General features: G+C 62.8%; 103 protein-coding genes and 4 pseudogenes (1 of these 107 only partly in view). 63 read left to right on the top strand and 44 right to left on the bottom strand.

Translation table 11 applies throughout. The features are described 5' to 3' along the window. A protein-coding gene (locus tag M3I54_RS09925) for a serine/threonine protein kinase (RefSeq protein ID WP_254335211.1) crosses the window boundary here: on the top strand, positions 1-1,692 show its 3' portion. 408 nt of this gene lie to the left of the window's left edge; the window shows 1,692 of its 2,100 coding nt (coding positions 409-2,100); the start codon falls outside the window, past its left edge; the stop codon is at positions 1,690-1,692. Between the two features lie 69 nt (positions 1,693-1,761). Here the strand turns inward: M3I54_RS09925 and M3I54_RS09920 are convergent, their stop codons facing one another. The 9 genes and pseudogenes from M3I54_RS09920 to M3I54_RS09880 form a co-directional block, all read right to left on the bottom strand. Beyond that, positions 1,762-1,947, bottom strand: a complete 186-nt coding sequence (locus tag M3I54_RS09920) for a pentapeptide repeat-containing protein (protein ID WP_254335209.1) — start codon at positions 1,945-1,947, stop codon at positions 1,762-1,764. Then, a complete protein-coding gene (locus M3I54_RS45100; RefSeq protein WP_254335298.1) occupies positions 1,926-2,168 on the bottom strand; it encodes a pentapeptide repeat-containing protein in 243 nt (80 codons plus the stop codon). Before M3I54_RS45100 ends, M3I54_RS09920 begins: the two co-directional genes overlap by 22 nt. A 57-nt stretch (positions 2,169-2,225) precedes the next feature. Beyond that, positions 2,226-2,477 (bottom strand): pentapeptide repeat-containing protein, encoded by a 252-nt coding sequence (locus M3I54_RS09910; protein WP_254335206.1) that lies wholly within the window; start codon positions 2,475-2,477, stop codon positions 2,226-2,228. 186 nt (positions 2,478-2,663) lie between these two features. Then, a complete protein-coding gene (locus tag M3I54_RS09905) occupies positions 2,664-3,590 on the bottom strand; it encodes a pyridoxal-phosphate dependent enzyme (protein ID WP_254335205.1) in 927 nt (308 codons plus the stop codon). A gap of 122 nt (positions 3,591-3,712) precedes the next feature. Next, a pseudogene (locus tag M3I54_RS09900) lies at positions 3,713-3,928 on the bottom strand (helix-turn-helix transcriptional regulator); the annotation flags it as partial. Between the two features lie 239 nt (positions 3,929-4,167). After that, the gene (locus tag M3I54_RS09895; RefSeq protein WP_254335204.1) at positions 4,168-4,512 is read right to left on the bottom strand and encodes an energy transducer TonB; all 345 of its coding nucleotides are present in this window, start codon (positions 4,510-4,512) and stop codon (positions 4,168-4,170) included. A 349-nt stretch (positions 4,513-4,861) separates the two neighbouring features. Continuing rightward, the gene (locus tag M3I54_RS09890; protein WP_254335197.1) at positions 4,862-5,266 is read right to left on the bottom strand and encodes a biopolymer transporter ExbD; all 405 of its coding nucleotides are present in this window, start codon (positions 5,264-5,266) and stop codon (positions 4,862-4,864) included. After that, positions 5,263-5,901 (bottom strand): MotA/TolQ/ExbB proton channel family protein, encoded by a 639-nt coding sequence (locus M3I54_RS09885; protein ID WP_254335195.1) that lies wholly within the window; start codon positions 5,899-5,901, stop codon positions 5,263-5,265. The genes M3I54_RS09890 and M3I54_RS09885 overlap by 4 nt, the downstream gene beginning before the upstream one ends. A gap of 25 nt (positions 5,902-5,926) precedes the next feature. Next, positions 5,927-8,278, bottom strand: a complete 2,352-nt coding sequence (locus M3I54_RS09880) for a TonB-dependent receptor (RefSeq protein WP_254335193.1) — start codon at positions 8,276-8,278, stop codon at positions 5,927-5,929. A 262-nt stretch (positions 8,279-8,540) separates the two neighbouring features. Here M3I54_RS09880 and M3I54_RS09875 point away from each other — a divergent pair, with 262 nt between their 5' ends. Next, positions 8,541-8,768, top strand: coding sequence for a hypothetical protein (locus M3I54_RS09875; RefSeq protein WP_254335307.1), 228 nt, complete (start codon positions 8,541-8,543; stop codon positions 8,766-8,768). Between the two features lie 11 nt (positions 8,769-8,779). Continuing rightward, entirely contained in the window at positions 8,780-9,403 is a 624-nt protein-coding gene (locus M3I54_RS09870; protein WP_254335296.1) for an ABC transporter ATP-binding protein, read from the top strand. Positions 9,404-9,480: 77 nt separating this feature from the next. Here the strand turns inward: M3I54_RS09870 and M3I54_RS09865 are convergent, their stop codons facing one another. Together M3I54_RS09865 and M3I54_RS09860 are read right to left on the bottom strand one after the other, a co-directional pair. Beyond that, on the bottom strand, positions 9,481-9,654 hold the full coding sequence (locus M3I54_RS09865; RefSeq protein WP_169739108.1) for a hypothetical protein: 174 nt from the start codon (positions 9,652-9,654) through the stop codon (positions 9,481-9,483). 428 nt (positions 9,655-10,082) lie between these two features. Then, complete coding sequence (locus M3I54_RS09860; protein WP_254335190.1) at positions 10,083-10,349, bottom strand: hypothetical protein; 267 nt, start codon at positions 10,347-10,349, stop codon at positions 10,083-10,085. 122 nt (positions 10,350-10,471) lie between these two features. Here M3I54_RS09860 and M3I54_RS09855 point away from each other — a divergent pair, with 122 nt between their 5' ends. Further along, positions 10,472-11,002: an isochorismatase family protein gene (locus tag M3I54_RS09855; RefSeq protein WP_254335293.1), complete on the top strand. Its 531-nt coding sequence runs from the start codon at positions 10,472-10,474 to the stop codon at positions 11,000-11,002. 19 nt (positions 11,003-11,021) lie between these two features. Here the strand turns inward: M3I54_RS09855 and M3I54_RS09850 are convergent, their stop codons facing one another. The 3 genes from M3I54_RS09850 to M3I54_RS09840 form a co-directional block, all read right to left on the bottom strand. After that, positions 11,022-11,162 (bottom strand): hypothetical protein, encoded by a 141-nt coding sequence (locus M3I54_RS09850; protein WP_254335188.1) that lies wholly within the window; start codon positions 11,160-11,162, stop codon positions 11,022-11,024. Continuing rightward, a complete protein-coding gene (locus M3I54_RS09845; protein WP_254335186.1) occupies positions 11,159-12,388 on the bottom strand; it encodes an MFS transporter in 1,230 nt (409 codons plus the stop codon). Before M3I54_RS09845 ends, M3I54_RS09850 begins: the two co-directional genes overlap by 4 nt. A 112-nt stretch (positions 12,389-12,500) precedes the next feature. Beyond that, entirely contained in the window at positions 12,501-13,421 is a 921-nt protein-coding gene (locus M3I54_RS09840; RefSeq protein ID WP_254335184.1) for a LysR substrate-binding domain-containing protein, read from the bottom strand. A 95-nt stretch (positions 13,422-13,516) separates the two neighbouring features. On the opposite strand from M3I54_RS09840, the gene M3I54_RS09835 reads away from it, so the two are divergent. After that, positions 13,517-14,548 carry an alpha/beta fold hydrolase gene (locus M3I54_RS09835; RefSeq protein WP_254335182.1) on the top strand — a complete coding sequence of 344 codons (1,032 nt, stop codon included), beginning with the start codon at positions 13,517-13,519 and terminating at the stop codon, positions 14,546-14,548. Here M3I54_RS09835 and M3I54_RS09830 read toward each other — a convergent pair. The 6 genes and pseudogenes from M3I54_RS09830 to M3I54_RS09805 form a co-directional block, all read right to left on the bottom strand. Continuing rightward, positions 14,494-14,730, bottom strand: a pseudogene (locus tag M3I54_RS09830) (EamA family transporter); the annotation flags it as partial. The gene M3I54_RS09835 and the pseudogene M3I54_RS09830 overlap by 55 nt on opposite strands. Next, positions 14,700-15,311 (bottom strand): DMT family transporter, encoded by a 612-nt coding sequence (locus M3I54_RS09825; protein ID WP_254335180.1) that lies wholly within the window; start codon positions 15,309-15,311, stop codon positions 14,700-14,702. The gene M3I54_RS09825 and the pseudogene M3I54_RS09830, both read right to left, overlap by 31 nt. A gap of 207 nt (positions 15,312-15,518) precedes the next feature. After that, positions 15,519-16,892: an LLM class flavin-dependent oxidoreductase gene (locus tag M3I54_RS09820; RefSeq protein ID WP_254335178.1), complete on the bottom strand. Its 1,374-nt coding sequence runs from the start codon at positions 16,890-16,892 to the stop codon at positions 15,519-15,521. A 51-nt stretch (positions 16,893-16,943) separates the two neighbouring features. Next, complete coding sequence (locus M3I54_RS09815) at positions 16,944-17,753, bottom strand: class I SAM-dependent methyltransferase (RefSeq protein ID WP_254335176.1); 810 nt, start codon at positions 17,751-17,753, stop codon at positions 16,944-16,946. A 151-nt stretch (positions 17,754-17,904) separates the two neighbouring features. Next, positions 17,905-18,459: pseudogene (locus tag M3I54_RS09810) on the bottom strand (sugar O-acetyltransferase); the annotation flags it as partial. A 38-nt stretch (positions 18,460-18,497) separates the two neighbouring features. After that, on the bottom strand, positions 18,498-20,396 hold the full coding sequence (locus tag M3I54_RS09805) for a potassium transporter Kup (RefSeq protein ID WP_254335172.1): 1,899 nt from the start codon (positions 20,394-20,396) through the stop codon (positions 18,498-18,500). Positions 20,397-20,745: 349 nt separating this feature from the next. Here M3I54_RS09805 and M3I54_RS09800 point away from each other — a divergent pair, with 349 nt between their 5' ends. After that, a complete protein-coding gene (locus M3I54_RS09800) occupies positions 20,746-22,020 on the top strand; it encodes an NRAMP family divalent metal transporter (RefSeq protein WP_254335170.1) in 1,275 nt (424 codons plus the stop codon). Between the two features lie 154 nt (positions 22,021-22,174). Here the strand turns inward: M3I54_RS09800 and M3I54_RS09795 are convergent, their stop codons facing one another. Next, on the bottom strand, positions 22,175-22,411 hold the full coding sequence (locus M3I54_RS09795) for a hypothetical protein (protein WP_254335168.1): 237 nt from the start codon (positions 22,409-22,411) through the stop codon (positions 22,175-22,177). Positions 22,412-22,530: 119 nt separating this feature from the next. Here M3I54_RS09795 and M3I54_RS09790 point away from each other — a divergent pair, with 119 nt between their 5' ends. Beyond that, positions 22,531-22,752, top strand: coding sequence for a hypothetical protein (locus M3I54_RS09790; RefSeq protein WP_254335166.1), 222 nt, complete (start codon positions 22,531-22,533; stop codon positions 22,750-22,752). 42 nt (positions 22,753-22,794) lie between these two features. On the opposite strand, the gene M3I54_RS09785 is transcribed toward M3I54_RS09790, so the two are convergent. Further along, positions 22,795-23,634 carry a LysR substrate-binding domain-containing protein gene (locus M3I54_RS09785; protein WP_254335165.1) on the bottom strand — a complete coding sequence of 280 codons (840 nt, stop codon included), beginning with the start codon at positions 23,632-23,634 and terminating at the stop codon, positions 22,795-22,797. Positions 23,635-23,812: 178 nt separating this feature from the next. Between M3I54_RS09785 and M3I54_RS09780 the strand changes: the two genes are divergently transcribed. After that, positions 23,813-24,916, top strand: a complete 1,104-nt coding sequence (locus M3I54_RS09780) for a M14 family metallopeptidase (RefSeq protein ID WP_254335164.1) — start codon at positions 23,813-23,815, stop codon at positions 24,914-24,916. A 167-nt stretch (positions 24,917-25,083) separates the two neighbouring features. Next, the gene (locus M3I54_RS09775; RefSeq protein WP_254335163.1) at positions 25,084-26,289 is read left to right on the top strand and encodes a porin; all 1,206 of its coding nucleotides are present in this window, start codon (positions 25,084-25,086) and stop codon (positions 26,287-26,289) included. 204 nt (positions 26,290-26,493) lie between these two features. On the opposite strand, the gene M3I54_RS09770 is transcribed toward M3I54_RS09775, so the two are convergent. Next, positions 26,494-27,963 carry an MFS transporter gene (locus M3I54_RS09770; RefSeq protein ID WP_254335162.1) on the bottom strand — a complete coding sequence of 490 codons (1,470 nt, stop codon included), beginning with the start codon at positions 27,961-27,963 and terminating at the stop codon, positions 26,494-26,496. Between the two features lie 159 nt (positions 27,964-28,122). On the opposite strand from M3I54_RS09770, the gene M3I54_RS09765 reads away from it, so the two are divergent. Beyond that, positions 28,123-29,001, top strand: coding sequence for a LysR family transcriptional regulator (locus M3I54_RS09765; protein ID WP_254335161.1), 879 nt, complete (start codon positions 28,123-28,125; stop codon positions 28,999-29,001). A 30-nt stretch (positions 29,002-29,031) separates the two neighbouring features. On the opposite strand, the gene M3I54_RS09760 is transcribed toward M3I54_RS09765, so the two are convergent. The 3 genes from M3I54_RS09760 to M3I54_RS09750 all read right to left on the bottom strand — a co-directional run bounded on the left by M3I54_RS09760 (position 29,032) and on the right by M3I54_RS09750 (position 33,699). Further along, positions 29,032-31,158 (bottom strand): D-(-)-3-hydroxybutyrate oligomer hydrolase, encoded by a 2,127-nt coding sequence (locus M3I54_RS09760; RefSeq protein WP_254335159.1) that lies wholly within the window; start codon positions 31,156-31,158, stop codon positions 29,032-29,034. Between the two features lie 234 nt (positions 31,159-31,392). Continuing rightward, entirely contained in the window at positions 31,393-32,493 is a 1,101-nt protein-coding gene (locus tag M3I54_RS09755; RefSeq protein WP_254335157.1) for a TAXI family TRAP transporter solute-binding subunit, read from the bottom strand. Positions 32,494-32,553: 60 nt separating this feature from the next. After that, positions 32,554-33,699: a zinc ribbon domain-containing protein gene (locus tag M3I54_RS09750; protein ID WP_254335155.1), complete on the bottom strand. Its 1,146-nt coding sequence runs from the start codon at positions 33,697-33,699 to the stop codon at positions 32,554-32,556. Positions 33,700-34,553: 854 nt separating this feature from the next. Here M3I54_RS09750 and M3I54_RS09745 point away from each other — a divergent pair. The 4 genes from M3I54_RS09745 to M3I54_RS09730 all read left to right on the top strand — a co-directional run bounded on the left by M3I54_RS09745 (position 34,554) and on the right by M3I54_RS09730 (position 38,290). Then, on the top strand, positions 34,554-36,377 hold the full coding sequence (locus tag M3I54_RS09745; protein WP_254335152.1) for a peptidase S10: 1,824 nt from the start codon (positions 34,554-34,556) through the stop codon (positions 36,375-36,377). 84 nt (positions 36,378-36,461) lie between these two features. Continuing rightward, positions 36,462-36,860, top strand: a complete 399-nt coding sequence (locus tag M3I54_RS09740) for a 2-oxoglutarate dehydrogenase (RefSeq protein ID WP_375542120.1) — start codon at positions 36,462-36,464, stop codon at positions 36,858-36,860. A gap of 23 nt (positions 36,861-36,883) precedes the next feature. Further along, positions 36,884-37,516, top strand: a complete 633-nt coding sequence (locus M3I54_RS09735) for a hypothetical protein (RefSeq protein WP_254335150.1) — start codon at positions 36,884-36,886, stop codon at positions 37,514-37,516. A gap of 204 nt (positions 37,517-37,720) precedes the next feature. Continuing rightward, positions 37,721-38,290 (top strand): hypothetical protein, encoded by a 570-nt coding sequence (locus M3I54_RS09730; protein ID WP_254335148.1) that lies wholly within the window; start codon positions 37,721-37,723, stop codon positions 38,288-38,290. 109 nt (positions 38,291-38,399) lie between these two features. On the opposite strand, the gene M3I54_RS09725 is transcribed toward M3I54_RS09730, so the two are convergent. Next, complete coding sequence (locus M3I54_RS09725) at positions 38,400-38,873, bottom strand: YMGG-like glycine zipper-containing protein (protein WP_254335146.1); 474 nt, start codon at positions 38,871-38,873, stop codon at positions 38,400-38,402. 339 nt (positions 38,874-39,212) lie between these two features. Between M3I54_RS09725 and M3I54_RS09720 the strand changes: the two genes are divergently transcribed. Further along, on the top strand, positions 39,213-39,446 hold the full coding sequence (locus tag M3I54_RS09720) for a hypothetical protein (RefSeq protein WP_254335144.1): 234 nt from the start codon (positions 39,213-39,215) through the stop codon (positions 39,444-39,446). A gap of 117 nt (positions 39,447-39,563) precedes the next feature. Then, complete coding sequence (locus M3I54_RS44825) at positions 39,564-39,695, top strand: hypothetical protein (RefSeq protein ID WP_302058904.1); 132 nt, start codon at positions 39,564-39,566, stop codon at positions 39,693-39,695. Positions 39,696-39,733: 38 nt separating this feature from the next. Here M3I54_RS44825 and M3I54_RS09715 read toward each other — a convergent pair whose 3' ends face one another. Next, a complete protein-coding gene (locus tag M3I54_RS09715; RefSeq protein WP_254335142.1) occupies positions 39,734-40,027 on the bottom strand; it encodes a BON domain-containing protein in 294 nt (97 codons plus the stop codon). A gap of 861 nt (positions 40,028-40,888) precedes the next feature. Between M3I54_RS09715 and M3I54_RS09710 the strand changes: the two genes are divergently transcribed. The 8 genes from M3I54_RS09710 (at position 40,889) to M3I54_RS09675 (ending at position 49,618) form a co-directional block, all read left to right on the top strand. Then, positions 40,889-42,043: a porin gene (locus M3I54_RS09710; RefSeq protein ID WP_254335140.1), complete on the top strand. Its 1,155-nt coding sequence runs from the start codon at positions 40,889-40,891 to the stop codon at positions 42,041-42,043. 213 nt (positions 42,044-42,256) lie between these two features. After that, on the top strand, positions 42,257-43,348 hold the full coding sequence (locus M3I54_RS09705) for a LacI family DNA-binding transcriptional regulator (RefSeq protein WP_254335138.1): 1,092 nt from the start codon (positions 42,257-42,259) through the stop codon (positions 43,346-43,348). A 174-nt stretch (positions 43,349-43,522) separates the two neighbouring features. Continuing rightward, positions 43,523-44,770, top strand: a complete 1,248-nt coding sequence (locus tag M3I54_RS09700; RefSeq protein WP_254335136.1) for an ABC transporter substrate-binding protein — start codon at positions 43,523-43,525, stop codon at positions 44,768-44,770. 106 nt (positions 44,771-44,876) lie between these two features. Beyond that, positions 44,877-45,902 (top strand): carbohydrate ABC transporter permease, encoded by a 1,026-nt coding sequence (locus M3I54_RS09695; protein WP_254335134.1) that lies wholly within the window; start codon positions 44,877-44,879, stop codon positions 45,900-45,902. Continuing rightward, positions 45,899-46,729 carry a carbohydrate ABC transporter permease gene (locus M3I54_RS09690; RefSeq protein WP_133183959.1) on the top strand — a complete coding sequence of 277 codons (831 nt, stop codon included), beginning with the start codon at positions 45,899-45,901 and terminating at the stop codon, positions 46,727-46,729. The genes M3I54_RS09695 and M3I54_RS09690 overlap by 4 nt, the downstream gene beginning before the upstream one ends. 79 nt (positions 46,730-46,808) lie before the next feature. Continuing rightward, positions 46,809-48,146, top strand: a complete 1,338-nt coding sequence (locus M3I54_RS09685) for a GH1 family beta-glucosidase (protein ID WP_254335132.1) — start codon at positions 46,809-46,811, stop codon at positions 48,144-48,146. 96 nt (positions 48,147-48,242) lie between these two features. Further along, on the top strand, positions 48,243-49,373 hold the full coding sequence (locus tag M3I54_RS09680; RefSeq protein ID WP_254335130.1) for an ABC transporter ATP-binding protein: 1,131 nt from the start codon (positions 48,243-48,245) through the stop codon (positions 49,371-49,373). Between the two features lie 29 nt (positions 49,374-49,402). Further along, positions 49,403-49,618 (top strand): hypothetical protein, encoded by a 216-nt coding sequence (locus tag M3I54_RS09675; RefSeq protein WP_254335128.1) that lies wholly within the window; start codon positions 49,403-49,405, stop codon positions 49,616-49,618. Positions 49,619-50,193: 575 nt separating this feature from the next. Here M3I54_RS09675 and M3I54_RS44820 read toward each other — a convergent pair. Beyond that, entirely contained in the window at positions 50,194-50,322 is a 129-nt protein-coding gene (locus tag M3I54_RS44820; RefSeq protein ID WP_302058903.1) for a hypothetical protein, read from the bottom strand. Here M3I54_RS44820 and M3I54_RS09670 point away from each other — a divergent pair. Both M3I54_RS09670 and M3I54_RS09665 read left to right on the top strand, forming a co-directional pair. Next, positions 50,321-50,551: a type II toxin-antitoxin system Phd/YefM family antitoxin gene (locus M3I54_RS09670; protein WP_133183963.1), complete on the top strand. Its 231-nt coding sequence runs from the start codon at positions 50,321-50,323 to the stop codon at positions 50,549-50,551. The genes M3I54_RS44820 and M3I54_RS09670 overlap by 2 nt on opposite strands. Then, positions 50,551-50,940, top strand: a complete 390-nt coding sequence (locus tag M3I54_RS09665) for a type II toxin-antitoxin system VapC family toxin (protein WP_201695153.1) — start codon at positions 50,551-50,553, stop codon at positions 50,938-50,940. Before M3I54_RS09670 ends, M3I54_RS09665 begins: the two co-directional genes overlap by 1 nt. Here the strand turns inward: M3I54_RS09665 and M3I54_RS09660 are convergent. Beyond that, positions 50,919-51,968, bottom strand: coding sequence for a LacI family DNA-binding transcriptional regulator (locus M3I54_RS09660; RefSeq protein WP_254335127.1), 1,050 nt, complete (start codon positions 51,966-51,968; stop codon positions 50,919-50,921). The genes M3I54_RS09665 and M3I54_RS09660 overlap by 22 nt on opposite strands. Before the next feature lie 312 nt (positions 51,969-52,280). Between M3I54_RS09660 and M3I54_RS09655 the strand changes: the two genes are divergently transcribed. The 11 genes from M3I54_RS09655 to M3I54_RS09605 all read left to right on the top strand — a co-directional run bounded on the left by M3I54_RS09655 (position 52,281) and on the right by M3I54_RS09605 (position 64,601). Then, positions 52,281-53,576 (top strand): extracellular solute-binding protein, encoded by a 1,296-nt coding sequence (locus M3I54_RS09655; protein WP_254335126.1) that lies wholly within the window; start codon positions 52,281-52,283, stop codon positions 53,574-53,576. Positions 53,577-53,636: 60 nt separating this feature from the next. Further along, positions 53,637-54,554: a carbohydrate ABC transporter permease gene (locus tag M3I54_RS09650; protein WP_254335125.1), complete on the top strand. Its 918-nt coding sequence runs from the start codon at positions 53,637-53,639 to the stop codon at positions 54,552-54,554. Positions 54,555-54,557: 3 nt separating this feature from the next. Continuing rightward, on the top strand, positions 54,558-55,388 hold the full coding sequence (locus M3I54_RS09645) for a carbohydrate ABC transporter permease (protein WP_254335124.1): 831 nt from the start codon (positions 54,558-54,560) through the stop codon (positions 55,386-55,388). A gap of 34 nt (positions 55,389-55,422) precedes the next feature. Further along, on the top strand, positions 55,423-56,553 hold the full coding sequence (locus M3I54_RS09640) for an ABC transporter ATP-binding protein (protein ID WP_254335123.1): 1,131 nt from the start codon (positions 55,423-55,425) through the stop codon (positions 56,551-56,553). 106 nt (positions 56,554-56,659) lie between these two features. Then, a complete protein-coding gene (locus M3I54_RS09635) occupies positions 56,660-59,068 on the top strand; it encodes a glycoside hydrolase family 3 N-terminal domain-containing protein (protein WP_254335121.1) in 2,409 nt (802 codons plus the stop codon). An 88-nt stretch (positions 59,069-59,156) separates the two neighbouring features. Further along, complete coding sequence (locus M3I54_RS09630) at positions 59,157-59,924, top strand: SDR family NAD(P)-dependent oxidoreductase (protein WP_254335120.1); 768 nt, start codon at positions 59,157-59,159, stop codon at positions 59,922-59,924. Then, on the top strand, positions 59,921-60,805 hold the full coding sequence (locus tag M3I54_RS09625) for an SMP-30/gluconolactonase/LRE family protein (RefSeq protein ID WP_254335119.1): 885 nt from the start codon (positions 59,921-59,923) through the stop codon (positions 60,803-60,805). The genes M3I54_RS09630 and M3I54_RS09625 overlap by 4 nt, the downstream gene beginning before the upstream one ends. Before the next feature lie 185 nt (positions 60,806-60,990). Continuing rightward, positions 60,991-61,617, top strand: coding sequence for a hypothetical protein (locus tag M3I54_RS09620; RefSeq protein WP_254335116.1), 627 nt, complete (start codon positions 60,991-60,993; stop codon positions 61,615-61,617). Positions 61,618-61,777: 160 nt separating this feature from the next. Further along, positions 61,778-62,554 (top strand): SDR family NAD(P)-dependent oxidoreductase, encoded by a 777-nt coding sequence (locus M3I54_RS09615; RefSeq protein ID WP_254335111.1) that lies wholly within the window; start codon positions 61,778-61,780, stop codon positions 62,552-62,554. A 27-nt stretch (positions 62,555-62,581) separates the two neighbouring features. Then, entirely contained in the window at positions 62,582-63,154 is a 573-nt protein-coding gene (locus tag M3I54_RS09610; protein ID WP_254335110.1) for an RNA polymerase sigma factor, read from the top strand. A 298-nt stretch (positions 63,155-63,452) separates the two neighbouring features. Then, on the top strand, positions 63,453-64,601 hold the full coding sequence (locus tag M3I54_RS09605; RefSeq protein WP_254335109.1) for a GGDEF domain-containing protein: 1,149 nt from the start codon (positions 63,453-63,455) through the stop codon (positions 64,599-64,601). A 24-nt stretch (positions 64,602-64,625) separates the two neighbouring features. Here M3I54_RS09605 and M3I54_RS09600 read toward each other — a convergent pair whose 3' ends face one another. Next, positions 64,626-65,510, bottom strand: a complete 885-nt coding sequence (locus tag M3I54_RS09600; RefSeq protein WP_254335108.1) for an amidohydrolase family protein — start codon at positions 65,508-65,510, stop codon at positions 64,626-64,628. A gap of 38 nt (positions 65,511-65,548) precedes the next feature. After that, a complete protein-coding gene (locus M3I54_RS09595) occupies positions 65,549-66,046 on the bottom strand; it encodes a MarR family winged helix-turn-helix transcriptional regulator (protein ID WP_254335107.1) in 498 nt (165 codons plus the stop codon). Between the two features lie 111 nt (positions 66,047-66,157). On the opposite strand from M3I54_RS09595, the gene M3I54_RS09590 reads away from it, so the two are divergent. From M3I54_RS09590 to mhpT, 5 genes are all read left to right on the top strand, one after another. Beyond that, positions 66,158-66,985 (top strand): p-hydroxycinnamoyl CoA hydratase/lyase, encoded by an 828-nt coding sequence (locus tag M3I54_RS09590; RefSeq protein WP_254335105.1) that lies wholly within the window; start codon positions 66,158-66,160, stop codon positions 66,983-66,985. Between the two features lie 35 nt (positions 66,986-67,020). Then, positions 67,021-68,472 carry an aldehyde dehydrogenase gene (locus M3I54_RS09585; protein ID WP_254335103.1) on the top strand — a complete coding sequence of 484 codons (1,452 nt, stop codon included), beginning with the start codon at positions 67,021-67,023 and terminating at the stop codon, positions 68,470-68,472. 85 nt (positions 68,473-68,557) lie between these two features. Then, positions 68,558-70,462 (top strand): feruloyl-CoA synthase, encoded by a 1,905-nt coding sequence (locus M3I54_RS09580; RefSeq protein WP_254335101.1) that lies wholly within the window; start codon positions 68,558-68,560, stop codon positions 70,460-70,462. Between the two features lie 12 nt (positions 70,463-70,474). Then, positions 70,475-72,262 (top strand): acyl-CoA dehydrogenase family protein, encoded by a 1,788-nt coding sequence (locus M3I54_RS09575; protein WP_254335099.1) that lies wholly within the window; start codon positions 70,475-70,477, stop codon positions 72,260-72,262. 90 nt (positions 72,263-72,352) lie between these two features. Next, positions 72,353-73,579: a 3-(3-hydroxy-phenyl)propionate transporter MhpT gene (mhpT, locus tag M3I54_RS09570; RefSeq protein ID WP_254335291.1), complete on the top strand. Its 1,227-nt coding sequence runs from the start codon at positions 72,353-72,355 to the stop codon at positions 73,577-73,579. 22 nt (positions 73,580-73,601) lie between these two features. Here the strand turns inward: mhpT and M3I54_RS09565 are convergent, their stop codons facing one another. The 3 genes from M3I54_RS09565 to M3I54_RS09555 form a co-directional block, all read right to left on the bottom strand. Continuing rightward, entirely contained in the window at positions 73,602-74,558 is a 957-nt protein-coding gene (locus M3I54_RS09565) for a PDR/VanB family oxidoreductase (protein WP_254335098.1), read from the bottom strand. A gap of 64 nt (positions 74,559-74,622) precedes the next feature. After that, complete coding sequence (locus tag M3I54_RS09560; RefSeq protein WP_254335097.1) at positions 74,623-75,675, bottom strand: aromatic ring-hydroxylating dioxygenase subunit alpha; 1,053 nt, start codon at positions 75,673-75,675, stop codon at positions 74,623-74,625. A gap of 102 nt (positions 75,676-75,777) precedes the next feature. Continuing rightward, the gene (locus M3I54_RS09555; RefSeq protein WP_254335096.1) at positions 75,778-76,548 is read right to left on the bottom strand and encodes a GntR family transcriptional regulator; all 771 of its coding nucleotides are present in this window, start codon (positions 76,546-76,548) and stop codon (positions 75,778-75,780) included. 283 nt (positions 76,549-76,831) lie between these two features. Here M3I54_RS09555 and M3I54_RS09550 point away from each other — a divergent pair, with 283 nt between their 5' ends. The 6 genes from M3I54_RS09550 to M3I54_RS09525 all read left to right on the top strand — a co-directional run bounded on the left by M3I54_RS09550 (position 76,832) and on the right by M3I54_RS09525 (position 86,488). Continuing rightward, positions 76,832-78,109, top strand: coding sequence for an MFS transporter (locus tag M3I54_RS09550; protein ID WP_254335095.1), 1,278 nt, complete (start codon positions 76,832-76,834; stop codon positions 78,107-78,109). Between the two features lie 120 nt (positions 78,110-78,229). Continuing rightward, positions 78,230-79,342: a porin gene (locus M3I54_RS09545; RefSeq protein ID WP_254335094.1), complete on the top strand. Its 1,113-nt coding sequence runs from the start codon at positions 78,230-78,232 to the stop codon at positions 79,340-79,342. A 400-nt stretch (positions 79,343-79,742) separates the two neighbouring features. Then, positions 79,743-80,978, top strand: a complete 1,236-nt coding sequence (locus M3I54_RS09540; RefSeq protein ID WP_254335092.1) for an MFS transporter — start codon at positions 79,743-79,745, stop codon at positions 80,976-80,978. A 341-nt stretch (positions 80,979-81,319) separates the two neighbouring features. Then, positions 81,320-82,564: an ABC transporter substrate-binding protein gene (locus M3I54_RS09535; RefSeq protein WP_254335289.1), complete on the top strand. Its 1,245-nt coding sequence runs from the start codon at positions 81,320-81,322 to the stop codon at positions 82,562-82,564. Next, on the top strand, positions 82,561-85,521 hold the full coding sequence (locus tag M3I54_RS09530; RefSeq protein ID WP_254335090.1) for an EAL domain-containing protein: 2,961 nt from the start codon (positions 82,561-82,563) through the stop codon (positions 85,519-85,521). The genes M3I54_RS09535 and M3I54_RS09530 overlap by 4 nt, the downstream gene beginning before the upstream one ends. A 187-nt stretch (positions 85,522-85,708) precedes the next feature. Then, positions 85,709-86,488 carry a hypothetical protein gene (locus M3I54_RS09525; protein WP_254335088.1) on the top strand — a complete coding sequence of 260 codons (780 nt, stop codon included), beginning with the start codon at positions 85,709-85,711 and terminating at the stop codon, positions 86,486-86,488. A gap of 49 nt (positions 86,489-86,537) precedes the next feature. Here the strand turns inward: M3I54_RS09525 and M3I54_RS09520 are convergent, their stop codons facing one another. Together M3I54_RS09520 and M3I54_RS09515 are read right to left on the bottom strand one after the other, a co-directional pair. After that, positions 86,538-87,329: a 3-hydroxybutyrate dehydrogenase gene (locus M3I54_RS09520; protein ID WP_254335086.1), complete on the bottom strand. Its 792-nt coding sequence runs from the start codon at positions 87,327-87,329 to the stop codon at positions 86,538-86,540. Between the two features lie 26 nt (positions 87,330-87,355). Then, entirely contained in the window at positions 87,356-88,756 is a 1,401-nt protein-coding gene (locus M3I54_RS09515) for a GntP family permease (RefSeq protein WP_254335084.1), read from the bottom strand. 354 nt (positions 88,757-89,110) lie between these two features. Here M3I54_RS09515 and M3I54_RS09510 point away from each other — a divergent pair, with 354 nt between their 5' ends. Further along, positions 89,111-90,568, top strand: a complete 1,458-nt coding sequence (locus M3I54_RS09510) for a sigma-54-dependent Fis family transcriptional regulator (RefSeq protein WP_254335082.1) — start codon at positions 89,111-89,113, stop codon at positions 90,566-90,568. 20 nt (positions 90,569-90,588) lie between these two features. Here M3I54_RS09510 and M3I54_RS09505 read toward each other — a convergent pair. After that, positions 90,589-90,726 (bottom strand): annotated as a pseudogene (locus M3I54_RS09505) (3-hydroxyacyl-CoA dehydrogenase family protein); the annotation flags it as partial. Between the two features lie 235 nt (positions 90,727-90,961). On the opposite strand from M3I54_RS09505, the gene rbsK reads away from it, so the two are divergent. The 10 genes from rbsK to M3I54_RS09455 all read left to right on the top strand — a co-directional run bounded on the left by rbsK (position 90,962) and on the right by M3I54_RS09455 (position 104,985). Further along, the gene (gene rbsK / locus M3I54_RS09500; protein WP_254335080.1) at positions 90,962-91,861 is read left to right on the top strand and encodes a ribokinase; all 900 of its coding nucleotides are present in this window, start codon (positions 90,962-90,964) and stop codon (positions 91,859-91,861) included. 8 nt (positions 91,862-91,869) lie between these two features. Continuing rightward, a complete protein-coding gene (rbsD, locus tag M3I54_RS09495) occupies positions 91,870-92,268 on the top strand; it encodes a D-ribose pyranase (RefSeq protein WP_254335078.1) in 399 nt (132 codons plus the stop codon). 10 nt (positions 92,269-92,278) lie between these two features. Then, entirely contained in the window at positions 92,279-93,787 is a 1,509-nt protein-coding gene (locus tag M3I54_RS09490) for a sugar ABC transporter ATP-binding protein (RefSeq protein ID WP_254335076.1), read from the top strand. A gap of 43 nt (positions 93,788-93,830) precedes the next feature. Further along, positions 93,831-94,790 (top strand): ABC transporter permease, encoded by a 960-nt coding sequence (locus M3I54_RS09485; protein WP_254335074.1) that lies wholly within the window; start codon positions 93,831-93,833, stop codon positions 94,788-94,790. Between the two features lie 107 nt (positions 94,791-94,897). Beyond that, complete coding sequence (rbsB, locus tag M3I54_RS09480) at positions 94,898-95,872, top strand: ribose ABC transporter substrate-binding protein RbsB (RefSeq protein WP_254335070.1); 975 nt, start codon at positions 94,898-94,900, stop codon at positions 95,870-95,872. Positions 95,873-96,069: 197 nt separating this feature from the next. Continuing rightward, positions 96,070-97,101, top strand: a complete 1,032-nt coding sequence (locus M3I54_RS09475; protein WP_254335068.1) for a substrate-binding domain-containing protein — start codon at positions 96,070-96,072, stop codon at positions 97,099-97,101. 185 nt (positions 97,102-97,286) lie between these two features. Then, positions 97,287-99,248, top strand: a complete 1,962-nt coding sequence (locus tag M3I54_RS09470) for an amylo-alpha-1,6-glucosidase (RefSeq protein WP_254335066.1) — start codon at positions 97,287-97,289, stop codon at positions 99,246-99,248. Between the two features lie 139 nt (positions 99,249-99,387). After that, on the top strand, positions 99,388-102,117 hold the full coding sequence (locus M3I54_RS09465) for a glucosidase (protein WP_254335064.1): 2,730 nt from the start codon (positions 99,388-99,390) through the stop codon (positions 102,115-102,117). Positions 102,118-102,333: 216 nt separating this feature from the next. Then, the gene (locus tag M3I54_RS09460; protein ID WP_254335062.1) at positions 102,334-103,653 is read left to right on the top strand and encodes a tetratricopeptide repeat protein; all 1,320 of its coding nucleotides are present in this window, start codon (positions 102,334-102,336) and stop codon (positions 103,651-103,653) included. 147 nt (positions 103,654-103,800) lie between these two features. Beyond that, positions 103,801-104,985, top strand: coding sequence for a TIGR03118 family protein (locus tag M3I54_RS09455; protein ID WP_254335059.1), 1,185 nt, complete (start codon positions 103,801-103,803; stop codon positions 104,983-104,985). 3 nt (positions 104,986-104,988) lie between these two features. Here the strand turns inward: M3I54_RS09455 and M3I54_RS09450 are convergent, their stop codons facing one another. The 3 genes from M3I54_RS09450 to M3I54_RS09440 form a co-directional block, all read right to left on the bottom strand. Continuing rightward, positions 104,989-105,447, bottom strand: a complete 459-nt coding sequence (locus M3I54_RS09450) for a TetR/AcrR family transcriptional regulator C-terminal domain-containing protein (protein ID WP_254335056.1) — start codon at positions 105,445-105,447, stop codon at positions 104,989-104,991. A 19-nt stretch (positions 105,448-105,466) separates the two neighbouring features. Next, on the bottom strand, positions 105,467-105,670 hold the full coding sequence (locus tag M3I54_RS09445) for a hypothetical protein (RefSeq protein ID WP_254335054.1): 204 nt from the start codon (positions 105,668-105,670) through the stop codon (positions 105,467-105,469). Between the two features lie 205 nt (positions 105,671-105,875). Next, complete coding sequence (locus M3I54_RS09440; protein ID WP_254335052.1) at positions 105,876-106,391, bottom strand: Rrf2 family transcriptional regulator; 516 nt, start codon at positions 106,389-106,391, stop codon at positions 105,876-105,878. A 223-nt stretch (positions 106,392-106,614) separates the two neighbouring features. On the opposite strand from M3I54_RS09440, the gene M3I54_RS09435 reads away from it, so the two are divergent. The 3 genes from M3I54_RS09435 to M3I54_RS09425 all read left to right on the top strand — a co-directional run bounded on the left by M3I54_RS09435 (position 106,615) and on the right by M3I54_RS09425 (position 107,991). Beyond that, on the top strand, positions 106,615-106,971 hold the full coding sequence (locus tag M3I54_RS09435) for a BON domain-containing protein (protein WP_254335050.1): 357 nt from the start codon (positions 106,615-106,617) through the stop codon (positions 106,969-106,971). Positions 106,972-107,274: 303 nt separating this feature from the next. Continuing rightward, on the top strand, positions 107,275-107,589 hold the full coding sequence (locus M3I54_RS09430; RefSeq protein ID WP_254335048.1) for a metalloregulator ArsR/SmtB family transcription factor: 315 nt from the start codon (positions 107,275-107,277) through the stop codon (positions 107,587-107,589). A 15-nt stretch (positions 107,590-107,604) separates the two neighbouring features. Then, a complete protein-coding gene (locus M3I54_RS09425) occupies positions 107,605-107,991 on the top strand; it encodes an SRPBCC domain-containing protein (RefSeq protein WP_309249597.1) in 387 nt (128 codons plus the stop codon). A gap of 307 nt (positions 107,992-108,298) precedes the next feature. On the opposite strand, the gene M3I54_RS09420 is transcribed toward M3I54_RS09425, so the two are convergent. The 3 genes from M3I54_RS09420 to M3I54_RS45095 form a co-directional block, all read right to left on the bottom strand. Continuing rightward, positions 108,299-109,483, bottom strand: coding sequence for a porin (locus tag M3I54_RS09420; RefSeq protein WP_254335046.1), 1,185 nt, complete (start codon positions 109,481-109,483; stop codon positions 108,299-108,301). Positions 109,484-111,080: 1,597 nt separating this feature from the next. Next, positions 111,081-111,956: a sulfite exporter TauE/SafE family protein gene (locus M3I54_RS09415; RefSeq protein ID WP_254335044.1), complete on the bottom strand. Its 876-nt coding sequence runs from the start codon at positions 111,954-111,956 to the stop codon at positions 111,081-111,083. Positions 111,957-112,514: 558 nt separating this feature from the next. After that, the gene (locus tag M3I54_RS45095; RefSeq protein WP_254335043.1) at positions 112,515-113,225 is read right to left on the bottom strand and encodes a helix-turn-helix transcriptional regulator; all 711 of its coding nucleotides are present in this window, start codon (positions 113,223-113,225) and stop codon (positions 112,515-112,517) included. A 60-nt stretch (positions 113,226-113,285) separates the two neighbouring features. Between M3I54_RS45095 and M3I54_RS09405 the strand changes: the two genes are divergently transcribed. Further along, positions 113,286-113,442: transposase (locus M3I54_RS09405; RefSeq protein WP_254335285.1), on the top strand; the 157-nt coding region annotated here is incomplete at its 3' end.

Below are 113,442 nucleotides of genomic sequence, written 5' to 3'. Positions count from 1 at the left end.
GACCGCAAACCTTATATCGCGATCAAGGTGCTGAACGTGCAGTTCCGCGGCCAGCCGACTTCGCTGATCGCGCTGCAGCGCGAGGCCCGCAAGGCGCAGACGCTCGCGCATCGCAATATCGTCACGGTGTACGATTTCGACCGCGACGGGCCGCTCGTCTACCTCACGATGGAATATCTGTCGGGCAAGCCGCTCAGCAAGCTTCTCCGCGCACCGGGTTTCGCGGGTATGCCATTCGAACAGGCGCGGCCCATCATCGCCGGGATGGGACAGGCGCTGGCCTATGCACATGAGCGCGGCTTCGTGCATTGCGACTTCAAGCCCGCCAACGTTTTCCTCACCGACGGCGGCGATGTGAAAGTCATCGACTTCGGCATTGCGCGCGTGTTCCAGAGGCCCGAAGAAGATCCCGACGTCACCGTATTCGATCCCGCGACGCTTGGCGGCATCACGCCCGCCTATGCGAGCCCGGAGATGTTCGAGCATCGGGAGCCGGATCCGCGCGACGATATCTACGCGCTCGCCTGTGTGACCTACGAGCTGTTGACGGGCAAGCATCCGTTCAACCGCAAATCGGCCACGCAGGCACGCAGCGACAAGATGCGCGCCGAGCGGCCGCCTGGGCTCGATCGTGGCCAATGGCGCACCTTGAGCGCGGCGCTTTCGTTTGACCGCGCCTCGCGCACCGCGAGCGTCAATCAGTTTCTCGAGGGCATGGGCGTGCTCACGCATGCGCCGGCGTTCTCGGGCGCCCGGGTCGGCGCGATTGGCGTGGGGGCGATCGTTGTCGCTGCCGGGTTATGGGTGGGGTATCGTGTGCTTTCCGGGCATGGGCAAACGGGCGCGAGGCCCACCATGGCCGCCATGGCGCCCGCTAGCGCGACGAAGGCGGCCTCGGAGGCGCCGGCCTCCCCGGTGCTTGCCGCAATGCCAGCAACGGTTGTCGCGAGCGTGCCTGCCACCAGCGCGGTTGCAGCGGCTCCTGCATCGAGCGCGCCGGTGGCCGACGCGGCGTCGATCGCTGCGTTGAATGCGACGCTCGCGCGTATTCCATGCTCGGCGCTTGCGGCGGCGCTGCCGGAGCACGTGATCCAGGTGGGTGGCTTTGCCAATGTGGGCGAGAACATGGCGCACGTTCACGACGCGCTTGCGCAAACGCCCGGAGGGCAGGCCGCGAAACTCGATGTGACTGCGGTGGAGAACCACAACTGCGAAGTCGTGAGCGCATTCGCGCCGTATTGGCGCGCCAATCATCTGGCGGGCGGCGCCGCGACGATCCATACCCAGCCACTCGACGCGCGCCTGACGCAGGGGATGCCGCTCATCGTCGATATCACGACGCCGCATTACGACTCATACGTCAACGTGGATTATTTCGCGCTCGACGGCAGTGTCGTGCATCTTGTCCCCAGCAACGTCGAGCGCGACAACCAGGCGCCGCCTGGCTTCTCGGCGACGGTTGGAGGATCGGGATACTGGCTCGTGGACAAGCCGTTCGGCACGGAGATGATCGTTTTGCTGATTACGCCGGCGCCGCTGTTCGATGGCCTGCGCCCGGCTTCGGAGTCGCGCTCGGCTTACCTTGCCGCGGTCGGGCAGCAGTTGAAGCAGATGAAAGCGCACTATGGCGCCGCGCATATCGTTGCCGATTTCGTGCAGATCACGACGCATGCGCGCAGCGATTCTCAGTGATTCGCTTTGGTTGATCGCCAGGTGTTGCCATTGGCACGCAAAGGCCAGCTCGTGCTGGCCCTCACCGAATTACAACACGCGCACTCCGCAGTCTCCAACCAGCGTCACGGCTTGATCGACCGAGAGTATCGTGCCTTTGAGATGCTGCAGCACATCGGAGAGTCGAAAACCGCTTAGGTTCACAGAGCGCAGGTCCGCGCCATCAAAGCGGCTGTTTCGTAACTGTGCGTTGCTCAGGCTGCCGCCTTCGAACAAGCGTCGCGAAAGTCGCAGTCAGACAGATCCGCGTCGGAGAAACTCAGTGCCTCGAGGGTTTGTTTCCGGAAGGAGAGACCCTTCAGGTCTGCGCCAACGAGCAGCGAATCGTGAAAGCTAAGCCCTGGCGTGCGGGCGTCGACAAAGCGGGCGCCTGTGAGCTTCACCTCGGTAAACGCCGCCGAGGCGAGTTTCGAGCCTGTCCAATCGGTATTGTTCAGATCGCTACGGTAGAAGCGCGCGTCGCTCAGATTGGCGTAGCGAAATCTTGCGGCCGCTCACTTGCACGCCAACCATCGGCTTCCTGCGAGTTCGCAGTGCTCGAGGAGGGTGTGCTCGAAGTTGCACTGTGTGAATCGGGCGGCACGGAGATCGAGATTCGAAAAATCTTCGCCGCCGAAATTGCAGTGCTCGAACGTCGGTCCGTCGCCGCATTCTCGAAGCAGGCGGGTCAGCGCTTCGCGGTCGAAGGTCAATCCGCTGAATAGCGCTCCTGCTCCGATTGACGGGTCTTTCGTGTTGCTGCGCATCTGTGCAGGCTCCTCATTTAGAGGGGTGCGCAGCGTCCTGTCCACAGCGCGTCCGCTCAACTTGGTGAAAGTAAGGTTGACGCCGCGGCGGTACTAGAACCCAACAACTGGGCGCAGGAGATACCAACCTGCCACTCTATTTTCGGCGGACAAGATTCTATCGTTTCCGCCGTTGCGGGCACAAGGTCATCGGCTATCGGCCTGGTCCGCCCACGCGCGTATCTGATCGATGGTGGCCGTGGCGCCGCCGCATACAACAACCAGAATCTTCTTGTAATTGGCCAACGCCGGATGTCTTTCGTAGGCGACGGACAGCGCTGCGCCGCAAGCCGGCTCGACCAGGATCCGGTGATCCGCAAGAAAACGCTCGCAGGCTGCGAGTGCGCTGGAGTCCGACACGACGAGACTGCGTACAGGGTGCTCGCGCACACAGCGCAATGCCTGCTCGCATACCCGCTTGGCGCCGAGCGAAGTAGCGACGCTGGAGATACACGGCAACGTCACCGTATGACCCGCCTCGACAGCGGCATGGAGCGAAGCGGCGCCATCGGTTTCGACAGCCAACACCGGCACATCGTGCCAACGATTGCGTTGCAGGCCTTCCACCACGCCAGAAAGCAGACCACCCCCGCCCACGGAAAGCACTACGGCATCCGGCTTGAAGCGAGCTTGCGCAACTTCATCGATCATCGAGGCGTGGCCGTGCCACAGCAGCGGATCGTCGAAGGGATGCAGAAAGGCGTCCGTCGCGCCCAGTAAAGTCTGCGCGAACTGGTTTGCCTCTTGCCAGGAACTGCCGTGCACCACGACTTGTGCACCCTCCAGGCAGAGCAACTCTTTGGCACGCTCCGTCGTCGTTTCCGGTACCACGACAACAACTGGAATGCCCAGGCGCCGGCCCGCATAGGCCACGGCAAGACCCGCATTTCCCCCGGAGGAGGAAACGAAACGCTGCGCGCCACGGCTTTGGTGGACGGCGCAAGCATGGCCGATGCCGCGGATCTTGAACGATCCACATGGCTGCAAAGCGTCGAGCTTGAGCCACACGGATTGTTCGCCAGGGACGCTCAAGGCGCGCGACTCCATCAAAGGGGTTTCAAAGTGCAGATTCATTGCGATGGGCTTCCAGGTTTGCGATCGGAACAACCGTTGCCGAACTTCTGCTGATCCTGAAGAGGAAGGGGAAGGCTGGCTTGTAAAAAATTGACACGCGAGGCGATCGAAGGCCCAACAGCTCAGTATGCGGAAGGGGCCACGCCAAACGCGTGACGGAACGCCCTGTTGAAATGGCTTTGATCGTAAAACCCGACGCCCTGGGCGACTTCGGCTATGGTTTGCTTGCCGCGTGCCAACAAGGCGCACGCTTGTTCCAGTCGCAGACGGAGCAGCCAGGCATGAGGCGTCATGCCAACCGTCTGCTTGAATCGACGCAAAAAATGAAAGCGCCCCAGTTGGTAATGCCGGCCGAAATTGAATGCTTTGGAACGCCCAATGCCAAGAACCAGTCCCGGAAGGTCGACGAGCCGTTTGTACTCCACGCCATCGCTCATTTCAAATCACGAAGTCACTATTGCGCCAGATTTAAGGGGTCGCACCAGACTCGAGCCGTCGAGGCTTTTGCTGGCGCGGCACGACGAGTATATGTCAGCGCTGGGGGGCCGGCTTTCCGGGAATCACCAACCTGCCGGCCTTACTCGATATTGAAATGGACGCGGATGTCCTGTTCGCTTGCGACCGGATGTCCTTGTTTCATTGCCGGGAAAAAATGCCAGTTTCGAAGCGTCTCCAGTAACAACTGGTTCAGGCGCGGGTTCTGGGTGGGTTTGACAAGCGCGACGTCGACCGAACCGTCCGGATGAATGGTGAAGCGAGCTAGTGCGATGGCCTGATATGCGTACTCGCGCAGGTCATCGGGAAGCACGGGCAACGGCTGGCTAAGCGGATGCGCGGTGGTATCGCCGGACGCTGCGGAAGTGCTCCCGGCCGGGGCGGGCGTAGCCGATGCATTTTCAGCGCTGGCATGAGCCGTTGTCATGGCCGGCGGCGGAGCGGCAGCCGCAGGCAATGGGGATTCGGTATGCGCAGGCAGCCGCGTGGCAACTGCTGCCTCAGGCCGATTCGTCGGCCGAACCACGCGCGCAGGGTGCGATGTCGCTGCGATGTTCGGAGCAGGGCGTGCGACCGCAGCCTGCGGATGGGGCGGCGTCGGCGTAATGATCTCTACCACGCGAGCATCGAGCGTCAATGGACGGGCGGGTTCCGGATTCTCCGAAAGACCGACTATAAAAACACTAACGAACGCAGACCACACCGCGAGCGCCACAACGCATCCGGCCACGGCTCTCGGGCCGCGCGCGTCAAGCAGCCTGACGAAGCGCGCGATGCTACGGTTGGTCACGGTGGACCGCAATGAGGAAATGGCCGGCTCCGCCCACACGGGCCTGAAGCATGGCCTGGACGACCAGGCCGTTCGGAGCCCAGGCGTCCGCGGCGACAACCACGTTTCCATCGGCAGCGAGCAGGCGCTTTACCGTTCCCGCCACTTCATTTAACTGTACGTCCTGACGGTTCACCGCGATCTGTCCGTTGCGGCTTACGCTGAGCGTGAGTGGCTGCTGCCCGGCAAGCCGTTGCGCCGTGCCGCGCGGCAGATCGAGTTTGACTGCGTCGAGCCGCTGCATCGTGAGTGACGCGAGCATGAAGGTGGCGAGCAGGAAGAACATCACATCGATCATCGGAATGATCTCGATGCGACCGCGCTTCGATGCCCGGGAACGGCGCAGCTTCATGACGTATGTGCCTCGTTTTCCTGCGCGAGTCTCACGTTGCTGAGCCACGTGCTGGCGATCGCTTCGAGCTCGTCCATGAGCCTGTCGATACGCCTTGAAAAATAGTTGAAGGCGAACAGCGAGACCAGGGCGATCACGAGGCCGATGGCTGTCGCTACCAGCGCCTGCGCCACGCCGCCGGTCACCCCGCCAGGATTGACGAGGCCGTTATCTCCGATCAACCGGAACGCATGCATCATGCCGACGATCGTCCCCAGCAGGCCGAGCAGCGGTGCTGCCGTCACGATTGTTTCGAGCACCCACAGGCCTCTGGACATGTCGCGCTGCACATCGAGTGCGAGCGCGCCAGTCCTGGCTTCGATCCACCATGCGGGCTTTGTAGTGTGAGCGATCAACGGTTCGAGCAACCTGCGCAGTGCGTGCTGGGGGGGCAGTCGCAGCAGCGCGGGGGTGCGATCGGGCTCGTCCGCTGCATCGGCTTGCGTCTCCTCGTTGGCGGGAATGACCGCGAAGCGCCAGAACACCCACGCACGATCGAGCGTGATGATGAGCGCAACGATAGCGAGCAGCGTGAGCGGATAAACGACCCATCCGCCAAGTCGCGCGGCCTGTACGATTCCTGTCCAGTCTTGCATGGCGGCTCCCGGTTATGTGGTTCTTTCAGAAATATTTGGTCAGGCCTGCATAGAACGCGCGATAGGGACCGTACTGAGGCGCGAACACGCCGATGCCGGAACCGTCGCGCAGCGCATAGGTTCTGCCGCATGCGTTGATCACCACCACACGTCCATCCATCTTGCCGACCACGGGCAAATTGAAATGCTCAATGACGGCCAGATTGACTTGCGCATAGAAGGGCATCTTGCCGGTGTTGGCAAAGCCGTTGCGCAGGCCGCTCCCTGCGGTGCCGTCCATCGTGAAGGTGGTGCGATGCCAGTTGTAGGCGCCGCCGAAAGACGCTGTGACCCGCTGATCGTGATCGAGGAATACCCAGTTGTTGCTGATGAAGGCCAGTTCGTCCGCGCCGAAGTTGAATTGGGCGGAAGTGACGTTCTTGCCCATTGCGCGGCTGTAGGCGAGGTTCAGATACGCCGACACGTTTTCATGCTTGTAGTTGGCCGTGAATTCGACGCCGTACACACGCCCGTACTGGTAGTTGAACGGCGTATAGATGAGCGCCGCGCCAAACTGGCCGAGGTCGAGCAGGTTATGCGCTTTCTTGTAGTAGGCGTCCAGCCCCAGCGTGAGATCCGAGCCGATTTGCTGGGTCACGCCAAGATCGAAGTAATCGGCGCGCTCGGGCTGTACCGGATCGTTCTGCGTAACCTCGCTCTGGTTAGTTGTGCCATTAAAGCGGCTGATGGTGGAGCTGGATACCAGTTCGAACGAAGGCGGTGTGAAGTAACGGGCGTAGCCGGCATGAAATGTCGTGGTGGCTGTCAGCTTGAACACCGCGCCAATGCGCGGACTCAACTGGTTCGCCTGCACGTATTCGTCCATGCCGTCATAACGCAGACCGTAGTTCAGGGTCAGCCTGCTGTTGATCTTCCACTCGTCCTGGATATACGCGCTGTACAGGTAACCCGTCTTGCTGCTCGAATCGGAGAGCGTAAAGGGCACATCCGAAGTCTGATTGCCATTGGCGTCGGCGGGGAAAACGGACACGTTGTCCCAGAAGCTCGCATGCTCCTGCTGAAAGAGCACGCCGGCGCGCAGCGTGTGGTGGTCGTTCAGCCGGTACGTGGTATCGGCCTGCAGGCCGTTGGCGGTATCGCTGTGGAAGTCCTGCGAGGCGACACCGTTGAAGATCAGGTCGCCGACCGGGTCCGGATTGAACTGGGTGCGCGTATAGCGCGTGAAAAGCGCAACCTGATAGTCGAGCGCTCCGCCGTTGGTCCCCTGCAGCGCGACGACAGCGAAGTTGTTCAGCTCCGACTGGGTTTCGTTCAGGTTAGCGGAATCGAACGTCGGCACACCGGCGAGCATGAAGTTTGGCGTGAGGCCGGGTGTATTCGGGATCTCGAACTGGTTGGCTGCCGTGCCGAACATCACGCTCACGCGCGTGAGCGGGTTGATGATGTACGACATATATCCGAAGGCATTGCCCTGGCGCGTGTGATCGCGGATCGGGCTCGGCGATGCGGTGGGCGCCTCGATGCCCAGATTGTTTTCGCCCAGCGAGCCGCTGAAGAAATAGCTGAAATCGCCCTTGCTGCCGTAGATATCGGCGCTCGTCTGGATGGTCTGGTGGCTGCCGCCATAGACATCGATCGAGCCGCCGTTGCCGAGGTCGCCCGATTTGGTGCGGATATCCACGATGCCGGCAGTGCGGTAGCCGTATTCGGCCGGCAGCGCGCCGGTCAGGAGATTCACCTGGTCGATGATGCGTGTATCGAGCGATTGCCCGAAACCGCTGATCGGCTCGGGAATCAGAATGCCGTTGATCCGGTATTGGAGGTCGGCGTGGTCGCCCCGCACATGCAGCTGGCCATATGAGTCGTCCGCGACGCCGGGGGCCTGCAGCAGCACCTGGTTCAGCGGCGTGTTTTGGCCCTGTGGCATGGCCTGGATGTCGGCCTGGGTGATCCGGTAGATGCTGCTGCCAGTCTCCGGTAGCAGGCCGTTGCGTGCCTCGTTCAGGCGCTGCGCATTGACCTGCACGTCGAGCGTGTCGCCCTTGCTCAGAACCACTGCCACGTTGGCTGGACTCGCAGGCGCGGTGGTCGCGATCTGCGAGGCGGCGGTAAAACCAGGTGCCGTTACGGACACTGCGTAAGTGCCAGTGGCGACGTGAAGGAGTTTGAAGTGTCCAGTCGCATCGGTCGTGGTCTGTCCTGCCTCCGTGCCGTTCGCGTCCTGGAGCACGACGGCAGCGTGGTCCACCGGCTTGCCGGCCATGTCCTTCACTGTGCCGTTGAGCGTGGCGTTGGCGTCTGTGGCCCGCACCGGGCTGGCTGTGATCATGGCGAACGTGACAAACGCCGCGCGGGCGATGAGTGTGCGGTGGATCATGATGCGGTAGGGAAGAGTTATTGTTTCCGGGCGCTCCTCACAAAGTTTCGGCTTGCCTCGGGATCTAAATGAAATGATATAACATTGCATTTAGATCCCGCCATAGTCGCTGAATAAAAAGCTGAAGGCTCGTTATGAAATAAATATGAAAGTAAGTTGTCGGTTATTTTAAATACCAGGTGCATGAGTGCCGACGCACCTTCGCGCCGAGCGCTTTATGCGATCGCTGCCGATTGCAGCGGCGGCGCAGCCTCGAGCCGATATGCTGACTGTCGCCGCGCTGGCGCTGCCGTTCGCATGCGTTGCGCCGCTGCTGCTGGTCGCACACGGCGTTTTGCCGTTGTGGTCGGCAGCGGCGCTCTTGTGGTCGGGCGCGCCGCTGCTTGCCTTGCTGTATCTCCCGCAACGTTATGCGCCCCGACAATCCGTCTTGCTCGGCACGATGTCGGCCGCTGTCTGGGTCGCTGTCGTCTGGCAATTGTTCACTTGATCGACTCCACCATGCTTCGATTCGAAAACCTCAGCAAACGCTATGGCGAGCGCGTTATCTTCCAGGGACTGCATGACGCTTGCGGCGCTGGATGCGTGGCCCTATGCGATGAAAACGGCAGTGGCAAGTCCACGTTGCTCGGCATCCTCGCCGGAGCGATCGACGCAGACGAGGGGGAGGTATGGCTCGACGGTCATTCGCTGCGCGCCGATCCGCTCAAGGCGAAATCCGCGCTGGCCTACGTGCCCGACGACTGCATGGCGTATCCGTTCCAAACGGGTCGGGCGTTTCTCGAACTCGTGGCGTCGACAAAGAAGACAACCCTCGATACGCGCACGCTCGATCTTGCGCACCGCTTCGGCCTCGCGCCGCACCTCGAGAAGCGCTTCGAGCAGATGTCGCTCGGCACCCGCAAGAAAATATTCCTGACGGCGACCACGCTGGGCGAGCCCGCCGTCATCATCGCGGACGAACCGGGCAACGGACTGGACGCCGCCGCGCGCGCTGTTCTCATCGAGCTATTCAAGAATCTGGCCAAAGACAGTGCGGTCTTTTTTTCGAGTCACGACTTGCAGCTTGCGCGAGCTTGTGAGGCAAAAGTCACCAGTTTTGCCGATCTTGGTATGGCCGTATGAGACGCAGCCCAATTGCACACAGCCGTGACTCGATCTGTCGCGCGTAGTGGTCTGCCGGTCGGGCTGCCCGTCTATGGCTAAGTCGAGCGGTCGCGATTGCGCGCGCGCGTGGCGCCCGTGATCACCGCGACGCCGAGCAGTATCACCGCCACGATCTCGATGATGTGCAGCGCAACATGTAGCGCCATCAATGCCCACGCCACGCCGCCGATAAAAATGATCCATCCGATCAGATAGATGAGCAGGGTCATCGTTCTTCTCCTCGTGATTACGGCCTGGGTGCATTGCATACGACACCTTTGGCGAAAGAGCGATCAACGAGCCTTTCACCAGGTACATTGTGTCGAAGCACATTGCGCGCCTGACGTCGCCATGGCGCGCGGCGCATCTGAGGCCGACGAATGGACACTTTTTTTGAGGATGCCGAACGGAATTGAATGTGCGGGGTGCACACGCGGTAGCTGAGCACGCGCAAGACGCCGCGTCACCCGCGCCGTCACTGCGTACGTTGTTGCGCCCCGCGCTGGCGGCGGAGGCTGATGTGCCGATAAGGTTTGCTAACCACGCATATCGGCAGTCCTGACAAACGGCCAGCCGCGCCTCGGAAGTCTGTTGTTTCCATCAGGCTTCTATTCGAGCAACGACAGCAGATCGTCTGGCAGAACGGCGCGCGGGCTAGTTAGTGCCCATGCGCCTCGCGGAATCCGGCGTCCTTTTCGAGTCGGCGACCGTGGGTGCCGACGTGGAATCCCGCCGAGATCACAAACAGGACTCCGGCGAATGGCCAGATATAGATTGCCAGCGAGAAGCAAACCCAAATCGCTTCTTGTGGCGGATACGCCTGGAGCGCCCAGACAAGACAGGCAACTGGCAACAGCATCAGACACAGCGCCGACCGGGTGAGAAAAGTGGCGGCTCTTGCTTTCTTTAGCGTCTCTGCTTGCATGCCTGGCTCCATGGGGAATGGCATTGGGACATAGAGTCGCATGGCGACCATTTGTCGCATACTTAGTAATATCCCTGACAGGTGCCACTTTTGCGCACTGCAATCTGCGAAAAGGATTCGTGATGCTGCATAGCCTTTCCGAATCGATCGTAGTTCTGATCGACTTGCAAACGAGACTGATGCCCGCGATTCACGACGGCGCATCCGTTACCGCGCAAGCCCTCAGGCTCGGGCGGATTGCTCGAGGTCTCGATGTTCCGGTCATCGGGACAGAACAGAATCCGGGCGCACTCGGCGAAAACGCGCAGGAAATAAAAGATCTGTGCTCGATGACTGTTGCGAAGCACCATTTCGACGCTACCGTCGATGGTCTGTTTGAAGCGCTGCCTGAAGGGCGAACCCGAGCCATCGTCGCGGGATGCGAGGCGCATGTCTGCGTACTGCAAACGGCGATCGGTTTGCTGCATCGCGGCCTATCGGTCACTCTCGTTATCGATGCGATGGGTTCGCGCAAAGCCGTCGACAAAGAGGCGGCCATTGCGCGGCTGAACAAGGCGGGCGCCGAAGTGGCGACGGTCGAGATGGTGGCATTCGAATGGCTGCGCTCGAGCCAGCACCCGCGATTCCGCGACATACTGCAGTTGATCAAGTAAGCGGCCACAAGCAGTGCGATCATCGGCAAAACGCAGCGCCAGCGAGCAAGGCAAGCATCGTCGGCGGCGCGAGATACTCGACCAACGTCCAGACAATAAGCGCTACGAACGAAATGGCCAGCATGGCCTGCATGATGCGCACGGCCAACGCCTCGCTCACGAAGGCTGGCCCGCGATCATGGCGTGCTGCACGACCCGCTCGTCGTCGATCGGCAGATGCATCAACCCAGCGATGATGCCGAGCGCAATCGAGCCCTGCCAGAGCAGGCCGTAGCTATGCGTCGCGTCGAACACCACGCCGCCCAGCCAGACGCCAAAGAAACTCCCGATCTGATGCCCGAGAAACACGAAGCCGAATAGCGTCGAGATATAGCGCACGCCGAACATCTGCGAGACGATCCCGCTCGTCAGCGGCACGGTGCCGAGCCACATGAATCCCATCGCGAACGCGAACACATAAAGCGTGAGGGGCGAGAGAGGCAAGGCGAGGAACAGCGCCATTACGCCCGCCCGTGCGAAGTAGATCCCCGAGAGCAGATACTTGCGGCGCAGAAATCCCCCCGCGTAACCGCATAGAAACGTGCCCGCCGTGTTGGCCAGCGCGATCAGCGCGAGCGCCAGACTCGCTTCGCGCGCACTCATGCCTTTGTCGAGCAAATACGCCGGCAGGTGCGCGCCGATGAACGCAAGCTGGAAGCCGCACGACAGAAATCCCAGATTGAGCAGCCAGAACCCGCGATGCGCAAACGCCTTTCCAATCGCACCGCGTAGTGTGTCGTGCGTATCGATCGCGCCGCCGCGCTCCACCGGACGATCGCGCAGCCACGCCGCGAGCGGCGCGCTTGCAAGCATCACGGCGGCGAGCACGAGAATCGCGGTGACCCAGCCGAATCTGCCGATCATCCCTTGTGTGAGCGGCACGACGCAGAACTGGCCAAGGCCGCCGAACATGCCCGCCACGCTCAGCGCCCAGCTACGCTGATCGGCTGCAAAGAGCCGGGAGAGCGCACCATAGACCGCACCGAACGCCGTTCCGGACAATGCAACGCCGAGCACCACGCCCACGCCAAACGTGTAGACGGCAGGTGTCGCGCTCAGTGCCATCATGGTCAGGCCGAGCGCGTAGAGCAGCGCGCCCGCGAAGATCACGCGCGCGGAGCCGAAGCGGTCGGAGATCATGCCCGTGAGTGGCTGTGCAATGCCCCACAGCAGGTTTTGCAGCGCGAGCGCGAGGCCGAACGTCTCGCGCGACCACCCGCGATCGAGCGTGACGGGCAACAGAAAAAGCCCTTGCACGTTGCGCACGCCGAGCGCCGCCCCCATCACCACGCCACCGGCGATCACGAGCAGCCAGCGGCGGCGCCATGCATCGTCCATTCCGGTCATCGTTCACCTCCTCGCACTGGGTGATTCACTGTTGCGCAGCGTTGCGCCTAGTAGAGCGTAGGGAGGCGAGTGGGCTCAAGCGAGTTTCAGGCATGCTTCGCATGCGTAATGCTCATGCGATTTGGCTTTGGCGAGCCTGTTCGACGATCCAGTCGATGACGGCGCGTACGTCGTCGCGCGGCGCTTCGTCGGCTTGATGGAGCCAGTAGGCATAGCCAGTCGGGCCCTCGGCGTGCATGTTGCCGACGGCGGCGAGCCTTCCGTCGGCAAGCAGCGGCTGGACGAGGGCGAGGCGCCCGAGTGCGATACCGCGGCCGGCAATGGCGGCCTGAATGACCTGATCGTACTGGTTGAAACGCAGCACGCCGCGAAGAGCCGCGCTGTCGAGCCCGCGCGGGCCCAGATGATCCGCCCAGCGAAGCATCGGGCGGCGCACGCCGTCGAATTCGAGCAGCGCGTGGCGCGCGAGCGTGGCCGCGTCGAGCTTCTTCACATTCAACGACGGATGCGCGACCGGCAATACGTATTCGTCGTACAGATGCACCGCGCGATTCGCAGCCTCCGGAGCGATACGGGCCGGCGCGTAGCGCAAAGCGAGATCGATGCCTTCGGCGCGCAGATCGAGCACCTTCTCGGAGGTCGCAAGGCGCAGATCGATATCGGGAAGCAGGCGTTGCAACTCACCGATACGCGGCAGCAGCCACAAGCCGGCAATGCCGATGCTGGCGGTGATCGTCACCGGCTGGCGCGTCTGCGGCGCGGCCAGCGCGCCGACGATCTCCTGCATCTGCTGCACCGCGCTGTCCGCAACGCGCAGCAGGCGCTCGCCCTCCGGTGTGAGCGAGATCGAACGATAGCCACGGTTGAAGAGGCGCACGCCTAGCGCCTCTTCAAGCGCGGCGATCTGGCGGCTCACCGCGGATTGCGTCACGCACAGGTCGTCGGCGGCGAGCGTGATGCTCATGCGCCGGCCCACCGCAACGAAACCGCGAATGAGATCCAGAGGAGGGAGTTTCACGAGCGATACCGACATGCGTTTTCCTCATGCGAAAGCTGCGCAAAGATTGATTGAACCGGCGGGCAAGGTCAAGTGAAATCGGCACTCCGGTTTCTTCATGGAGCACGTTCATGCATTCAGCCGATCCAGGCGAGGCGTGTCCTCTCGCCGTCGCCATCACAGCCGCCGATGACTTTACGCTTCGCGCTTATGTGTGGCGTCGTCACGCCGTGCTGAACGCGGACGAGTCGCGTCCGGCGGTCATCGTCAATTCGGCCACGTCGGTGCGCTGCCACTACTATTTCCGCTTTGGCGCATGGCTGCACCAGCAGGGTTTCGACGTGCTGGTCTACGACTACCGTGGCATTGGCGCTTCGCAGCCCGTTACGCTCGCAACGCTCGATGCGAGCTGGCTGGAATGGGGCGAACGCGATTTCGAAGCGGTGCTGCGCTACGCACGAATCATGTTCCCCGGGCAGCCGATCGACGTCGTGGGGCATAGCATTGGCGGCTTCCTGATCGGGCTCGCGCCGTCGAATCATCTCATTCGCCGCGTCTTCACCGTCGGTACGCAGTACGCGTATTGGCGCGATTACGCGCCGCGCAGCATGCCGCTCATGCTCTGGAAATGGCATGTCGTGATGCCGGTTTTAACCGGCCTGATGGGGTATTTCCCCGCATCGTGGTTCGGATGGATGGAGGACACGCCGCGCGGCGTCGTGTACATCTGGAGCCGGGGCCGCGCCCGCTTTGAAGACACGCTCAGCAAAGGGTCGCTCGCGCGCACGCCGGCGCAGCGCGCGGACATCGTCGCTCGCTTTGGCAAAATGCATGCGCCCATTCTTGCAGTCAGCTTCCCCGATGATCCGTTTGGCACGATCCGGGCGATCGAACGCACGCTGCGTTATTTCACACAGAGCCACTCGACACATGTACGCATAGCACCCGCCTCAATTGGCGAGCGGAGCATCGGACACTTCGCGTTTTTTCACTCGCGATTCGAGCGCAGCCTGTGGCCGCTCGCGCGGCATTGGCTGGCCGATGGCAGCGTCATTGCGACGACGCCGGCAACTACGCACCCGAGTCCCAGCCACGCCGAGGTCGAGAGCGATTCACCGAGCCACGCAATGCCTATCGCCACGCCGATTGGCACGCGCAAATAGGCCTGCGCGGTAGTGCCAATCGAGCCGAGCGTCTGGACGAGCCGGAAGTAAATGACGAACGCGATCGCCGTGGAAAAAACGGCGAGCGCGATCAGCGCTGTCATCGATCGCAATGACGGATGAAGCGTCCACGGGCGGTCAACGATCAGGCTCACGGGGACCAGCAGGATTGCGCCCACCATGAGCGATCCCGCAGCGGGAGCGACTGGCGCGAGTCCCTTGAACGATCGACCGTAGATCGCACGCCGGCGTAGCAAATCGTCGCGGCGACGATCGCCAGTTGCGCAACGAGTTGCCTGCCGAGTCCTTCGAATGCGCTCACGCCAACCACGAGGCATATACCGGCCAGGCCCGCGGCGATGCCGAACAGCTTGCGCATGGTGACGCGTTCGTGGCGGGTAATCAGCCACGTTCCGAGGAACGCCATGACAGGTGAAGTCGAATTGAGGATGGTCGCCAGACCGGCTTCCACCGAACGCTCGGCCCACGCGATCAAGGTAAAGGGAATCACGCTATTGAGCAGCGCCTGCACGGCGAAGCGCCGCCACACGGCCGGGTCTCGCGGTATGGGAATGCGCTGCCACAGCATCCAGAGCAGAAGGAGCGTTCCGGCGATCAACGTCCTCGCGGCGATGAGCGTGAGCGGCGGGATGGTCGCCACGCCGACTCTAATGAACGTATACGACGCTCCCCAAAGGGTTGAAAGTGCGAGGAGCGAAAGCAGGTCGAGACCGGTCGATTTGCTCTCAGTCGTGGCTTGCATGCTGGTCGATGGATTGCGCGGATCGAGGTGAGATTACGGGGCCACGCGCCAAGGGTAGCGCGCGTACCGAGAGTATGCGGGCATCTTCGATACGAATATTTCGGCCTGGAATGAAATGTGGATTGTCGACGCTGCGAGGAGAGCGATGGGATCGTTTGATCGCTGAACGACACGCAACGCCCGGGCGTTGCGTGTCGATGAACAGAATCAGGAAGCGACGCTCAATGCGTCTTCCTGCTGCGTGGCGAAGCGGTTCGCGGGACGAGGCAAGCCAAGATGCTCGCGCAACGTGCGCCCCGTATATTCCGTGCGAAAGAGTCCGCGTCGCTGCAATTCGGGCACCACGTACTGCACGAATTCGTTGAGGCCACCAGGCAGCCACGGCGACATGATATTGAAGCCGTCGGCGCCTTCTTCCTCGTACCATTGCTGAAGCTGGTCGGCAATGCTTTGCGGCGTGCCGATCACCTGTTGATGCCCGCGCGCCCCCGCAATGCGCAGATAAAGATCGCGTATCGTGAGGTTGTCGCGCCGCGCGAGATCGAGCAGCAAGCGTTGTCGGCTCTTGCCGCCGTTGGTTTCCGGCAGGTCGGGCACGGGGCCATCCACGGGATACTGCGAGAGGTCGAGGCCGCCCGACATGTTCGAGAGCAGTTGGAGTCCCACGCTCGGATGGATCAGCGCCTGCAACGCGTCGAACTTCTCCTGCGCTTCTTCCTGAGTCCGGCCGATCACGGGGAAAATGCCCGGCATGATCTTGAGATGCTCGGGGCGGCGGCCGTAACGCGCGAGCCGCCCTTTCACGTCGCGATAGAACTGCTTCGCTTCATCGAGCGTTTGATGCGCGACGAAAATCACTTCTGCGGTTTGCGCCGCGAGCTCCCTGCCGGCTTCCGAAGCGCCCGCCTGCACCACAACGGGCCAGCCTTGCGGCGAACGCGCGACGTTGAGCGGACCGCGCACCTTGAAGTGCTTGCCGCGATAGTCCAGCGTGTGTAGCTTCTCCGGGTCGAAGTAGATGCCGCTCGCCTTGTCGCGAATGAAGGCGTCGTCCTCCCAGCTGTCCCAAAGCCCGATGGCCACGTCGTAGAACTCTTTCGCGCGCTCGTAGCGCACGGCGTGATCGAGATGCTTGTCGAGGCTGAAGTTGTGCGCTTCGGTTTCGGTGCTCGATGTCACGAGATTCCAGCCCGAGCGGCCGCCGCTCAGATAGTCGAGCGAGGCGAACTTGCGGGCCACGTTATAGGGCTCGTTGAATGACGTCGACACCGTGGCGATGAGCCCGATGTGCTTCGTGACCACCGATAGCGCGGAGAGTAGCGTGATCGGCTCGAAATGATCGGCGCGGGCGGTGCGCGAGAGCGAAGGCACATGCGTGTCGCGCACGCTCACGCTATCGGCGAAAAAAATGGTGTCGAATTTGGCGCGCTCGGCCGTTTGCGCCAACTCGGCGTAGTGCGCGAAATCGAGGCCGCCAGCCGCGTGTGCGTCGGGGTGACGCCACGCGGCGATATGGTGTCCCGTCTCCATCAGGAAGGCGCCGAGGCTCAATTGTCCCTGACGTCGTGGTGCTGGGCTCATGCGTGCTCCTCGATTGTGGTTGACGTTCGCTACGCAATGGAATGTGAGGATTCAATGCGCCAGCGGCTTGTGCGCCGTGGCGATGATCATGCGCCGCGTGAGTGCATAGCCGCGCGCGCTGCGATGCGGTTCGAGCGCGCTCGCGAGCCGTGCGCGCACGCGCGCAATGTCCTCGGGCGTGAGCGAGGAGAGGAAATTGCCGAAGGAACTGGACCGGCTGAAGGCGAGCACGTCGTCGACGTTGTCGAAGGTGTCGCCGAAGGTGCGAATCTCGTTGTGCGTCACGGCGAAGCCGGCGCCCTGGAGCAGGGCTGCCGAGCGCTCTCGCGTGAGCTTGTTCGGCGCACCGATACCAGCGCGCTGCCATTCGGGCTCGCCAGCAAATAGCGCATGCAGCACGACATGCAGGTCGTGTGGCGCTTCTTCTGGCATGGTCGTGAAGCCGATCCGGCCACCTGGCTTGAGCACGCGCCACGCTTCGCGCAGCGCCTGAGCCTGATCGGGGATCCAGTGAATCACGCTGTTGAGATACACCACGTCGTAATGCGCATCGGGCACCGCTTCCAGCGCTTCGGCGCGGCCAACGCGCGCGGCGAATCGGCCCTGCGCGCGTTCGAGCGCGCGTTGCACGCGCAGCGGCAACGGATCGAGCCCGAGCACTTCACCGTGTGCGCCCACGCGCTGCGCCGCCGATTCGGTGAGGCGGCCCGTGCCGCAACCCACGTCGAGCACACGTTCACCTTCGTGCAAGCCGAGCACGTCGAGCAGTTGCAGACCGTGATGAAACTGGCGAATGCCAAGCCGGTCGTATTCTTCGACGAGCGTGGCGGAATCGAGTTGAAGGCTGGGGGTGTTCGACATATCGTGATCCTGACCAAAGTTTGGCAGGGCCATTCTTGCCGATCGGTATGCTCACCGCAAACAAGCAATTGAGCTATTCATAGTTGCGCGAGTGCATTCTTGACGATTCCGCCGCTACTGCGGATTTTTCAAGCTGGGGGGCAGTTCCTTGCTCCGCAATCGAACGAATGACGCGTGCCGGATTGCCACCGACAAGCGTATTCGGGGGAACGTCTTTGGTGACCACCGATCCCGCCGCCACCACCGAGTTCTCGCCGACTGTTACGCCGCCGATGATGGTCGCGCCGGCGGCGATCCAGACGTTCCTCTCAATCACGATGGGCTTTGCGATGACGCCGTCGCGCCGTCGGGAAGGTTCGATGGGGTGGCCGGACGTGATGAGGCTGACGTTCGGGCCGATCATCACGTCGTCGGCAATGTCGAGGCCGCCCAGGTCATAGAACGTGCAATTCTGGTTGACGAAGACATTGCGCCCGACGCGGATCTCGACACCGCCGGTCGTGTAGAACGGCGGTATCAATAGAAAGCTGTCGTCGACCTTCTTGCCGATGAGTTCACTGAACAAGGCCCGGACTTCATCGGCATCGTCGAAGGTCAACCGGTTGATCGTGGCGGTGATCGCCATCGCTCGTTTGAGGTTTGCGGTCATCGCCGCGGATTCCGGCGTTCGCCTGGGAACCATCGTGGTGCGATCGTCATTCGCCATGCGTCGTTTTGCTCCAGTGATACGCCGGATCGTGTGCCTTAGAGGTTGATCTGTCCACCCATCTCGACAACCCGGTTCGCGGGCAGGCTGTAGTACTCGGCCGCTTGCGCCGCGTTGCGCGCCATGAACGCGAAAAGCTTCTCGCGCCATAACGACATGCCTTTGCTCTGTGCCGTTGCGAGGATCGTGTCGCGGGCCAGGAAGAACGACGTTGCTGCGGGCTCGTACTGCCATGTGGGTATCTGTTTCTGCACGAGCAGAAGCAGTGCCGGCACGTTGGGCATTTCCATGAAGCCATGGCGCGCCGCGACCGCGTAACATCCGTGCCCAAGATCGCTAACCGAGACTTTGTCGCTTTCGGGTACGTGCGGAACGTTCTCGGTTGTGCCGGCCAAAAAGATATTGGTCTCGTGCATCACGCCGTTGTGCTTGAGATTGTGCATGAACGCGCTCGGCGTCATGCCGGGCACACCGCCCGGAAACACCGCCGTTCCGCCCACGCGGGGAGGCGGGTGCGATCCATCGCACAACGAGTGAATGAATGCCGGAAGCGGCAGGTTGTCGCTTTTCACGCGCTCGACGACCATTTCCCGCCCGCGATGCCATGTCGTCATGATGGTGAACAGCACGCCGCCTGCCAGTAGCGGAAACCATCCGCCATCGAGGATCTTGCCCGCATTGCTCGCGACGAATATCGCATCCACGACGGCCAGCGGCCCGATCACTGCCAGCGTTGCGACTGGTTTCCAGTTCCACAGGCAGTGGGTGATGAAGTACATGAGCAGCGTCGTGAGCAGCATCGTCGAGGCGACGGCAATGCCATAAGCGGCCGCAAGGTTATCGGAAGACCGGAAGAACACGACGAGGAATACGACCGCCGCATAGAGCGATATGTTGATGAACGGTACGTAGACCTGGCCGACTTCGTGTGTTGAAGTATGGATGACGGGGATGCGGGGCAGCAACCCAAGCTGGACAGCCTGCTTCGTCATGGAAAACGCGCCGGAAATGACGGCCTGCGAAGCGATGATCGTCGCCGCCGTGGCCAGCAGCACCAACGGAAGCAGTGCCCAACCCGGCGCCTGGGAGAAGAATGGCTGCGTGAGCGCCGAAGGCGTCGAAAGCACGAGCGCGGCCTGGCCAAAGTAGTTGAGAATGAGGCTTGGCAGGACGAGCAGCAGCCACGCGAGCCGGATGGGTGTCTTGCCGAAGTGCCCCATGTCAGCATAGAGCGCTTCGCCCCCCGTCAACGCGAGGAACACGGAGCCGAGGACGACGAACGCCGTACCGGGTGCGTGCGCAACGAAGCTCAAGGCGTAAGACGGTAATGCGCCTCGCAAAATGCCGGGGTTGCGTGCGATATGAGAAACGCCGAGTACGGCGAGAGTCAGGAACCAGACAATCATGACCGGTCCAAAGACTTTTCCGACCGTGGCCGTGCCGTGTTTTTGAAGCTTGAACAGGCCGGTCAGGATAACGAGTGAGATCGGCACGACCCACGTGGCCAGATGAGGATCCACGAGTTCGACGCCTTCCACTGCCGAGATGACCGAAATCGATGGCGTGATCATCGAGTCGCCATAAAACATCGCGGCGCCGAACACGCCGAGCGTCAGAAGCACGGTGCGCAGACGCACGGGCGCCACGCGAGCGGCCAATGCCGTGAGCGCCAGAATGCCACCTTCGCCGTCATTGTCCGCACGCATGACGAAGCTTACGTACTTGAGCGTCACGACAATGATGATCGACCAGAGGATCAGCGACACGATCCCGAATACGTTGGTCTGGCTAATTCCGCCGGCGGCTTTCAGGCATTCGCGCAATGTGTAGAGCGGGCTGGTTCCGATGTCGCCGAAAACGACGCCTATGGCGCCCAGAATCAGGGCGGGGGGAACGTCTGTAGTTTGACTGGATGAACGCGCGGATATAGAGGCCATGGGTAAGGAAAATGAAATTCAACGTCCCTCGGGACGGGCTGCGGAGCGCAAACGTCAGGCCTGGTCTCGCGGCTGATGGGGGTAACGCGGCCTCATGAAGGCTGCGTTCCGGAGGCAGGCGCCTCGTCTGCAACGTTCGCCCGATTTTCTTGGGCGTCGGGTTGCCTGAGACTCCATGTCCCCCAGATTGCAATCAGAAGGCCCCCACCAAAGCCGCAACCCAGAAGGAGCCATGTCGTCGTCATGTTGTATTCCCAAAAGTGTGGTCGAAGGCGCGGAGGCACAGCGGGTCCTGACTCGCACGCTACAATCGCTCGACAGATACTACAGGCGCATCCTTTCAGAACGCATGACCCGTCTCTCGACGCTCAAGGAAACCATTTCGCGAGGACTGCGCCGGCTCGCCCTATGGGGCCCAGGGCTGCTCGTGATGCTTGCCGACTGCGACGCCGGAAACGTCGTGACGGCCGCGCAGGCTGGCGCGCAAACGGGGCTGCGGCTCTTGCCCGTGCTGCTTGCGCTTGTCCCGCTGCTCTACATGGTTCAGGAACTGACCGTGCGCCTTGGCATATTCACCGGGCGCGGTTATGGCGAACTCATCCGCTCGCGCTTCGGACCGGTTTGGGCGGCGCTGGCCGCAGCGGGACTGGTCGTGGCCGTACTGGGGTCGCTGGTGACGGAGTTCACTGGCGTTGCCGGCGTGGGGGAAATGTATGGCGTATCGCGTTCCGTCACGCTGCCGCTCGCCGTCGTCCTGTTGACAGGCATCGTGCTCACGGGCTCGCACAAGCGCGTAGACCGGATCGCCATTGCCATCGGTGCATTCGCCCTGACGTTTTTCGCCGTCGCATGGAGTGCGCGCCACAAACTCCTGGTGATGGTCCCGCAAATGACTCACCTGGCAGCAGGCGGCCGTGAAGCCGGCTATCTGGCGGCGGCGCTCATTGGCGCGACGTTCAATCCATGGATGGTGTTCTATCAGCAGGCGGCGGTCGCAGATAGCCTCACGGCAAATGACTTCACGTCGGCCAGAGTCGAGACGGCGGTCGGCGCCGTCCTTACGCAATTGCTGACGGCAGCGGTGCTCGTCGCTGCGGCGGCGACGTTGTCGGCGCATGGCGAGGCGCGCTCCCTCGACAGCATCGGCGAAATCAGCAGTGCACTCGTTGCTGTTACGGGCCCGTTCGCAGGCCGCCTGCTATTTGGCGCGGGCGTGCTCGGCGCGGCCTTGGTGGCAGCCATCGTGAGTTCTCTCGCGCTGGCATGGGGGCTTGGCGATGTGTTCGGGTATCGGGCATCGCTCGAGGACCGTCCCGACCGCGCGCCCTGGTTCTACGGCGCGTATGTGCTGGCCGTTGCAGGCAGTGCCTGGGCTGTCTGGCTCGCGCCCGACCTCGTTTCCCTGAACGTTGCGGCGCAAGTGGTCAACACGTTGATGTTGCCGCTCGTGTTGGGATTGCTCGTCGCCCTTAGTCTCACCGCGCTGCCGCAACGGTATCGGCCTCGCGGGGTTTATCTGTGGCTCGTTATTTTCGTGGGGGCGGTTGTGTGTGCCGTTGGTGTCTGGGGCGCGGTGCAGGGTCTGCCTCCTTCATCCGCGATCCCTGGCTTACAGATTCTTTAATAATGCGAAGTAGACGGCGGCAAACACCAGGACAATGCCGATGTTCACGGCCAGCCTTAGCCAGAACAGATTTTTGAGGAAAATGACATCCACACCGACGACAACGGCTATCAACAACAAAATATAAATCGCAACGTACACGTTTCTCATCATTTCAATCGCCGGTCAAACGATCCCGGTTGCTAGCTGCCGTGGAATCAGGATACGCCCAGACCACGCCTGCCTGCACATGCGTATGTTTCGATTCATTCGACAGCCTGGTGCGGCGCATCAGCCAACGTCGCCCGATGCTGCCGAACACGCGTTTCCGGGTTTCTGTTGTTTTGTTGCTATCTTGCTGAAATCGATGTTGTGAAAGGCTTTTCTGGCTATAGTTAAAGTGCTTTCTCATGCACTTGATGCGACGCGGTAAGATTTGCGCCTTGCATCAAGCGCGTCCGGTTTGCGCAGGGCGTTTTCGCGGTTTCCGGCGAAAAGGCTGCAAAACTAACCGACCTCTGGGAGGACCCGATGAGACGCACGAAGACGGAGTCACTGCGTTATCAGGTCGAAAAGTGGCTCGCACCCACCACGCCGGTGCACGTCACCGCGTTTGGCCATACGCCTTCGGGCAGGGCGCGCTATGTGTGCGTGGAGACGCGCCAGACAACGGGATTTCACGCGCTGTTCTTCTTTCAGCACGACGACGGTTACTGGAATGTATTTCCTCCCGTAGGTGAAGAGGCGCTGTGATGCGGTAAATATAGTTAGGTATCCAGTATAAGTACAAGCGTTTCACTGCATCGCCGCTTCCTCGATGCAGCAGAGAAAGCGCGAGGCCGCCGAGATGAGCGGGCGCTCCCGCCTTTGCACGACGTAGACGTCCATGTCGGGAAACGACTCGTGGATCTTCAGCTCACGGATCCTGCGGCGCTTCATCTCGAGCTGGAACGTCGGCAACGTGGCCACGCAAATCACATCGGTCTTCGCGATCAAGGCGACGGACGGCGCCAATGCCTGGCAGCGCATGATCCTGCTGGGTGCGGACAGACCCAGCGAATGGAAGTAGGCGCTGAACCCCTTGTCGATTTGGTCGCCGGGCTCGCAAGGCAGGAGCCATTCCGCGGTATGCAGCATCGACATCGAGCGTGCCTGCGCGAGGGGATGGCCATGGCGTGCCACGACCAGCAGCGGCATCGACATGATTTTTCGCCGCTCGACGAAATCGGGCCATTGCGTGTCCGCGACAGCCGTGATGACCGCAAAATCGGTGTCGCCGTCACGCAGTGCGTGGAGTGCGGCAGGCAGCGCCAATTCGCGAACGGTCACCGACGTATCGGGATTCTGCGCGCGAAACTGCCCAAACGCTTGGGGCAGCAAAGCACAGGCAACGGCCGACGAGACGGACACGGCGACCTCGCCGCCCGCGCCATTGAGCATGGTCGACAGTTCTTCATGAATGTGCTGCACGTCGTTGACCAGCATGCGTGCGCGGCGCTGAAATACGACGCCATATTCGGTGAGCGCGACGCCGTTGACCGAACGCACGACGAGCGGCACGCCTAGCGTCCTTTCCAGCTCGCGGATCGTGACCGTGACGGCGGGTTGCGTCAAACGCAGCGCGCGCGGCGCCATGCAAGCTGCCCTGCTCGGCGACACTCAGGAATACCCGCAATTGACGAAGTTTCATTCTGCCCCATGGGATAAAAAAGCGTTATCAAGGCCGTTTTTTTATTGCCTTGTGCGCCGGTGCGTTAGTCATGATCATTGTGACCGAACGCACGCCTCGCGTGCATCTCATCGGGGTCACCGCATGGTAATAAAAAAATATTTCTCGGCTTCCTATGCGCAGGCGCGCGCGAGATTCACGGAGGCAGCGCGCGCTGGCGGGTTCGAACTGAAGCAGATCGTGCACCCCACGGCACTTGGTCCCGATGGCGGCAGCCTGTCGATCGATCTCGCGATCCACGCGCCTGCCGGCGCTCGTGCGGTGCTCATCGTCACGTCGGGCACCCATGGGGTCGAGGGTTTCTGTGGATCGGGTTGCCAGGTCGGATTGCTCGAGGATGCGGCCTTCCTCGCCGAGGCGAAACGGCGCGGCGTCGCCCTACTGATGATTCACGGCGTCAACCCCTACGGATTCGCTCATCTGCGCCGGGTGAACGAAGACAACGTCGATCTGAATCGCAATAGCGCGGACTATGCGACGTTGGCCGATTCGAATCCCAGTTACATGGAACTCGACTCATTGCTGCTGCCCGAGGTTTGGCCGCCCGACGCGGCCAACCAGGCCGCCCTCGGCGCTTACATCCAGACGCATGGCGAAGAGGCGTTGCGCAATACGGTGTCGAAGGGACAGTACGCGGTGCCGGACGGGATGTTCTACGGCGGTGCGCTAGCGAGTTGGAGCACGCAGACCGTTCACTCGATTCTGCGCGCGCACGCGAGCGGCTATCGCCGGTTGGCGTGGATCGATCTCCACACGGGACTGGGCCCGTATGGTCACGGTGAAAAGATTTTCATGAGCACAGATCGCTCCGAACTGGAGCGAGCGCGCCATTGGTGGGGCAACGACGTGAAGCCGATCCATGAACCGGGTTCGATTTCGGCCGACGTACAAGGCCCGATCATCACGTTTTCCTGCGACGAATTCCCGGGCGTCGAAAAGACGACGCTAGGCCTCGAATTCGGGACTTACGAACCCTTGCACGTGTTGCAGGCACTCCGCGCCGATCACTGGCTCCACCGTCACCCGGAAACCGGGGCCGCCGCCGCCGCGCAGATCCGGCAAAACCTGAAGGACGCGTTCTACTGCGACAACGACGCATGGAAGGGGCTGATTATCGGGCAGATGCGTGTCGTGGCCCGGCAGGCCGTCGCTGGGCTTGCCGAAGATGATTCGGACGTAACCGTTTAGAGACGATTCCAGGTTTCATTCAGAAAGCACAGCGGGCACATGAAACGCCGGTCTCTAACGAAGCTTAAATGATAAATGTTACGGAATCCGAAATTAATATTCCGGATTAGTCATCGGCAAGACGGCGAATAACTATTTTAAAAACCATATCTAAAGGCAGGAGACTCATGAAGATGGCGCAGCAATGGAAATGGCCACTCAAGGCAGGGGTGGCCGCCGCGGCACTCTGTGTGGCAAGCGCGGCGTATGCGGACGGGAGCGTGACGCTGTACGGTATCGCCGATGTCGGCATGATGTATCTGAGTCATTCGACTCCGGAATTCAACGGTGGCACGGGGACTGGCCACGTGTTCCAGCTCACCAACGCGGGCTACTCGCCTTCGTTGTGGGGTTTGACAGGGAAAGAAGATCTGGGCGGCGGCGTCAAGGCGGAATTCAAGCTCGAAAGCGGTATCAATCTCGCCAACGGCGGTTTCGATAACCCGGGCGGCAATAATGGGCTGTTCAACCGTATCGCCGAGGTCGGATTGTCGGGCGGCTTTGGTACGGTCATGGCCGGCCTGCAGATCTCGCCGTTCTTCAACATCATTTACGCACTCGATCCGCGCGGTGCTGGCGAATTCGGCAGCATTCTCACTCCGGTCAGCGAAAACAGCCTGATCGCCGCCGTCTTCATGCCCAATGCGGTGTCTTATACGTCACCCGACATAGGCGGGTTCCAGGCGGCGGGCCTGTTCGCACTGGGGGGTGTCGCGGGCTCCTTCCAGACCGGCCGCGCGTGGTCGGTCAGCGCGAGGTACACCAACGGCACGTTCCTCGCCGCGGCGGCGTACATCAGCGCCAATAACGCAGCCGATAGTGCACTCGCGAGCATTGGAGAACTCTATCCGATCAACGTCCGCGCTTATACCGCGGGGATGAGCTACAAATTCGGCGGGCTGATTGCCAAGGCCGCGTTCGCCAACTTCAGGGCGAACAGTGTGCCGGTGTCGGTGAACCCGGCACTGATGTATTCGACCAATACCAGTGTGAACATCTATAGCGGCGGCTTCGACTATTTCCCGCTGCCGTACCTCGATCTGAATGCTGGCGTGTATTACCAGCAGGACCGCGTGAACTCCGGGGGGCACTCGGTGATGGGCGCGATCGGCTCACAGTTCTTCCTCTCGAAGCGCACGGCGCTATATGCGCAGGTCGGTCTCGTCAACAACACGTGCGCGCACAACGGTGTGTGCCTGGGTTCGGGTCTTTCCGTCGAGAGCGGCGGTAGTGGAGTGGGAGGGCTGCAAGGCCTCGGGTTGGCTGCCGAAGGCCTCGGCCTGCCGCCGGGCACGACGGTCGGCGCCAACGTCGGCATTCGCACGACCTTCTGATCCGGGCAACGCCCAACAATCAAAATGGAGCAACATGACCATGGGTATTCAAAAGCTCGCCGTTATTGTCGGCGCTGCCGCGGCGTTGGCCAAGGCCGTACGCAAGGCGTGGCCGGGGTGGCGTCGGTCAACAATGCGCTGACGATCAAGGCCGTCGCGCATTAGCCAGGGTACGCAGGGAATCCGCCTGGCTCTCGCATTGGCTTACGTGCGGGGATCGTTCGCATGTGTGCGTCGATGCAGCGGTCCCAGCGCGGTGGAGAGCAGCGCGCAAGGCAGCAGGATCGCGACGAGTGCGAACATCGCCGTCCTGAATGCATGCGCGTAGTCGGTGACGCCGGGCGCCACGCCGAGCTTCGAGAAGAACAGGCCGCCTAGCGTTGCAGCACCGACGGCGGCGCCGATCTGCAGCGTTGCCGTGACCATGCCCGAGGCGATGCCCGCGCGCTCGGGCTCCACTTCGGCAAGCACGATGCGCACGACGGAGGGCAAAACGAGCCCCTGGCCTATGCCGATCGCCGCGAGTCCCAGATAGAACCCAGGGCCGGGCTCCGCAACGCCCGCGAGCGCAGCCGCAATGGCGAGCCCGCTCGCGAGCAGCACGAAGCCCAGCGTCAGCACGCGATAGCCGCCGAACCGGTGCACGAGGCGCGGCATCAACAGCGGGCTGGAAAGAAAACCGATGCCGAACGGCAGGATCGCGAGTCCCGAAGCGAGCGGCGTCCAATGCAGGCCGCCTTGCAGATAGATGCCGTAGGTCAGGAAGAACGCGCTCATCGTATAGAAGAGGAACGCCAGCACGAGGCCGAGCGCGATGACCGGATTGCGGAAGAGGCGCACGTCGAGCAGGGGATCTTTGCCGTTGACGAGGCTGCGCCACTCCACGCGCAGCAGCAGACCGAGCATGGGCAGCGAGCCGATGAGGCAGGCGAGCATCCACAACGGCCAGCCGGACTCGCGCCCGCGCGTGAGCGGATAAACGAGCATCAGCAGAAACAGCGAAAGCAGCAGGGTGCCCGGTACGTCGATGTGCTTGCCGCGCGGCGGCCGGCTTTCTGGAATGAAGCGCCAGCTGCCGATGAGCGCGAACACGCCGATAGGCAGGTTGACGAGAAAGATCGCGCGCCAGCCCAGACCGAACGGGTGCAGGCTGATGAGCGCGCCGCCGCCCAGCTGGCCGATCACGGCGGCCACGCCGAAAACGAAGGCGTAAAGCCCCATCACGCGCACCTGCTCGTGCGGCGTGAATACGCTGCGGATCGTGGCCAGCACCTGCGGCGCGAGGGTCGCGGCGAACAGGCCTTGCAGGATGCGCCCGGCGACGAGCGCCGTGCCGCTGGTGGCGAGGCCGCAGAACGTGGAGGCGACGACGAACCCCGCCATGCCCACCATGAAGATGCGCTTGCGGCCGTACAGGTCGCCGAGGCGCCCGCCCGTGATCAGCATGACGGCATTCGCGCACGCGTAGGCCGAGACGACCAGCTGGAGTTCGGACGCGTTTGCGCCAAGTCCGTCGCGGATGGCGGGCAGCGCCAGGTTCACGATGAAGTAGTCGAGCGGCGGCAGAATCGCGCCCACCAGCAAAACGACCAGCGCCCAGCCGTGATGGCCGTGGCTGGCATCGGCGGCGGCGCGAGGCGCCACGGCGCAGGCGGCGTACGTATTGTCAGACATGAGTGTGCTCAGCGATAAAGGGCCGGATTTCGTCAGGCTGCACTATCCAGCGGACGCGCAGCGTGAGCGTCTAGTCGACATTGTGATCAACCTCGATCTAACGGAAAAGCGGGAATTGGTGGTACTATCAATCGAGTTACTCGATGGATGTGGAATGTCATGCGTGGCTTCGAATTCGACCAGTTGAAGACGTTCGCGGCCGTGGCGAACGTGGGCAGCCTTTCGGCGGCGGCGCCGCTGCTGCATCTTTCGCAATCCACGATCAGCGAGCAGGTGCGCAAGCTCGAGGCGCGCGCGGGCATGCCGCTTTTCGTGCGCAGCAAGCGTGGCGTGGAGCTTACGCCCGCGGGCACACGTCTGCTCGAACATGCGCGGCGCCTCGTGGCGCTCAACGAAGCCGCCTTCGACGACGTGCGCGGCCAGGCCATCAAGGGCGAGCTGCGCGTGGCGATCACCGAGTACTTCCGCACCAACGAGGTGGCCGGTTTGCTCGTGCGGCTGCGCGACTGCTATCCGCAGCTGAGCTTGCATGTGAGCGCGATGAAGAGCGCCGATATCGAGGTCGCGTATGCGAAGCGGCAGGTCGATCTCGGCGTGGTCATGCACCTGTCGAGCGGCCCGTTCCGGCCTGCGGCCACCGACGCGGACGCGCGCTGGGAGTTGCTGCGCGAACCGCTCTACTGGGTCGCGTCGCCGACGCTCGCCGAGCAGTTGCCGCAAGCGTTGCCGCTCGTGCTGCTGCCGGGCGACTGCATGATGCACCAGGTCGCGGTGCGCTCGCTCGAAGAAAGCGACATACCCTACGTGCTCGTTCACAGCGCGTCGGGCGTGGCCGGGCTGCAGTCCATGCTCGCAGCCGGTCTGGGCGTGGGATGCCTGTGCGCATCGGCAATCGGCGAGGGCCTCGTGCGGCTCGGCCCGAAGCACCGGCTGCCGGTCCTGCCCGACGCGGTGTTCTCGCTCGTGCCGCCGCATCCCGGCGAACGGGACGCCGTGACACAAGCGAGGGAAGTGCTGGCGCGGCAACTGCTGGTGTGATGCGGGTGCCGCGCCGGCGTGCTTCGCGCCTCAATGCGGCACGTTCACGACGCCGTCATTCGCGCGAATCGCATTGCTGCCCGGATTCTCCACAATGGCCGGCAGGTTCGCGAGACCCAGCGGCGGCGCGGCGCCCGGGCTGCCGCCCCGCGGGATCGTGCGGATGACCTGGGAAGGCGGCAGCGGCGTGCCGTTCTTCAGGTGACTCCACATCAGATTGAGCGCCGCGATGTTGTAGTAGTGCACCGGCACGAAGTGCGTATCGAAGCCCGGCACGGCGAGGAACGCATCGAAATGCTGCCCGTTCATCACCTCGTACAGCGACAAGTGGCTGCGCGAACCTTCCCGTTCGCTGTTTGCCGCGAGATATGCGCGCGAAGCATGATTGATCGGCACGAGCGCGTCGCTGCGGCCTTGCACGATGATCGCGGGCTTGCCGTGCAGGTTCGCGTTCACGCTGATCGCCTGGACGCTCTGGCGCATGCGCGGATCGCCCTTCGTCCACAACGCGCGCAGACATGCCGCGCCCGCGAAGCTGGCATCGGGCGTGGCGAGCCGATGGTCGGCGCCGCCTGGCGGCGTGACGTTGTAGACGAGATTGACGCCGTTGGTCGGCGGCACGCCGTTGCCCAGGCCAAAGAGGGTGAGCATTGGCGAGACGGCGGGCGTAACGCCCGCGGCGCCCGTCGAAGCGTTCGTCGTGCCGAAGCTGAATCCGCACAGATTGTCGAGCACGCTCGACCTCGAGTAGGCATCCGCGTAGGTCACCGCAACAGCCGGCACGGCCTGGGAATCCCACATCGGCGCGTGTAGCAGATCGGAGTCCGCTTCATAGCCGGCCTCATGCAAGCGTGCGAGCGCGTCGTTCGCCTGCGCCTGCGTGTCGCCACCGTGGATGTACCCTGCCGCCGCGAGCGACGTGCAGCGTGCCTGGCGAATGGCGGTTGTGGTCGCCACGGGCAGCGCCGTGAGATAGGGCGCGCCGGCGGCGGTGTCCGCGAGCGCGGCGCAGGGTTGCAGCAGGTTCGCGAGCGTCATGTAGTCGGCCAGCGGTTTGCCGGCCGCGGCAATCCGCTGACCGCCTTCCCTGACTTGCGCGTCACCCGGCATGCGCACATTGATCTGCGGTTCGCCGACCACGACCGCCGTGATCCACTTGCCCGTGTCCTCTTCGGCTGCCGCGAGCGACGCGCCGCCGCCGTTGCTCACGGAAGCCGCGATCGTCGTGATGTCGCCGGGCGCGTAGCGCACGCCGCGATTCGATGCGTCGGCGCGCGTCGCGAATTGCTCGTTGAGCACCCAGTACGCGAACTGGACCGCTTCGAGCGTGTCCTTGCCCCAGTCCGCTTCGGGGTTCAACTGCGAGTGCGCGTGCTTGAACGCATAACGGTTCGGAAACTTCTGGTTGTAGGCGGCGAGCGCGCCTGCTGGCACGTTCGCGGTGAAAATGCTCGTGCGTCCAGCCGTTGCGGCGTCGGCCGTGCGGCCATCGATCAACGTAACGAGACCGCTCATCAGTTCTTCTGCGCCGTTGCCCGTGCCCTTGTCGGTATAGGCGACCGCGCAGCCGCGCTTGAGTCCCCACTCGCCGGCCGCCGAGACCGCGCCGTACACGCCGCGCGAGCCCGACGACGTGGCTGTCACGATGCACGGGTTCGCCGGATCGAAGCTGGTTGGCACCTGCACGAGCAGGCTGACGTTCTGGCGGCCGCTGCCGTCGTCGGCAAACGCGAGATATTCGGTGCCGGCAATTTTTCCTTCACCGAGTGTGTCGTTGCCGTAAAGATCGACGTTAGGCCCCCAGAAGCGGCCATAGCCGCCCTTCGCGCTGATATCGACGAGCGCGCGGTAGTTCGCCCAGATCGCGAGCCGGCGCAGTTCCGCTGGCGTTGGGGCCGCGGGGTTCGCGATGGTCGGTTGCGCTCCGGCGAGCCCGGTTTTGCCGAGCCCGGCGGTCAACAGATCGTCGCTGACTCCATCGTAGCTAGTGGTTTGAAGACTGCTCGCCACGACGAACGACGGTAGTCTGTTGATTGCCGGGTGATTGGCGTCGTTCCCGGCAGCGTGGGCGCCGGGCACGAGCGCCGCGCCTGCTATGGCGATCGCGGCACTGAGCCGTGCCGTTTTACGCCGGACTGCGAACGGGGTATCTCTCATGGGTGTTTCCTTGTTTGTTGTTAGGGTAGGACGCACTGCATCGGGAAGACCGTGTCGACGTGCCGGCATCACGGCACCCATGGACATTAGGACATCCTGAAAGCAGATACCAGGAGAGATTGCATGCGGGCGCAAGGGGATCACCTTCCACGTCGTACCGGCGTTGGAAGGGCCCACTTGCTTGCTGTTCACGCGCGTTGGGGATCGCGTTCCGCTGGCGGATTCCTTGCGGGACTATTTGCAAAGCAGGAGCAAGCGCTCCTGATCCGAGCATGGCCGCCCATCGACTTTTTGCGTCGCTGCGGCGCCTTGCGCCGCGTTCGAACCCGCGGTGGCCTGCAACGCGGCGCGATGCGCGAAACACGCCTTCAGACGTCGCTCAACGGGCTGATAGTATTGCCAGCCTTTGCCGAGGCCCGGTAGTTCGAGCTTCACCTGCTTCCACTTCGGATGGCCGTGCTCCTGCAGGTTGTCGAAGTTCTCGCAGAGTGAATCGGCAAAGCGCTTCAGGTTGCCGACCGTATCGCGCAGGTTGTAGTCGTAAGTGACGAGAAAAGCCTTGACCGTCCACGTCGGCACGTCTTCTTTGAGCCAGTTCGGGTAGCTCGATACGTGGATCGTCGCGGGATAGTAGGTTTGCTTTGCCCGCGCAGTTTCCGGCGCGTTCGGGTCGACGCGCAGGAAGCGGATCTGCTGCAGCAACTCGGGGTTCATGTCGGTAAAGAGCTTGGCGGGTTGCCCGGCGACAATGATCGCGACGTCGATCTTCTTGACGATGAGCGCGGCCAGCGCGTCTTCGTTGCTCAGGTGCTGCACGTTCTGCTCGGGAATCGGCTGGCCGAACATGAGACGGTACAGCGTGGTTGCCGACTGCGCGGTGCCGCTGCCGATCAGGCCGACGCTGATCACCTTGTCCTTGATCTCATTGATCATCTTCATCGGCGAGTCGTTACGCACCACGAAGTAAATCTCTTCGTCATAGAGCGGCATGATGAGCCGCAGCGGGCGGATCAATGTGCCAGCCTCTTCGTTGCCGGCATTGGCCATGTCGACGTAGGCCTGGTAAACGTCGGACTGCACGAGCGCGAGCTTCACGCCGGGCTCGAAGCGCATGCGCTGCACGTTTTCGGCCGAGCCTTTCGATGGGATCACTTCGAGGTCGATGCCCGCCGGCTGCGCGACCCATTTCGCCAGGTCCTGGCCGATCTGAATGTACGTGCCGCGCTCCGGGCCGGTCACGATCCGGTAGTGCGCGTCTACCTCGGCGGCGACGGCGAGCGCCGAACAAAGCAGGGCGATCAGCGCCGCCACTCCCGCTAGAATCGTTTTCAGCATGGTCTCTCTCCCGCCTTGGTCACGTTGTACGGCAGACTGCGATATATTTTGGAATCCTGTTCAATGCGTGGCGGCAGGCGGCGCGGTCTGCTTCCAGCCGTTTTGCACGATCGCGCGCTCTCGTGCGTCGACGCTGTTGTCGCCGCTGGCGGGGCTGGCGACGTTCGCCGCGTTCGCCGCGTTCGGGGCGTTCATCGCGCCGGGCAGTGGGGGCGGCGATGCGCTCGCGTTCCAATCCTGCGACGACGGCAGCCGCACGGTGTTCGCGCCGTGCGGCATGGGCGGTGTCGCGTTCACTTGTGGGGCGCCATTGGGTGGGCTGAGCGGCTTCCATGCCGTCGATACGATGGCGCGCTCCAGCAACGATTGCGCGGCTTGACTGCTCGAGTCGATCGCAAGTGCTTCCGAAGCCTGTTGCTGCACGCAGGCCCAGGCGCGCTGCGCGACACAGCGGTCCGCGTTTTGCAACGCGCTATCGCGCCGTTGCTCGCGCGCCGCGATATCGCTTTGTATCGCGCGTGCTTCCTCGTTGCCCCCGTCGCGCGCGAGCACGGCATTGGCCGCGGCCTTCGCGTCGAACAGGTTGTTTTCCGCAAGGCTGGTACGCGCGACACGCAGACCGTCGGCCACGTCCGCGAATTGCGGCGCGGCGTGCGCATTCGGCGGGGGCGATTGCGGCTGCGCACTGGTCTGCTTGCCGGCAGCGGGGGGCGTCTCATCGGTCTGTTGCGCAGACGCATTGGTCGAAACAGAACCGCCCGAAGAGTGCAGGGTCTCTTCGCTGGCTGTGCCCTCCCGCTGGCGGTTCGTGCCGAACAGCAGATACGTGCCGTACGCGAACGCAAGTATGAATGCGATAACGAATAGGCCCCTGGGAAAGATCCATTGACCCATGTGCGAAAACCGCAACCCGTGTGCAAGTGCCACGGCTTGCTGCGCGGCGGGCTGGTAGCCGGTGTCCAGTGACGGCCCGTCGGACGCGGGCACGACCGCCTGCGCGAGCTTCGCGGCCGCGGGTGCTGGAGGCGCCGCCGCCGTGGCGCCGAGGGGTGTCAACGTGGCTTTCGGATGGGTGCCCAGCGAAATTTTGTCGAGCGGACAATCCGTGCCGCAGTAAGGGCAGAATTCGAAGTTCTCGTACAGCAGTCCGCCGCAACGCTTGCACGCTGCAGGGAAATTCTGGTCGCGACCAATCTGAGCGGACATGATGTCGTCCCACCGTTATGGCGATGCCATTTCGGCATGCTCAGAATCGTCGTTGAAGCGATGGGCTATGCCTCGCGGAACTCACGATCTGCATGCGCAGGAAATCGACGGGGCCGGACCGAGCGCAGCCGTCTGGTCAAAATATGGTTGATTTCGCACAGCGCGTCAATCTCCGTTGTTGCCCAGCACACATATGCGTGATGGCTGCGTTCTGGTAAAGATCGAGTTGTGGAACTTTTTACCGTGCAGGCATGTTCCGGGTGCGTGCCGCTTTTATTTATAAGAGTAGCTAAATGACCGGGCGCGCTTCTTCCCGGCCCCGCATCGAGCGAGAAGTATGGCCCCAATTGGGTACGTTGGCCGGCCCGCGCAAGCCACGGATTACAATCATCTAAACAACCTGTGGGGCGTTGTCGAGCTTCCACTTCTCCCTTCGCTTACGGCCGCGTTGCAACGAGATCTCGCATCGCCGACCCGCATGCACGCGGCCGTTTCACGCTCGATGCAATTGCTGCGTATGCAACGAATCACCGCGCATAGGTTCCAAAACTATCCCTTGACAAAGCACTGCGACGCCTCCTATTTTTCCTCTGCCATCCTTAATTACCAAATATTTCCAGCGAAATAAGCTCGGCGAAATTCAACGTTTTCGCCTCATGCTCTATGGGTTATTTAGGTATCCATAGTAGATAAATAGCGCTCAAATTGAATCGACTTTGTCAGGAATGGAAAGTTGAATGTCAGCCGCTTCATGCTGGTAATTGCATTTGAATTTCGACGCTTTTTTCAAGGCGTTATTACCGGTAAACGCGGCCCCCGCGTAGTGTGACGTTATCATTCGAAGGGGTATAACAATGCATCCGGACAGTAAACCCAGCGTGGGCTTGAGCCGCAGTCGGAGCCAACTGCGCCATGCAGCCGCAATCGCTATTGGCGTGCTGGTGCTTGCGGGTTGCGGCGGCGGCGATAGCAGCCCATCCTCGTCTGCGGCGAGCGCGCTGAATCAGGTTTCGGCAAGCGCGAAAGCCGCCGCGCAAACGCCAAACTCGCCAAACGCCAACCAGCCCTATACGGACCCGATCGCATACTCGCCGAACGCCACTGATGGCCTTGCTGGGTCGCAGGTCGCCGAAAAAGCCGCGATCATGCATTACCAGTGGACCTCGGGCAAAACGACTATCAACTACACGACGACAACCGGCCACCTGACCGCCTCGGACGCAAACGGCAATCCGGAGGCGACGATGTCGTATGTCGCCTATACCGCGCCGGGCACGAACGGTTCGCCGCGGCCAGTGACGTTTGTCTATAACGGCGGACCTGGTTCGTCGTCGATCTGGTTGCGTCTCGGCTCGTTTGCGCCAACGCGCGTCGCCACCCCCGATCCGCTGCTCACCAACTGGCCGAACTTTCCGCTCGTCAACAATGCAGAGAGCCTGATCGATACGACGGACATGGTGTTCATCGACCCGCCGGGCACGGGCCTTTCGGAGGCCATTCTGCCGAACACGAACCAGAAGTTTTGGGGCTGCGATCCAGACGTGAACGTGATGCGCGATTTCATCAAACGCTATCTGGCAGTGAACAACCGCAGTAGTTCGCCGATCTATCTCTACGGCGAATCGTATGGCACGCCGCGCACCGACATGCTTGCGCTCGCGCTCGAAGCGGCGGGCGTGCAATTGACCGGCATCGTGCTTCAGTCGTCCATCCTGAACTACTTTGCCGATGCGATCGAGGCGACCGCCATCACGGATTCGACGGCTGGTTTGCTGCTCGATACCGATACACTCGCGGGGTATTACCCCGGCTATGCCGAGGTGGCCGCCTACTTCAATCTGGTTTCGCCGCCATTGATCGATCAAGGCCTCTTTGCGTTGCAGTCGGAGATCTTCGCGACGGGCGAGTACCGGCATTTCCGGAAATATGCGCAATCGTGGGTGCTGAGCCAACTCGGCATTCCCGACGCGCTCGGCAAGCCAGTCTTTCCGCCCGAGAAAACATTGGATTCGTGGCGCTGGCCTTCGAGCCTCACATTGCAGGCGCTCAACGGTTACTTCAACGTAAATCCGTTCAATAATGAACTGATCCCAGGCACGACCATCGGTCGTTACGACGGGCGCGTATCGTTGCCGAATTCGGATCCGCGCTTGCAGAGCGACGGCGACCCATCGGACATCCTTATCTCGCAGCCGTTCACGACAGCACTCGCAACGCAAATGCCAGACTATCTCGGCTACACGGCGCCGAATGCGACGTACATGCCATTGAACGACAACATCATCGAGGTGTGGGACTTCTCGCACGACGGCCAGCCGCTGCCCGATACGCTGCCCGACCTGCTCGGCGCGATCCAGCTCAATCCGCAGCTGAAGGTGCTATCAGAGAACGGCTATCACGATCTCGCTACGCCGTTCTTCAATACGGAGAAGCAGCTTGCGCGTCTGCAAACGGTGGCCGGTTTGAGCCCGAACCTGCAGGTCAACTTCTTCCAGGGCGGACACATGATTTATCTGGACGACGTGGCACGCCCGAAGATGAAGGCCGATCTCGTGAGCTACTATGGTGGTCAACCCATACCACTGGCGCTTTCGCTCTGGACGCTTCCGCAGCCGTGGCCCGACGAGAGTCCCGCGGGTACGCCGACTTCCACGGCAGTCGCTGCAGCGGGCCAATAACCTCACAGGCCGGGGTCTTTCGTCGAGCGTCGATAATCGATAGTCGCTTGAGGCCCGCTCCTCACTCATTGAAGGCGAGCGATCATGTCTACATTCAAAAAGCTGTGGTGGGTTGTGCCGCTCATGCTTTGCGCGGTTGCTGCGGTCACGACAGGCAATGCCCAGGCGGCAACGCAGGCTGTGGCGCCCGTTCAACTTCCGAAGGGCGGCCACGGTGTGGATGGCCCATTTTTCCCGTCGAGCCGGCCAGCGCCGCTCACACCCTCCACCGGTACGCAATTGCAGCAACAGGCGCAACAGCGGGTGGAGGCTCGGCTGGGCGCGAATTCCGCATTGAGCAACGGTGCTTCGATCACGAAAGCTCAGGCGCAAAGCAGCGGGCTGGGGTATATCGCGCAGCATTTCGACCAGATCGACACGGCGCATACGGGCCGGGTGTCGATGAGCGACGTGCGGCAATATCTGCAGAAACAGGGCCAATGAGGCCGCAGGTCTGTCGCGCTGCAGTGATCGGCGTCGTGAGCGTGCTGGCGGCGGGGCCAGGCGCTCCCGCCAGTTTCGCGCTCGACGCCGCTTCCATCGTGCTGCCTCAAGATGCACCGCACTACGAGGTGGGGGATAGCTGGACCTTCGAGCGGTCCGACCCGTTGTCCGGTAAGAGTCGAACCTTTACGCAAACCGTGACGTCCGTCCATGCCGACGGCAGTGCATCGCTGCTGATCGGCCCTGGCGGCGGGCGTCTGGAACTTACCTCCGAAGCCAATGTGATTCCCAACGGCGCTGACGCGCGTGCCTGCGGGATCGCGCTGCATTTTCCGCTGCGAGCCGGCGAGCGCTATGAGGCAGACTGCATGGCCACCGCCCCTTCAGGCATGAGGGTGCAGCGCCGAGCCCAATGTGAAGTGGACGGCGTGGAAACGGTCGAGACGAAGGCGGGCGCTTTCTCCGCGATCAAGATCACGATGAGCGGTGTTTGGCAGCCGCAGTACGGCCCGGGCGGCGGCCCGATGGAGGAGACGCTCTGGTATGCCCCGAGTGTCAAGCGCGTGGTGCGTGAAGAGTTTCAGGGCCGTTTGGCCGGAAGGGGCGCGCCCGCGACGAACGCAATCGAACTGGTGCGCTACGCAGTGAAGCCGTAACGCCTTTCTCATCGAATTTGCCTGCACACGAAATCTCCACCTGTTCGCTCTCTCCACCAAATGATGGAGGCGCAAGCGTGCGCGGTTCCATAGGCTTAGGAAGCGGATCGCTCACCGGCACGAGCCAGGGCCTCCGTCGACGACTGATTTGGCCCGCTGCGCGTTGCGAATCCAGGCGCCTGATACGGTGACAAGGAGATGACCATGAAGCTCAAGCATTCAAGAATTTTGTCGGTAACAGCCTTTGCACTTCTCTCGCTCAGTAGCGCCGCGCAGGCCGGCGGCCTTTGTTCGAACGCAACGTTAAGGGGAGCTTACGGATTTCACGGTCATGGTGAAATTCTTGGCTTGCTGGATAGCAACAACAAGCTGCACTCGTTTGCCTCACCGTCGACACTCGATGACGTCGCCATAGTGACATTCGACGGCTCAGGTAAATTCACACGCACCGACTTCGGCATGATCAATGGCTTGCCGAAAGGCGGCCAGACTGCCTTCAATCCGTATCAGAGCGGCACCTACACCGTGAACTCCGATTGCACGGGGATCATGAAACTGGTTTATGGCAGTGGCGGCCCGGTGCCGGCCGGCGTGGAGACCGACCTGCAAATCGTGGTCTCCGACGACGGGACGCTCATTGAATCCGTTGTCTACAAAGCGTATTCGCCGTCGTCCGGGCCGACCGCCGACGGCACGACGTGCCCGCCGAATTGCGATCAAGGTGTGCAGGAGCAATTCGAAGGGAAGAAGGTACTCATTTACGGCTTCCGTTGAGCGCGCCTCTTGCTTTCGGGAGGGCCGCGTTGCACGTATTCGCTTCGTGCAACGTGGTCTTTCCATCGTCGCGATTCTTCGCTTCGTCTCTCTTCGATATCGTTAGCGCTTAGCGCAGCGAGTAGCCCCGGCCCTGCATGCAAGCATCCCACGCCTGGCGATAGCTAGCGAGCGCCTGTTGTTGCGCCGATTCCATCTGTGCGTTCTGCGCCGCCGCGGCACGCCCCTGGCGCCGGTGCGCTACGCCCCCAGCAACCGTGCCGGCCACGGCGCCGATGGCCGCGCCGTGGCCGGCGTCGCCGCCGATCGCACCAGCGGCGGCACCAATGGCCGCGCCTCCGGCGGCGCCCCGGACGCGTTGGCCATTCGGCGCTTGAGTTTGCGGCGCAGCGTTTGCCACGACCGCTGGGTCAATGCCCGTTTTCTGTTTTGCCCACGCATAGCAAGCACCTTCATCGGAACTTTGCTGCTGGGCGCTTTGGCCTTTCGACGGGTACACGACGGTTTGCTGCGCAAGTACCGGAAGTGCCGTTCCCGCGATCAGTATTGCGGCAGGAATAAAAGCAATGCGATTGATTCTCATGGAAACTTTTCCCATAGTGGCCTGGATAAGTCGGCAGAGAATATCTCGTGCTCATTCGATAGCGTAGGTAGTTGGATCAATAAGCGTTGTTCCCGTTGATGCGTGTCAATGGAGGGCAAAACGAAGCCGAAGATCGCGGGTCGCGGCCGCATTTGATGTATCGGCTTTTGCGTAAAGCAGGGAGATGGCATGCGACAAATATTCTGGTTCTTGCGCAACTCAATTCGGCTATTGATTGACTGTCAGGCAAGCAAGGTGTGTGCACGGCTCCGCGCGATTGCGGCGTGGCCAATGGTACGCTTGGGGTTCTCAAGATCACCCGGCTGGAGATTGCCTATCATGAAGCGCTTGCGCTGCGCAGCGTTCCTCGTCTTGCTTCTTGCCGGTTGTGCCTCATCGCCGCCGCCCGCTGCCGACACGGACACCTACATGCTGCACATCCCCGATGGCGCAAAGCCCGGTGCACCCACCTCGAAGCGGCCGAGGCTCACCGTGGGCGTTAGCGATCCCGACACGCAACTGATTCTTCCGTGGTTCCTCAACGACATCATCAACTTCGTGAATTACCGCTAGTCCTCGCTCTTTCACCGACGGTAGCGCCAGGTCTGGGAAGCGGCCCGCAAGTTCGACTACCGGCGCAACAGTCTGGCCGCCGAATTTCGCAGTTGCCGCTCCACGTCGATTGATTTCGTGGTTCCCGACCTGACCAATTCGTTCTTCATCGAACTGGTCTGCGCGTTCGAAGACCACGCACTCGAATCCGGTTACCGGTTCATCCTCGCGCATGCCCAGGAGGACCCTGAGCGGGCGCGTACGAAATAAACTTCGTGCGCGCGCCGTTTCATTCAAGCTCGCGCATTTCAGCGTCCACGCGCAAGCCAACTGTCCACCGATTGCACGCCTTCGACCGAAGCCGCGGTGCGCTCGGCCAGCGCGACCTGTTCGTGCGCGTCTACCCATCCGAGCAGCGTGACGGTGCTTCCTCGAGCAAAGACAAATACATGAGAAGTGTTGACCCCATTGCGCGCGAAAGCGACCCGGACGTTGTGCGCCAGTTGCGGGTTGCTTGCGCCCGAGTCGGTTTGAGCCTTAACGGCCGGCACCATGGCGCTGGAAATCAGCAATGCGAGCGTGGAAGTGATGATGGCTTTCACGATACCTCCTTGCAGTGTGGCAGAAGTGCCGGTCAACTCCGGCAGCAAGTCTTCCGGTCCTCTTCAACGCAGGGCCGCGGAAGTCAGAGGGCAAACCAGCCCGCGCAGTGCGCGGCGTACTGATCACCGCAATGGTGCGTCGAGGGTTTTGCCAGCCGGGCATGGAACGGCAGTGCCGTCGCCCGGCGAAAGTTGCGCTGGTGCGTGCTGGTGCATTGCGTTCGGACGGGACGTCGCGCGTGCGACGTGGCGGGGAACAGCGGGAGTCGAGGCGCGGGGTTTTGCGTGGCGCTATGGTCTGAAGCCGGAAAGCCCGCGGGATGCATTCACAGTCCCGCGCTGAGCGTGCTTACCGGAGAATCTCAACTCGTTGCCCGGCAGGGTATACGTTGATCATAGTCGCTATTACCCAGGCTTGCTGGTGACAGCGCTATCAGCAGATCTGGAACGCTGCGGACGCAACGGGCGAAAAATTCTCGTTTTGTCGTTGCAACTTCACAACATCAGAGCGTGGCGTTTGAAAGCGCTGTCAAGCGCGATTTGGCCGAAGTAGCACGGGTGTTCGGTACATTTCCCTCGCCGCGCATATTTTCCCTCACGACCGCAAACGGATTTGCGCGCTTTGTGACCATAACGGGATGGTCACAAAGCAGGGGTCTACTCCGGGGCCGGGCGGCGCGCAACTGTTATCGGTAACAGCGTTTTCCCTGGACTGCCGGTTCGATACACGGGGCAGGGGCGTCCCTATAATCGCCTCGAAATGTGATTTGGAACATTTCAGTGAGGCAGCCTGGTAGGGAACGTGTAGAGCGCACGCGACCTGCGCGGTTTGGAGACGCCAAAATATATATAGGATATCTAATGAAAAAGAAGCTTATTGCTTTGTCGGTGATGGCAGCTGCGACGACGATGGCGCACGCGCAGAGCAGCGTCACGCTGTATGGCCGTATCGACAACGGCGTGCAGTATGAAACCGGCCTGCCGGGCGGCAACAAGTTCTCGGCACAGAGCGGCGACTGGGGTTGCTCCTGGTTCGGCCTGCTGGGTTCGGAAGATCTCGGCGGCGGGACGAAGGCGGTGTTCCAGTTGGAAGGTCAGCTCAATACGATGACGGGCGCCTCGGCGGGCAACCTGTTCGGTCGTCACGCCACGGTGGGCTTCAGCAACGACCGCTTCGGTCTGTTCAAGATGGGTAACCTCGGCGCGGGCGAACTTGCGCAGGACAGCTGGGGCGCGGACCCGCAGCTGATGCAGCGTTACGCTATCTCGACGCTGGTGCGCGGCCGTAACTGGACGAGCACGTCCAACGGCGCCGAATATGATTCGCCCACGCTGTTCGGCGGTCTCGTGTTCAAGGGCCAGTATTCGCTGACCAACAACACGAGCTGGAACTCGGCGCCGGTCAACGCGCAGGGCGTGCCGACTGGCCAGGGCCGCACGAACGCGATCGAAGGCATCTATACGTGGGGCAGTGGCGACTTCCGCGTGATCTATGACGAAGTTCGCGGCGCAGACGGTTCGTTCAACAACGTGTATTCGGCTTCGCGCTCGATTCTCGCCGGCGGCACGTACGTGATCGGTCCGGTGAAGATTTATGCCGGCTACCAGCACCTGAGCGCACCGAGCGCCACCAACGCAAGCATGGGCGTGACCGATGCGTCGCAGCCGGCTGGCGTGCGCGCACCGACGACGGTGGACCACGAATGGATCGGCGCTGGCTGGCAGGTAAACGACGCTTCGGCGATCACGGCTGCCGTGTTCCACGCGAACGCGAACAACGGCAACGGCAACGCCACGCTGTTCACGCTCGGCACGACGTACAACCTCTCGAAGCGCACGTTCCTGTACGCGGAAGCCGGCTACGTGCACAACAGCTCGACGTCGAACATCAACCTCGGCAACGGTTCGTACGGCAACAACAACTTCGACGCGACGACGGGCACGTCGTCGAACGACAACCCGAACTACGGTCACAGCCAGACCGGCGTGTTCGCGGGCATCATGCATATGTTCTGATTTGACTTCGTGTGACCTGTAGTTGTTGTGATCTCTTTGTGTTAGGTACTGCTTAATTCTCTTTCATAGAGAGGCCGGTGCGATCTCTCCTCCACCCTGGTCGCACCGGCTGCTTTTTCTGCGGGTTTTTCTCTTAGTCACTTCGAATTCGTATCTGGAAACGCTTTTTACGGAATTTGAAAGCGCTTTCATGAAAATGTTCAGGCGGAACTCATGACCGATGGCACCAACGAAGCACCCGGCGCGCCCAGTGTCCAGAGTGGACCCACTCCGGGTCCCAACGTGACGCTGGAAGAAATTGCGCGTGCAGCCGGTGTGTCTCCGAGCACGGTGTCGCGCATCCTGAACGGCACCGCGCGTGTTCTCCCCGAAAAGCAGCGCGCGGTGGAAGAGGCGATCGCGCGGTTCAATTATCGTCCCAACGTGCTGGCGCGCAGTCTTGCGAGCGGCCGGACAGAAACCATCGGCGTCCTGACGCAGGCCGTATCGAGCCCGTTTTACGCCGAGTGGCTGCGCGGTATCGAAGAGGCGCTTTCCGAGCCGGGCTTCACACCGATTTTCGTGAGCAGCCGCTGGAATGTCGTCGACGAAAAGGCCCGCCTCGAAGAATTCGTCGCGCGCCGTGTGGACGGCATCATTCTGTTGCACGCCCAACTCGACGAACCGACGCTCACCGAATACTCGCGCTACGCGCCCATGCTCGTGCTTGGGCGCTCGGTGCAAAACGGCATGGCGCTAGCAGGCCTGCCGATCGACAACCTGCACGGCGCACGCGACGCGACTCGCCATCTGATCGAGCAGGGCCACCGCGAAATCGCGTTTATTGCCGGCCCGAGCAGTCACGAGGACGCGATCGAGCGTCTCGACGGTTACCGCATCGCACTGGAAGAAGCGGGTATAGGCTTCGACGCCGACCTGGTCGAGCAGGGCGATTACCTTGAAACAGGCGGACTCGCAGCAATGGAGCGGCTGTTGGTGCGCCGGCCGTCGTTGAGCGCGGTGTTCTGCGCGAACGACCAGACCGCGTACGGCGCGCGTCTGGCGATGTTCCGCCGCGGCGTGCGCGTGCCCGAGGATGTGTCGCTGGTCGGCTTCGACGATCTGCCGACTTCTTCGTACATGACACCGCCTTTGACGACGGTGCGCCAGCCGACCTATGAGATCGGCCGTCTCGCCGCGCAAGGCATCGTGCAGATGATCCGCAAGCAGCCCATCGCGCTGAGCCCCATTCCGCTCACGCTGGTGACGCGCGAAACGACGCGTCGAATCGGGCCGTCGTTGAGCCGGGGAGACACGGGTGCATAACGTGTGTGTCCACATCGGGCCGTTTTTTTAATTTTGCGGTGAAAGCGCTTTCAAACAACAGGGCGCGGCAGGCAGGTCGTCAAGCATTGCGAATCAATACAACAGGGGAAGTAGTTCGTAGCAGCAGGGGAGCATTTGAACGTCACTCACAAACGTTTCACCAGGAGACATGTAATGAATTTCCGTTTTTCAGGCGCTGCCGCTGCCGTTTTGCTCAGCCTGGCTACAGTGGCTGCGCATGCCAACACCACGCTGTCTGTCGCGGTTTTTCCAAAGCTCGATCAGGAAATCAAGGACGCGATTCCCGCGTGGAAGAAGCTGCATCCGGACGTCGACATCAAGGTGTCGTCGCTTGCGATCGCCGATCACCACAACGCGATGACCACCGCGCTCGCAACGAGTTCTGACCTGCCCGACGTGATGGCCGTCGAAGTCGGCTTCATTGGCCGCTTCGCCGCAGGCGGCGGTCTCGAAAACCTGGCCAAGCCGCCTTATAACGCCGGTCAGTACAAGAGCCAGTTCATCAACTACACGTTCGCGCAGGCTACCACGCAGGACGGCCAGATTGTCGGCATGCCGGGCGATATCGGCCCGGGCACGCTGTTCTATCGCAAGGACATTCTCGACAAGGCGGGCGTGACCGAAGCCGACCTGACCAAGTCGTGGGACTCGTATCTCGCGGCCGGGCAGAAGATCAAGAAGGCGACGGGTGCGTACCTGATGGCGTCGTCGCGCGATATCGAAGACATCTATATTCGCGCCGACCTGAAGGAAGGCGACGGCGTCTACTTCGACAAGGCCGGCAATCCGGTCGTGACGTCGCCGCGCTTCGTGAAGGCATTCGAGCTGGCGAAGAAGGCACGCGATCTCGGTCTCGACGCGAAGATCACGCCGTGGTCGAACGAATGGGCCGAAAGCTTCAAGCGCGGTACGGTCGCCACGCAAATGATGGGCGCATGGCTCGGCGGCCATCTCTCGTCCTGGATCGCACCGGATACGAAGGGTCTCTGGCGCGCAACGAATCTGCCCGACGGCGCTTATGCCTCTTTCGGCGGCACGTTCTGGTCGATTCCGGTGAAGGCCACGCAAAAGCAACTGTCGTGGGAGTTCATCAAGTTCCTGACGACGCGTCCGGACGAGCAGCTCGCTTCGTTCCGCTCGATCGACGCCTTCCCGGCGCTGCTTTCCGCGCAGCACGACGACTTCTTTGCGCAGCCCGTGGCGTTCCTCGGCAACGAGAAGGCTCGCCTGATCTGGCGTGATGCGGCCTCGCATATCCCGGCGATCCAGCGCAGCAAGTATGACCAGGTTGCCGAAGAGGCGGTCCACTCGGCGCTCGACAAGGTGGTCGACAGCAACGAGGACATCCATCAGGCGCTGCAGGAAGCACAGGCTGAGATCACGCATCGTATCCGCCGTTAAGCGGTTTTGATGAAACGGCGCGGCGTACACCGCCGCGCTCTGAAGCCCGCTGCAACAGCGTGGCCGGTCACCCAGGCCGGCCACGCCCGAATGGACGGAATTATCGATGAACTCTCCTCTGCCGACAACTGAACAGGTCTCCCGGGAAGGACTCGTGCGCGATACGCTTGCGCCGCTCGCCCACGCTCGTGGAAGACCGCGGCTCAATCCGGTCAAGTTCGCGCCCTATCTGTTTCTCGCGCCGTTTTTCCTGCTGTTCGCCGTGTTCCTGGCATTTCCGCTGCTGTTCTCGCTGTATCTCTCGTTCCAGAGCTGGGACGCGACAGCGGGCCTGGCGAGCATGAAGTGGGTGGGCCTGTCGAACTTCACGTTCACGCTGACTGACCCCTGGTACTGGAAATCGCTTTACAACACGGCTTCGATGGCGGTCATGTCCGGCGTGCCGCAACACCTCATTGCACTGCCGCTGGCGTTCTTTCTCCAAACCGCATTTCGCCGCTGGCGCAATTTCGTGGTCGGGCTGTATTTTCTGCCCTTCATCACGTCGAGCGTGGCGATCGCGCTGATTTTTTCGTCGCTGTATTCGACCGACTTCGGAATGATCAATCTCGCCATTACCGAAATCGGCAAGATTCCGGGGCTGCACTGGATCGTGCCTTCGAAACCGATCGAGTGGCTGTATAACCCGGCGAATGTGAAACCGGCGGTTTCCGTGGTCGTCTTCTGGCGCTATGTGGGCTGGAATACGGTGCTTTATCTGTCCGCGCTGCAGACCATTCCGAAGGACATTTACGAAGCGGCGCGCATTGACGGCGCCAATGGCTGGCAGCAGTTCACGCGCATCACGATTCCGCTTCTCAAACCGATGATCTTCTTCGCGGTCACGCTTTCGATCATCGGTGGGCTGCAGCTGTTCGAAGAGCCTTTCATCCTGCTCCCGAACGAAGGCATGGGGACGAGCCAGTCCGGTCTGACCACGGCGGTCTACATGTATCGCACGGCATTCCACGACGGCGACTTCGGCACGGCCAGTTCGATTGCGTGGCTGCTCTTTATCACGATTTCCGCGCTGATGTGGCTCAACACGCGCATTTTCCACCGCAGCGGCATGAAAGATGAGGCACAGCCATGAAACTGTCGAAAAACAAGGCGCGTTATACGGGTTACGCCGTTGTGCTGGCGGGCGCGGTGCTGATGTTCTCGCCGTTCTGGTTCATGTTCGTCTTCGCCACGCACACGAGTTCCGAGATTTTCTCGATGCCGCCGCCGCTGTGGTTCGGCAACGCGTTTCTCGATAACATGGCGTCGCTCATGCGTCACATTCCGTTCTGGCGCAATCTGGGCTGGAGTTTCTACACGGCCACGATCCAGACCGTCCTGACGCTGCTCGTCACCTCGATGGCCGGTTACGCATTCGCGATGTATGAGTTCCGCTTCAAGAAGACGCTCTTTGCCGTTGCGCTCACGGCCATGCTGGTGCCTCCGTTCCTCAGCATGATTCCGACCTTCATGACGATGAACCTGCTCGGCTGGATCAATCAGCCGCGCGCGCTGTATGTGCCCGGAGCGGCTGCCGCGCTCGGCGTGTTCCTCATGCGGCAGTACATCTCGTCGGCCATTCCATCCGACCTGATCGAGGCGGCGCGCATCGACGGCTGCGGCGAGTTCCGCATTTACTGGAGCATCGTGCTGCCGCTGCTCGGGCCGGCGCTGGGCACGCTCGGGCTCATCAGCTTCATTCAGGCCTGGAACAACTTTCTCTCGGCGCTCGTGGTGCTGCGCTCGCCTTCGATGTACACGCTGCCCCTCGCGCTGCGCATTTTGCAAAGCCCCACTAATTCAGACTGGGGCGCGGTGATGGCCGGCTCCGCGGTCGCCGTGGTGCCGTTGCTGGTGCTGTTCGCTTTCACCTCGAGGCGCTTGATCGACGGTTTGACGACCGGCGCGGTCAAGGCCTGAGTTTCTCTTCATTCATTTCATGCCCGCTTACGTAAAATACATGCCAAAGCGGACACGATTAATCAGGATACCTATAGTTATGTCGACGTTTCGATTCAAGGAAGACTTCGTTTGGGGCGTGGCCACCAGCTCGTATCAGATCGAAGGCGCAGCCCATGAGGACGGCCGTGGCGAATCGATCTGGGACACGTTCTGCCGCGTGCCCGGCAAGGTCGTGAAAGGCGAGAGCGGCGACGTGGCCTGTGATCACTACCATCGCGTCGAAGAGGATCTCGATCTGATGGCGAAAATGGGCGTCAATGCCTATCGTTTTTCGATTGCGTGGCCGCGCGTGCAGCCGGATGGTCGCGGCGCGTTCAACGAAAAGGGCCTCGCGTTCTACGAGCGTCTGGTCGACGGCTTGCTCGAGCGCGGCATCCAGCCGTTCGCGACGCTGTATCACTGGGACTTGCCGCAAGCGTTGCAGACGGAGCAACACGGCTGGGAAAGCCGTGACACGGCTTATCATTTCGCCGACTACGCTCGCAAAATCGGCAGCGTGCTGGGCGACCGCGTGGCTTCGATCGCCACGCACAACGAGCCCTGGTGTACCGCATGGCTCGGCAACGCAACGGGCTACTTTGCGCCGGGCAACGCCGACCTGAAGAAAGCGGCGCACGTGGCGCATCATCTGCTGCTTTCGCACGGCCTTGCCGTTCAGGCCATGCGCGCCGATGGCGTGAAGGCGCCCCTTGGCATCGTGCTCAACCAGTCGCCGGCACACGGCGCGACCGACGCGCCTGAAGATCTCGCTGCCGCATCGCTCGAATACGCGAAGTTCGTGCGCTGGTACATGGACCCGATCTTCAAGGGCGAATATCCGGCCGAAGCGTTGCAATGGTATGGGGCGAACGGCCCGCAAGAGGTGATTCGCGAAGGCGACTTCGACATCATCGGCACGCCGCTCGACTTCCTGGGAATCAACTACTACACGCGAATTTTCGCGAGCGCTTCGGGCGACAGGCGTCCGCCGGGCGTGCACGGCTTCACGGACATGGATTGGGAAGTCTATCCGGAAGGCCTGACCGAGTTGCTCACGAAACTCAATGCCGAGTACCAGCTGCCGCCGATCTATATCACCGAGAACGGCTGCGCGTCGAAAGACGTGCTCGAAAACGGCCGCGTGCAGGACACCGACCGCATCCACTTCCTCGATCTGCACCTTGCCGCGCTGTCCGATGCCGCACAACAGGGTGTGGATGTGGCGGGCTATTTCGCATGGAGCATGCTGGACAACTTCGAATGGGCGTCCGGTTACGACAAGCGCTTCGGCATGGTGTATGTCGACTACGAGACCCAGAAGCGCACGCTGAAGGACAGCGCACACTGGTATAGCGAGGTCATCGCGGAGCACGCTGCCGCCGAGACAGCGCGCTAACGCGGCCACACAGACAGCACCGTAGCCCGCGCGAAGAAGGAAGACACCCCAACCTCGCGCGGGACGACAAGCAAGAGCACTAAGGAGGACGTAACAATGGGCGAACTCGTATTGCGCAACGTCGTGAAGACGTATGGCGAAGGTCCGCAGATCATTCAGGGCATCGATCTTCATATTCCGGACGGACAGTTCACGGTATTCGTCGGGCCGTCGGGTTGCGGGAAGTCGACCATGCTGCGCATGATCGCCGGGCTCGAGGAAGTGAGCGGCGGCGACATTTTGATCGACGGCGTACGCGTGAACGATCTGCAGCCTGTGGATCGCGGCGTGTCGATGGTGTTCCAGAGCTACGCGCTCTACCCGCATATGACGGTTGCGGAGAACATGGGCTTTTCGCTGAAGCTCTCGGGCAAGTCGAAGCGCGAAGTACGCGAAGTGGTGGGCCGTACGGCCGAGATCCTGCAGATCACCCACCTGCTCGAGCGCAAGCCCAAGGCACTCTCGGGCGGCCAGCGGCAGCGCGTCGCGATTGGCCGCGCGATCGTGCGCAAGCCGCGCGTGTTTCTGTTCGACGAGCCGCTGTCGAATCTCGATGCGGCGCTGCGCGTGCAGATGCGTATCGAACTTGCGAAGCTGCACCGTGAACTCGGCACGACGATGATTTACGTCACGCACGACCAGGTCGAGGCGATGACGCTCGGCGAGCAAATCGTGGTGTTCAACAAGGGGAACATCGAACAGACGGGCGCGCCGCTCGATCTGTACGACCGGCCCGCGAACCGCTTTGTCGGCGGCTTTATCGGCTCGCCGCAAATGAACATGCTCGGCGCCACGGTCGTGTCGCAAAACGGCGTGCAAACCATCCTCGTGCTTGCGGGTACGAGCCACCGTATTGCGTTGTCGGGCCGTCCCGATCGCGCACTCAATGGCGAATTGACCCTGGGCGTGCGCGCCGAACACCTGAGCATCGGCTTGGCGGACGAAGGCATCGCAGCGCGCGTGGAGCTGGTCGAACATCTGGGCGACGTGTCGATCCTGCACGCGCGCCTCGACGGCATGGCGCACGCCATCGCGCTCAAGCTCGACAAGAAGGACGCGCAGTACGAGCCGGGCACGCGCGTGGGCATCAAGGTGGGCTCGTCCGCGGTCACGCTGTTCGATGCGAAGGGGGCGGCGGTGGCGTTCGAGCGCCCCGAAGTGGGAGAGAACGTTCAAGCCGTCGTTTGATGTGCTGGTTTGCGAAGGGGAAGAGTGCGATGGCGAACAAAGGGTCGAAGGACGATTTCGCGTCCGTTGCAGTGGCGCCGTCCGGGCAGCCCGCGACGCCAGCCGAAACGCACGACGTGACGGACAGGGAACGCGAGCCGCAACGCAACCGCCAGGAGAAGCGGCGCGAGCCGCTGCATGCGTTCATCGTCCACTTCGATGCGGAGCCTTCGTCGAAGCCGCTGCCTCCGGATTATCCGGACTAGCGAGTGTGACGATGTGGGGGGCAGGGATGATTACGAGTGTCGCGAATGGGCGTTACGACTTTTCTTACCGCACATTTAACGTTAGCCGGAACGGTACTTTCTTGCAGTACCCTGTTTCGAACCTCGCAGGCGCTCTTTCCTTGCTGGGCTGGCCTCTGGCGGGGGTTACGCGCACCTCGCGGCATTTCGCCAAGCCCAGGTAAACCACGCATGGCGATGCTAGAACGGTGCATTTAACATCGATTAACGTTAAGGGTAACGTTATTATGTTTCTGCTTAATCGACGGTTTGCAGGAAGGGCAATCATCTCCCCCAACGCTCCGCTTCCCTGCGGCGGCGTCCGTATCGGCAAGCGAGGCGTACACCGCCATTCGCACCTGGCCGCCGGCAAGCAACAAACCCTGTTGTCGTGCCTCGCGGTTCACCCGGTCGCAACTCGGACTGCGTGACGGGCATTCACCCGACAGATCGATTATAGGAAAGGGCAAGGGCCGCCGGGGCTTATTCGGGCGAAAGATGTTACCGGTAAAAACCCGCAGTTCGTTCGTGCGGAATACACCGGAGCTGGGCGTAATTCAGGTAGCAAACCGTTGGGCAACGCCGATAAAGAGCCATTGGGGCGCGAAGCGCAGGTATTTGGTTGCAAGCGCAACGACCCGATGCAATAAAAATCCGATAGAATTTTGATGGGTGGAGAGCGTCATGGAAAAGCGAGTATCCAAAGCCATTTTCAAGTCCCGGGCCTGCGAGCTGTTCCGCCAGGTCGAAACGCTGGGGGAAACCGTCATCGTGACGGACCGGGGACAACCCACCATTGAAATCCGGCCGTATCGCAGCAAGACCGAGAATCCACTCGAGTTGCTGCGCGCGTCGATTACGCATTTCAACCTCAAGCACGCGCTTGCACCGGTCCCCGCCGAGCAGGAAGAGTAATGATCACGCTCGACACGCTTGCGCTCGTGTGCTGGCTCGGCAGGCAGAAAGCGCTGAGTCAGGCCGCGCACGATGCGATCGACCGTGAACTCGATGGCGGCGAGATCCTCATTTCGGCAATCAGCGCGCTCGAAATCGCGGAGTTCGTGAAGGCCGGCAGCCTCGGGCTTTCCATGGACGCCCGTAGCTGGCTCTCCACATTTCTGAAGCTGGATGGTGTGCGCCTGATTCCGGTCGACTCCGAAATTGCGTTCCGGGCGGCGACGCTGCCGCCCGCGCTCACCTCGCATCAGAGGCTGATCGTCGCGACCGCCCGCACGCACGGCGGCGCGCTCGTGACCTCCGATGCGAAGGTGCGCGCCTCGACTTACGTCGAAACGATCTGGTGACGCGAGCGGCGGTGCCGCGCTCGCATCGGTCCGGTCGAGTCGCGCACCACCAGCTCCGCGGGCAGCGTGATGCGCTGCGAAGCGGCGTCGATGCCGGCGATCTGTGCGAGCAGTGTATTGACCGCCGAGCGCGCCATTTGCTGGAACGGCTGGCGAATCGTAGTGAGGGCGGGATGAAACTGCTCGGACATGGGAATGTCGTCGAAACCGATCACGGAAATGTCGTCGGGCACGCGCAGGCCCGCTTCCCTGACCGCGGCGATCACGCCAAACGCGCTCTGGTCGTTGGCCGTGAAAATCGCGGTGGGCGGATCGGAGAGGTTGAGCAGGTCGAATGTGACGTCGAACGCCATCATTTGCGAGAGATCGCCCGCGGCCACCAGCGCGTCTTCGCGCGGCAGGCCGAGCTTGGCGAGCGTGTCGCGATAGCCGCGTTGGCGGTCGCGCACACCCTCGATGGTTTCGTCGCCGGCGAGAAACGCAATGCGCTTGTGGCCGAGTTCCGCGAGATGCTCGACCGCGAGACAGGCGCCCCCGTAATTGTCGACCGATACCGAAGGAAAGCCCGTGAGCGTGCCGCGCTGATCGACCACCACCACCGGCACTTTGGCTGTGGCGAGTGCTTCGAGGCAGAGCGATTCGCGCGGCAGGATGGCGAGAATGCCGTCGGAAAATTGCTGGATCAACCCGAGCAGGTCGTGATGCGCATGGCGGTCTTCGTCGAACACGGTGTACACGAGCATTTCCATGCCCGCGCCGCGTGCCGCGCGGCCCGCGCCGAGCACCAGTTCGCTGGAGAACTGCGTGTCGAGCGTGGGCGTGATGATGCCGATGATGCCGTTGCGGCCGCCCGAGAGTTTCTGCGCGGTGCGGTTCACGACATAGCCGATGTCCGAAGCGATTCTCAGCACTTCGTCGCGCGTTTCGCGCGACACGCCCGGGCGTCCGTTGAGCGCGCGCGACGCGGTCATCTGCGACACCCCGGCCAGCTTGGCGACGTGCTCAAGCGTGGGAGTTTGCCTTGCCATGCGTGGTGTGGGCTTACGAGAGGTCATGTCTGCGAAGACTCGCTCGTGACTCGCTGGTTACTCCGCGGGTTAGTCACTAGTCACGTTAGCGATACCGTTTATGTGCTGGCTATTCTATCAGATGCGCGCTTCTTCAACCGTTGCCGAGCGCACCAACCTTGCGCGCGGCGCAAGCTCCGGCGGGGGCTCACCAGGAAAATCCCGCATAGCCGTAGTTCGTGACTCGGCTTAACATCCACTAACGTTAAGGCTAACGTTAAACCCGCAGATAACTCAGGTAGCTCTCAAAATTCCATAAGAGGGGACACAAACATGGCGTACCCAGGTTTCTCCAAGGCGCGGGCGATTGTCGGCGCCACGGCACTGCTGTTTTCACTGTCTGCCGTAGTTTCGAACGCCGTTGCGGCTGAATCCAAAACGATCACGGAATGGGATCAGCAGACCAATGCGTCGTCGAGCAAGATCATTCGCGACGCCTCGGATCGCTTCGAAAAGGCGGACCCGGGCTACAAGGTCGAGAATTCGCACGTCCTGAACGAGGCCTACAAGACCAAGCTGAAGGTGGCGTTCGGCGCGAACCAGCCGCCGTGCGTGTTCGAGAACTGGGGCGGCGGCGGCCTGCAGGAGTATGTGAAATCCGGTCAGATCGTCGACCTCACGCCGTACCTGAACAAGGACCCGGCGTATCGCAACCGCTTCATGCAGTCGTCGTGGAGCGTCACGACGTACGGCGGCAAGACCTACGGTGTGGCGGCCGAAAACGCGGCGGCCGCGGTGATCTTCTACAACAAGGAATTGTTCAAGAAGTACGGCATCACGCCGCCCAAGACGTGGGATGAACTGATGCACGTCGTGGACGTGCTGAAGTCGCACGGCGTGGCAGCGTTCTCGCTCGCGAACAAGAACAAGTGGACGGGGTCGATGTACTACATGTACCTCGTCGACCGTATCGGTGGTCCGCAAGTCGTGAGCAACGCGATCGCAGGCAAGGGCAAGGGCTTCGAAGATCCGGCATTCGTGGAAGCCGGCAAGCGCATTCAGGAGCTCGTGAAGGCTGGCGCGTTCGCGCCGGGCATCAACGGTCTCGATTACGACTCGGGCGCGTCGCGCCGTCTGCTGTACTCGGGCAAGGCCGCAATGGAACTGATGGGCGCCTGGGAAGCTTCGACGATCGCGAACGAAGATCCGGCGTTCTCGAAGGATCTCGACTTCTTCCCGTTCCCGAGCGTGCCGGGCGGCAAGGGCGATCCGCGCGACCTGATCGGCACGGTGGGCGATGGCTTCCTGAGCATCTCGACCGAGTGCAAGACGCCGGACGCCGCATTCAAGCTGATCCAGGCGCTGACCGACGACCAGGCGATGCAGGCACGCGCGTCGGATGACCACAAGCTCCCGCCGATCAATAACGTCAAGATCGACGATCCGTTCACGCAGCGTCTGCAGCAATTGCTCGCCGCGGCGCCGAGCGTGCAGCTCTGGTACGACCAGGCCCTGCCGCCCGCGTTGGGCGAACTGCACAAGGACACGACGCAGGCGCTGTTCGGTCTGTCGCTGACGCCTGAGGCGGCTGCGCAGCAAATGGAAGCCGCTTCGAAGAAGGGCGGTTGATCTCCAGCACTCAGGAAAAGTCCGGCTGGCGCCGCAAGACGCCGGCCGGCAGACAAGCTCGTGAATATTGCACTTTCCGCCACACCTGAACGCCGGCTGAAGCTCTCATCGCAAACGCTCGTCACGGTCGTGTTTCTTGCGCCGTCGCTGCTGCTGCTGGCCGTGTTCCTCCTTTATCCGCTCGTCTCCAGCTTGCGGCTGTCGCTGCTCGACTGGAATGGCCTCGGCAATACCGCCCACTATACCGGGCTCGCGAACTGGGCGCGGCTCGCTCATGACACGGTGTTCTGGCAATCGCTCAAGAACAACGTGATTCTCGCGTTCGCCTCGATCGTGATCCAGCTTCCTGTCGCGCTTGCGCTCGCCGTGCTGCTGGAAAAGGCCGGTCGTGGCTCGCGCGTGCTCAAGGTTCTCTATTTTCTGCCGCTGCTCATGTCGAGCGTGGCGATCGGCGTGCTGTTCAAGCAGATCTACGATCCGAATTTCGGACCCCTGAACGTCGCGCTGCAGGCATTCGGGCTGGATGGTCTCGCGAAGGACTGGCTAGGCGACCCGCATTTTTCGCTGGGCGCGACCATCGCCGTGATTATCTGGCAGAACGCGCCTTTCTACATGATTCTGTTCCTCGCCGGCCTCTCGTCGATGCCGGCTGAGGTCAACGAGGCGGCGCTGCTCGACGGCGCTTCCGAGTGGACCATCTTCTGGCGCATCAAGCTGCCGCACCTGCAAGGCACAGTGCGCACAGCCGTGCTCCTTTCGGTGCTCGGCTCGCTGCGTTACTTCGATCTCGTCTTCGTCATGACCGGCGGCGGCCCCGAAGCCTCGTCCGAGGTGATGGCCACTTACATGTATCGCACGGTATTCAGTTCGTTCCAGCTCGGCTACGGCAGCACCATCGGCTCGGCGATGTTCCTGATCGTCATCGCAGTGGCGGCGGTGTCGATGTACTTCACGCGTCGCTATGCAACCGAGGTCTGAACCATGAACAAGAGATTCCGCTTCCCCCGCGTGACGATCCCTCTGCTGGCGCTGATCTGGCTGGGTGTCACGACGATCCCGTTTATCTTCATGGTCGTGTCGAGCTTCAAGAGCCAGGAAGAGACATTCACGACTTCTGTGTGGGCGCCGCCGAATCACCTCTACTGGGGCAATTACGCGGCCGTGCTGAAGGGGCCGTTCTTCACGTATTTCCGCAATAGCCTGTTCACGGTGGGCGTGTCGGTCGCGCTGATCGTCATCATCAGCGCGATGGCGGCCTACGTGTTTGCGCGCATGCGCTTCAGGCTGAACAAGCTGCTTTTCGGTCTCGTGGTCGCCGGCATGATCGTGCCGCTGCACGCGACGCTGGTACCGATCTATCTGCTCACGCGTAATCTCGGCCTTTACGATACGCAGTTCGCGCTGCTTGGGCCTTATGTGGCACTCAGTTTGCCGGTGTCGATCTTCATCCTGACCGAGTTCATGCGGCAGATTCCGCGCGAGCTCGAAGAAGCCGCGCAGCTCGACGGCTGCAGTCCGTTCCGCATTTTCTGGCGTATTTTCTTCCCGCTTTCGGGACCGGGGCTCGCCACGGTGGCGATCTTCAACGGCATTGGTCTCTGGAACGAGTTCATCTTCGCGTACATGCTCACGTCGACGTCCGAGCACCGTACGCTGCCGCTCGCGATCTGGGACTTCATGGGGCAATACGCGTCGAACATACCCTCGATGCTGTCTGTTCTCGTGCTCACGTCGTTGCCGTTGATCGTTGCCTACGCATTCGGTCAGGAGCGCGTGATCAAGGGAATGATGGCCGGCTCGCTCAAGGGCTGATTCGCATCGCAAACCGAACTTCGCACAAAACGATATGGCAAGCATTTCCCTCAATAACGTACAGAAGGCCTACGCGAGCGGCAACGCGGTGATCCGCGACGCCAACCTCGAAGTCGGCAAGAACGAATTCTGCGTGTTCCTCGGGCCGTCGGGCTGCGGCAAGTCCACGCTGCTGCGCATGATCGCCGGACTCGAATCGATTACCGACGGCGAACTGCGCATCGACGGTGAACGCATGAACGAGGTCGAACCCGCGAAGCGCAAGGTCGCGATGGTGTTCCAGAACTACGCGCTCTATCCGCATATGAGCGTGTACGAGAACATGGCATTCGGTCTGCGTCAGGCGAAAGTCGACAAGGCCACTATCGACAAGAAGGTGCGCAGCGCGGCTGCCGCACTGCAACTCGACACCTATCTCGAGCGCCGCCCCGCAGCGCTTTCCGGCGGCCAGCGGCAGCGCGTGGCGATCGGGCGCGCGATTGTGCGCGAGCCGGGCGTGTTCCTGTTCGACGAGCCGCTGTCGAATCTCGACGCGGCGCTGCGCGTGCAGACGCGTACCGAAATCGCGCGTCTGCATCGCGAGTTCAGCGAGGCGAGCGCCGTGTATGTGACGCATGATCAGGTCGAAGCCATGGCGCTGGCCGATCGCATCGTGCTCCTGCAGGCGGGCGATCACATGGAGCGGCACGGCAGCGTCGCGCAGGTGGGGGCGCCGCTCGATCTGTATCACCATCCGAAGAGCCGGTTTGTCGCGGGCTTCATCGGCTCGCCGAAGATGAACTTCTTCGCGGGCACGGTGGTGGGTGGCGACGATGGCGGCGTGGTCATCGACCTGCTAAGCGGCGAGCGCGTGCGCGCGCGCGTGGACAGCTCGCGTGCGCGTGCCGGCATGAAGGTGACGCTCGGTGTGCGTCCGGAGCATCTGCGTGTGGCCGTCGATGCGCGCAACGAACAGACGCTGGCGTGTCGCGTGAAGCTCGTCGAGCACATGGGCGAGCACAGCTATATCCACGCGACTCAGACGGGCCCGGCCGCGGCGACACTGATCGCAAAGGTGCCAGGCGACAGCGCGTTGACGCACGATGAAATGGTCAGCCTTGCGCTGCCACCCGAGGCGTGCCACGTATTTGACGATCACGATATGGCGCTGCGACGTCTCATCTAAGTTGAGCGCGGCTTTCGCCGCGCGCCCGCGCAACGCCGATTTCAAAAGCACAACTAAGCAGGCGGCGAGAGAAAAACCGCCTCGTGCAATACCAGGGAGTGAAGCAATGTCGCTTGAACACACCACTGAGGTTCCGCTTTATCGCCGCTCCGACGCACCGGCCGGGCAACGCGTGGCCGACCTGCTCGCGCGCATGACGCTCGACGAAAAAATTGCTCAGCTTCACGCCGCGTGGCTGAAGCTTTCGGCAGACGGCGACCATAAGGCGCGGACCATCGATTTCGCGCAAAGCGCCAACAGCCTCACGGTGGAACAGATTCTGGAACACGGTCTTGGGCAGATCACGCGTCCGCTCGGCACGCATACGGTCGATCCCAAAGAGGGCGTGCGCGCGCTCAACGAGTTGCAGCGCAAGATGGTCGAAGACACGCGCCTGGGCATTCCCGTGATGTCGCACGAGGAATGCCTCGTGGGCTTGATGATCAAGGACGCCACGCTGTTTCCGTCACCGCTGAACTACGCGGCGACGTGGAACCCGAATCTCGTGGGCGAAGTGGGGCGCATCATCGGCGAGCAGGCGCGCTCGATCGGCTGCCACCAGGGCCTGGCTCCCGTGCTCGACGTGTCGCGCGATCCGCGTTGGGGCCGCACCGAGGAAACGCTCGGTGAAGATCCGTATCTGGTGGGCGTGCTCGCGTGTCACTACGTGAACGGTCTGCAAGGCGAGCGGCGCGACGTGCTCGCCACGCTCAAGCACTTCGTTGGCCACTCGGCGAGCGAAGGCGCCCGCAATCATGCGCCTGTGCATGTCGGGCCGCGTGAGTTGAACGACGTGTTTCTGCTGCCGTTCGAAATGGCGGTCAAGCTCGCGCACGCCGGCTCGATCATGCCGGCGTACCACGATATCGACGGCGTGCCCTGCCATGCGGACCGCACGCTGCTGCACGATACGCTGCGCGAGAAGTGGGGTTTCGAGGGGCTCGTCGTTGCGGACTATGCTGCCGTCGACCTGCTCTACAGCCATCATGCGGTGGCCCACGACAGCGCGTCGGCGGCGGCGCTCGCGTTCAATTCGGGACTCGACGTCGAGTTGCCGGGACACGAGTGCGCGGTCCATCTGAAAGAAGCGCTCGATCGCGGCGAAATCACCGAAGCGACGATCGACACCGCGGTTTCGCGCGTGCTGCACACGAAATTCCGCCTTGGCCTGTTCGAGAATCCCTATGTGGACCCCGAACGCGTGGATGTGAAGGGTACGGCGGCGGCCGATACGGCGTATCAGGTCGCGCTCGAATCGGCTGTTCTGCTGCGCAATGAAGGCGGCGTGCTGCCGTTGAACACCAATGGCGCGGAGAAAATCGCGGTGATCGGCCCGACCGCCGATGACCCGCTCGCGCTGCTCGCCGGCTACAGCTTCCCGGTGCATCTCATCAACTCGGGCGAGCAGTCGGTCGCTTCGATCGCCACACCGCTGGGTGCACTGCGCGCGCTGTTGGGCGAGGCGCGCGTGCTGCATGCCAAGGGTTGCGACATCATCAAGGCACGCCGTGCGGGCGCGCCGGTTTTCCCGGGCGACGTGTCGCTCGACCTGAGCGGCAACACCAACCGCGACGACCTGATCAGCAAGGATACCGAAGCCATTCCCGCCGCTGTCGAAGCCGCGCGCAAAGCGGGCGTAGCCGTCGTATTCGTCGGCGATCTGGCGGGGTTGTTCCAGTCCGGTACGGTGGGCGAAGGCTCCGATACGGACAGCCTGGAACTCCCGGGCGTGCAACTGCAATTGCTCAAGGCCGTGGTCGAGAGCGGCACGCCTACGGTCGTCGTGATGACGGGCGGCCGGCCGTACAACCTGGGCGGCCTCGAAGATCGCATTGCCGCGCAGATCATGGCGTTTGCGCCGGGCGAGCGTGGCGCCGAGGCGCTTGCCGATCTGCTGGTAGGCCGCGCCAATTTCAGCGGCCGCCTGCCGCTCTCCGTGCCGAAGAGCGCAGGGGCAGTGCCGTATGTGTACAACCATCGCCTCAAGAGCGCAGGCACGCCGGTCGCCTACCACTTTGGAAGCCGTTATCCGTTTGGTTTCGGCCTGGGCTACACCCAGTTCCGTTACGGCGATCTCGCGGTGGCGCAACGCGAAGTCCCGCTTGAAGACGGCACGGTCGAACTGAGCTTCACGGTTGAAAACACCGGCTCGCGCGACGGCACGGAGATCGTGCAGATTTACGTGCGCGATCAGCACGCGTCCGCGGCGCGGCCCGTACGCGAACTCAAGGCGTTTGCACGCGTGCCGCTTGCGGCAGGCGCGCGGACTCGCGTGCGCGTGAAGCTGCCCGTCGATATGTTCAATTTCACCGACGCACGCGGCGAGCGCATTGTCGAGCCGGGCAAGTTCGATCTGATGGTGGGCAGTTCGAGCCGCGACATCCATCTGAGCGGCACGGTCACGGTGGTGGGCAATGCAACGCGGACGCTCCCGCGCGACTGGCGCATGCTGAGCGCGGTCGACGTCGTATCGTAAGGGCAAGACATGCGGCAGGTCAGGGCGGCGAGCTATCTGCGGCTCGCCGCCCTGTTTGGGTTCTGACAAGTCAACACTGGAATATCTGATGTCGTACGCAATCTATCCGAGCCTGGCGGACAAAACCGTCGTTATCACCGGCGGCGGTAGCGGGATTGGCGCCGCGGTCGTCGAGGCATTCGCGCAGCAGGGCGCGCGCGTGTTCTTCCTCGACGTGGCCGAACACGATTCGCTCGCTCTTCAAGAAACGCTTCGTCATGCGAAGCATCTGCCGTTGTTCAAGCGCTGCGACCTGTGCAGCGTGGAGGCGATCGAAAGCGTGTTCGCGTCGATTGTCGATGTCGCCGGCCCGATCGACGTGCTCGTGAACAACGCGGGCAACGACGACCGCCATGATATTGGCGAGCTGACCGCGAGCTACTGGGACCAGCGTATCGCCGTGAACCTGCGCCACCAGTTCTTCTGCGCGCAGGCCGCCGCGAGGGGCATGCGCCAGACGGGGCGCGGCGTGATTCTGAACTTCGGTTCGGTGTCGTGGCACGTCGCCTTGCCGAACCTGCCGATCTACCTGACCGCGAAGGCCGGCATTGAAGGTCTGACGCGTGGCCTCGCGCGCGATCTGGGCGCCGCGGGCATTCGCGTGAACTGCATCATCCCGGGCGCCGTGAAAACGCCGCGGCAGATGAACCTGTGGCAAACGCCGGAGAGCGAGGCGAAGGTCGTCGCGGGTCAGTGTCTGCCACTGCGCATCGAGCCCGAGCACGTCGCGCGCATGGCCTTGTTCCTCGCATCCGACGACGCCTCGCGCTGCTCCGGGCGCGATTACTTCGTCGACGCGGGATGGTACGGAGAATGACGATGCCGGTTCCCGTGTGCGTATGGCCGATCGGCGCAGAGCTTGCCGAAGGGCCGCTGTGGCAGGCCGCGGAAAACGCGGTCTATTTCGTCGATATCAAGGGCCGCCGGATTCATCGCCTGGTGGTCGCGACCGGTGAGCGCACGACGTGGTACGCGCCCGACCAGGTCGGCTTTATCGCGCCGCTCGGCGATCGGGTTTTCGTGTGCGGCCTGCCTGACGGCCTGTATCGTTTCGACGCCGTGAGCGGGGAATTCGACAAGCTGATGGATGTCGAGCCGCATTTGCCGGGCAATCGCCTCAACGACGGTTTCGCCGACGCGCGAGGACGCCTGTGGTTCGGTTCGATGGACGATGGCGAGCAAGCGCCGAGCGGCACGCTGTATCGCGTGGACGCAGGCGGGGTGTTGAGCGTACAGGACAGCGGCTACGTGATTACCAACGGCCCGGCCATGAGTCCGGACGGCCGCACGCTCTATCACAACGACACGATGCGTCGCGTCGTGTATGCGTTCGACGTAGCGATTGACGGCGCGCTGTCGCGCAAGCGCGTCTTCACTGCAATATCCGGCGACGGGCACCCGGACGGCATGGCGGTGGACGCCGAGGGCTACGTGTGGGTCGCCCTATTCGGTGGCTGGCGCATCGACCGCTATTCGCCTGAGGGTGAACTGGCCGGTCGGATCGCGTTTCCGTGCGCGAACATCACGAAGCTCGCGTTCGGCGGGGACGATCTGAAGACCGCTTACGTTTCCACCGCGTGGAAGGGACTCACGGCAGCCGAGCGCGAGAAACAGCCGCTAGCGGGCGGCTTGTTCTCGTTTCGCTCGCCAGTGCCGGGGCAGGCACCGGCACGCTGCGCAGCGGCCTTCGCGCGTTAAGCAGCCTTGATCGACGGGACGGCAAGCGCGACGCGCGGCTGTTCCGACCGTATCGGCCGCATAGGACCCTATACGACCAAAGTCCGATGGTCGGGGCGTCCTGCAGTGTTAGGCTCGGAGAGCACACGCCATGGTCCCAGACCGGCGCAACAAGCGTGGCACCTGATCGTTTCAAGGGGACTACCATGCTCTATCGGTCGAATACGTGCATTGCGTTCGCGCGCTGCCTCGCGCTCTCGGTCGCGGCCTGCGGCTTCTTTGCCGCCTCGGCGCCCATATGCCGCGCGGCTGACCAGGACGCCTCCGCCGCCTCGGAAGCCGTGCCAGCCGGGGCATCCGTCGACACGGAAAGCGGCACCATCAGTTTGATCGATCAGAAGAATGCACTCATCGTCGTGACCGTGCCGGGTCGCGACGACCTGAGCTTCAGTGTGAAAGATCATCGCGACGTGCTCAATGTCGTCAAAGTTGGCGACAAGCTGACAACCCACTATATGGAGCCGTACGTCACCGAATTGACGCCCGCCGAGGGCGCGGCGGTCACGCGCCTGAACCACACGGCAAAGGTGACCCAGCATTCCTCCGGCGCCGACCAGGAAAACTTCCAGGTGCTCCGGGTCTTCAGCGGCGTGGCGCAAGTCACTGGCGTCGACCGCAAGCTCAACCTCTTGACCGTCGTGGACAAGTCCGGCACTGCCCGTTCCATTCGGGTTAGCCGCCCGGACCTGATCGAGGTGATGCAGAACCTCAAGCACCATAGCCACGTGCGGATCAAGTACGAATCCGAGATGACGGTCATCGTCGCCCGTTAGCGGCTTCGCTGCGGGACGCCCGCTTTCGCGCGCGTTTCCGGTATCGATCGTTCCCCGGACTCGAAGATTTTTTGAGCGTACCGATCCGTTTTCACATCCCCATCCGTCTCTAGCATGCCGGTCGCAGAGCGCGACGGCTTCGACCAGACAGGAGGGCAGGATGGAGACGATTCAAGATCAAACGGTGCTGATTACCGGGGGAAGCCGGGGATTGGGGCTTGCCATGGTGGAGGCGTTGCTTCGAAGGCAAGCGAAAGTGACCGTTCTGGCGCGAGATAGCCAGAGCCTCGCCGCTGTCGAGCAGTTGGGCGCGAAAGGCATACAAGGCGACGCGACGGACGCGGCGTTAATGGACCGCCTCGTCGCGGACCTGCGCCCCAAGGTGCTCGTACTCAATGCCGGGGCGACGCCGTGGATGGGGTCGATCGAAGAACAGACCTTCGAAAGCTACTCCATCGTGTGGAACAACGACGTCAAAGCCACGCTTCACGGTGTCCAGGCCGCATTGAAGGCGCCGATGCCCAAAGGCGGCCGCGTGCTGCTCGCTTCGAGCGGCGCGGCGCTGGTGCTTTCGTTGCCGGCCATCCGCGCTGAGGCGATGCGCCTTTCGGGCGGCTATGTGGGCGCCAAGCGCATGATCTGGCTGATGGCGCACAACGCGAATAGCGTTGCGCGCACACGCGAACTCGGCCTGCTTTTCCAGGTGTTGTTGCCGCTTCAACTCGTGGGCGTCACCGGCCTCGGGCGCGCGGTGGCGGCGGCATACGCCGGGCGGGCGGGCACGACCGTCGAAGATCATCTGGCGCGCTACGGCGCGCCACTTCGGCCGGAACAATATGGCGAGGACGTCGCCACGCTCCTGACCGATCCGCGCTACGCCGATGGCGTAGCCTACGGGTTCCGGCGCGATACCCCGATCGCACCGCTGGACGCTTAGCCGCCACCAACGACCAGGAGCGCTTTCATGCCGGGCATGCCCACGAACCTCGAAGCCTTCGAAAGTCTGCTTGGCACCCTGCGGCCAAGACTGCACCGCTATTGCGCGAGGATGACGGGTTCGGTCATTGACGGCGAGGACGTGGTGCAGGACACGCTGCTCAACGCCTATGAAGCGCGTTCCACCGCCGGCGGGATTGCGAATGTGGAGGCGTGGCTTTTCCGCATCGCGCATAACGCCGCGATGGATTTCCTGCGCCGGCACGCGCGCCATGGCACGGCTCAACTGCTGGAGATCGACGAGACCATCGCGGCTCCGGGCGACGTGGAGCAGGATCGCGAGATCGCGGCAGCGAGTTTGCATACATTCATGCGTCTTGCGCCGCCCCAGCGTTGCGCGGTGAAACTTGCCGAGCAGTGGCGCTTCGAAGCGGCATGGGTGGATGGGCGGCCCGTCATGGTGGTGTTCGACCGCAACGATCCGGCTGGCGGCCCGGCGTATTTCGTGGCGCTCGATTTTGGCGGCGATGCGGTCACCGGCATTCGCGATTTTCTGTTTGCACGTTATGTGCTCGATGGCGCGGCGTTGCGAACGCTCTAACCCGGCCCTAAAAAACGGTGCGTTGCGATCGGACACGCGACGCGACCTGCAAGCGCTCCTCCAAAGAATCGTGCTTCGCTTGATGTGAATCGCACAAAGCGCACGCCAATATCGTCGATTGGTTGCTAGCGCAACCAATGACTTCCCACCCGTCGCCTGCCTAAAGTTTTCCTTACAGCCTGCCGTTATCGCATTGGGGCGGCGGCGCCCGTTGCTCTCGCACGGCCGTACGACCCGGACTTTACAGGGCGCGAGACGCGAAACCGTCTGGCGCGCGGTACGACCGACGGTGACGCATGTGAGCTCCCGCAACGAAATCTACTCTTTGCCGCGCGGCAAGCTGGCCCGTTGGTTGACCGAACCCGGACAGGACACGCCGCACGAAATACGTGTCGCCCTTGTCGGCACCCTGTTCGGAACGTTGCCGATCTTCTTCGGCGGCGTATCCAATACCGTCGCCGTGGCGTGGGTGCTCGCTCGCCGGCACGGGACGTTGCCGTTCAAGTTTTGGCTCATCGCCGAAATCGTCGTCTGCGTGGTGCGCCTCGCCACGCTCACCCTGTCGCGCCGCCGCGCAAGGGAAGGCAAGAGCACGCCTACCGACTTTTATATTCTTCTCGCGCCGTTGTGGGGCGCGACGGTCGGCTATGGCGCGCTCGTCAGCGCCATGAGCCGCGACTGGGTATCCGCTACGCTCGCCTTTCTCTCCGCCGCAGCCATGGTGGGCGGGATCTGCTTCCGCAATTTTGCGGCGCCGCGACTGGTGGCGGTCATGATCTGCCTTTCGCTCGGCCCGTGCTGCATTGGCGCGCTGCTGGGCGGCGAGCCGGTTCTCTTGCTCTCGCTCCTGCAAATTCCCTTCTATCTGTTCGCCATGAGCGCCGCCGCGCGCCACCTGAACGCCATGCTCATCTCGACGATGAAGGCCGAACGGGAAAACAGCCATCGCGCGCGCCATGACGCCCTCACGGGACTCCTGAACCGCGATGGCCTGTTCAGCGCGGCCGGACCCGCGAGCGCCTCGCCCATCAAGGCGGGCATGACAGTGTTCTTCGTCGATCTCGACGGTTTTAAGTCGGTCAACGACGCGCACGGCCACAAGGCCGGCGACATGCTGCTCGTGCAGGTCGCGAGCCGTCTGCGCATGCTTGCCAGCACGGGCGCATGGGTGGCCCGCATGGGCGGCGACGAATTCGTCATCGTCGATCCTCAGGTGGACCGGGCGCCGCGCGAATGGGCCAGCCTCGTGACCGAAGCGATCGAGCGGCCGTTCGAGCTTGCGCCGGGGCTGCTGGTGAGCGTTGGGGCGAGCGTGGGCTTCACGATGGTCGCGGCGGACGACCTGGACGTCGATCAGGTCTTGCGCCGCGCCGATCTCGCGATGTACGCCGTCAAGCGCGAGAAGGCGCCGGGCGAACACGTCCCGGCGGTCGAAAGACCTGCGTGATCCTCGCCAGGCGTGCCGCTTTCTTCAGGTTTTCGCGGCGAGATCCAGCAGCCGTACGGCATTCTCCTTGAGGATCAACGGGCGCACTTCCGGCTTGATGTCGAGCGTATCGAAATCCGCGAGCCAGCGATCCGGACGGATCAAGGGAAAGTCGGAAGCGAACAGCACCCGCTCGCGCAAGAGCGTATTCGCGTACTTCACCAGTTCCGGCGAGAAGTATTTCGGCGACCAGCCCGACAGGTCGATATAAACGTTGGGCTTGTGCAGCGCGATGGAAAGCGCCTGCTCCTGCCACGGCCAGGAGGGATGCGCGATCACGATCTTCATGTCGGGGAAATCGGCGGCCACATCGTCGAGATAGATCGGCTCCGAATACTTCAGACGCAACCCGCCGCCGCCGCGCATGCCGGAACCCATCCCCGAGTGGCCGCTATGAAACACCGCGGGCAGGCCATATTCGGCAATCACTTCGTATAGCGGGTAAGCCAGCCGGTCGTTGGCGAAAAAGCCCTGCATGGTGGGGTGAAACTTGAAGCCGCGCACGCCATGCTCCTCGATCAGCCGCCGCGCCTCGCGCGCGCCGAACTTGCCCTTGTGCGGGTCGATGCTGGCGAACGCGATCATGATGTCGGCGTTTTGCTGCGCGAACGCGGCGATCTCTTCGTTGTCGATGCGGCGCCGCCCGATATTTGCCTCGCAATCCACCGTGAACATCACGAAGCCGATGTTGCGCTCGCGGTAGTGCTCGATCGTTTCCGGAATCGTCGGGCGGCGGCCAAGCTTTAGCACGGTGCCGAAATACTTGTCGGCGGCCTCGTCGAATTCCTTCGCGAAGAGGTCGGGCTGCTGGCAGCACGACACTTCGGCGTGGACGTGCGTGTCGATGGCAACGAGCTGGTCGATGTTCAAGGGTGTCTCCTCCTTCTTGTTATGCGCTGCGTGCCCGCTCAAGCGGCGCGCAGATTGCGCACGCAGGCATGCAGCAGCGCGTGGAGTTTTCCGGCTGTTTCGGCATCCATATCGTCGAGCATCGCGCCTTCCACGTGATCGGCCGCGGTGTCGCATTCGCCCAGCAGCGCGTTGCCGGCTTCAGTGAGCGAAAGCAGCACCACTCGGCGGTTCATCGGGTCGGCTTCGCGCATGACCCAGCCGTTCGCCTCCATCGTCTTCACGACTTCGTTGGCTGCCTGCGGCGTGATGAACGAGCGCTCCGCGAGTTGCGCATTGGACGAGCGGCCGCGCGCGCGCAGCACGGAAAGCGCGGTGTATTGCGGCAGCGTGAGCCCGTGGCGCGCGAGCGCTTCGGTCAGGCGGCGGGAAACGACGCGGTCGAGCTGGCCGATCAGGTAGCTCAGGCGCATGGGCGGCACGGTGTGCGGGCCGCCCTCGGCGGACTGCTGCGCGACTCGGGCGCGCGGCGCGGCGGGGGAGGTTTTCTGGGTCATCGCGTTTTACGGGTTTGTACCGACGAGATCATATTCTACTTTACATATCAGGTAGCCTGATAGTAAATTGATTTCAAGCCGCGAGTGCGGCAGTGTCTACGGAGATAGAGAATGAGCTACGAAGGTCGCTGGAAAACGGTCAAGGTTGCGGTTGCGGGTGGCATCGCCTGGGTGACGTTGAACCGGCCCGACAAGCGCAACGCCATGAGCCCGACGCTCAACAAGGAGATGATCGACGTGCTCGAAACGCTCGAGCTCGACGCCGAGGCGCAAGTGCTCGTGCTGACCGGCGAAGGTTCGGCGTGGACGGCCGGCATGGACCTGAAGGAATACTTCCGCGAAGTCGATGCGGGACCCGACGTGCTGCAGGAGCGCATTCGCCGCGACGCAAGCCGCTGGCAATGGCAACTGCTGCGCATGTATTCGAAGCCGACCATCGCGATGGTGAACGGCTGGTGTTTCGGCGGCGGCTTCTCGCCGCTCGTGGCGTGCGATCTCGCGATTGCCGCGGACGAAGCCACGTTCGGTCTTTCGGAAATCAACTGGGGCATTCCGCCGGGCAACCTCGTGAGCAAGGCGATGGCGGATACCGTGGGCCACCGCGAGGCGCTTTACTACATCATGACGGGCGATACGTTCACGGGCCAGCAGGCCGCGAAAATGGGGCTCGTCAACAAGAGCGTACCGCTCGCGCAATTGCGCGAGGAAACGCTCGCGCTCGCCGCGAAACTGCTCGACAAGAACCCGGTCGTGCTGCGCAACGCGAAGCATGGTTTCAAGCGTTCGCGCGAACTGACGTGGGAGCAGAACGAGGACTATCTCTACGCGAAGCTCGACCAGGCCAACCATCGCGATAAGGAAGGCGGCCGCGAGCAGGGCCTCAAGCAGTTCCTCGACGACAAGAGCATCAAGCCGGGCCTGCAGGCATACAAGCGCTAATCGATAGCGTCGCACCAGACAGAGGAGACAACGACATGCATGAAACCCGCCTCTTGATCGGCGGCGCGGCGCGCGCCGCGTCGAACGGCAAGACCTTCGAGCGCATCAATCCGGCCACGCGCGCGGTGGCCACGCGCGCGGCAGCCGCCACGCTGGAAGATGCGGACGCGGCCGTTGCCGCGGCCGCGCACGCCTTTCCGGCGTGGGCCGCGCTCACGCCCACGGAGCGCCGCAAGCGCCTGCTCGCCGCCGCCGACCATATGGATGCGCGCACAACGGATTTCATCGCCATCGGCGCGGCGGAAACGGGCGCGATGGCGAACTGGTACGGCTTCAATGTGATGCTCGCCGCCAACATGCTGCGCGAAGCGGCTGCCATGACCACGCAGATCGACGGCGCGGTGATCCCTTCCGACGTGCCCGGCAGCCTCGCGATGGCCGTGCGCCAGCCGTGCGGCGTCGTGCTCGGCATGGCGCCATGGAACGCACCGGTGATTCTTGCCACGCGTGCGCTCGCCATGCCGCTCGCGTGCGGCAATACGGTGGTATTGAAGGCTTCCGAAGGGTGTCCCGGCGTGCATGCGCTGATCGGCGAAGTGCTCAACGAGGCGGGTCTGGGCGAGGGCGTCGTCAACGTGCTCACCCATGCGCCGGAAGATGCACCGGCCATTGTCGAGCGCCTGATCGCCAACCCCGCCGTCAAGCGCGTGAATTTCACGGGCTCGACGCGCGTGGGCCGCGTCGTCGCGGAGCATTGCGCACGGCGTCTGATGCCGGCGTTGCTCGAACTGGGCGGCAAGGCTCCCGTGCTCGTGCTCGACGACGCCGATCTCGACGCAGCGGTGGAAGGCATCGCATTCGGCGCATTCTTCAACCAGGGGCAAATCTGCATGTCGACTGAACGCGTGATCGTCGATCACAAGATTGCCGATGCGTTCGTCGAAAAGCTCGTTGCGAAGGCTCGCACGCTGAAGGCCGGCGACCCCACGCAGCCGGGCTCGGTGCTAGGTACTCTGGAGAGCGAAGCATCGGCGCGGCGCATACGCGCGCTCGTGGAGGACGCGCGCGAGAAGGGTGCGAACCTGCCGCTGGGCTGCGAGGTAAACGGCGCGATCATGCAGCCCGTGATCGTCGAAAACGTCACGCGCGAGATGAAGCTCTACGCCGACGAATCGTTCGGCCCTGTGGTGACGGTGCAGCGTGTGGACGGCGACGAAGAAGCGGTGAAGGTTGCCAACGACAGCGAATACGGTCTTTCGGCGGCGGTGTTCAGCCGCGATATCGCGCGCGCGATGAACGTCGCCAGGCGTATCGAATCGGGCATCTGCCATATCAACGGGCCGACGGTGCACGACGAAGCGCAAATGCCGTTCGGCGGCGTGAAGGCGAGTGGCTATGGCCGCTTCGGCAGCAAGGCTTCGATCGCCGAATTCACGGACCTGCGCTGGATTACCGTGCAGACCGGCCCGCGCCACTATCCGATCTGAACGCGCCCATCACGACATGAACTACCGGGCCGACTGCGCCGACACACCGCGCAGCCCGGCATCGGCCAAGCAAAGGAGACAGGCTTTGGATTCGGAGCCGACCCAAACGCATGCTCGCGCCGTCGTGCAACCGGACTTCGCCGGTTACCGCGCCGTCGCGATCGGCTCGGCCGCGCCGCAGATCGAACGGCGCGGCGACTGCTGGTATTTGCGCTCGACCGAGGCGCTCGACGACTTCCCCGAGCGCGTGACCGACCGGCTCGTGAGCGGTGCGCGCGCGCATCCGGACCGCTGGCTCGTGGCGCGCCGCGGCGCTGATGGGCAATGGCACGGCATCAGCTACGCGCAGATGGTCGAGCGCGCCCGCGCGATCGGGCAGGCCTTGATCGAACGCGGTTTGTCGGCCGAGCGCCCGGTCGCGCTGCTCTCGGGCAACGATCTCGAACATCTGCAGATGGCGTTCGGCGCGCTATGGGCCGGCGTGCCCTATGCGCCCATTTCTCCCGCGTATTCGCTCGTATCCAGCGATTACAACAAGCTGCGTCACACGCTGGGCTTGCTCAATCCTGGCCTCGTATTCGCGGCAGACGGCCCCGCGTTTGCCGCTGCGCTCGACGCCGCGGTGCCGGACGATATCGAGCGCGTGGTCGTGACGCCGGCTGGCGGCGCGCGCCGCGAGACGCCGTTTTCGGCGTTGCTCGAGACGCAGGCGGGCAGCATCGAAGACGCGCAAGCGCGCGTGACAGGCGACACGATCGCGAAGTTCCTCTTCACCTCCGGATCGACGCGCCTGCCAAAGGCCGTGCCCACCACGCATCGCATGCTGTGCAGCAACCAGCAGATGCTGCTGCAAACGTTCCCGCAGTTCGGCATCGAGCCGCCGGTGCTGGTGGACTGGCTGCCGTGGAATCACACCTTCGGCGGCAGCCACAACGTAGGTATTGCGCTCTACAACGGCGGCACGCTCTATATCGACGATGGCAAACCCGTTGCTGGCCGCTTCGAAGACACGCTGCGCAACCTGCGCGAAATCGCGCCCACGCTCTACTTCAACGTCCCGAAGGGTTGGGAAGAACTGACCGCCGCACTCGAAATCGACGCGCGCTTGCGCGAGACGTTTTTCTCGCGCGTGAAGATGTATTTCTTCGCGGGCGCGGGGCTGTCGCAGGCGGCGTGGGACCGGCTCGAACGCGTGACGCAGGCCCATTGCGGCGAGCGCATTCGCATCATGGCGGGCCTTGGCATGACCGAGACCGCGCCGTCGTGCCTCTTCACGACCGGCCCGGTGATGGGCGCGGGCTATATCGGCCTGCCAGCGCCGGGCTGCGAGACGCGTCTCGTGCCCGTGGACGGCAAGCTCGAAGCGCGCTTTCGCGGACCAAACGTGATGAGCGGCTACTGGCGCGCGAACGAAGCGGAGCGTCACGACGTGTTCGACGAAGAGGGCTACTACCGCACCGGCGACGCCGTGCGCTTCGTCGATACCGCGCGGCCCGAACTGGGCCTGCTGTTCGACGGACGCATTGCCGAAGATTTCAAGCTCAGTTCCGGCACGTTCGTGAGCGTGGGGCCCATGCGTGCGCGCATCGTCTCGGGCGGCGCGCCGTATGTGCAGGACGCGGTGATCGCAGGCATGGACCGCGATGACATCGGCGTGCTGATCTTCCCGCGCCTCGACGAATGCCGCCAGCTCGCGGGCCTCGACGCGAGCGCGGCAGCACGCGATGTTCTGGACACGCCCGCCGTGCGCGACTTCTTTGCCGACCTGATGGAGCGGCTGAACCGCGACGCGACGGGTAGCGCAACCCTCATCACGCGACTGCACGTGATGGACTCGCCGCCGTCGCTCGATCTCGGCGAGATCACGGACAAAGGGTCCATCAACCAGCGCGTCGTGCTGAGCCAGCGCGCGGCGCTCGTGAATGCGTTATACGCCGCGCGGGGCGCAGAGACGCGCGTGATCTTCGCCCGTCATTTGCAGCACGTTTGAGGAACGGTCACGATGAGTCTCGACTATCAGGTGCCGCTGCGCGACATGCGCTTCGTGATCGACGAATGGCTCGAAGCGAGCGCGTGGTGGCGCAGCGTTCCCGCATGGGAGGACCTCGACAGCGCGACCGCGCAGCAGGTGCTCGAAGAAGCGGCGCGTTTCGTCACGGAACGCATCGCACCGCTGAACTCGGCGGGCGACCTTGAAGGTTGCCGCTTCGAGGGCGGCGAGGTCGCGATGCCAACGGGCTTTCGCGAGGCGTATGCGGATTTCGTCGCGGCAGGCTGGCCCACGCTCGCGCTGGACGCCGACGCTGGCGGCCAGGGCTTGCCGCAACTGCTCGAAGTCGCGCTGCAGGAAATGCTCGCGGCGGCCAACCATGCATGGCTCATGTCGCCCGGCCTCACGCACGGCGCGACGGCGTGTCTGATGGCGCACGGCTGCGATGCACTGAAGCGCGACTGGCTGCCGAAGATCGCAAGCGGCGAGTGGCTTACCACGATGTGCCTGACCGAGCCGCAGGCGGGCAGCGATCTCGCGCTGCTGCGCGCGCGAGCGACGCCCGACGCGGCGCACGGCGCCTGGCGCATCGACGGCAGCAAGATCTTCATCACGGGCGGCGATCACGATCTGACCGAGAACATCGTGCACCTCGTGCTCGCGCGTCTGCCCGATGCGCCGGCGGGCACGAAAGGCCTCTCGCTCTTCGTGGTGCCGAAATGGACCTTTGACGAGACCGGCGAGCGCGTGCGCAACGGCGTGCATTGCGAAGGCGTCGAGAAGAAGATGGGCCTCAAGGCTAGCCCAACGTGCTCGATGCGTTTCGAGCAAGCGCTGGGCTGGCTGGTGGGCGAGCCGGACCGCGGCCTCGCTTCGATGTTTGTCATGATGAATGCGGCGCGCCTGCAGGTGGCGATGCAGGGCGTGGGCCATGCGCAGCTTGCCTGGCAGCGCGCGCACGCCTACGCGCACGAACGCGCGCAAATGCGTGCCGTGAGCGCGCCCGCGCATGACGAGGGCGAGCCGGCAAAGGCAGCGCCGATTGCGTTTCATCCGGCCATGCGGCGCATCCTGCTCGATTTGCGCGCGACGGTGGAGGGCGAGCGGGCTATCGGCTACTGGATCGGTTACTGGCTCGACGTGGCTGCGCGCCATCCCGATGCGAGCGAGCGCCAGGCGGCTGGGCAACTCGCCTCGCTGCTCACGCCTGTCGCCAAGGCGTTCTTCACCGCCAATGGTTTTGCGGCGGCATCGAGTGCGCTGCAGGTGTTCGGCGGCTACGGCTACATCCACGAATACGGCGTGGAGCAGACCGTGCGCGACAGCCGCGTCGCCATGCTCTACGAAGGCACGAACGAAATCCAGGCGATCGATCTGCTTGTCCGCAAGGTGCTCGGCGATGGCGGCAAGGCGTTGCGCGCGTTACTCGCGCATGTCATCGCGGAGGCCGCGTGCTGCGCGGCTTCCGACGATCACGCACTTCACGGCGCGGGCGTGCGGCTCGATGCGCTGGTAGCGGAAGTGCAGCGCATCACAGGCGAAATCGAGCAGGGCAGCGCAGACGATCGCGAGCTGCCCTACCGCGTGGCCGACGACTATCTCGCACTCCTCGGCTGGCTGCTGCTTGCCTTCGCCTGGGCGCGAACGCTGCGCATCGCGCTGAACGCCCCTGCCGACGGTCCGTTCTATGCGGAAAAGCGCGTCACGGCGCATCACTTCTTCGCCTACCCGCTCGCGGCCTTCGATTACCGGCTGCGGCTCATCGAAGCGGGTTGCCGCGCTCCGCTGCCGTACACCTGAAAATATTTCAGCGCGGAGATTAGGGTAACTAAGTAGTACCGGCGCGGTGAGAGGCCGCGATATTCCATTACAAAACGAGGAGGCAACGTGTTGTCATCGACTACGCAGGGGAGCGCGCGCACGGCGGCGGGCACCGCATGGGTGTTGGGTTTGTGTCTGATCGTGGCGGTGCTGGAGGGCGTCGATCTGCAGTCGACAGGCGTGGCCGCGCCGCGCATGGCGCGTGAGTTCGGTCTATCGGTGAGCCAGATGGGGCTCGCGTTCAGCGCGGGCATGCTCGGGCTCTTGCCCGGCGCAATGATTGGCGGGCGCCTTGCCGACCGCATCGGGCGCAAGCGCGTGCTGCTGCTCTCGATGGTGGCGTTCGGCGTGTTCTCGATCTTTACCGCCCAAGCGTGGAGCTTCGCCACGCTGCTGGTGGCGCGCGTCTTGACCGGTATCGGCCTTGGCGGCGCCATGCCGAACCTGATCGCGCTTTCGGCCGAAGCCGTGGCGCCGCGGCTGCGCAATACGGCGGTCAGCATCATGTATTGCGGCATGCCGCTTGGCGGCGCGCTTGCGGCGCTGATCGGCGTGCTCAGTGCGGGCGACACCGAATGGCGGCATATCTTCTATGCGGGCGGCGTCGGGCCGCTCGTGGTCGCGCCGCTGATCCTCGCTTGCCTGCCCGAATCGGCGGCCTATGAAGCGGCCTCAAGCCGCGCGCGGTCCACGCAGGGCGGGCCGCCGCCCACGTGGCGCGTGCTGTTCGGCGAGGGCCGCGCCGCGGTGACCGCGCAGATCTGGATCAGCTTTTTCTGCACGCTCATCGTGCTGTACTTCCTGCTCAACTGGCTGCCTTCGCTGATCGTGAGCCGCGGCCTCACGCGCAGCCAGGCCGGCGTCACGCAGATTTTCTTCAACGTCGGCAGCGTGATCGGCGTGCTTGCCATCGGCATGTTGATGGACCGCCTGAGGCCTGGGCGTGTCGTCGCGGCTGTCTATGCCGGAATCGCGATCTCGCTCTTCATGCTGGCAGGCGCGGGCAACATGTTCTGGATCTCCGTTTCGGTGCTGCTCGCGGGCATGGGCGTGGTGGGCGCACAGTCAATGCTCTACGCGCTTTCCGCTGCGAGCTACGCCACCGTCATGCGCGGCACCGGCGTAGGCGCGGCAGTGGCGGTGGGCCGCGTGGGTTCGATCGTCGGTCCGCTCGCGGCAGGGCAGTTGCTGGCGGGCGGCGCGAGCGCCACGACGGTGATTGGCGCGAGCGTGCCGGTTACGGTGGTGGCGGCGCTCGCCGCGCTGCTCGCGGTGAGGCGAGCGCGCGAGTCTTGATATGCGGCGGCGCCGCGCCGTATCAGAGGTCGAGCACGAGCATGGGCGTGCGGGAGCGCGAGCAGCACGGCAGCAGTTGGTCGTTCGCGGCGCGCTCCTCGTCGGTCAGGTAGAGATCGCGATGGTCCGGCTCGCCGGATAGCACGCGCGTGACGCAGGTGCCGCATACGCCTTGCTCGCATGAGACCGGCACCTCGACGCCGCCCGCGCGCAGCGCTTCGACGATCGTCGTACCAGCCGGGACGTCGAACACGCGCTGGCAGCTCGCGAGCGTGATCTGGAAGGCGCAGTTGGCGTCGGCGTTTGCGCTCGCGGGTTGTTGGGCCGCGCCGAAGTACTCGCGGTGCACGTTCTGAGCGGGCCACCCAGCGTTGGCCGCTGCGCTGAGCACGGCATCGATGAAGCCCGCCGGACCGCATACGTAGGCATGCTTACCGTCGTGCGGAGCGCGAAATATGCGCGCGAGGTCAATGCGTGAATCGGTGCCTTCGCTGTCGAAATAGAAGTGGCTGTGTTCCGCAAAACCCGCTTCGGCAAGACGCTCGCGAAAGGCGGCGCGCTGTGGGTCGCGGGTACAGTAGTGCAGTTCGAACGCGCGGCCTTCCTCGCGCAACTGCTCGGCCATGGCGATGAGCGGCGTGATGCCGATGCCACCCGCGAGCAGGATGGTATGCGTGGCGTGCTCGTCTAGCGGGAAATGATTCTTCGGATTGCTGATTTCCAGGCTCGTGCCTGCATCGAGCGCGTGCATCGCAACGGAGCCGCCGCGCGAAGCCGCGTCGCGCAACACGCCGATGCGGTAGGCACTGTTATCGGAGGGACGGTTGCAAAGTGAGTACTGGCGCACGAATCCATCCACATGGACGTCGATGTGCGCGCCCGCCGCGAACGCCGGGAGCGGCGCGCCGTCGACGCTCGCCAGTTCGAAAACGCAGATGTCGGTGGCAACGGGAATCTTGCGCAGAAGGGTGACTTTCATGATGCGTTGGGGCAATAGAAGGGGAGCGGCCGCGCGTACCCGCGCGACCGTGGCTTTGGTCGAATCAGACCGCCGCGGCGGTGGCCGTTGCGTTGCGCTCGGCGGCGATCAGCCGGTCGAGCACACGGCGCGACTGCACGCCGCCTGCATCGATGTTGAGGCTAAGAATGCGGCGTTCGGGCCACGTGAGCAGATTGCGCTGCTGCGATTCGAGCATGTCGAGATCCTCCGAGAAGATCTTGCCCTGGCCCGTGCGGATCGTTTCTGTGAGCGCGTGATCGTGCACGGCGAAGCTGCGCGCCATGCCCCAGAAATACCAGATCGACGTTTCGGTTTCCGGCGTAATGAAGTCGACGACGATGCTCGACGCCTTGTCGCGCGCATCGGCGTCGTAGCCGCCCTTGCCCGCGTGCGCCACGCCGACTTCGATCATCACGTGGCTGGGCGGCGAGAAGTGGCAGATCTGCCAGCGGTCGCAGGGCACGTCGTCGGCGAGGCCGTTGCCGCGCAGCGCCGCGGCCCAGAACGGCGGCGGCATGATGTTGTGCATGAAGCGGCTGGTGGTGACCACGTCGCCGTTGACCGTGGTCTTGGGCGGCGCTTCCTCGATCTCGGGCTGGCCGATGCTCGAGGCGTGCACATAGGTCTCGTGCGTGAGGTCCATGAGGTTGTCGACCATCAGGCGGTAGTCGCACTGGATGTGATACAGGCCGCCGCCATACGCCCACGCGGGATTGTCGGCCCATTCGAGGTGATGGATCTTCGCCGGGTCGGCTTGCACCGCGTCGCCTGGCCACACCCAGATGAAGCCATAGCGCTCAACCGCGGGATAGCTGCGCACGGACGGAATGCCGCCCACGCGCTGGCACGGCATGCTCACGCATTTCCCGCTCGCGCCCACGGTGAGGCCGTGATAGCCGCACACCAGATGCCCCTCGCGCACGCTGCCGAGCGAGAGCGGCGCGCCGCGATGCGGGCAAAAGTCTTCGAGCGCGGCGACGCCGCCTTCGGCCGAGCGCCAGAACACCATGCGCTCGCCGCAGATTTGCCGCCCAAGCGGCTTGCCGTCGATTTCATCGGGGGTGCACGCGACATACCATGCGTTTTTCAGGAACATGTGTCTCCTCCAGGGCGCCTCGTTGCGCCTTCGTTCAGGGTGAGGGGCGGCACGCATGCCGCCGTTCAAATCAAGCCGCTTAACAAGCCTGCATGCCGCGCACTAGCGCGGATTGCGGCGAATGAGATTGCCGCCAATCAGCCTCGTCATGGCGCGCTGGTTGTCGAGCACGCGCTTGAGGTTCTGATGGGCGATATGCGAGTGCTCGCGCATCAGCGCTTCGGCGCGCGCGCCTTCGCGGCTTTCGATCGCTTCGAGCACCGCGCGATGCTGGGCCTGCGCAACGATCAGCGTTTCGCGCGCACGCGGGTCGAGCGACTGCACGACCACGAATGCGCTGGCCGATGCAAACGGCAAGGTGGCGACTTTTTCGATCTGCCGCGCAACCACTTCGCTATCGGAAGCGGCGGCCAGCAGCCGGTGAAAGCGGCCATTCACTTCGACATAGCGGGAAAAGGTTTCCTCGCTCAGTTCGCCCACGAGCAGTTCGTCGATCTCGTCAATGCAGTCGTGCAGGTCACGGAACATCGAATGGGTGATGCCGCGCTCGGCGGCAAGGCGTGCAGCCAGCCCTTCGAGTGTGCCGCGCAATTCGATCGAGTCGCGTATTTCGTTTTCCGAAAACGAGCGTACGGCATAGCCGCCGCTCGGAATCGGTTCGAGCAGCCCTTCCTCCTGCAGGCGGATGAGCGCCGCGCGTACCGGCGTGCGCGAGACGCCAAGGCGCTCGACCACGGCCAGTTCGGAAATGCGCTCGCCGGGTGCGAGTTCGCCGCCGAGTATCAGTTCTCGCAGCCCGAGTTGGGCTTTGACGGTCTGCGAGGCGGCGGAGCCGGCGCGCGTGCTGGCGGGGGTGTCGTCGATGCCGTTCATAAGCGAGGAAGTGGTGAGGAGCGAATGTGGATGCGGCCAGATGCAGCCTGTAGTCTGCGCCGCAACGTGTACATATTGTATACAACTATTGGGTCAATTCAATCGAATGGACGCCAAATCTAGGGTTAACGTGGAAAAGTAAGCGGGAAGTAAAGAGAAATTGTGTACAGCGAGGGTCTTTTTTGATTGACATCAATAGGTGAAGTTTCCTACGATCTCGCTCGGAGTTCGATAAACGAAACGACGTTCGCAATGCGAACGCACAACAATCATGGAGACAAACGTGACGAGGCATGCCCAATCACACCATCCGCACGAACCACACGATCTGAAAAACGAACGCAGAACGCTGATCCTGCTCGCCATCGGCTTCGGACTGGTCGGGCTCGATCGCTGGATGATCGCGCCGCTCTTTCCCCACATGATGAAAGACCTCAACCTGAGCTACCAGCAGCTCGGCCAGTTGATCGGCATTCTCAGCATTGCGTGGGGCGTGTTCTCGATCCTCATGGGCCGCCTGTCCGACCGCATCGGGCGGCGCAAGATCATGATCGCGGCGATGGTGATGTTCTCGCTGCTCTCGAGCTTCTCCGGATTCGCCACCGGCTTCGCGAGCCTGCTGCTCATCCGCGCGCTGATGGGCGTCGCAGAGGGCGCATTCACGCCCACGAGCGTGGCAACGGTTGGCGAGGCCTCGCATCCGTCGCGCCGCGGGCGCAATCAGGGGCTGCAGCTCAGCATGTTCGCGCTGATGGGCCTTGGCCTCGCGCCGATCATTGCGACGCAGTTGTTGCGCGTCGTGCCGTCGTGGCACTGGGTGTTCGCGGTTTCCGCCGTGCCGGGTCTCATCGTGGCGGTTCTGATCGCGACGATGTTGCGCGACGCGCCGCAAATCAAGCCGGCGCACGCAACGGTTGCGCACGCAACGGGCGGTCCACGCTGGAGCGCGCTCTTCGGCAGCCGCAATGTCGTGCTCGCCATGCTGGCCACGCTTTGCGCGATGGCTGGCATCTTCGTGATCGGCGCGATGGTGCCCAACTATCTCGTGGACTATCTGCACCTCGACACCTCGCAGATGGGCTTTGTCGTGTCGGCGATCGGTTTCGGCGGCTTTCTCGGCGAGTTCGGTCTTGCCAGTCTCTCCGACGTTGCGGGGCGGCGGCTGACTTCGGTCGTCTCGTTCGCGGGCGCGGCGATTTCGCTCTATGTGTTCGCCCGCATCGGCGCGAACCCGTGGATGCTCTTTGCGGTGCTGTTCGTCGTTTCGTTCTTCGCGCTTGGCATGCTGGGCGTTCTCACCGGGCCGATCGCGACTGAAGCGGCGCCGGCGGGTCTCGTCGCCTCGGCCATTGGCATCACCTCGGGCGCCGGCGAGATTTTTGGCGGCGGCATTGCGCCGGCTATTGCCGGGTATGTCGCGCAGCACGACGGCATTCAGTTCACGCTGCAGTTCGCGCTCGGCGGGCTGATCTGCGGCATTTTCGTTTCGATGTTCCTGATCGAAACCGCACCGCGCGCGCTGGCGCGCCGTTCGGTCCCAGTCGCATTGCAATCCGACTGATGTTGCGGTAACGGCGCCCCGGCGCCGCTACTGTTTCCCGAAGTTCGAAGATTAATCCAATTATTAAGGCATCCGTAATAAATGGATGCCGACAAAGAGATCAAGGTAAAGGAGACGTCAATGAAGAGCCTCGCACTGTGGTGTACGGCGGTATCGGTGATGGTTTGCGCCCAGGCACATGCGGAAGGCGGCCCGGCGGGCGACAGCGTGATTCTGTACGGTATGGTGGACGCGGGCGTGTCGTGGGTCAGCAACCAGGGCGGCCACTCGGTGTTGAAGTTCGACGACGGCATTTTCACGCCGAACCTGCTCGGTATTCGCGGCCGCGAAGATTTGGGCGGCGGCTTGCACGCGGTGTTCGATCTCGTCGATCAATTTTCGCTGGGGACCGGCTCGATCGTCTCGGGACAAGGGATCTTCGGGCGCAACGCGTACGTTGGCCTGGACAGCGACCAGTACGGCAGACTGACAATGGGCAACCAGTACGACTTTATGACCGATTCGCTGTTTTTCGGCCACGACGACGCGGCGATGGAGGTAGGGGGGCTCTACAACTTCCGCGCGGGGCCGTTCGCGAAGATCGCGATTCCGGGCAACCCGCCCTTCGCGCCGCAATTCGACTGGGACCGCATGGCGGGCGCCACGGTCGAGAACTCGGTCAAGTATCAATCGCCGAAGTTTGGCGGATTCAGCTTCGGCGGCTTGTACGGCTTTGGCGGCATTCCGGGCGCATTCGGACGCGGCAATACGGTCAGCGCCGGCGCGAATTACACCAACGGCGCGTTCGGCATGGCGGCGGCCTACACGGAAGTCAAATACGTCGAGGACGGCGAACCCGATGTTGGCATTCGCAACTGGGGCGTGGGCGCGCACTACGACTTCGGCAAGGTCATGGCGACGCTGCTGGTGACGACCGTGCGCAACACCTTCAATGGCGGCGCCATTGCCCAGGCCGAGGCCGGTGCGAACTGGCTGCTTGCGCCAGACTGGGCGATTGCCGCCGACTACATGTACATGAAGGGCAACGCGTATCTCGACAACAATCACGCGCACCAGATCACGGCCGTCGTCGATCACTTCCTGTCCAAGCGTACGGTCGTTTATGCGGAGACCGTGTATCAGCGCACGAACGCCGGGGCTCAGGCGCTGATCAGCGGTGTGCTCGACCCCGACGGTACGTCGAGTGGTCCTAACCAGTTCATCGCCCGCGTGGGCGTGCAAACGCGGTTCTGAACCCAGGCGCTTGCAAGCGCCGCGCTCGAATTGACAGACCGGTTTTCCGGCAATTCCTCACGGGGCGTCTTCCCGGCGCCCTCGGCCTGCTATTCAGCGACAAGCACGAGCATCTATTCGATGCCTAATTTGTCCCCGGAAAAATAACGGTTATTTTTCCGGCGCTGAAATGACATAATCTCTGCCCCGCCGGCCGGCGCGCGGCAGGTCACGTCACATTCCATTCATAACCCTTTTGTCGACCCCGCTAATCGCAGGGCCGCACGCGATTCTTTTTTTGATGTTAATTTAAACCTAATTCCCGATTGGCCATTTAAGCGGCGATTTTCCCCATTTTTTGGTGCGAAATTGCCGAACAATCGCTTTTATTATTCGCCGCACACAATACAGTCATCGAAACATGAACGACCGTTCTCCCAATCTCGCGCCCGCGCCGCTCGAAGAGACGACACTGCGCCAGTGGCTGTCTGTCTTTGCCGTGGCGATCAGCGCATTCGCGTTCGTGACGTCCGAGTTCCTGCCGGTCGGTTTGCTCACCGAGATCGCCCGCGACCTCGGCGTGACGCCGGGCACCGCTGGCCTCATGGTGACCACGCCGGGCGTCATGGCGGCGATCTTCGCCCCGGGCCTGATGATGTTTGCCGGCCGCATGGACCGGCGGCAGGTATTTCTCCTGCTCACGGCCGTGCTGCTCGCATCGAATATCGTCTCCGCGCTTTCGACGAATTTTGCGCTCATGCTGGTTGGCCGCGCGATGCTCGGCGCGGCGCTCGGCGGCTTCTGGACCCTCGCGACCGCAGCGGCGGGCCGCCTCGTGCATACGAGCGACGCCGCGCGCGCAACGGCCATCATCCTGACCGGCGTGACCTTCGCGACGGTGATCGGCGTGCCGCTCGGCACCTTTATCGCCGGATTCGCGTCGTGGCGCATGTCGTTTTTCGTGACGGGCGGCCTCGTCGCGCTCGCGCTCGTTGCGCAGGCGTTGCTGGTGCCAACGCTTCCTTCCGCTGCCGCATTGCGACTTGCCGATTTCGCCACACTGCTGCGCCGCCCGGATGTGCGCCTGAGCATGCTGATGGTGGCGCTCGTGTTCGGCGCGCATTTCTCGACGTACACGTTCATTGCCCCGCTGCTTCAGCAGGACTTCTCGATGAGCGCGATCACGCTGTTGCTGCTCGCATTCGGCGTGATCGGCTTTTTCTCGAACGCGCTGACTTCGGCGGTCGTCGCCACGCGCCTGAAGTCCGCCGTGGCGACCATGACGGCGCTGTTGTTGTGCGCGCTCTCGGCGATGATTCTGCTCGACCACGTGCGAATCGGCGAGATCGCGGCGATGCTGATGTGGGGCGTGGCGTTTGGCGCGATTCCCCTGTGCTTCTCCGTGTGGATTCAGCGCAGTACGGCCGATCTCGCCGAAGCGGGCTCGGCAATGTTCGTGAGCGTGATCCAGGTGGCGATCGCGCTTGGCTCGTCGGTGGGCGGCGCGATCGTGGACCGTGCAGGCGTACGTGCCGATCTGGTGCTCGGCTGCGCGCTCGCAGTGTTCGGCCTGGTGACGTTGCAGCGGCTTGCGGCAATGGAGCGGCCGGCGCGGGTCGCGGCGCTCGAATGCGAATGCAGCCCGTCGCTCGATTGAAACGAGAGCGATGGAAGGCGGCGAGCCATCGAGCTCGCCGCACCCTGATGCGCAAAACGCGCACGCCCGTTCTGGGTCTGCGCAAAGGACTTGATGCCATTGCACCACGCTAGCGCATCGCACCGCGCCAACGTTTGCGAACGGGCATGGACGTTCGTCCGCAAAGGCTCGCCGATTACCGCGTGCCATGCTCACGCGCAGACACCCTCAAGTGACGCTCAGCTTCGGCCGATATGCAATCTGGCTCCCCTGCGTTCCGCAGGGTCTGCCACTCCCGAACTGAAAGCGAGCGTTACGTGCACGGAATCAAGTTTGCCTGGCTGCTGTCTGGGTTGATCGGCATGCTCTTGCTCCTGGGTTGCGATCAGCAGAATAGCGCCCAGAGCAGCAAGGTTGCGCCTGTACGGACCACCATCACCGCACTGATCTGGGCGCCGGACTGGCCTGAGGAGATGCTCCAGATCGCCGCCGAGTTCGACAAGCTCAATCCCGATCTGCACGTGAACGTGCAGTTCATGGTTGGCAACTCGGTCGAGGAGAACATCAAGCCGCGCGTGGCGGCGGGAACGCTGCCGGACCTCGTCAGCATCAATCCGAACGCCTATGCCGCCGAGTTGGCCGACCAGGGCGTGCTCGCCGATGTCCGCCAGAGCGCCGCATGGCGCAACATGCTGGATCCGCTCAAGTCCGACTGGACCAGTCGCGACGGCAAGGGCTTTGGCGTTTCGGGCGGCGTGGCGACGACGATGATCTACTACAACCGCGCCATGTTCGCCAAGGCCGGCATCGACACGGTGCCAACGAATTTCGATGAATTTCTGGCGGTGTGCGCCAAGCTCAAGCGGGCAGGAATGATTCCGGTGATGTGGAGCGGCGGCTTTCCGAACATGCTCGGCAACGGGCCATTCGCTTCCGGCTTTGCCAACAATGTGGTCGCGCGCGAGCCTCACTGGAAAGAGAAAATGGCGGACGGCACGCTGAACCTGGATACGCCGGAAGTGGCCGATATCTTCGCCAGGATCGCGTTGATACCCGAGCGTGGCTACGCGCAGCCATCGTTCATGACGACGGGGTACGACGAGGGCATTCGCCTTTTCAAGGAGGGCAAGGTGGCGATGGCGTTCCAGGGTAGCTGGGCCGCCGGGCTGATGCTGCGTGGAAACGATTTCTCGGTGGGCGTGTTCGTGCCGCCATGGAACGCGCGCGGCGAACGCGTCGTGCCGGTGCTCGGCAGCGAAACGGGCTTTGCCGTTTGCGAAACGCCCAACAAGGCCGCGGCCATGCGTTTTCTGGAATTCATCGCCGGCAAGGGATTTCCGATTCTTCAGAGGAAACGCCACAACATTTCGCCGTTTCAGCGAGGCATGGGCACCGTGGTGAGCGACGTGGAGATCGTCGACTACGCGAACGCGGTCAGTCGCTATCCGGTCACGGCAAGTCCCTATTATTCGTCGCTTCCTTCCAATACGATTGAGCTGGTGCACAAATTGATGCAGGATGTGCTGCTCAGGAAAATTACGCCCAGGCAGGCTGCGGAGCGCCTGGACATCTCGGTCAAGACTGAAGCGAAGATGCACTACAAATGAATGCAATCTCCGCGTTGCTGCGACGCGCTTTCGACTACCTCTGCCAGGATTTGCTTCGACGCGTCGAGATTCGCTATCGACTGATTGCCGCTTTCATTCTGTTGGCGCTGTTGCCCATTATCATTTCGGGCTGCATTTCCTATGTGAAGTCGGTCGCGGCGATCAAGGAGAATGCGGAGATATTCTCGAAAGAGGTGGTGAGGCAGGTTTCGAGAAATGTCGAACTGCGCATGCAGCAGATCGAATCGGAAAGCAATCTTCTCGTGCTTTCGGATCGGGTCCAGGGTGCGCTGGCGAGAGCGGCGAGCGGGAGCGCCAGGGAGCAGAGCGAGGCGCGCGAGGACATGACGCGATTGCTGCTCGAACATTACGGATCGGTCGATTTCATCAATCAGAAATATTTGCTCGACCAGAATGACCGGATTCTGGATACGCAGGCGTTTGCGCAGTTGACTACGGGGGTGACGGCGCTCGTCGGCATCGCGGAAGAGTCGCATGAACGCACCTACTGGGGCAGCTACGACGATGGGGTCGGGCAGCAGAACCTGGGGATGGTGCGCGCCATCTACAACAAGAGCGACAACACGAAGATCGGCAGTCTGGTTCTGGTCGTTCGCCCTGAATACTTCTCGACGATTTTCAACGACGTCGCTTCGGGCAGCGGAACAGAGATTTACGTATTCGATGCGGGCGACAACAAAATCGTCGTCGTCCCGCATAATGCGTCGTCGCCCAACCCGGGCACCACGCCCGAGCCTGGCCTGATGGAGGATATCGCCCGCCACCGCATATCGGGCGAGTCGAGCCGGTTCGTCAATTTCGCAGCAAAGCGCGGCGGGCGTTATCTCGCCGCCTACGCGCGCATTCCCGGCACGAGCTGGTTCGTGGTCAGCACGATCGCCGAACAGAATCTGACTGCGGAGGCACAGGCCGTACGCAACCAGATCGTGGTAGTCGGTATTTCCGGGTTTCTGCTTTCTATTTTCCTTGCCTACTTTATTTCGTACAGCATTTCGGCGCCGCTCCAGGATCTGGTGCGGCGCATGCACGACACCGGCGAGGATGCCGGCGCCGTCGAGGACGAAGGCAAGGAAGGGGAAGGCTCGGTTGGCGGACCGGACGAGCTGGCGCGGCTCGCGCAGCGTTTTGAGCGCATGCGCACGGCGATCAGACAGAAGATTCACAAGATCAACGAAATCAATGCGTCGCTCGAACAGACTGTCGTCGACCGAACGGCGGAACTCGTCGCCCGCGAACGGGAGTCGCGCACGCTGATCGAGAATTCGCCCGATACGATCACGCGATATGACCGCGAGCTGCGCCGCACATTCGCCAATCCGGCCTTTTGCACGTCGGCGGGATGCGAACTCGCCAGCGTCCTCGGCAAGCGGCCTTCGGAGCTTCCTGGCGGGCCCAATGCGCTGGTCTACGAAAGGAAGATCGGCGAAGTCCTCACGACGGGAAAAAGCGCGCAGTTCGAACTGCGGTGGGCAGGAAAGGACGGGCAGGAGCAATGTACTCACATTCGCATCACGCCGGAGATCGATCGCTCCGGCCATGTCAGCTCCGTGCTGGCGGTCGGTCGCGACCTCTCAGACCGGATGGCGTTCGAGGCGACCATCTGGAAGCAGGCCAATTTCGATGCGCTGACGGGTCTTCCTAACCGGCAGTTGTTCCACGATCGTCTCACTGAGGAGGCGGCGCTCGCGAGCCGTTCGGAAAGGCGGGTGGCCCTGATGTTGATCGACCTCGATCGCTTCAAGGAGGTCAACGACTCGCTGGGGCACGACCGCGGCGACGTGCTGTTGATCGAGGCTGGGCGCCGCATTAGCGCGTGCGTGCGCAATCTGGATACCGTCGCGCGACTTGGTGGCGACGAGTTCACGGTGATCTTGCCCGATCTCGAAGACATGGAAGCGGTGGAGCAGACCGTGCGCAATATCAATCGCAAACTGACTGAGCCGTTCAAACTCGGCGCGGACGAGGTCTACATTTCGGCGAGCATCGGCGTAACCGTTTTCCCTGACGACACGGTTGAACTCGACGCGTTGTTCAAGAACGCCGACCAGGCCATGTACGCGGCCAAGAATGCCGGACGCAATCGCTTCAGTTACTTCACGCCCGACATGCAACTGGAGGCGCAAACGCGCTTGCGCCTGACCAGCGACCTGCGTGCGGCGCTTCCTCGCAATCAGTTTCGGCTGCTTTATCAGCCGGTCGTCGACCTGGCAACGGGCCAGGTCCGCAAAGCGGAAGCGCTGATACGCTGGCTGCATCCCGAGCGCGGCATGATCAATCCGCTGGAATTCATTCCGCTGGCCGAAGATACCGGACTGATCATCCCCATTGGCGACTGGGTGTTCAGGCAAGCCGTGCAACAAGCGCGGCTATGGCGTGAGCAATTCGATCCGTCGTTCCAGATCAGCGTCAACATGTCGCCGGTGCAGGTCCGCCAGGACAGCACGGTTGGCGGGCGCTGGCACGACTATCTCGATCGCGAGGGCATGCCGGGGCAAAGCGTGGTGGTGGAAATCACCGAGGGGCTGCTGCTACAGGCCGAATCGAATATCGACGAGAGGTTGCTGGATTTCCGTCTTGCGGGCATTGGCATTTCGATCGACGACTTCGGCACCGGCTATTCCTCGCTTGCCTATCTCAAACGCTTCGACATCGATTACCTGAAAATCGATCGTTCGTTTGTCCAGAACCTGAGCGTGGACGAAAACAATCAGGTGCTATGCGAGGCGATGGTGGTGCTGGCACACAAGCTGGGAATCCAGGTCATCGCCGAAGGCGTGGAAACCGTCGAGCAACGGGATTTTCTCAAGTCGATGGGCTGTGATTTCGCGCAGGGCTATTTGTATTCCAGACCGATCGAGCCCGAGCAGTTCGAGCAGGTGGTCTGGCCGTTGGTCGCAGAAGGCGCGGCGGGCGAGCAGGAGCGAGGCGATAGCTAACGAATGTATGCGGTAGCATCGTATCGACTCACTGCGAAACGACCCGAAATAATCAGCCAGCATATCAATCGACGCGTTCAGGCGTTCTGTACGAAGACGTACGGAACACGAAAGCTTTTTCCCTCAGTCTACGGTCTGCATTGACCGTGTGCCTGTATTCGCCGATCAGGCTGCGCGAGGGACCGCAATGAACGTGTTGAACGATGAACGGCCGCTCGATGAAATCGCGCGGGTAGATGTGGAGAGTGCGCAGGCGCTCGCTCAGTCGATGGACGACGACGGAGTGGGCGTGCTTGACGACATCGTGCCAGCCGCAATTCTCACGAAGCTCCGCAGCGGGGTAGCCGAACTGGTCGGGCAGCACGGCACCCGATACTTTGGCTTTAGCGGGGCGCAATGGATAACCGGCACCTGTCTCGCCCCGCTTTTCGAAGACCCGGGGCTGCACGCGTTATTGCGCCAGTTGTATGTGCGCAAGATGGGGACGCCGCCGCCCAGCGACCGGATTTACCCGGTCATGCGCGTGCTTTCGGGAAAACAGGGAATCCGTCACTCGAACATTTTCCACTACGACTCGTATGCCATATCGATCTTGCTGCCCGTTCTGATTCCCAATGACCCGGGCGAACTGGCAGGCCATCTCGTGATGTTTCCGAATCTACGCAATGCGCGGCGGTTGGCGATCGTTAATATCGTCGAGAAGGCGATAATGGAAAAGATGCTCGGAAGGATTTGGCGCTCAGCGCGTGTGCAGAAATGGTTTTCTGCGAAGGTTGTGACGTTGAAGCCGGGTAATCTTTACTTCATTTGGGGCTTGCGCTCGCTGCATGCGAATCAGGCCTGCGCGCCTTCCAGCGTTCGGTGCACAGTGCTGTTTCACTTCGGCGACCCGCACGAAAGCAGTGTATTCAAAGGGCTCAGCCAGCGGCTGCACGACATGAAGCTGCGGCACATGGCGCGCGATTGACGCGTTGTATTGCCAACACGCCAACACACATCGCGCGCCGCTGCCGCTTTTACTGCGCGAGCCAACCTCCGTCCACCTTGAGCTCAGCGCCGCGCATCTCGTTCGCCGCCTCCGAGCACAGGAACGCCGCCACGCCGCCAATTTGCTCGACCGTCGCAAAGCTTGCCGACGGCTGCTTTTCGCCGAGCAGTTTCAGCGTAGCGTCTTCGACGGACATTGCCTCGCGGTGGGCCAGATCGTCGATCTGCTTCTGGACGAGCGGCGTGAGCACCCAGCCTGGACAGATCGCATTGACGGTCACGCCGCTGCGCGCTGTTTCCAGTGCGGCGACCTTGGTAAGCCCGATCACGCCATGCTTGGCCGCGACGTAGGCCGACTTGCCGACCGAGCCCACGAGCCCGTGTACCGACGCGATATTGATCACGCGTCCCCAACCCGCTGAGCGCATGATGGGAAGCGCCGCGCGCGTCGCGTGAAACGTCGCGCTCAGATTGATCGCGATAATCTGATCCCAGCGCTCAACCGGGAAGTTTTCGATCGCTTCGACATACTGAATGCCCGCATTGTTGACGAGAATATCGAGCCCGCCGAACGTGCTTGCCGCGAAAGCCACGAGCGCTTCGATCTCGGCAGGACGGCTCATGTCCGCGTTGTGATGCGCGGCGCGCACGCCGGCCGCTTCGATTTGCGCGAGTGCGGCCGCCGGATCGCCGAAACCGTTCAGGACGATATTGGCGCCCGCGCGCGCCAGCGCCGTCGCAATGCCGAGACCGATGCCGCTGGTCGAACCGGTGACGACGGCGGTTTTTCCGGCGAGGGAGAGCGTGTTGGGGATATGCATGAGTTAGGGCCTGGTACGAATGCCGGTTAGACGATACCGGTCAGGTAGAACACGGCGATAACGAAGAAGACCGCGAGCGTTTTGATGATGGTCACCGCGAAAATGTCGCGATACGACTCCCGGTGCGTGAGGCCCGTGACTGCGAGCAACGTGATGACCGCGCCGTTGTGCGGCAGCGTATCCATGCCGCCGCTCGCCATCGCTACCACGCGGTGGAGCACTTCCATCGGAATGTGCATGGTCTGCGCGGTCTTGATGAAGGTGTCCGACATGGCGGCGAGCGCAATGCTCATGCCGCCCGACGCCGAACCCGTGATACCCGCGAGCGCCGAAACCGACACGGCCGCATTCACGAGCGGATTCGGAATGGCCTTGAGCGCATTGCCGATCACGAGGAAGCCGGGCAGCGCCGAGATCACGCCGCCGAAGCCGTACTCGGATGCCGTATTGAGCGTTGCGAGCAGCGCGCCGCTCACCGCGATTTTCGTGCCGCTCGCGAAGCGTTCCTTCACGCGGCCGAACGCCGTCACGATAACGAGCAGAATGCCGAGCAGCAGTGCGCCCTGCACGGCCCAGATGGCCACGACGCTTTTCACGGGCACCGTCACGGGCGCATGAATGCCGGGCAGCACGTCGGGCGCGACGGTGAAGCTTTCGCCGTACCACTGCGGAATCCACTTCGTCAGCAGGAAGTTGGCAACGCCAACGAGTACGAGCGGCGCAATGGCCAGCGCCGGATGCGGCAGGTTGCCCGTTTCTACGCGCTCCGGTTCGTTCACGAGCGAAGTGCCATAGCCTTCGCCCTTCGCCATGGCGCTGCGGCGGCGCCATTCGAGGTACGTGAGACCGACCACGATGATGAAGATCGAGCCGATCACGCCGAGCCAGGGCGCGGCCCACGCGGTGGTCTTGAAGAACGTGGTGGGAATGATGTTCTGGATCTGCGGCGTACCGGGCAGCGAATCCATCGTGAACGTGAACGCGCCGAGCGCGATCGCGCCGGGCATGAGGCGCTTGGGAATGTTGCTCTGGCGATAGAGTTCGGCGGCGAACGGATACACCGCGAACACCACGACGAAGAGCGAGACCCCGCCATACGTGAGCAGCGCGCACACCGCGACGATCACGGCGTTGGCTCGCGAGCGGCCAATGTAGCGGATCGCGGCGGCCACGATTGCCTCGGAGAAGCCAGATAGTTCGATGACCTTACCGAACACTGCGCCGAGCAGGAACACGGGGAAGTAGAGCTTGACGAAGCCGACCATCTTTTCCATGAAGATGCCGGAAAACACGGGGGCGACGGCGGAGGGATCGATCAGCAGCACGGCGCCTAGTGCGGCGATGGGCGCAAAGAGAATGACGCTGTAGCCGCGGTAGGCCACGAACATCAGGAACGCCAAAGCGGCGATCACAATCACAAAGGACATCTTGTCTCCAGTTGGTTTATTCGTGCAGGTCTGTTTGTTGTTCGCGCGCCGAAGCCGGCGCGACCGCGCAATAGAGCACGATATGTGCCAGCGGGCGGGCAGCCTTGCGCGAAGCGGCACGGAAACCGGCGGCGCAGGGCACGGGGGTGTGCCGGGATGGTTGTGGCGGCAGCGTGTCTTAGAACTGAGACGGATTGGGCGAGCAAACGCGCCGCCGCTAGCTAACCTACACGTAAAGCGGGGAAATTTCAGGGGATATGGCGCAATCGCATTTCTGAGATAATGCGTCCCGAAAATGAGAATCCGCTGGCCGTGACAGGCCGCGTCAAGGCTGCGACCGAAGAAAAGCACCGAATGGAAATCGAAACAACCGCGCTGCTGGCCGACTACGACCACGTGCGCAAGCTGGCGATGCAATCGCTCTTTCAATCGCTCGACAAGTTCAGCGAAGGCACCGTGATCGTCGATCGCAACGCGCGCGTGGTGTGGATCAACCAGCACTACGCGGCGCGCTTCGGCTTTGACGACCCCACGGCGGTGATCGGTCTCGATTGCGAAACCGTCATTCCGAACAGCATGATGCGCGACGTCGTGAAGGGGGGCGAGCCCATCCTGCTCGACATTCTCGAGACCGATCGCGATCCGATCGTCGTTACGCGTTTGCCTATCAAGGATGACAACGGCGAAACGATCGGTGCAGTCGGCTTCGTGCTGTTCAACGAACTCAAGGGACTGTCGCCGCTCTTCAGCCAGTACGCGCGGCTGCGAGCCGAACTGATCAGCACGCGCCAGTCGCTCGCGCAGGTGCGTCGCGCGAAGTACAGCTTTTCAAGCCTGATCGGCACGAGCGCGGCAAGCCTCGAAGTGAAGCGCCAGGCGCGCCGAGCCGCGCGTCTCGCGTCGCCGGTGCTTTTGCTTGGCGAAACGGGCACGGGTAAGGAGTTGCTTGCGCACGCCATACACGGCGCGTCCGGACGCGCGGACGGTCCGCTCGTGACGGTGAACGTCGCGGCGATTCCCGACACGCTGCTGGAACTGGAGTTCTTCGGCGCGGAGGCGGGCGCGTACACGGGCGCGGAGCGCAAGGGGCGCATCGGCAAGTTCGAGCTGGCCCAGGGCGGCACACTCTTTCTCGACGAGATCGGCGACATGCCGCTCGCGCTGCAGGGCAAATTGCTGCGGGTGTTGCAGGAGCAGGAGTTCGAGCCGCTCGGGTCGAATCGCATCGTGCGCACCGACGTGCGCATCATCGCGGCGACGTCGGCGGATCTGCCCGCGCTCGTGGCGCAGGGCCGGTTTCGCGCGGACCTCTACTATCGGCTCAACGTGCTGACGATTCGCGTGCCGCCGCTGCGCGAGCGCCTGGCGGACATCGAGGCGATGGCGTATTCGATTCTCGACAAGCTCGCGGTGCAGAGCGGTGCGGGGCATCTCGAACTCGACAGCGATGCGCTTGCGGTGCTGTGTGCGTATAGCTGGCCGGGCAACGTGCGTGAGTTGCGCAATACGCTCGAGCGCGCGGTGCTGCTATCGGATAGCGAGCGCATTGATGCGCTCGCGCTCGCGCGCTTCATTGGCGATGGGCGCGGGCAGCGCCTGAACGAGGAGCGGGGCGATCAGCACGATACGCAGGACGACACCGGCGTGCAGCAGTATCAGCAGTACGACGAAGCGATGCGCGATTACGAACGCCGCTTCCTGACCGAAGCGTTACGCGCGGCGGGAGGTCAAGTGACGAAAGCCGCCGCACAGATCGGCATGGCGCGTGCGACGCTGTACCGGCGCATCGTTGCGCTGGGCATCGACATTTGATGCCGTGAGCCTGCGCAATCACCCGCCGCAATGAGTTTTTTGCGTGCGGCCTTCACGCGTGCCAAATGCGCTTCATCCCAGTCGTAAAAGCCCGCGCCGCTGCGCACACCCACGCGGCCCGCTTTGACTTGCGCGCGCAACAAATCGATCACGTCTTCCTACCACCTCGGGGTTCGCCTCTGACTCGGGTTCGACAGCCTGGCACGGCGTCGTATCGGTTCGGCGGGCCGTCAACAATCGGGGACATATTCTTCTTCGCATCCGGTTATACCCTGGGTCTATTTCACCCGCGTGAGGACTCTGGTATAACTGCGCTCCCAAGCTGATTACGTTTTAGCGCGGCAAAAACCGCAGGCGCGGCAAGCGCGCGGGAAGCCGTGGAAAGGGAGTGCAATGGCGCGCGTAGTGGTGGTGGGCAGCATCAACATGGACATGGTCGTCACGACCGACACGTTTCCCCGGCTCGGCGAAACGCTGTTCGGCACGCATTTTTCGACGCATCCGGGCGGCAAGGGCGCGAATCAGGCGGTCGCGGCGGCGCGCCTGGGCGCCGAGGTGACGATGATCGGCTGCGTCGGCGCCGATGCGTTCGGCGGCGAAATGAAAGCGACGCTGGCGCGCGAAGGCGTCGATATCGCCCATGTGAGCACGGGGCGCGAGGCGACCGGCATCGCGTCGATCACGCTCTCGGGCGGCGACAACGCAATCATCGTCGTGCCTGGCGCGAACCATGAGCTTTCGCCCGAAGACATCGACCGTGCCAGCGCGGCGATCGCACAGGCCGACGTCGTGCTCGCACAACTCGAAGTGCCCTACGCAACGGTGCTGCACGCCGCGCGGCGCGCCCGCGAACACGGCAAGGCATTCTTTCTCAATCCCGCGCCCGCGGTCGAACTGAGCGGCGAACTGCTCGATCTGACCACGCTGCTGACGCCGAACGAACATGAACTCGCCACCGCGCTGCAAACGCCGGAAGGTGCGTGGGCCGAGGTCATCACGCGCGCGCCCGTGCCTGGCCCGCGCATTGCCATGACGCACGGTAAAGACGGCGCGTACTACGCCGACGCCAATGGCGCGCTCGTGCATCAGCGGGGATTCGCAGTCGAAGCCGTCGATACGACCGGCGCCGGCGACACCTTCAACGGCGCGCTCGCGGCATTCTGGCATCTCGGCATAGACGAGGCCGTGCGGCGCGCGAACGCTGCGGGCGCGCTTTCGGTGACGCGCGCCGGCGCGCAGGGCGGCATGCCTACGCTCGCCGAGCTCGAAGCCTTCCTGAACACGCAAGCCTGAGATTCGAAGTGAAAAAACACGGACATCTGAATCGCGACATCGCACGCGTGCTGGCCCGCATGGGCCACACGGACAGCCTGGTGATCGCGGACTGCGGGCTGCCGGTTCCCGACGGCGTGGAATGCATCGACGTTTCGCTCGCGGCCGGCGTGCCCGACTTCTTCGCCGTGCTCGACAGCGTGCTCGCCGACTTCAAGGCCGAGCGCGCAGTGTTCGCGAGCGAAGCGCAGACGCACAACGCGGCCGTCGCGGCGCGCAGCCGCGACATGGCCGCCGCGCACATCGCCGTGGAAAACGTGCCGCATGAAGAATTCAAGCGCCGCTGCCGCGAGGCGAAGGCGGTGATCCGTACCGGCGAATGCAGCCCCTATGCGAATGTCATTTTGCATTCGGGCGTGATCTTCTGAGAGGTCCAGGATGCAAGTGATGATGCAGGGGATCGGCAAGGCGTTCGGTCCGGTTCGGGTGCTCGAAGGCGTCGATTTCCGCATCGAGGCGGGCGAGATCCACGCGCTGATGGGCGAGAACGGCGCAGGCAAATCGACGCTCATGAAGATCCTGAGCGGCGTGTATCAAGCCGACGCAGGCGAGATCCTCGTGGATGGCCGCGCGGTGCAGATCCGCAGCACCGTCGAGGCCGAACGCGCGGGCATTGCCATCATTCACCAGGAATTGAACCTCATCCCGCAGTTGACGGTGATGGAGAATCTTTTCCTTGGCCGCGAGCCGAGCCGCTTCGGCATGGTCGATGTCGCGACGATGCGTAAAGAGGCGCGCAAGTGGCTCGACAAGGTCGGCGCGCAGCGTATCGATCCGCAGACCGAGGCGGGGCTGCTCTCCATCGGTCAGCAACAGCTCGTGGAAATCGCCAAGGCGCTGTCGCTGAACGCGCAGGTGCTCGTGATGGACGAGCCGACCGCCGCGCTCACGAACCGCGAGATCGAAACGCTCTTCGAGATCATGCAGTCGCTCAAGGCGAGCGGCGTGGCGATCGTCTACGTTTCGCACCGCATGGAAGAGATATTCCGTGTGTGCGACAAGATCAGCGTGCTGCGCGACGGCCATTTCGTTGGCGAGCGCGCGATTCGCGATACCGGTTTCGACGAGATCGTGCGCCTGATGGTGGGCCGCGAGATTGGCGAGCGTTTCCCGAAACGCAGCCATGCGCCGGGCGACGTGCGCATGAGCGTGGCCGGTCTGGCGGACGACGGCCATATCGAAGACATTACGTTCGATGTGCGCGCGGGCGAGGTGCTGGGTATCGCCGGGCTCATGGGCGCAGGCCGCAGCGAGATTCTGCGTACGCTGTTCGGCGTGAACCGCAAGCGCGCGGGTACGGTCACGCTCGACGGCGAGCTGCTCGACGTGCGCGATGCGTCCAGCGCGATTGCGGCGGGCATTGGCTTCGTCACGGAAGACCGCAAGCGTCAGGGGCTCGTGCTCGGCATGTCGGTGCGCGAAAACGCGACGCTCGTGCATCTGGACCAGTACGCCACCCTCGGCTTCGTCAACGAGCGCGCGGAGCGCAGCGCCGTCGACGGTCTCATCAAGCAGTTGCGCGTGCGTACACGCGACGCCGAACTGGACGTCAAGGCCCTCTCGGGCGGCAATCAGCAGAAGGTCGTGTTTGCAAAGTGGCTCGCGCAGCCGCCGAAGGTGCTGCTGCTCGACGAGCCCACGCGCGGCGTGGACGTGGGCGGCAAGGCCGAAATCTACACGATCATCAATCAGCTCGCGGAGCAGGGCGTTGCCATCGTAATGGTGTCGTCCGAGTTGCCCGAAGTGCTGGCCATGAGCGACCGCATTCTCGTCATGCATCAGGGACGCCAGAACGGCATCTTCGAAGCGGCCACGGCCACCCAGGAGCTGATCATGACGGCGGCAGCCGGCGGCCAGGCGAGTGCTGCGCAAGCCGTAGCGGCCTGAGCGAAGGCGTTTACTCATTCACTGCAAACTAGCGAGACACGACATGTCGCAAGTGACCCTCACCCCCGGCAGCCGGGCGACGCTGCAAAAGCTCGGACCCTTCGTAGCACTGCTGATCATTTCCGTGGCGCTCTCGATCGTGAGCCGCGACTTCCTCACGGTCGACAACCTGCTCAACGTGATGCGGCAGGCGTCGATCAACGCGCTGATCGCGTTCGGCATGACGCTCGTGATTCTGCTCGGCGGCATCGATCTCTCGGCGGGCTCCGTGCTCGCGCTTTCCTCGGTGATCATCGCGACGCTGTTGAGCGCGGGCACGCCCGCCATCGTTGCGACGCTCGCCGGCCTCGTGGCTGGCGGCTTGATGGGCTTCGCCAACGGTCTCGTGATCAGCAAGGGCAAGGTCGCGCCGTTCATCGCCACGCTCGGTTCGATGACGGTGCTGCGCGGCCTCGCGCTCGTCGTATCGAACGGCAGTCCGATCAGCAGCTTCAACAGCGACTTCTTCTCGCTGCTGGGCGGCGGCTATGTCGCGCGCCTCGTGCCGATTCCCGTCGTGCTCATGCTCGTGATGTTCGGCGTGTTCTGGGTCCTGCTGCGCAAGACCGTGTTCGGCCGCCATATCTATGCAACGGGGGGTAATTCCGAATCGGCGAAGCTTTCCGGGGTGAAGGTCGATCGCATCCAGCTGTGCGTGTACACGATCGCGGGCGTCATGTCGGCGCTCGCGGGCGTGGTCCTGACCTCGCGCCTGAACTCCGCGCAGCCGACAGCGGGCACGGGCTACGAGCTCGACGCCATCGCGGCGGTCGTGCTGGGTGGCACGAGCCTCACGGGCGGCCGTGGCTGGATCTTCGGCACGCTCGTGGGCGCGCTCCTGATCGGCGTGCTCAACAACGGCCTGAACCTGCTCGACGTGTCGTCGTTCTATCAGCAGGTCATCAAGGGCATCGTGATCCTGCTCGCCGTGCTGATCGATCGCGGCAACAAGAAGTCGTCGTAACACCCTGGCCGCGCCACGCTCCATTCGCGTGGCGCGGCAGTTTGACATCAATCGTTATCCTGAGTTTTTTATCTCCATACACTCCATATATAACGAGGAGGAAGACTATGCATAAGCACAATTCGCCGTCGATCTCGAAACTCTTTGCGGCGCTCGTCGCCGCCTCGCTCGCGCTGGGCCTCGCGGCCTGCTCGAAGGAAGGTCCGGGCAGCACGGCCGACGCTGGCGCGAGCGGCGCATCGGCTGCAGCGCCGGCTTCGGGCGGCGCGGTCACGGTCGGCCTGTCGATCTCGACGCTCAACAATCCGTTCTTCGTCTCGCTCAAGAAGGGCGCTGAAGACGAAGCAAAGAAGGACGGCGTGACGCTCATCACCGTCGACGCGCAGAACGATCCGGCGAAGCAGCAGGCGAGTGTGGAAGACCTGATCGAAAAGAAGGTCAACGTCATCCTCATCAACCCGACCGATTCTTCGGCGGTGGCCAACGTCGTGAAGGAAGCGACGAGCAAGGGCATCAAGGTGATCTCGCTCGACCGCAGCGTGAACGGTGCGGAAGTCAGCTCGCATATCGCTTCGGACAACAAGGCGGGCGGCAAGATGGCCGCTGATTTCCTCGCCGACAAGCTGGGCGGCAAGGGCAACATCGTCGAGCTGCAAGGCATTCCGGGTTCGTCGGCGGCCAACGAGCGCGGCGCCGGTTTCGACGACGAAATCGCGGCAAAGGGCGGCGTGAAGATCGTCACGAAGCAGCCTGCCGACTTCGATCGCGCCAAGGGCCTTTCGGTGATGGAAAACATCATCCAGAGCAACAAGGACATTCAGGGCGTGTTCGCGCAGAACGACGAAATGGCGCTGGGCGCGGTGAAGGCGCTGCAGGCTGCGGGCCTGAAGAACGTGGCCGTGGTCGGCTTCGACGCCACCGACGATGCGATCGCCGCGGTCAAGGCCGGCCAGATGGCCGCGACCGTGCAGCAGCAACCCGAACTGATCGGCCAGTATGGCGTGCAGGCCGCGAAGAAGGTGGTCGACGGTCAGCCTGTCGACAAGTTCATCCCGGTGCCGCTGAACCTGTACAAGCAGTAAGCACGTTTTCAGGCGCGCGCGAGCGTAGTACCATCGGACGCGAAGATCTTCGCGTCCGCGCGCGCTTGAGGGCTACTGCGCGCCCCGTGTCACACGGGGCGCTTCGTTTTGGGGCTTGCCCTTGCTCGCAGTCGCATCGCCGGCTCTTCGCTCTCGCGTTCACGCGATCCCCAACCCACACCCAGCAGGAACGCCGCGTGTCCCAGTTCGAGCGTCTGACTATCGACGACATTGCCCGCCTCGCGGAGGTCTCGCGCACCACGGCCAGCATGGTGCTCAACGGCAATGCCGAGCGCTATCGCATTTCGGCGGCGACGGTCGAGCGTGTGCTGCAGGTGGCGAGGGACCATCATTTCACGCCGTCGCAATCGGCGCGCGCGCTGCGCTCGCGGCGCAGCAACACGATCGGCCTCGTGATTCCCGATCTGACCAACTCGGCCCACGCCGCGCTCGCCCAGGCAATGGAATGGCAATGCCGCGAGCGCTACCGTTATCAGCTCGTGATCGTGACGAGCGACGAAGATCCGGTGCGCGAGACCGAGGGCATTGCGCATCTGGTCGCGCAGCAGGTGGATGGCGTGGTGGTCGTCCCGTGCACCGCCGATGCGCCGCGCTACGACAAATGGGTCAAGCGCCTGCCGATCGTGTTCGCCGACCGCCGCGTGGCGACGAGCGCGATCCCCTATGTGATCACCGACGCCGCCGAAACGGTGGCTGCCCTGGTGGGTGAGACGATCGAGCAAGGCGCGCGGGAAGTGGTGTTCTTCGGTGGCCAGCCAGAACTCTCACCGAGCCGGGACCGCCTTGCGGGCTATCGGCTCGCGCTCGAGCGGCATGGCATTGCGGAGCAGGCCGACTGGGTGTTTCAGCGCGACTACCAGCGAGAGTCGGGCTATGCGTTCATGAAGGCCTGGTTCGAGGCGCATGGCCGCTATCCCGAGGCGCTTTTCGCCGGTTCGATCACGCTGCTCGAAGGCTTGCTGGAGTTCGTGAACGAAGCGCATCAACTCGCCCTGGCGCCGGGCCGCGTGATGACTTTCGACGATCATCAACTGCTCGACTGCCTGCCGCTTCGCATCGACGCCATCGTGCAGGACAGCGCTCAACTTGCGGAACATAGCCTGCGTTGCGTATTTTCACTGCTCGAAGGCGAAGGCGCGCCGGAGTCCATTCAGGTGCCCGCGCAGATCCATTATCGGCAGCGGCGCGGGCGGCCTGACCGGCGCTAACCCTGTACGCACGCATACGATCCGGCGCTGTTCACGTCGCCCGTGCCGTTCCACCACGCACTCATACCCCTTATTTCTTTTGGCAAAGGCGCGGCGACCGCCAAAATGCGCATGACGCGCTTTCTGGCTGCGGCAAGCGGACGGTAGTATCTTTGCGCAGATGACCCACGAGGGTAGGACAACCGATGACGCGTCTTGACGGCTCCATTGATGCGCAGCGCCTCGACGACGAGTGGCTCGAAGCGGACGGTGCTGGCGGATTTGCGTCCGGCACTGTCGGCACCGCGCGCACGCGCCGCTATCACGCGCTGCTGCTCACGGCGACGCAGCCACCCACGAACCGCGTGGTGCTCGTCAATGGCATCGAAGCCTGGCTCGAGGACGGGGAGCGCAAGACCGCGCTGACGATGCAGCGCTACGCGCCCGATCTGCTCTATCCCGATACCTCGGAGCGCATCGCAGGCTTCGACACGTTGCCGTGGCCCACGTGGCGCTACCGGCTGGACGGCGGCGCCGTGCTCACAGCAGAAGTGTTCGTTGCGAAGGCGAGCCGCGAGACCGTGCTGCGCTGGCGCCTCGAAGTATCGTCCGGGCCTGGCGGTGCAGTGCTGAAAGTCCGCCCGCTGATCTCGGGCCGCGATTATCACGGGCTGCACCACGAGAACCCCGCGTTCGACTTCAACGCCCAGATCGACGGCGAGCACGTGCGTTGGCAACCGTACGGCGACGTGCCCGCCATCGTCGCGCGCTCGAACGGCGGCTATGCGCATGCGCCGGACTGGTACCGCAACTTCTGCTACACGCGCGAACGCGAGCGCGGTCTCGACTGCATCGAGGATCTCGCGACGCCAGGCGTGTTCACGTTCGATCTCAGCAAAGGCGACGCTGTGATGCTGTTGCGCGCGCAACCATCATCTGGCGCGCCAGATGCCTCGCTCGAAAGCAACGAAAGCGCGGCGAGCCGCGCGCGACTGCTCGCTGGCTTCGAAGCAGTGCGCCGGGCGTCGCTCGGCTCGCGCCTGCAGCGTTCGGCCAGCGCCTATGTCGTCGCGCGCGGCGACGGCCGCACGATCGTCGCGGGCTATCCGTGGTTCACCGACTGGGGCCGCGATACGTTCATCGCCATGCGCGGCCTGCTGCTCGCGAACGAGCGCTACGAGGAGACTGGCGCGATCCTGCTCGAATGGGCGGCGACCGTTTCCGAGGGCATGCTGCCGAACCGCTTTCCCGATGCTGGCGGCGCGCCCGAATACAACTCCGTCGACGCGTCGCTGTGGTTCGTCGTGGCGGTGCACGACTACTTCGCGGCTGCGAACGTGCCGCGCGAAGCGCGGCATGCGCTGCAAGGCGCCGTCGACGCCATCCTCGAAGGCTATGCGCGCGGCACGCGCTACCAGATCGCAGCCGACCCGCGCGACGCGCTGCTGCGAGCGGGCGTGCCGGGCGTGCAGCTCACCTGGATGGATGCGAAGGCGGGCGACTGGGTGGTCACGCCGCGCATTGGCAAGCCGGTCGAAATTCAGGCGCTGTGGATCAACGCGCTGCGCATTGCCGTGGCATGGGATACGCGCTGGCGCGAGCTCGAGGCGCGCGCCAGCGCCTCGTTTTCCGAGCGCTTTGTCGATCCGTCGACGGGCGCGCTATTCGACGTGGTCGACGTCGATCACGTGGAGGGCGCGGCCGATCGCTCGATTCGGCCGAACCAGATCTTCGCGGCAGGCGGTTTGCCGTTCGCGCTGCTCGAAGGCGATGCGGCGCGCGCGGTGGTCGCACAGGTCGAAGCCAATCTGCTCACGCCCATGGGGCTGCGCACGCTCGCACCGTCGGACCGCGCGTATCGCGGGCAGTACCGCGGTGGCGTGCTGGAGCGCGACGGCGCCTATCATCAGGGCACCGTCTGGCCCTGGTTGCTCGGCCCCTTCGTGGATGCCTGGCTGCACGTGAACGGCGATACTGCGGCGCAGCGCGCGCTCGCTCGCGAGCGGTTTGTCGCGCCGCTGCTCGCGCATCTCGACCGCGCCGGGCTCGACCATATTTCCGAGGTCGCCGACGGCGATGCGCCGCACCAGAGCGGCGGCGCACCGTTCCAGGCATGGTCGCTCGGCGAATTACTGCGCGTTCTCAAACGGCTCGGGGACGCCGGCTAGCCCGCACCGTAGCGCTGTGCGCACGCCCGGCGGGCAACCGCGCTAGCATGTGAGACTCGCGGCGCTCGCCCGCCGTCCCACGCCCCACCTTGGCGGCCCCACCTCGGCGGCCCCATGCAGGCGGCCCCAATTCAAGGAGATGCCCATGCTGCAGCGCGCCGCCGGCCTCATCCACACGGTTGAAGGCCAACGCTTGTACTCGGCCGATTACGCTCGCTGGCAACGCTGGGGACCCTACCTCAGCGAGCGCCAATGGGGTACGGTGCGCGAGGATTACAGCGAGCATGGCACCGCGTGGGACTACTTCCCGCACGACCACGCGCGTATGCGCGCCTATCGCTGGGGCGAGGACGGCCTGGCCGGTTTCGCCGACGAGCGGCTGAACTGGTGTTGTTCGCTCGCGCTGTGGAACGGTCTCGACCCGATTTTGAAGGAGCGTCTGTTCGGCCTCACAAATGAACAAGGCAATCATGGCGAGGACGTGAAGGAGTTGTACTTCTACCTCGACAGCACGCCGACGCATTCGTATATGCGCATGCTCTACAAGTACCCGCAAGCGGCGTTTCCCTACCAGGACCTGATCGACGAAAACGCGCGGCGCGGGGCCGGCTTGCTCGAATATGAAATCCTCGACACGGGCGCATTCGACGATCAGTGTTATTTCGATGTGCAGATCGAATACGCAAAGCACACGCCGGAAGACATCGTCATGCGCGTGACAGTCGAGAACCGCTCAGGGCAACACGCATCCATCGACGTGTTGCCGCAGATCTGGGCGCGCAACACGTGGTCGTGGAAGGCCGCGGGAAGCAAGCCATCGCTCGCGCTCGCCTCGTCGTCCGGCGGCGAGCACGTCGTCGCGCATTGTGGTACGCACGAGCCGCTCGTCGTGACGGCTGCCGCAAAAGGCGGCGAGCGCGTCGAGTGGCTGTTTTGCGAGAACGAGACCAACGTGAAGCGTCTATTCGGCATGGACGGCGCCGGTCCATTCAAGGACGGCTTCGACGACTATGTCGTGCATGGCAACGACGACGCGATCCGGCGCGACGCGGGCACGAAGGCGGCCGCGCGCGTGCATCTAGAGATCGCGGCGCACGGCCGCGCGGTCGTCACGTTGCGCTGGCGTCCGCTGTCCGCGCCGAAGGAAGAGGTGGCGCTCGACATCGACGGCCTGTTCGCGCAGCGCATTGCCGAAGCGGACGCGTTCTACGACGCGCTGCAGCGCGACATCGAGAGCGCCGACGCGAGGCTCGTGCAGCGCCAGGCGCTGGCGGGCATGCTGTGGTCGAAGCAGTACTACCAGTACGACGTGAACCGCTGGATGGAAGGCGACCCGCTGCAGCCGCCACCGCCCGCAGCGCGCCAGCGCGGGCGCAATGCGGACTGGCGGCATCTGTGCAACGCGGACATCCTCTCGATGCCGGACAAATGGGAGTACCCGTGGTACGCATCGTGGGACCTCGCGTTTCAGGCGGTCGCGTTCGCGCTGGTCGATCCGATGTTCGCGAAGAAGCAGATGCTGCTGCTCGTGAAGGACCGCTATCAGCATCCGAACGGTCAGTTGCCCGCGTACGAATGGGCGTTCGGCGACGCGAATCCGCCCGTGCACGCGTGGGCGGCGTGGCGCGTGTACGAGATCGATCGCTCGATCACCGGCAAGGCAGACCGGGAATTTCTCGAACTCATCTTCCACAAGCTGCTTCTGAATTTTGCGTGGTGGGTGAACCGCAAGGATGCGGACGGCCACAACATCTTCCAGGGCGGCTTCCTTGGGCTCGACAACGTCGGCATCTTCGACCGTTCGTCGCCGCTGCCAACAGGCGGTCACCTCGACCAGGCGGACGGCACGGCGTGGATGGCGGCTTACGCGCTCGACCTGATGCGCATCGCGCTCGAACTCGCGTTCGCGAACCATGTGTTCGTCGATATCGGCGTGAAATTCTTCGAGCACTTCCTGTATATCGCGGGCGCGGTGAGCTGCGACGACGGCTGCGAGACGGGCCTGTGGGACAGCGTCGACGAGTTCTTCTACGACAAGCTGAGACTGCCGGACGGCAGCAGCGTGCCGCTGCGGATGCGCTCGATCGTCGGGCTGATTCCCTTCTTTGCGGTGCGCGTACTCGAGGAGCGGGTACACGGCGGCCTGCCGGGGCTGCGCGAGCGGCTAGTCTTTTTCCTCCAGCACCGTCCCGACCTTGCCAGTCTCGTGTCGCGCTGGAACGAACCCGGCAAGGGCAATTCATTGCTGCTCTCGCTATTGCGCGGGCACCGGATGAAGGCGCTGCTTCGGCGTATGCTCGACGAAGCCGAATTTCTCTCGGACCATGGCGTGCGTGCGCTCTCTCGCGCCCATCTCGACCGGCCTTTCATTTACCGGCACAACGGCTGCGATTTTCGCGTCAAATACCTGCCCGCCGAATCGGACTCGCGCGTATTCGGCGGCAATTCGAACTGGCGCGGCCCGGTGTGGATGCCGGTCAACTATATGCTGATCGAGTCGCTGTACGAATTTCACCGCTACTATGGCGACGATTTTCGCGTCGAATATCCGACCGGCTCGGGCAAGAAGCTTTCGCTCGCGCAGATCGCCGACGAGCTTGCGCGCCGCGTCACGACGCTGTTTCTGCTCGACCGCAACAACGAGCGCCCGGTGATGGGTGCGTACCCGCTGCTGCAGGCCGATCCGCGCTGCCGAGATCTCGTGCTGTTTCACGAGTACTTCCACGGCGACAACGGGCGAGGCGTCGGCGCATCGCACCAGACCGGCTGGACAGGACTCGTCGCGCTGATGCTGCAGCCGCGCATGATGAGCCCCTCGGGCAACGTCCCGGTCGCGGGCGAAGTCGAAGACGTGGAGGCGGTGAAGTGAGCCCGCCGCCGGACCAGTCCCGATCGCATCTGTCTGTCGCAAACCGGCACTCGCCGTCTGTATAAGTTGGTCAGGAGATAACACCCGCCACGCCCGAAATTCGCAAACATAGCCAAAACGCCCGGCAGCAAGGCGTTTGAGCCCGCTGGCACACTCGATGCGTGAACGTCGACAGACAGTTGGGCTCAGCCAGCTGCAGCCGAATCGAGGTGCAACATGTCGAGCGTTCCGGATCGCAGGCCTGCGGGTCTTTCGCATGTGTTGTTTCTCGTCGAGCTGATCGGCCGCGCTCCACGGGAGCTATGGCCCTTTGTGCTCACCTGGGTCATCGCGGTCCTGACCGTTCCCTTTTGCTGGCTCGTCATATCCGGCGCGCTCACGCAACACGTGCTGGTGCCGCCGGTGGAAACGCCGAAAGCGCTAGCCGACACCGGCTATACCCCGGAATTCCTGGCAGAACGAATTCTTGCGGCGATGCGCGGGATCAGCAGCGACAGCGACGCGGTTCCGCACGATGTATCGCTGGCCGATAACGACAGCCCGGATATCAAGCTCCCAGGTCAAGACATGTCCTATGCGTCGATTGTCGGTTTTCTGAAATCGACGCTGTTCACGAACAAGCAGGACGTGGTCGTCCACATCGGCATTACGCATGTGAACGACAGCGTGGATGCGTATGTCGCGCATATCCAGATCGAAAACGGCCCATTCAATGCCATGCACGACGACGTCGCGTTCACCGGCAATGACTTCAACCAGTCGGTGCGAGACATCGCGATCAAGGTCATGCGGCTTGTCGAACCGAATACGCTCGCGAGCCATGTCTTCACAACGGTGCAAAAGACACGGTGCTCGCCGGGGCAATGCGACTATAGCGAGGTCGAAGCCATCTATGACGATATCCTCGGCCGGCCAGGCTCATCGCAACGCCAATGGGCGCTCGCCGGAAGAGGCTGGCTGCTGCTGAGGCAAAACCGCTCCGAGGAGGCGGAACAGCAGTCACGCGACGCGCTTTTGCTGTATCCGCACTCGGCCGTCTTGCGGGCCAATCTCGGCATTGCGCTCGAGCAGGAGCATAGAATCGACGCCGCGATCAAGGAGCTTCGAGCGGGCGCTCGCGAGAGGTGGAGTACTGCGGAGAACCAGCGCTTGCTCGGCGACGTCTTGTTGCACGCGCACCGGTATGCCGAAGCCCTCAGCGCGTTCCACCGCGCAGATGAAATGCACCACGACGACGTGAACATCCTGCATGATTGGGGGGAAGCACTCGTCCACAATGGACAATATGAGGCGGCGATCGTCAAGCTCGCGCACGCGGTGGAACTTCGTCCCGATCTCGCGCCCGCGTATGAACTATGGGGGCAGGCGCTGGAAGACGAAGGCGATCTGTCTCATGCTGCGCAAAAATATGCTGAAGCGGACAAGCACGACAGTGGCGCGCTGACGCCGCACGAGAAGCAACTCGCTCTGCTGGGTACGCCACGCAGATTGCCGCCGGTATCGGCGAGTCTGCAGGCGCCGGATAGTCGCGCATAGTGCTCGTTGCCCGCCATGTATTTTTCGCTAGCTAGTTCAGTCATTGCGATCGCCTGCGAAACAAGCCCTTTTTCTTCGCTGGAATAAACGCTGCGTCCTCCTCGTTCTTTGTCCGTTAGTCCTTTGGACTGAACGAGGAGTGCGGTCATGAAGTCTCTATTCGCCGTATTAGGCGTCGTAGCATGTGGCGCGGCCATCGCGACGCTCGTGTCGTGCGGCGGCAGTTCCGGTTCCAGTGCGGGTCCCAGCAGTGCTAGCGTGCCCGTCCCGTCGTCGTTCGCGGCAACGGCTCTCGTTTCCGATGGCGCGGTGGCGGCCGCGCACATCGACGGGAATCTGAAAAACCCGTGGGGTGTCGCCTTCAATCCGAACGGTTTTGCCTGGGTTGCGGACAACGGCACCAATGTCGCAACACTCTATGACGGCAACGGCGTGCCGCAATCGCTGATCGTCGCGATACCCAGTGGCAAGAACGGCTCGGCATCGCCGACGGGCATCGTCTTCAACGGCACACAAAGCTTCACCGTCACGGAAAACGGCAAGTCCGGTGTCGCTGCGTTCATCTTCGCGGGCGAGGGCGGCACCGTCACCGCGTGGGCGCCAGCGGTCGGGCCGACCAATGCATTCGTCATGTACGACGACGGCACGGGCGGCGCCGTGTACAAGGGTCTCGCGCTCGCGACGATGAACAATGCCAACTTCCTCTACGCGACCGACTTCCATAACAACAAGATCGACGTTTTCAATACTTCATTCAGCAAGGTCGCGATGCCGGGTGGCTTCACGGACCCGGCGATCCCGGCCGGCTTCGCGCCGTTCGGCATTCAGGCGATCGGCTCGAATCTGTTCGTCACGTATGCGATGCAAGACGCGGCTAAGCACGACGATGTCGCAGGCGCGGGGCTCGGCATGGTCGATGTGTACGACACTGCCGGCAACCTGAAGCAACGCTTCGCGACTGGGAGCCCGCTGAACGCGCCATGGGGCATTGCGCAGGCGCCCGCGAACTTCGGCTCGATGAGTGGCGCGATACTGATCGGCAATTTCGGTAATGGCGCGATCAACGCGTTCAATGCATCGACCGGCCAGTCGATGGGGCCGCTCACCGGCTCGAACGGCAATGCGCTTGTCGAGCCAGGCGTGTGGGGCATTGCGTTCGGCAACGACCTCAGCAATCAGCCTTCCAACGCGCTGTTTTTCGCGGCGGGGCCGAATGACGAAGCCGATGGCGTGTATGGAAGAATCGATTTGAATGCGACGTCGAACGCAGGCACGACGACGGGCACGGGCACCGGCACAAGCACGGGCGCGGGAACGAGCATGGGCATGTAGCGCTCAGCGGCCGTGCGCTGATTCGATTCCAGGCAGGATGAGATCGATGCCAGCGAGAAAATCGACGCGCTCATCGTGATCGCGCAGCTGTGTGGCCACGCTGCGCATGAACGGATAGTCCGCAGGATCGAGCTGCGACCACACCGACGCCACCTCGTCCAGAAAGTGGGTTCGATCAGCGTCCCGGTCGCGAGCGATCTGAGCATTCGCCGCGTTCTGGCCGCCCACGCCCAGGATGTAGCTCAGCAATGCGGACACCGTTGCCCACTGCGCGACGTCAGGAACGTCAAGCGCGCGAATCTGCTGGCCTATGCGTTCAAGAATGCGAACCATAGGCAATTGCCCCGGGTCTCGCGCGAGCACCGAGCCAACCCACGGATGGTCGTCGATCGCGTCGAACATACCCTGCGCGAGGGCGCGAATCGCCTCTCGCGGCGTCGCGCTGGGCAATGGCGTGTCCATCGTGCGGGCGACGATGGCGTCACAGGCGGCGCTCAGCAGATCGCTCTTGTTCTCGACATGCCAGTAGATCGCGCCGGGACCCAGTGGCGAGTCGCTCGGCCAGTGCGCGAAACGTCAGGCCGCTTTCGCCGCTGCTGTCCAGAAGTTCGATCGACACCTCGATGATTCGCTCGCGTGAGAGCGAGTCCCCGCGCCGTTGAACGCCCCGCGCTTTCGTCGCCATGCTTCCTCTCGACGTCAAGAACAACGTTCCACATTGCGCTCTCGCGCGGCATCGTTTTCTGATTTTTCAACAGTCCGCCGCAGATCCGCTGCGCATCGTTGTTGCCTGATCCTTCAGGACAACGACGGGTCTGATTGCACGCGGAAGCCTCGTTGGAGGCTCCGCGTTTTTTCGCATGATAGTGGGGGTTGCAAATCGACGGTCGTTACCCGCGGCGATTGGCGGCGCGCTCCGTGAACCAGTCCACGACATGATGGTGATAGCTGGCAGGCGCCTTTGAATACGCGCGGGTGGCGAGATCGGCAAGCGAGTGCTGCTTGAGCTCCGCGCGCATGGCGCGCTCGGCGCCTTGCATCACGGCATGAATCGAGCAGGTGCCGCGTGTGGCCCATGCGGGCGGCTCGTCGTTGAAAACCGCGCATTGCCCGCGCACTTCGCGACAGTCGAAGAGCGCCTTTTCGCCGTCGATGGCGTCGACGACGTCCAGCACCGAAATATTGCGCGCGGGTCTCGCGAGTCTGAAGCCGCCGCGTATGCCTTCGGTTGACTCGACGATGCCGGCCTTGGCGAGGCGTGTGAAGAGCTTGGCGGCGTAGTCGACGGGCACCCCCTGCATTTCCGCCAGGTCGCGCACGCTCGCCTCGCGCACGCCGGCGGACGTGCCGGCAAGATAGAGCAGGCAATGCAGCCCGTATTCGACACCGGTGCTGATGTGTGACATGGTTATACGACGACTTTTTGTATCGGAGTTGTTAGGGTAACGCAGTGCGGCGCCGAAGTCATCCGCTGCGTCGTCGTGTGTGCTCGGGCAGGCATCGTGGCGGGACCAGGCCATCGTGAACGCGACGCGTGAAATCCTGTGCGAACATACGCGTGGAAGTGGCGCTTTTCCTCGGTTGACTCGACCCGATGGAGGCAGCATGAACAGAAACGGTGCGAACGGAATGATCGGCGCGATGGTGTTCGTGGCTATCGCGAGCTGCGCTGCCAATGCGAACGCGCAAACCGGTGTGAACGAGCCGGCCAGTGTGGCCGTCCAAAGAGTATCGGCATCGACACCCGGAAGCCGGCCGGATAGCTCGGTGGTGCGTGACGTTCGTCGTGCCATCAGGCGCGTTCCGGATCTCGACGATTCGGACATTCACATTCGGGTCAGCCATGGCGTCGTCACGCTCACGGGCTCGGTGCCTGAGACCTGGCAGATTTCGCGTGCGGGCAACGCGGCAAGGCAGGTGCTGGGCGTCAAGGCCGTGAGGAACCGGTTGAAAGCGCAGAAAGGGGATGCCGCGGCCAGCGAGTAGTGTCTCGCCCGCACTTCCACCCGAGATAATGCCTCTAGAAGGGCGGATCCCGATCTTTCCTTGCACAGCGATTGCTCCCCGGAGCGAGCCCAGGTGCTTCCTGGTGACCTGTACCCAAAAATCGCGTTTTTTGGTGAGTACGTTAGTTAACGAATCGTCGTGGCGTGCCCTAAACGATTTATTGCGCGAGCGCGACGCTATGGCTGAAGTTGTACCGCCGGAATGTCTTCCGCAAGCCGGATGAGCGACATGTACCTGTGTGGCTTTGGCACGTGTCGGAGGTTTCCGACGTATCTTGTGCGAATGACTACGACCGATGTCTTTGGCGCGATTGCGAACCCGACGCGCAGACGCATCCTCGACATGCTGCGCGGTGGCCCGCGTGCAGCCGGGGAGATCGCGTCCTCTTTCGCCGTGAACCGCCCGGCGATTTCCGAGCACCTGCAGGTCTTGCGCCTTGCGGGCCTGGTCACGGAACAGGCGTGTGGACGTCAGCGCCTTTATGGATTGAACGCAGGCAGGCTGAGGGAGCTCGCGGAGTGGCTGCATCCGTTCGAGCGGTATTGGGAGCAGCGCCTGGATGCACTCACTGAAGTACTCGACAAGGACACGCAATGACAGAACCCCGGACTCATCCAGCTCACCCGCTTCATCTCGCACTCGCCGGCCAGGGTCTGGACTGCCCTGACCGACCCTGCCATTCACGCCAGATGGTGGGCGGCTGGCGATGTGCGCGCGGTCGTCGGGCATCGCTTCACGCTGGATATGGGACGGTGGGGCCTGCAGCCCTGTGAGGTCGTCGCCGTCGAGCATGAACGGCTGCTGTCCTATTCGTTTGCACCCGGCACGCTGAACACGACGATCACATGGCGGCTCGCAGCCGAAGGAAGCGGTACCCGCCTTTCACTCGAGCACAGGGGCTTCGATCTCGATTCGCCGCTCGGCAAGGCCGCATTCCACGGCATGGGCAACGGATGGCCGGACGTCATGCAGCGCCTTCAGGACGTCCTGGACGTATGACGTGCAATGGCGCTGGCGCTGGCGCTTACCGCTAGCGCAACGCCCGTCACCGCCGCCGCGCATTACTTTGCACTCCTGTAAAACCACTCGACCGCCCCATCGGATACCGCCTGATGTGTCCGACTGTAGTCGACCGACAAGGGATGTTCGAGCCAATGCGAACGAGATGACCGCCAAACCACCCGAATTGGCCCGCCAGCATGGCGGGCCAATTACTATGCTGGAGCTGACGGCGAAATCCCTTGTCTCGGAGTCGTTGTACAGCAATCCACTCCGATGGCCGCGGGAAGAGCGTTCTGACGGCCTCTTAGAAGCGGGTCAGCATGCCGACGGCGCCCATCACCTGATTGCTCGTCGCCGAGAAACCGCCGGCGTTGTACATCGTTGCGACGTTGTTGTGACCGATCGCGCGCTGGTACATCGCCTCACCGTACACTTCCGTGCGCTTCGACAGCGAGTAGCGCGCGATTGCGTTGACCTGGTTCCACTTCGGATCAGAGCTGAAGTTCGACTTGCTCACACCGTTCAGATGACCGTCCGTGAAAGTATCCATGAGGCCGAGATTCAGCGCCGGCGTGAGTGCGTACTTGACGTTCAGTTCATAGTTGTCGAAGTGAGTTGAACCGCTCACCGGGTTCAGGCCGAACGCGGACGTGTTCTGGTACTGGCTGTGCGTATAGACGAAGTTGACTGCCGCCGGGCCGAACGTATAGCCGACACCTGCACCGACCGTGCGCTGCACGTCCGCCGTCAGGTTGCCGCCGCCCGCGGTCGCCTTGAACTCGCTCGGGTCAGCCGCAACGTTCTGATTTGCGGTTCCTGCCGGGCTACTCGCCGCCGCCGAGCCGTTGATCTGGAGGTAGGCAGCTGCGAATCGCAGCGGGCCGTTGTTGTAGGTCGCGCCGGCGCTGTACGCACGATCGACGGCGAAACTGGTGCTGTTGCTGAACGCGTACATGCCGCCGAACTTGAAGCCGGCGTAGTCGATACTCGAGAACTTCACCGAGTTGCTGAAGCGGACAGTATGTTGCAGGTTGTCGTTGTCGTACACGTGCGCGAAGCCCGAGTCGCCGAACGTGCCCGCCGTGCCGGACAGCGGCGCGACGAAGTCGACCATCGAGTCATACTGGCGGCCCATCGTGAGGGTGCCGTATTGATCGGTGCTCAGCCCGACAAACGCTTGACGGCCGAACATGCGGCCACCCTGGCCGAGCGCGCCGTTGTTGACGTTGAAGCCGTTTTCGAGCACGAAGATCGCATGCAGACCGCCGCCCAGGTCCTCGCTGCCGCGCAGGCCGAAGCGGCTGCCACTGATATTGCCGCTTGCGAGCGCGACGCGCGCGCTACCGTGGCTGGGGGCGCCGTTCTGAACGTTGTTCGTATAGGAGATGCCCGCGTCGATCAGACCGTACAGAGTGACCGAACTCTGCGCGTTGGCAGCGGACGCTGCAGACGCTGCGCACACGGCGACGGCAATGGAGATCTTCTTCATGAGATAGCACCCGGTGACGTGAAGGGAACAAGCGGCGTCAGTCTATAGTCGCCTCCGGAGCGGAAGCCAAATCGCCGTAAAAAAATTGCGGCTACAAACGAAAGGCACATTTCATAATTTCGTAGCAATTGAGTTGCGATTTGGCTTTGCGACCTGTGGCGAACGGGTGACAAATCAATTTGATTCGATCACGAGTTGTTCCGCCGCAACAGCGATCGCTCGCGAGGCACGTCGATCCGGCCCAGACGAGGTCGAACTTTGCTCGCGATAAACTGAGTCGGACCGCTAATCTTTCCGACGCGGCATCGTTTTTCACCGCCCGGGACGCTGCATGGGAGCAACCGTTCGCGACCAGCTTGCACTGCATTGATTGCAGACATCCGGACCGACTTGATCGGCCATCGGCAACCGTTCCGGCCTTCGAGCCGACTACTGCCTGACGCGATCTTCCCTGGACGCCCGCAACCGGCGATCGCTGTCCGCGAAGGGCCGCCGACTGCTCACGTGCCGTAACGGCGAGTGACCAGGGTTCATGGATAACCATTGCCGATACGCATCCACGCGTGTCCCACTGGACGTTAGCGCTCTCGCTGTTATTCCTGATGTGCAGGGGGCGGATGGCGCGCACCCAACCCGTCCATCACGGCGGGCGTTGTCCCATTTTCCGTCTGAGGACTTCGATGGAAAAGATTGAGGTGGTCAGGCGCTCAGTCGGAGATATGGAGAATGACTTCGTGGAGCACGCATGCAGGGTGTGTACGAATCGCAATACAGAGCAAGTACACATATGAATGGCCGGCGAGCGATCCCGTAGGCCCGGTAATGAGCGGCTATCGCACGCACACACGACGCAGCGCCCCCATCCGTACCCTAAAAGATTTCGCGTCACCCTTAACGACGCTCCCGAACTCCGGATCGTCGTGCTGTAGTGCGTCGACGTATGAACGCGTCGCCTCTTCGATGAATTCCTTGTAGAGACCCCGTCGACGCATGCGTTGATGGGCGAGGACTGACTCAGGGCGTGAAGCGGACCTTTGGGCACAAATGGGGTAGGGCCGGACGACTCACAAAACCGGTCGTTAGCGGCCGCGGACGACCGCTCACTTTCCTGTCGGCAATGAAGCACGAGCAGTGAGACTGTTGGCGGCAAACGCGCCGTCAATTGCACCCGTGACTGTTTGCAGTCCGGTAACAGGTCTTCCCGCCAGGCCCGCGAGCCACCCCTTTGCCGTTCTCCGTCTTCGCCTCGCCGCCCCGATTGGTTTGAGACGTCCGAACACCGTTCTGGTTCGTCTGAGATGTCCAGGCCGTACCGGTGTTCCGGTTGTAGCCTCCCGCCGTCTGCCCGTTGCCGCAAACTGTTTCGCCACGAGCATTAGTCGCGCAATTGGCAAATGCGTTCGCGGACAGCATTGCGCATGCCAATACCACCAGGATCTTCATGACGGTCTCCCGCAGTGGGTTGAGCCCACCGATGCGCTGCCTCGCTGACTGATCTGATCCAGAAATCCGCTGGCGGGCCAGCACAAACTGGCTACCCATATAGAGAATAGGCCTTCCAGGGGCGTTTCTCTACGTTCTGCGGCAGATTCACTAGTTATCCAAAATAGCTGATCCCCGAGACAATCAACAACAGGTTCACGACCCGTGCGAAATGATTGTCGGACAGCCGTTTATAGAGCGTCATGCCGATCGCGGTTCCGAGCAGCGACCCGGGTATGCAGAGAAGAATGGCTGGGGCGAAACCGGTCTTGCCGGCGGAGTGTCGCAAGAGACTGATTGCAGCGAGCGCGGCGACCTGCGTGATCAGGATAAACGGCTGATACATGGCACGCTGGCGGTCCTTGTTCCACCCCTTGAACCCGCACCAGATGGTCACGAATGCTCCGGGAAAGCCGGCGGCGCCACCCGTGACGCCGCCGAGAAATCCCGCTAAGACATCGAGTGCCTTCGCCTGGCGCCGGATGACCAGCGGGCGCCTGGCGAGCATGTAGCACCCATAGAGAACCAGGAACACGCCAAGCATGTGGGTGTAGACGTGACGATCCAGCGTGAGCAGTACGGTGATGCCCAGGGGGAGTCCGACCACGCCGCCGACCAGGAAAACAGCCAGCGCCCGCCACTGGATATCCCGTTTGAGTGACCAGACCATTGCTGTCTGGTTCGCGATGCTGCAGACAATCATGATCTGGACGATCTGCACCGGGTCGGCAGAGAGATGGAACAGCATTGCGCCGCAGACTGCGGAGAAGGCGAAGCCCGCGATGCTGGATATGCCAGACGCCAGAAAAATGGCACCGATGACAAAGAGCTCGACGCCTTCGTGCACGGACAAGGCCACGCAAAGTGCCGTGGCGAACACGAGCACCGCCCACTGAAGTTTGACCTGCCAGGGGTGCCATCCCGGTGCCGGGGTCAATGATCGGACTGATCCCGCGGCGCTCTCGGGCGCGGGCTGAGGTTCGCTATCCATTTGCCGTGTCTCTCCGTTTTGGACACCACCGGAAAGGCCAGTTTTCCTGCCCGTTGTGGCGGGAAGCGCGCGTTCAAGGATTGATTACATCGGTGCGGCGGCTGCGCTGGCTGGTCGGAAGAAAAGTTAAAGTGATAGGCTCGGTGACTTTCAGTTTGATGCACGAAGTGTGCGGTACCGCACATCTGGGTAGGTTAATGCCATGTCCACCGCACGTTTCTTCGCGCTAGCGGCCGATGTCACGAAACATGAAGCGCCTCACCCAACGGCCTGAACGATCCTCGCGAGGCTGCGGCGAATCGGATTTCTGCCTGGCCAGTCTGCTGCCAGCGACGGCAAGCCGATCGATGAAACGAAGCGATAGGGGCTGTGCTTGACCCCGTTACAGGAGCCCTGAATTGCGGCGAGAACGTCCGCTTGAGCCGATGCCTACGTGTCGCTCGTAAGTATCGTCTGAGAGGATTTAGGTCAAAAGGTACGAGCCCTTTTCGAAGGGTGTGCCAGCTGAACACAGAAAATTTCGGCCGACTTCGTATTCCTTCCTGTTGAGCCCGGTTGTCAGTCACCGCGAGAGACGCTCAGCTGCGCAATCAGGCGAACAAGCTCGGCCTGGCCACGTGTCGCCGTCTTGGTGAAGACGTGGTGCAAATGCGTGCGCACGGTGGACGGCAGCACGCGCAAAGTATCCGCGATATCGTTGGGGTTCTTGCCTGTCCCGACTTCGGAGGCTACGCGTGCCTCTGCTGGTGTCAGTCCAAACAGAGCAGTCAACCGCGCTTCGACCCCGCGGGTGACGCCACGTGAATCGACGAGTAGCAACATAGCCGCTCGCCCGTGAGAATTGCAGTCCGGCGCGTCGCGCTGAGCGCCCAGGGGCGTCGCGAGTATATGCACCTGCCGAGCTGGTGCCGGACGATCCAGGAGCATCGCGCCGCCCTTGCGCACGTTGCCATCCTCACAGGTTGCTTTCGCGACCAGTGCGTGCAGCAGGTTTGTCGATGACGCCGTGTTCCCGACGAGTATTTGCTGAACGGTTCCGATCCCGTCTCCGGCAGCCAGCATCGCTTCGGCAGCCCGATTCGCAAAAATCACGCGTGCATGACTATCGACTATCAGCACGGCATGTACAAACGCGTCCAGTGCGTCGCTTTGTGCCGTTTCGTGGACGGTAACGCTATGGAGGCGATGGTTCGTGCGTACCGCATGCTGGATATGCGGAAGCAGTAAGGCAAGCAGGTCGATGGGCCGGCCCCCGCGAAAACCGGACACTGGGTAACGCTTAAACTATGAGGTAGTCTTCCGCCTATGTTTAAGCCTACAACTAACAACATGGAACCCGTTGAGGTTCTGACGCAGCCGGAGCAACGCCGACGCCGCTCAGTTGAAGAGAAACTGGCGATTGTGCGTGAGACCTTCGAACCCGGAGCCACCGTCTCCGGGGTAGCCCGACGTCATCAGGTGAATGCGAACCAGGTGTTTGCGTGGC

Origin of the sequence: Paraburkholderia sp. CNPSo 3274, assembly GCF_024206475.1 — a bacterium.
Taxonomy (GTDB): Bacteria; Pseudomonadota; Gammaproteobacteria; order Burkholderiales; family Burkholderiaceae; genus Paraburkholderia.
The sequence above is the reverse complement of the archived record's forward strand: the minus strand, read 5'-3'. Positions and strand labels throughout refer to the sequence as shown.

What these genes read in the sequence shown, in the direction of transcription:
- M3I54_RS09640 (WP_254335123.1), top strand. Translation starts at nt 55,423, where the DNA reads ATGGCAAGCATTTCCCTCAATAACGTACAGAAGGCCTACGCGAGCGGC.
- M3I54_RS09635 (WP_254335121.1), top strand. Translation starts at nt 56,660, where the DNA reads ATGTCGCTTGAACACACCACTGAGGTTCCGCTTTATCGCCGCTCCGAC.
- M3I54_RS09725 (WP_254335146.1), bottom strand. Translation starts at nt 38,873, where the DNA reads ATGAGAATCAATCGCATTGCTTTTATTCCTGCCGCAATACTGATCGCG.
- M3I54_RS09845 (WP_254335186.1), bottom strand. Translation starts at nt 12,388, where the DNA reads ATGACCGGAATGGACGATGCATGGCGCCGCCGCTGGCTGCTCGTGATC.
- M3I54_RS09750 (WP_254335155.1), bottom strand. Translation starts at nt 33,699, where the DNA reads ATGTCCGCTCAGATTGGTCGCGACCAGAATTTCCCTGCAGCGTGCAAG.
- M3I54_RS09645 (WP_254335124.1), top strand. Translation starts at nt 54,558, where the DNA reads ATGAACAAGAGATTCCGCTTCCCCCGCGTGACGATCCCTCTGCTGGCG.
- M3I54_RS09805 (WP_254335172.1), bottom strand. Translation starts at nt 20,396, where the DNA reads ATGGCCTCTATATCCGCGCGTTCATCCAGTCAAACTACAGACGTTCCC.
- M3I54_RS09515 (WP_254335084.1), bottom strand. Translation starts at nt 88,756, where the DNA reads ATGTCCTTTGTGATTGTGATCGCCGCTTTGGCGTTCCTGATGTTCGTG.
- M3I54_RS09585 (WP_254335103.1), top strand. Translation starts at nt 67,021, where the DNA reads ATGCATGAAACCCGCCTCTTGATCGGCGGCGCGGCGCGCGCCGCGTCG.
- M3I54_RS09815 (WP_254335176.1), bottom strand. Translation starts at nt 17,753, where the DNA reads ATGTCGAACACCCCCAGCCTTCAACTCGATTCCGCCACGCTCGTCGAA.
- M3I54_RS09885 (WP_254335195.1), bottom strand. Translation starts at nt 5,901, where the DNA reads ATGCAAGACTGGACAGGAATCGTACAGGCCGCGCGACTTGGCGGATGG.
- M3I54_RS09530 (WP_254335090.1), top strand. Translation starts at nt 82,561, where the DNA reads ATGAATGCAATCTCCGCGTTGCTGCGACGCGCTTTCGACTACCTCTGC.
- M3I54_RS09795 (WP_254335168.1), bottom strand. Translation starts at nt 22,411, where the DNA reads ATGAGAAAGCACTTTAACTATAGCCAGAAAAGCCTTTCACAACATCGA.
- M3I54_RS09775 (WP_254335163.1), top strand. Translation starts at nt 25,084, where the DNA reads ATGAAGATGGCGCAGCAATGGAAATGGCCACTCAAGGCAGGGGTGGCC.
- M3I54_RS09835 (WP_254335182.1), top strand. Translation starts at nt 13,517, where the DNA reads ATGCATTCAGCCGATCCAGGCGAGGCGTGTCCTCTCGCCGTCGCCATC.
- M3I54_RS09485 (WP_254335074.1), top strand. Translation starts at nt 93,831, where the DNA reads ATGTCGCAAGTGACCCTCACCCCCGGCAGCCGGGCGACGCTGCAAAAG.
- M3I54_RS09890 (WP_254335197.1), bottom strand. Translation starts at nt 5,266, where the DNA reads ATGAAGCTGCGCCGTTCCCGGGCATCGAAGCGCGGTCGCATCGAGATC.
- M3I54_RS09790 (WP_254335166.1), top strand. Translation starts at nt 22,531, where the DNA reads ATGAGACGCACGAAGACGGAGTCACTGCGTTATCAGGTCGAAAAGTGG.
- M3I54_RS09575 (WP_254335099.1), top strand. Translation starts at nt 70,475, where the DNA reads ATGAGTCTCGACTATCAGGTGCCGCTGCGCGACATGCGCTTCGTGATC.
- M3I54_RS09700 (WP_254335136.1), top strand. Translation starts at nt 43,523, where the DNA reads ATGAATTTCCGTTTTTCAGGCGCTGCCGCTGCCGTTTTGCTCAGCCTG.
- M3I54_RS09870 (WP_254335296.1), top strand. Translation starts at nt 8,780, where the DNA reads ATGCTTCGATTCGAAAACCTCAGCAAACGCTATGGCGAGCGCGTTATC.
- M3I54_RS09910 (WP_254335206.1), bottom strand. Translation starts at nt 2,477, where the DNA reads ATGCGCAGCAACACGAAAGACCCGTCAATCGGAGCAGGAGCGCTATTC.
- M3I54_RS09770 (WP_254335162.1), bottom strand. Translation starts at nt 27,963, where the DNA reads ATGTCTGACAATACGTACGCCGCCTGCGCCGTGGCGCCTCGCGCCGCC.
- M3I54_RS09555 (WP_254335096.1), bottom strand. Translation starts at nt 76,548, where the DNA reads ATGAACGGCATCGACGACACCCCCGCCAGCACGCGCGCCGGCTCCGCC.
- M3I54_RS09565 (WP_254335098.1), bottom strand. Translation starts at nt 74,558, where the DNA reads ATGAAAGTCACCCTTCTGCGCAAGATTCCCGTTGCCACCGACATCTGC.
- M3I54_RS09745 (WP_254335152.1), top strand. Translation starts at nt 34,554, where the DNA reads ATGCATCCGGACAGTAAACCCAGCGTGGGCTTGAGCCGCAGTCGGAGC.
- M3I54_RS09440 (WP_254335052.1), bottom strand. Translation starts at nt 106,391, where the DNA reads ATGTCACACATCAGCACCGGTGTCGAATACGGGCTGCATTGCCTGCTC.
- M3I54_RS09620 (WP_254335116.1), top strand. Translation starts at nt 60,991, where the DNA reads ATGCTCTATCGGTCGAATACGTGCATTGCGTTCGCGCGCTGCCTCGCG.
- M3I54_RS09510 (WP_254335082.1), top strand. Translation starts at nt 89,111, where the DNA reads ATGGAAATCGAAACAACCGCGCTGCTGGCCGACTACGACCACGTGCGC.
- M3I54_RS09785 (WP_254335165.1), bottom strand. Translation starts at nt 23,634, where the DNA reads ATGGCGCCGCGCGCGCTGCGTTTGACGCAACCCGCCGTCACGGTCACG.
- M3I54_RS09875 (WP_254335307.1), top strand. Translation starts at nt 8,541, where the DNA reads ATGCTGACTGTCGCCGCGCTGGCGCTGCCGTTCGCATGCGTTGCGCCG.
- M3I54_RS09660 (WP_254335127.1), bottom strand. Translation starts at nt 51,968, where the DNA reads ATGGCAAGGCAAACTCCCACGCTTGAGCACGTCGCCAAGCTGGCCGGG.
- M3I54_RS09595 (WP_254335107.1), bottom strand. Translation starts at nt 66,046, where the DNA reads ATGACCCAGAAAACCTCCCCCGCCGCGCCGCGCGCCCGAGTCGCGCAG.
- M3I54_RS09820 (WP_254335178.1), bottom strand. Translation starts at nt 16,892, where the DNA reads ATGAGCCCAGCACCACGACGTCAGGGACAATTGAGCCTCGGCGCCTTC.
- M3I54_RS09855 (WP_254335293.1), top strand. Translation starts at nt 10,472, where the DNA reads ATGCTGCATAGCCTTTCCGAATCGATCGTAGTTCTGATCGACTTGCAA.
- M3I54_RS09615 (WP_254335111.1), top strand. Translation starts at nt 61,778, where the DNA reads ATGGAGACGATTCAAGATCAAACGGTGCTGATTACCGGGGGAAGCCGG.
- M3I54_RS09665 (WP_201695153.1), top strand. Translation starts at nt 50,551, where the DNA reads ATGATCACGCTCGACACGCTTGCGCTCGTGTGCTGGCTCGGCAGGCAG.
- rbsB (WP_254335070.1), top strand. Translation starts at nt 94,898, where the DNA reads ATGCATAAGCACAATTCGCCGTCGATCTCGAAACTCTTTGCGGCGCTC.
- M3I54_RS09710 (WP_254335140.1), top strand. Translation starts at nt 40,889, where the DNA reads ATGAAAAAGAAGCTTATTGCTTTGTCGGTGATGGCAGCTGCGACGACG.
- M3I54_RS09590 (WP_254335105.1), top strand. Translation starts at nt 66,158, where the DNA reads ATGAGCTACGAAGGTCGCTGGAAAACGGTCAAGGTTGCGGTTGCGGGT.
- M3I54_RS44820 (WP_302058903.1), bottom strand. Translation starts at nt 50,322, where the DNA reads ATGACGCTCTCCACCCATCAAAATTCTATCGGATTTTTATTGCATCGG.
- M3I54_RS09720 (WP_254335144.1), top strand. Translation starts at nt 39,213, where the DNA reads ATGAAGCGCTTGCGCTGCGCAGCGTTCCTCGTCTTGCTTCTTGCCGGT.
- M3I54_RS09800 (WP_254335170.1), top strand. Translation starts at nt 20,746, where the DNA reads ATGACCCGTCTCTCGACGCTCAAGGAAACCATTTCGCGAGGACTGCGC.
- M3I54_RS09895 (WP_254335204.1), bottom strand. Translation starts at nt 4,512, where the DNA reads ATGACAACGGCTCATGCCAGCGCTGAAAATGCATCGGCTACGCCCGCC.
- M3I54_RS09755 (WP_254335157.1), bottom strand. Translation starts at nt 32,493, where the DNA reads ATGCTGAAAACGATTCTAGCGGGAGTGGCGGCGCTGATCGCCCTGCTT.
- M3I54_RS09420 (WP_254335046.1), bottom strand. Translation starts at nt 109,483, where the DNA reads ATGAAGAAGATCTCCATTGCCGTCGCCGTGTGCGCAGCGTCTGCAGCG.
- M3I54_RS09680 (WP_254335130.1), top strand. Translation starts at nt 48,243, where the DNA reads ATGGGCGAACTCGTATTGCGCAACGTCGTGAAGACGTATGGCGAAGGT.
- M3I54_RS09625 (WP_254335119.1), top strand. Translation starts at nt 59,921, where the DNA reads ATGACGATGCCGGTTCCCGTGTGCGTATGGCCGATCGGCGCAGAGCTT.
- M3I54_RS09905 (WP_254335205.1), bottom strand. Translation starts at nt 3,590, where the DNA reads ATGAATCTGCACTTTGAAACCCCTTTGATGGAGTCGCGCGCCTTGAGC.
- M3I54_RS09460 (WP_254335062.1), top strand. Translation starts at nt 102,334, where the DNA reads ATGTCGAGCGTTCCGGATCGCAGGCCTGCGGGTCTTTCGCATGTGTTG.
- M3I54_RS09880 (WP_254335193.1), bottom strand. Translation starts at nt 8,278, where the DNA reads ATGATCCACCGCACACTCATCGCCCGCGCGGCGTTTGTCACGTTCGCC.
- M3I54_RS09430 (WP_254335048.1), top strand. Translation starts at nt 107,275, where the DNA reads ATGACTACGACCGATGTCTTTGGCGCGATTGCGAACCCGACGCGCAGA.
- rbsK (WP_254335080.1), top strand. Translation starts at nt 90,962, where the DNA reads ATGGCGCGCGTAGTGGTGGTGGGCAGCATCAACATGGACATGGTCGTC.
- M3I54_RS09610 (WP_254335110.1), top strand. Translation starts at nt 62,582, where the DNA reads ATGCCGGGCATGCCCACGAACCTCGAAGCCTTCGAAAGTCTGCTTGGC.
- M3I54_RS09630 (WP_254335120.1), top strand. Translation starts at nt 59,157, where the DNA reads ATGTCGTACGCAATCTATCCGAGCCTGGCGGACAAAACCGTCGTTATC.
- M3I54_RS09840 (WP_254335184.1), bottom strand. Translation starts at nt 13,421, where the DNA reads ATGTCGGTATCGCTCGTGAAACTCCCTCCTCTGGATCTCATTCGCGGT.
- M3I54_RS09490 (WP_254335076.1), top strand. Translation starts at nt 92,279, where the DNA reads ATGCAAGTGATGATGCAGGGGATCGGCAAGGCGTTCGGTCCGGTTCGG.
- M3I54_RS09670 (WP_133183963.1), top strand. Translation starts at nt 50,321, where the DNA reads ATGGAAAAGCGAGTATCCAAAGCCATTTTCAAGTCCCGGGCCTGCGAG.
- M3I54_RS09465 (WP_254335064.1), top strand. Translation starts at nt 99,388, where the DNA reads ATGCCCATGCTGCAGCGCGCCGCCGGCCTCATCCACACGGTTGAAGGC.
- M3I54_RS09675 (WP_254335128.1), top strand. Translation starts at nt 49,403, where the DNA reads ATGGCGAACAAAGGGTCGAAGGACGATTTCGCGTCCGTTGCAGTGGCG.
- M3I54_RS09435 (WP_254335050.1), top strand. Translation starts at nt 106,615, where the DNA reads ATGATCGGCGCGATGGTGTTCGTGGCTATCGCGAGCTGCGCTGCCAAT.
- M3I54_RS09560 (WP_254335097.1), bottom strand. Translation starts at nt 75,675, where the DNA reads ATGTTCCTGAAAAACGCATGGTATGTCGCGTGCACCCCCGATGAAATC.
- M3I54_RS09685 (WP_254335132.1), top strand. Translation starts at nt 46,809, where the DNA reads ATGTCGACGTTTCGATTCAAGGAAGACTTCGTTTGGGGCGTGGCCACC.
- M3I54_RS09825 (WP_254335180.1), bottom strand. Translation starts at nt 15,311, where the DNA reads ATGCAAGCCACGACTGAGAGCAAATCGACCGGTCTCGACCTGCTTTCG.
- M3I54_RS09455 (WP_254335059.1), top strand. Translation starts at nt 103,801, where the DNA reads ATGAAGTCTCTATTCGCCGTATTAGGCGTCGTAGCATGTGGCGCGGCC.
- M3I54_RS09860 (WP_254335190.1), bottom strand. Translation starts at nt 10,349, where the DNA reads ATGCAAGCAGAGACGCTAAAGAAAGCAAGAGCCGCCACTTTTCTCACC.
- M3I54_RS09415 (WP_254335044.1), bottom strand. Translation starts at nt 111,956, where the DNA reads ATGGATAGCGAACCTCAGCCCGCGCCCGAGAGCGCCGCGGGATCAGTC.
- M3I54_RS09695 (WP_254335134.1), top strand. Translation starts at nt 44,877, where the DNA reads ATGAACTCTCCTCTGCCGACAACTGAACAGGTCTCCCGGGAAGGACTC.
- M3I54_RS09765 (WP_254335161.1), top strand. Translation starts at nt 28,123, where the DNA reads ATGCGTGGCTTCGAATTCGACCAGTTGAAGACGTTCGCGGCCGTGGCG.
- M3I54_RS09705 (WP_254335138.1), top strand. Translation starts at nt 42,257, where the DNA reads ATGACCGATGGCACCAACGAAGCACCCGGCGCGCCCAGTGTCCAGAGT.
- M3I54_RS09450 (WP_254335056.1), bottom strand. Translation starts at nt 105,447, where the DNA reads ATGGACACGCCATTGCCCAGCGCGACGCCGCGAGAGGCGATTCGCGCC.
- M3I54_RS09525 (WP_254335088.1), top strand. Translation starts at nt 85,709, where the DNA reads ATGAACGTGTTGAACGATGAACGGCCGCTCGATGAAATCGCGCGGGTA.
- M3I54_RS09730 (WP_254335148.1), top strand. Translation starts at nt 37,721, where the DNA reads ATGAAGCTCAAGCATTCAAGAATTTTGTCGGTAACAGCCTTTGCACTT.
- M3I54_RS09535 (WP_254335289.1), top strand. Translation starts at nt 81,320, where the DNA reads ATGCTCTTGCTCCTGGGTTGCGATCAGCAGAATAGCGCCCAGAGCAGC.
- M3I54_RS09540 (WP_254335092.1), top strand. Translation starts at nt 79,743, where the DNA reads ATGAACGACCGTTCTCCCAATCTCGCGCCCGCGCCGCTCGAAGAGACG.
- M3I54_RS09445 (WP_254335054.1), bottom strand. Translation starts at nt 105,670, where the DNA reads ATGGCGACGAAAGCGCGGGGCGTTCAACGGCGCGGGGACTCGCTCTCA.
- M3I54_RS09655 (WP_254335126.1), top strand. Translation starts at nt 52,281, where the DNA reads ATGGCGTACCCAGGTTTCTCCAAGGCGCGGGCGATTGTCGGCGCCACG.
- M3I54_RS09690 (WP_133183959.1), top strand. Translation starts at nt 45,899, where the DNA reads ATGAAACTGTCGAAAAACAAGGCGCGTTATACGGGTTACGCCGTTGTG.
- M3I54_RS09520 (WP_254335086.1), bottom strand. Translation starts at nt 87,329, where the DNA reads ATGCATATCCCCAACACGCTCTCCCTCGCCGGAAAAACCGCCGTCGTC.
- M3I54_RS09470 (WP_254335066.1), top strand. Translation starts at nt 97,287, where the DNA reads ATGACGCGTCTTGACGGCTCCATTGATGCGCAGCGCCTCGACGACGAG.
- M3I54_RS09760 (WP_254335159.1), bottom strand. Translation starts at nt 31,158, where the DNA reads ATGAGAGATACCCCGTTCGCAGTCCGGCGTAAAACGGCACGGCTCAGT.
- M3I54_RS09780 (WP_254335164.1), top strand. Translation starts at nt 23,813, where the DNA reads ATGGTAATAAAAAAATATTTCTCGGCTTCCTATGCGCAGGCGCGCGCG.
- M3I54_RS09740 (WP_375542120.1), top strand. Translation starts at nt 36,462, where the DNA reads ATGTCTACATTCAAAAAGCTGTGGTGGGTTGTGCCGCTCATGCTTTGC.
- M3I54_RS09865 (WP_169739108.1), bottom strand. Translation starts at nt 9,654, where the DNA reads ATGACCCTGCTCATCTATCTGATCGGATGGATCATTTTTATCGGCGGC.
- M3I54_RS09545 (WP_254335094.1), top strand. Translation starts at nt 78,230, where the DNA reads ATGAAGAGCCTCGCACTGTGGTGTACGGCGGTATCGGTGATGGTTTGC.